Genomic DNA, 115,343 nt, shown 5'->3' with positions numbered 1-115,343 from the left:
GGCATATGATTATTTTACCAAGATTTCCAAGTATGGAGATGTTCCATGGATAGACAAAGTTGTTTCGGATACGGATGAAGAAATATTGTATGCCTCACGTACCCCAAGAGATGAAGTCGCCTCGAATATTCTGGCCGATTTAATATATGCTGAAGAAAACATACTGGAGCCAGGTACAAATAATGTTCTTGAAAATACAATTGGAGTAGATGCTGTCAGAGCGCTAATATCAAGGTTTGGTTTGTTTGAAGGAACATGGCGAAAGTACCATGGACTAGGCGACTCTGATAAGTACTTAACTGCCTGTGTCCAAGCTTCAGAGAAGTTAATTGAGGATCATCCCACCTTGCATTCAAATTATGATGAGGTTTTTAATAGTGAAGATTTAAGTGGAGTTTCTGGAATCTTATTTTATAAACAATATGAATTAGGAATTATTGATCATGGGCTTCCTTTTTACAACCGGAATAATAGTTGGGATTTGAGCAAAAAGGCAGTTGATATGTATTTGTTAAAAGATGGGCAGACCAGATGGACGAGCCCCTTATTTGACGGAGACCATAATGCATTTGATGAATTTAGAAATAGGGATAGGCGCCTTTATTATACAGTGCTGCCTCCTTATAATGTTGATAAAGTGGTAGGAGATGTTGCTGATTTCGAATATACCGGAATCGCAGCAGATCGGGAATATATTGATTTGATGATGACTATATCTGATGATAAGCATAAATACCTGCCAGCAAGACAAACAGGTGGTTTAAATGTTTTGCATACATCTCCGCATTTTAAAGATTATAATATTGGAGAAGCATTCTTTGCTACAAGAACCGGTTATCAGGTATTTAAATATTACAATAGAATTACCGATATACAACATGAGGGAATAAATGACGCGCCTATATTTCGAATGGGTGAAGTTTTAGTTAACTATGCTGAAGCGAAATGGGAGCTTGGGCAATTTGATCAGACAGTTGCAGACCTTTCAATTAATAAATTGAGAGAAAGGGGAGATGTAAGCCCAATGGTCGTTGCTAATATTGGAGCCGACTTTGATCCTACCCGCGATCAGGATATTAATCCAGTTCTTTGGGAGATTAGGCGAGAACGAGCTATTGAATTAATGGCTGAGCCTTTTCGATTCGATGACTTGAGACGTTGGAAGAAGATGGATTATGCTGCTGAAAAGAAACTTGGAAGATGGATAGTCGGTTCTGATTATGACAACCAAATTCCAATTGACAATGGTGCAAGCGAGGGATATATTTATTATTCAAATAATGAGATTTTCAAAGAGGGGCCATCTTTTCCGGATTACTATTATTTGTACCCTATTCCTTCAAATCAAATCGTACTTAATCCAAATATCGAACAAAATCCAGGTTGGGAATAAGTTTTAGTTGAAACATCCCTCTTCCGGTGTTTGGTAAAACCCGGGAGAGGGTATTCAGCAAAATTGTTTTCGGTTTTGCCAAATGAATATTCTAAGCTTTCCGGGGGCCATTTCTTACAAACTTAAGAATACTTTGGTTTTCTTGAGCGGATAGAATTTTAAATTAAGCAGGGAAAATCTTTTCTAAAAAAATATAAGAATTGTATTCACACTACTTCCATATTCAACTGTTGTACATAAAGTTTCGATGAAATCCTGACGTGAAAGAGTATTGACGAGTTAGGCGACAGAATATCAAATCCGATAACATACTTCTCAACTAATTTCGAAAGAATTAATTGGGATGAAATAATCTATTATGAACAAGAAAATAAACCGACGTAGATTCTTGAACCTAAGTTCATCAACTGTGTTTGCAATGCTTTTTACTCCGGAAATGGTTAAGAGTGAAGAAAAGCTGCTACCTTCTCAGAATGAAGATGTGAACTTGGGAGAAGGGAGAACTATCCTTTTGCTTTCGGGCTGGCAGGATGTCAATATTGGGGATATTGCCCATACTCCGGGTCTTCTTCGTGTTTTACTAACCTTTTTGCCAAAAGCAAAAGTCATCCTCTGGAAAAGGAGTCTGGCAATAGAACCGGTAAAAGAACTTCTGCATAGGAACTTTCCAAATGTTAAGGTAATTTATGGAAATGTAGATGATGACAAAAAAGTAACAAGTGTTGAAGTACTAGATGCATTTAAGGAATCAGATATCATGATTCATGGTTCTGGGCCTTCTGTTCAAGGTCAAAAAAATCTAGAGGCTTGGCTGGCAGCTACCGGAAAGCCCTTTGGGATATTTGGTGTAACCATTCAATCGGTAGGCAAATCATTAAAAGAATTACTTTCTAAAGCTTCTTTTATATATACACGAGAAACGGCATCATTAGAAGTCCTGTCAGAAAGTGGTATTTCGGGAGAACATGTTTCATTTGTCCCCGATGCGACCTTCTTTATGGAGATTCGTGATGACCAGAGAGCTGCAGCATTTTTAGCTGAAAACGGATTGGAAACTAAGAAGTTTATATGTGCCGTGCCACGTTTACGCCGCACTCCGTATTATAAATTCACCGATTGGAAATGGTCGGAAGAAAGAATTAAGAATGTAGAAGAAACGAACTCGAAATACAAAGAAGAAGACCATGCAAAACTGCGAGAGGCAATGATACGTTGGGTGAGAGAAACAGGAAACAAAGTATTGGTTTGTCCGGAAATGGTTTATGAAGTTGAAATTATGGATGAACTTCTTATTGATCCTCTGCCTGAAGATGTAAAACCTTATGTGGTAAAACGTGGATACTGGATGCCCGACGAAGCGGCTTCGGTCTATAGAAACGCTCATAGTGTGTTGAGTTTTGAGTGTCATTCCCCAATTATTGCATTGCACAATGGGACTCCTGCATTTTATTTACGACAGCCTGAGGATACGATCAAGGGGCAGATGTATTATGATTTGGGCTACGACGACTGGGTATTCGAAATTATGGAAACTGAAGGAAAACAAATTGCAGATCAGCTTATGACTGTTCATGTGAATTACAAAATGGCACAAGAGCAAATAGTGAAAACCAACGAACGAATTAGAAAAATATATGCCGACGCAGTAGAACTTGTTTAGTCTGTGAAATCGGATTGTCAAATGATTTGACAGTTAAGATATTACCTGTTCTGTTGAGTTCTAGCCTGTGAAGCATTATTGATGAAAACTCATTTTATTCCAGTAACTGTCATGAATTAAACGATATGAAAAAAAATCTTTATTTACTATTTCTGCTTTTTCCCATCTTTTCATTTGGAGAAGTTATTGTGCACGGAGGAGAACACATTGATCCGGCAAGCACATTTTATTCTGTAAAAATAAATGGAGAGAGAGCCTATGTGCATCATTACAAGGTGTATGAGCCTGCGTACGATCAGGAATATAACTTTGTAAGTTATGTGCATTTTGATATGGATGAGCCAGTAGAGGTGGAGGTTACGTTTAAGGATCTGATTGATCCAAACAGTACCTGGTTGAGTCCTTTGCGAAAAAATATTCCGTATAAAATTGAAGATAAGGTTTTAACCTTTACGATTGATAAACCTCAAAAACTGATTTTAGGAATTAATACTCCTAACGATAACGATCAGGATGTTGAAAAAGAAGGGATTTTAGCCATTATTGCTATGCCAAAAGAAGAGGATGTTCCTGATGTTTCGGATGCCAACGTATTGAACGTTTTAGATTATTCCAGTCCGCAACGTGCTTTTGATCAGTGCCCTTCGGGTGGAACAGTTTATTTCCCTAAAGGTATTTACCGGGGGCAGTTTACGGTAAAAAAGAGTAATACAACTGTGTATTTGGAGAGCGGGGCAATCATCAGCAGTAACCAAACTCCACTCGTTATAAAAGATAAAGATCATATTACAATTAGTGGGAGAGGGGCGCTTCAAACCAATTTCCCATCTACCAGTTTTGTATTAGAACCCCGAAATTGTGATAATCTCACCGTTGAAGGAATTATAATCAGGATGGGAGGAGCCCGTGTGCATAAAAATGGGGTAAAAATACGGGGAGGCGGTTTTGCCGTTGTTCCTCATTATTGCAACTATCTTAAAATAAACAACATTGCTGTGTTACGTTATCCACATGGCGCCGATGGCATAGACCCGGACAATTGTCAGCATGTTGAAATATCGGATAATATTCTTTTAACCGGAGATGACGCTATTTGTCCGAAGACAATGGAGGTACCCTATATTCCGATGACTGATTTTAAGATAACCAATAATGTTGTACGAAACGGCCAGGCCAGTGGTTTTAAAATCGGTACTCAGGCTTCAAGCGATATAAGCAATATTGTGGTAGATGGTTTAGATATAATTCACACAGGGCAGTTTAAGTTTAGCGACAGAAATAAGGAAAGTGACATAAAGTCGCTTCATATTAAAAACGCAACAATTGAGTATGCCGAAACTTCAATATTGCAAATAAGTGCCGTCGATTTTATGGGAACCACAGAGGCTTTTAGAGGGAATATCAATATGACTATAGAGAATTTAACGGTGTATAAAACCGGAAAAGAAGATAACAAGAAAAAATTTGCCGGACTATTTCTGTATGCCGAGCCGGGGTATGATTGCAAGATCACCTTTATAAATCTTGTTGTGGAGGGCAAGCAGATAAAAAGCCTTAACGATTTAGAGCTGGTAGGTTGTTTGCCAAAGGATAAATCGAGAATTGAAAATGTAAAAGTTGAATTTAACAACTAATAATAAAATGAAATCAAAACAAGTGAAGATTCTTCTGGTAATACCTATCGCATTTTTAATGCTTTCAATGGGAATGCAGGAAAAGAAGGCAAAATTATTTGTTTTAGGAACTAGTATATCAGAACATTATGGGGAATATTTAGAAGATTTCTTAAAGGAAGACTTTTCATTTGATAGAAAGCGAGATGATTTAGGCCTACCTAAATCATCTGGTATCATGAGAGGAAGTAATGGAGGAGATTCCAGAAGTGCCCTTGCTTATTTAACAGAACGATTTAAAGACCCTTCTTTCTCACCAGATGTGTTACTACTTAATTGCGGAAGTCATGATATAAAAGTAAGTCCAAATGATGGGACCTATCAGGTCAATTCAGAAGATTATAAAAAAAATCTGGAAGCAATTTTAGAACTAACCAAGGAAAAAGATGTAAAATTGATTTGGGTTAGAACAACGGCTGTTGTAGATTCTATTCATAATACACCCAGACGGAAAAATTCGTTTCAAAGACATGCTGCAGACGTGGTAGCTTATAATAAGATCGCAGATGATTTGATGTACGATGCAAATATACCTGTAATTGACTTGTATACATTTACAAGAAATATTGCTGGCGAAAATGGCTATGTAGACCATATTCATTACAATGACAAGGTTCGCGAACTTCAAGCAGCTTATATCGCAGGTTCATTAAGATCTATTTATGGTAAATAGAAAATTTAGCGGTGTATAAGACTGGAAAGGAAGATACAAGGAACAGTTCGCAGGATTATTTCTACATGCAGAACCGGGTTACGATTGTAAGATCACCTTTATAAACCTTGTTGTGGAGGGCAAACAGATAAAAAGTCTTAAAGATTTAGAGCTAATTGGTTGTTTGCCAAAGGATAAATCGAGAATTGAAAATATAAAAGTTGAATTTGAAAATTAGGAATAAAATGAAATCAAAACAAGTGAAGATTCTTCTGGTAATACCCATCGCATTTTTAATGCTTTCAATGGGATTACAGGAAAGAAAATCAGAATTATTTGTGTTGGGAGATAGTATATCAGAACATTATGGAAAGTATTTGGAAGGTTATTTAAAAGAAGATTTTTCCTTTGATAGAAAGCGAGATGATTTAGGCTTACCTAAATCTAGTGGTATTATGAGAGGAAGTAATGGAGGAGACTCGAGAAGTGCCCTTGCATATTTAACAGAAAGATACAAAAGTCCTTCTTTTTCGCCGGATGTTTTACTGCTTAATTGCGGACTTCATGATGTAAAAGTAAATCCAAAGGATGGGAGCTATCAGGTTAATTCAGAAGATTATAAAAGAAATTTAGAAGCTGTTTTAGCATTAATCAAAGATAAAAATGTTCAGTTGGTTTGGGTAAGAACAACGGCTGTTGTAGATTCTATTCATAATCCACCTAGGCGAAAAGATTCTTTTCAACGACATGCCGCAGACGTGATAGCTTACAATAAAATTGCCGATAGTTTGATGCACGATGCCAATATCCCGGTAATTGACCTGTATACATTTACAAAAAACATTGGTGGCGATAGCAGCTATATCGACCATGTTCACTACAACGACAAAGTTCGTGAGCTTCAGGCAGCTTATATAGCAGGTTCATTAAGAGCAATTTGCAATGAATAGAAAATCTATTGAAGTTAAAACGCGTCTCATTGTAAAACCGTAAATGTTGCGCACACAATTTGAAATAATGATTAAAAAAACTCTTTTAAATAGGGTCAGAAGCTATGGTTGCCTTCTTTTAATAACCATTACGTTGGTAAATTGTGCTTTGGCACAACAGGTTGAAAAAGAGGAACAACCGCGTTTGCTGGTATTAACCGATATTGGTGCCGATCCTGATGATATACAGTCTTTACGACGTTTATTGCTTTACGCCAACGAATTTAGGTTAACCGGTATTATTGTAACAGCAGCAGGTAACAGACGACAGCCCGAACTTAAAATCAACAGCTATTTAATTGATCCGATTATTGATGACTATCAACGGGTTCAAAAACAGCTTAGTAAACACGCATCGGGGTATCCCAAAGCGGAGGTTTTAAGAGCCTTGGTTTTTGAAGGAGAAGCCAAGGCCGGTAGTGGTTTTTTGCAAGCAGGTAAGACCACGCCCGGAACAGAGCATATTATTAAAACGGTAGATAGCGGCGACGAAATACTGAATATTGTGGTGTGGGGTGGTTCGCATGATTTGGCGCAGGCCTTGCTAAACGTAAAAGACACCAGGTCGGAAGACGATTTAAAAATATTTATTTCAAAAATAAGAATCTATGCCATTGCCGATCAATATCCTAATGGATTTAATATCGGAACAGGTGAATGGATTTATACAAGTTTCCCTACAGTTTTTTATATAGAAAGTGGCCCCTCATGGATGGATACTAAGGCTGCGTCGTTTCGCGGAATGTATCAAAACGACAGTAAAGGCGGAGATTATGCCACATTACCGCTTGTGAAATCGGGTATTGAGTATTTCGGTTCTAAAGAATGGTTACAGTCTGCGATATTAAACAAAGGCGAGCTGGGTGAAGATTACCCAATTGTCAATCAAAATCCAAATACTTCAAGAAATACCAAAGGAACTAAGGAAGGAGATACGCCATCTTGGTTTTATTTTTTGACCAACGGGTTAAGTGCTCCCGGGCATCCGGAATGGGGTGGATGGGGTGGCCGTTTTGAGCACTTTTCGGGTAATCACTTCGTTGATACTCAAGATGATCATTGGTCGGGCGAACAAGATGGAGCATTACGCAGAAAATGGGCAATAGCCCGCTGGAGAGAAGCTTACCAAAATGATTTTGCAGCCCGAATGCATTGGTGTGTGTCTTCTTTTGAAAAAACGAACCATAATCCGGCGGCTTCAATCAATGGCGATTCCGGTAAAAAAATCATTCTGAAAAGAGTGAAACCAGGAGAGGCCATTACTATTGATGCCAGTGCCAGTTCAGATCCTGATGGGAATAAATTATCGTTCAATTGGTGGATATATCATGAAGTCTCCACCACGTTTGGCATTATAACGAATAAAAATAAAGCCCATACAAAATTGAAAATACCTAAGCAGGCTCCAAAAGGAGAAATACACATCATTCTGGAAGTTAAGGATGATGGTACGCCTAATCTTGTTTCATACAGAAGACTAATTGTAAATGTTATTTAACAAAATGACTGATGAAAAAGAGTAAGCTTTATAGTTGCCTTGTTGGAATAGTACGAAATGCCAAGACATATTGTATTTTGGCATCTTTGGTGTGGCTAATTAGTGGCTGTACCGAAAAAGAAAAGAGACCCAACATCCTGTGGATTACCTTTGAAGATACATCGCCACAGTTTTTGGGGGTTTATGGTAACCAGGATGCGCGAACCCCAACTATGGATAAATTAGCAAACGAAGGAGTGCGGTTTACCAATGCTTTTTCTACCGGCACAGTCTGTTCTCCCAGCCGAACGGCAATTATAACAGGTGTTAAAACATACAAAACAGGTACAGGCAATCACCGTAGTGATATTCAAATGCCGGATTTTATAAAGGGGTTTCCTGCGTATTTGCAGGAAGTTGGATACTACACATCCAACAATAAAAAAACAGACTATAATGTTGAAGACGAAGAGCGTTTTATTGCTAAAGCCTGGAATGAAAGCTCTGGAAAAGCTGGTTGGTGGAACCGGGAAACAGGCCAGCCATTCTTTTCTGTCTTCAACTTTACGGAGTCACACCAATCGCGTACCATGACAGAAAGCTACGAATGGTATAAAGGAAACATTATAGCCAATTTAGATGAAGACGAAATCATAAAAGATGATGAGTTTGAAATGCCCCCGTTTTATCATGATAGTCCGGAGATGCGAAAACAGTTTGCAAGAGTTTACAATGCTTTAAAGCTGACTGATAAAAAAATTGCACAATTGCTTCAACGATTAAAGGCTGATGGCCTGCTGGGCGAAACCATAATTTTCTTCTATGCCGATCACGGAGAGGGTATGCCTAGAGGAAAAACCAACGGAATTAACTATGGCTACAGAGTTCCTTTTGTGGTTTGGTTTCCTGAAAAATATAAAGAGCTTTCTCCCTGGGGAACAGAAGTTGTTACCGATGAGTTGGTGGATTTTACCGATTTGGCACCAACATTAATCAGTCTGACGGGTGGAAAGGTTCCTGAATACATGGAAGGCAGGATTCTTTTTGGGAGCGAACGTCAAAAACCAACAAATCACTTGGTCATTTCTTCTGACCGATCAGACAATGGACCAGATATGGTTCGGACGGTAACCGACGGTCGTTATGTGTATTCCAGAAATTTTATGCCTTACATGCCGGAACTCAGGTACATCAGGTACATGGAAATTGGTGAAATAAAACAGCAAATGCGTGAGGATTATAAAGCTGGTAAATTAGATCGGCTTCAAAATAACCTTTTCGCGCAACGTCCACCTGTTTTTCTTTTTGATTTGGAAGCCGATCCCTGGGAAACGCAAAATTTGGCAAATAACCCTAACTATAAAGAAATAGTAGGAAAAATGGAGTCGCAGCTGATGGATGAGGTATTACAATCTAAAGACATCATGTTCTTACCCGAATACGAATTAAGCTTGGTAAATAAGACGGTTGCACCTTATAATTACCGATTGGATACTACCAGGTATCCTATAGCTGAAATATATAAAGTGGCTTCTTTGTCAGGATATGTAGGCAGCAATGTAGCCCAACAGCAGATAGCTTTTTTGCAGGATACAAACAAGATTGTTCGTTATTGGGCAGCTATGGGGCTGCGTTCTCAAAATGCGCAACTACTGGAAAAGTATGCTTCAGAAATCCGGGACGCTATGGATGATGATTACCCTCCTGTTTCTGTGATTGCATCAGCTATAGCTTATCAACAATTTCACGATTCCAGGGCACGTCAGTTATTGCAGTCATTTTGCCTGAGCAATAACGAAGATTTAGCACTTATGGCTGTGAATTATCTTTTGTATATAGATGAAAAAGAGCCTTTTATAGAGACCATAAAACTGGCGCACGATAAAGAAGGACGGTCCTATAATGTTAAAGCAGCATGTATGGATTTTTTAGGAAGCCTGGGGCTGGTGCCTAACAATACAAATTATAGACAATAGACTTTTGATAAATCAATTAAAATGAAAACATACAAAATATACCTGATTTTATTAATCTTTAGTTTTAGCTGTACATCTAAACCGCAGAAAGAAGAGGTGGCTGTTTCTAAACCTAATATCATTATTATTTATGCCGATGATCTTGGGTTTGGCGATATTGGAATTAATGGCGCTAAAGGCGTGAAAACACCCAATATTGATTTTTTAGCTCAAAACGGAATAAACCATCAGGATGCACACTGCTCTGCTGCAACATGTACACCATCGCGTTATTCTTTATTAACAGGGAGTTATGCTTTTCGTAATAAGGCCAAAGTACTACCCGGAGATGCTCCTTTAATAATCAACCCCGATAGTGAAACATTACCTTCTATGCTCCAAAAAAATGGATATAAAACGGCTGTTGTTGGCAAGTGGCATTTAGGTTTAGGAATGGGAAAGGTAGATTGGAATAAGGAAATTACTCCTGGCCCCAAAGAAATTGGGTTTGACTATAGTTTTTTAATTCCGGCTACGGGAGATCGTGTACCTTGTGTATTTGTTGAAAATCAGCGGGTAATGGGCTTGAGTCCTGATAACCCCATAGAAGTTAATTATTTAGAAAAATTGGATGGGTACCCAACAGGATTTGAAAATCCAGATAGCCTGAAACAAAAAGCAGATCCGCAACATAGCCAAACAGTAATTAATGGCATCAGCCGAATTGGCTACATGAGTGGCGGTGAAGAGGCATTGTGGAAAGATGAGAATTTTCCATTTGTACTTACCGATAAGGCAAAACACTTTATTACAGAGAATAAGGAAAATCCTTTTTTTCTCTATTTCGCTTTTCATGATATTCATGTGCCTCGTGCACCAAATAAAAGGTTTATAGGAAAGTCTTCAATGGGGCCACGTGGCGATGCAATTGCTCAAATGGATTGGTGTGTTGGAGCGTTAATAGATCACCTGAAAGCGTCAAAGCTTCTTGAAAACTCTTTGGTGATTTTTACCAGTGATAACGGGCCTATACTGGATGATGGATATGCTGACAAGGCTGTAGAGTTACTCGGAGATCATAAACCGGCAGGTATTTACAGAGGGGCTAAATATTCAATTTATGAGGCAGGTACCCGAATGCCAACAATTGTATTCTGGCCCGGAAAGATAAAACCGGGAGAAAGTTCTGCAATGCTCAATCAGGTTGATCTGTTTGCGTCGCTGGCAAGTTTAGCCGGAGGGAAACTTTCAGAGGAGTGTGCGCCTGATAGTGAAAACCATATTGATGCCTGGTTGGGAAAGAGCAATAACGGTAGGGAGATAATGGTTGAAGAAGCCTTTACATTGGCATTAAGGGCTGGAAGCTGGAAATATATCGAGCCTCAGGAACAATCAACACCCGGTTGGTTGCTAAATAAAGACGTTGAAACAGGGTTAACGAACACACCACAACTGTACAACTTAGATGATGATCCGGGAGAAACTAAAAATGTTGCCAGTGAATTTCCAGAAAAGGTGGAGGAAATGAAAGGTGTATTAAATGAGATAAAACATAGAAAGTAATTTGTTAGTAGTAGTTAAGATTATTTATTCAGATAAATAAAAAATGAAATCAATCATCATAAGGTTTTGCCAATCAATACTTGCATTTGCAGGCTTCGCAAAGGTGCAGCTATTTTTCATATTTCGAAATGGAATGATGCATCAGCAGCAACCGAATGTTAAAGTTCGGGGGAAGTCGCTTGCTCAAAAATCGATTGTTTTAATCTTCACAGGGGCAATTGTACTGGTAGTGGCGGTTTTTTATTCGTTTAATAATCCATCAAATAATGAAGCAGTTTCCGCACCTAATATTATATACATACTGGCAGATGATTTAGGATATGGGGATGTTAATTTCGAGATTCAGGGACTGAATAAATTTAGTAACCCCCATATAAAAACTCCAAAGTTAGCCCAACTTGCGCAGCAATCTGTAGTTTTTACCCAACAGTATGCCTCCTCTTCGGTATGTTCCCCGTCACGGGCAGGTCTTTTAACCGGGAAAATACCAAATAGGGTTAATATTGATTTGTTTATAAGCGACGAGAAAGATAATGATCGCATTTTTTTAAGTGGAAAAGAGATTACAATAGCCGAGCTTCTAAAGGAAAAAGGTTATAGTACCGCCATCTTTGGGAAATGGCATTTGAATGGTGCCGATTGGAATGACCCTGACGCCTGGACCGGTAAAACAGGATCTTTTCCGAAACAGCAGGGTTTTGATTATGGAATGGTAACCAAAGAAAATCCGCATTTAACAACAGCTCTAAAGAAAAATTCACAAAAAAATCCGGGAGATTTCTTTGATTTAGATGGGCACCCACTTGGTGTAATTAAGGGATTTTCAAGTAAAATTATTACAGATAATGCGTTGAAATGGCTATCTAAAACTAAAGATAAAAGTACGCCCTTCTTTTTGTATCTGTCGTACGATGCCGTTCACGAATTTATTTCCAACCCTGATGAATACAATAACATGTATACTACCGGAGACCCCGATAAAGACCAGTACTACGCAAATGTAACCTATCTCGATCATCAAATAGGCCGGTTAATCGAAGCTTTGGATTCTATGGCGTTAAGAGAAAATACGATAATCTTTTTCTCTTCGGATAACGGGCCGGAAGTGTGGAGAACCAACCCTGCCTCGGGCCGGTGTTTTGGAACGAGTTATCCGTTACGTGGACAAAAGAGACAGTTGTACGAAGGTGGTATCAGGGTACCGGGACTGATCTCGTGGAAAGAAAAAATAGTTCCTCGCGTGTGCGACATTCCAAATGTAAACTACGATGTGCTGCCAACAATATGTGATTTTGCTAATGTCAGTCTAAATTCTGATCTAAAAACAGATGGCGTAAGTATTTACGATTATCTGCTAAACAACAAACCCGTTGAACGTGAAAATCCTTTGTACTGGCAGTTTGAAAAACGCAGGCAGAACTGGGAACTGAAGGGCGAGGGATATAACCAAAGGTATGTTGGGAATAAGCCTTTAAAAGAGGGGATTCCACCACAGGTTGTTATCAGGCACAATAACTATGTGCTGTATGCTTATAGTGATAAGGTATATCAGAAACCCAACAGCTATAAATTATACGATATCGAGGCGGATCCGCAAATGACAAATGATTTGTCAGAAGAAAAACCTTCCTTGTATGAAGACATGGTTTTCAAATTGGAAGAGATGTATGAAGATGTGAATATCGACAGAGTTGAAAGTGCAAGGGAAATGAAAGCAAGATTTAATTGATAGTTATGATGAAGACATTAATATTGACATGCTTTACGGTATTACTATTTGTAGTTTGTGGGTGTAATAACCAAGAAAAGGACGTTCCGGACAGAATAATTATCGATTCTGTTTTTGAGCGTGCAAACTCGCAATACAAATACCTGGCAGGTTTACTTCCCTATAATAAATTTCCACGAAGTGCCGAAGATAACAAGCTAATTGCGCGTAAATCAAATGACTGGTGTAGTGGTTTTTACCCCGGTTGTTTATTCTATGTTTATCAGAAAACACAAGACTCGCTATTACTATTGCAGGCTGAAAGAAGTTTAGCGGTTTTAGAAAAGGAAAAAACGAACACAACGACCCATGATCTTGGTTTTATGATGTTTTGTAGCTTCGGAAATGCTTACAGAATAACCGGTAACGAAACTTATAAAAATGTAATTAAAGAGTCTGCTTATTCTCTCGCTACACGTTTTGATGCCGTGGTAGGCTGTATCCGGTCATGGGATTCTTCATCATGGAATAAAAAATGGCAATACCCGGTTATTATCGACAATATGATGAATTTGGAAATGCTCATGTGGGCTGGAAAAGAATTCGCCGACTCCACCCTCACCAGAATTGCCATTTCTCATGCCGATAAAACGATGCAAAACCATTTTCGAGATGATTTTAGCAGCTATCATGTAGTATCATATGATACGATTACCGGCGCTGTAGAAAAGAAAACTACATTTCAGGGTTATGCCGATGAATCAGCATGGGCCAGAGGACAAGGTTGGGGGCTTTATGGATTTACAATGATGTATCGGTTCACAAAAGATCAGAAATATTTGAATCATGCAAAAGGTATAGCCAATTATATCCTTAACCATCCTAATATGCCTGATGATATGATACCGTATTGGGATTTTAATGCGCCGGATATTCCCGCGGCAAAACGTGATGCATCGGCGGCAGCTGTTATCGCTTCCGCACTTCTGGAGTTGAAAGATTTTGTAAATGAGGAAGATGCTTTATGGTATGCCCAATCGGCAACGAAAATGCTTTCCACATTGTCGGGGCCGGAATATTTAGCTGAAATTGAAACAAATAGCGGGTTTCTTTTAAAGCACAGTGTTGGGCATTTTCCTAAAAACTCGGAAATAGACGCTCCTTTAATTTATGCCGACTATTATTTCCTTGAGGCATTACTAAAACTGAATAGCGATGAAACACTACAATAGTAAAATCAGATTGGTTTGTATAGCAATGTGCATGTTTTTGGTGCCGTTTGCCTTTGGCCAATCGAATGAATTAATTTTCAGTTCGGGTTTTGAAAAAGGAACTACCATTACTCAAATTGATAACAAAGATGCCGAAGTAAAAGGCACAGATAGCTTAAATACCTCAAAAGGAAACTGGGAAACCAATCTTGAAGGCGACCCCAATAATTGTGAATTTAAAATATACTATCAGGATGGAGACGAATCTATGCGCAGTGCCACGATTGTTCCTGATCCTTTAGACCCTGAAAACAAAGTCGCTCTTTTTGAAATCGACAAGCCCAATGTATTCAACGGGAAAAAAGGTCGTATACAGGCCAATATGTATAATTGTAGAGAAGGATTTAAGACGTTAACCTATTCCATTCGTTTGTTTTTGCCTAAAGATTTGGATGTTTTAAAGTCCTATCCAAATGCCTTTACCTGGTTTACACTTATGGAGTTTTGGAACGATTCTCCATGGGAAAAACCGGAAACAGGGTTTCGTATAACAGTTGGTTTAAATAAACCAGGCAAAGGCATTGATTCTTTAAGATTTGCCATACATGGGCAGGTTTATGTTCAGGAGCCCAGAAAACCGGGAGAAGTTATATGGGATGAAACCCAAAATAATTTTGCAGTACCTACAGGTAAATGGATGGCACTTAAAGTGAATTTTGTTGAAGGCGACAAGATTCATGGAAGGTTCCAACTTGTAGCTGTTGTTGATGAAAAAGAAACAGAAATTTTTAATATCCACAACTGGACACATCATCCGGAATGTGCCAGCCCCGATGGACTTACGCATCATAATCCATTTAAGCTTTATACCTCGGGCGAAATTATAAACTATATAAATTCCAAAGGGAAGTCTACACGCCTGTACTGGGATGATTACAAAGTTTGGAATAGTACTGATAAACAATAATTATGAAACTAAAATTAATAAGGATATTATGTGTTGTTGTCCTATTTTCGATAGAAAGCATCAACACGCTTTATGCCCAACCGGCGAAATCAAGAGTACAAGTTATAGTAACTCCAGACCACACCGACTGGAACTATAAATTAGGCGAAAAGGCCAATTTTGATGTGCAAATTTTGCAAGATGGCCGGTTGGTGCCCGATGTTAAAATTCAGTATACACTCGGATTGGAGAAAATGCCTCCCATGGAAGAAGGTGATATTCTATCCGAAACCGGGCAAGCCCATATTGTTGGAATGAAAATTAATACTCCCGGTTTTTTGGGGTGCGAAGTATCAGTAAGTGTAAATAACAGGATATATAAAGGCAAAGGAAGAGCTGCTTTTGAGCCTCAGAATATTTTACCAACAGTAAAAAATCCAACCGATTTTGATGCATTTTGGGCACAAGCAAAAGCAGAATTGGCAGCGATACCTATTGATGCAAAACTTAGGCTTTTGCCGGAGTTATGTACTTCAAAAATAAATGTTTATGAACTCAATATAGCCAACATAAAAAACAGCAGAATTTATGGTGTTTTGTCAATACCGAAAGCCCCTGGTAAATATCCGGCAATTTTAAGAGTGCCGGGAGCAGGAGTGCGGTCTTATGATTCGGATCTTAGAGCCGAGGATGGTTTTATTACCCTGAAAATAGGGATACATGGCATTTCTGTGAGAATGGACGATGAGGTTTATAAAAATTTAAAAAGTGGAGCGCTTAAAACCTATTGGGCTAATAAATTAGATGATTTAGATAACTACTACTATAAGCGGGTTTACCTGGGGTGTGTTCGGGCTGTTGATTATATTTTTTCGATGGACGAATTTGATGGAGAAAATATTGCCGTTTATGGAGCTAGCCAGGGCGGAGGATTGTCTCTGGTTACTGCTGGTTTGGATTCACGAATAAAATATTTAGCAGTCTTTTACCCGGCGCTATGCGATTTTACCGGGTATTTACAAGGACGGGCAGGAGGTTGGCCTCATATGTTCCGAAATTATAACGAAGCAGAGCATCCCAATTGGGTTAAGGTAGCTCCTTATTATGATGCGGTAAATTTTGCAAAAAGAATAAAAATTCCGGGATGGTATTCATGGGGGTATAATGATCCCACTTGCCCGCCAACATCTATGTTTGCTGCTTATAACATAATAAACGCGCCAAAAGAACTGAATATTTATCTGGAAACAGAACATTGGACTTTTCCTGAACAATGGGAAGAGGTTGATGAATGGCTTTATAAAAACTTGAAAAAGTAGATCATAGACGCGCCTAAAGCCAGGAACTGATAAAACAGATTATACCGGAGAAGTAACTAATATAAGAGTTGAGCTATGAAACTTTAATTGTTCAACCTTAAAGTGTATGAATTATAAACACTAATCTAAATCGAAAATAAATGGTTCGAAAAACTATAATCTTTATCATTTTAATCGGAAACGCTTTCCTGGCGTTTTCACAGGACTATCTCAATCCCCGGCTTCCGGTTGAGGTGCGTGTTAACGACCTTTATAGCCGGATGACACTAGAAGAAAAAGTTGGTCAGATGACCCAGTATGTAGGATTAAAGTACATGCAGGGCTTAACAAGTTCAGACCAAATGGATGATATCGAGAACCACGATAAAAAAGAGTTCTATCCGGGGCTGGGAGTTAATGATGTAATAGTTAAGATAAAAAAGGGTGAGATTGGTTCCTTTTTACTTGTTAAAGGAGTAGACGAAGCTAATTATCTTCAAAACATAGCATTACAGTCCCGACTTAAAATTCCATTGCTTATTGCTGAAGATGCTATACATGGTCATGCCCGGTATGAAGGAGCAACCGTTTTTCCTACACCAATTGGGATGGCGAGTACTTTTGATACTTTACTGGTGAAAAAAATCGCAAGCATTACAGCTAACGAAATGAGGCAAACCGGTTATCACTGGACCTTTTCTCCAAATGTAGATGTGGCTCGCGATGCGCGATGGGGCCGCTTAGGAGAGACCTTTGGAGAAGATCCGTTTTTGGTTGGCGAAATGGGACGTGCTATGGTTAAAGGGTATCAAAATAACGAATTGGAAGCAAGTGTTCTGGCTTGTGGAAAACACTTTGTGGCAGGAAGCCAACCTTTACGAGGTCTTAATTTTAGCCCGATGGATGTGTCAGAAAGAGCGCTGAATGAAATATGGTTGCCTCCGTTTAAAAGTATTATTAACGAGGGAGTTGCTACCATTATGGCCGCTCATCACGATTTGAATGGTGTTCCATGTCATGCCAACGAATATTTACTTAAAACACGACTTCGGGAAAAATTAGGATTCAATGGATTTGTAGTTAGTGACTGGATGGATGTGATACGACTTCATTCACTACATAAGATAGCCTCGTCGCAAGAGGACGCAAATAGATTAGCTGTTAATGCCGGTATTGATATCAATATGCATGGCCCTGGATTTTTTGAAACGCTGGTAGCTCAAGTGGAAGAAGGCAAAATTCCTGAAAAACGAATTGAACAAGCTGTAAAAAGTATTTTACGGCATAAGTTCAGGTTAGGCCTTTTTGAGCAGGTATTGGTAAATCCCTCTACAGTTAACTTACGATCAGACACGGCAAAGGCAATAGCACTGGAAGCAGCACAGAAATCGATGGTGTTGTTGAAAAACAAAAACAAGGTGTTGCCATTAGAAAATTTAAAACAAATGCGGATTTTCTTAACCGGTCCTAATGCCAACAACCAAACCGTGCTGGGAGATTGGTCGGCAAGGCAAAAGGATGATCAGGTGATTACAATTTTTGATGCCTTTAAAAGTGAACAACCTACTTTGGATTACTACGCATGTGGAGACCACAGTAATATTTCTGATAAGGATATTGAAGAGACCAGGTTACGGGCATCAGAATCTGATATTACGTTTTTGGTTTTGGGAGATAATCCTACCCGTAGTACAGCGGTTGTTCGTACCAGTGGTGAAAACTCTGATGGAGCAAATATCGATTTATTTGGCAGGCAGGATGAATTGATACAAGCTGCTTATGATGCCGGTAAACCTGTTGTAGTTATTATTATTTCGGGTAAACCCAGAGCCATTAAAAAAGCAAAAGAGTTGGCCAGTGCCATTATTTACGCCTGGGAACCAGGCGAGTTTGGCGGACAAGCTCTGGCCGATATTGTTTTTGGTCGTTATAATCCTTCCGGAAAACTGCCAGTAACCTTTCCACTAAGTTCTGGTCAGCTGCCTGCGTTTTATAATCACCGGCCGGCAGCCTATTTCAGGGAGTATAACGACGAACCAACCGGGTTTTTATATGAATTTGGTTCGGGTATGCACTATACCACAGTTACTTATAGTAACCTGGTGGTAGATCGTGAACTTACGAATGAACAACCGGTAAGCGTTAAGTTTAATGTGCTTAATAGCGGCAACCTGCCTGTTAACGAGACTATACTTGTTTATGTAAGTGATGACTATGCTTCAGTTACAACACCTGTGAAATCATTAGCGGCGTTTTATAAGGTTGAATTATTACCAAATGAAACAAAGCCAGTTGAAATTAAAATTCCATATAAAGCATTTTCATTATGGAACCAAAATATGGAACGGGTTGTGGAAAAGGGAAGCTTTACAATACTGGTAGACGATATGAGGGCTGTAACCGAATTAAAATGACAAATTGATAAATAATTATGAATAAGATTCTTTTGAGCCTGTTACTTAAAATGATTTTGCTTTTTGTTGTACCGACAGGGTATGCACAAAATGTTATAAATGTACTCGACTACGGAGCCCAAAATGATGGTGTGTATAAAAATACGGTGGCAATTAAGGCAGCTATCGAAGAAGCCTCATCACAAGGCGGAGGAACGGTTTATTTCCCTGCAGGCGATTACCTCACGGGGCCAATTCATTTAAAAAGCAATATTACGTTACACATTGATGCAGGGGCAATTGTAAAATTCAGCGAGGATTTTGACGATTATCTTCCTATGGTTCCAACAAGGTTTCAGGGGGTAAATGGTATTGGTTTTTCTCCTTTAATTTATGGCAACAATCTTCAGAATGTTTCAATTATTGGTATGGGAACTATCGATGGTCAGGGAGAGGTGTGGCAAAAAGCGATTAAGGCCATTCGAAAAAATAAAAAGGAAGGAATAATAAACGAACCGAATAAATGGCAAAAGATTTTTGCCCAAAACAATCCTGATAAAACGAACCTGGATCAGTCGGGGTTTCAAAGACCTCTTTTTATCCAGTTTTTAAATAGTTCGCGCATTAAAATAAAGGATATAAAAATAGTGAACGCACCATTTTGGACCGTTCATTTTGTAGATTGTGAAAATGTTGCCGTAGACGGCGTTTATATTAAAAACCCCGAAGAATCTTCAAATACCGATGGTATTAATCCTGAATCCAGTAGAAATGTAAAAATTACCAATTGTGTTATAGATGTTGGCGATGATTGTATTGCCATTAAATCGGGAAAAGGAGCTGAGGCTCGCGAAAACTATAAACCTTCAAAAAATATACAGATAAGTAATTGTACCATGATACATGGTGCAGCGGGCGTTGCAATAGGTAGTGAAATGTCGGCAGGTGTAGAAGATGTGGTAATTAGCAATTGTATTATCGAAAACACAGGAAAAGGAATTCATATTAAAACCAATAGAGAACGCGGTGGGTCTATTAAAAACATAAGGGTAAATAATATTATAATCAGGAATATTCTTTATTGTTTTGATGGTTTTCCTGCAGCGATACATATTAACGCCATGTATTACGATAAAGATTCTACTCAATTTATGCCCGTAACTAAAAGCACACCAAAAATCGAAAACATTCATTTCTCAAACATCTCAATGGCAGACATAAAATACCCCGTTTACTTATACGGATTGGGGGAAAGTAATTTCAGGAATTTAAGTTTTTCAAATTTCAACATTAAATCGACTGACGGGATTCACCTTAAAAATGTGGATGGAATATCTGTTAGTAACCTGTTTATGTCTACAGATACCGATGGAATTATTGCCGGAGAGTATTTAAAAAATCTAAATATCAGTAATTTAAGAACACGAGATAATGCAAGAAAAAGAATTGTTTTAAGTGATATTGACAACGTAGAGATATTCTACAATTCCGATACACCACGGCATTTAAAGATTCGGGGAGAAAGAACGGGAAAAATAACATTGTCAGGTGATTCGAATGATGAAGTGTATTTAGATGTTGGTGAAGAAGTTTCTGAAGGTGAGGTTAATATTAGGTAATACTGTAATCGCCAAATGGCTTAAATACAAAATAATACATGATGAGAAAGTTACTATTGTTTATACAAATTATAAGTCTTCCTTTTTTGAGTTTCTCAAAGCAAGACGGCACATATAACATAAAAGACTATGGCGCTGTTGGCGATGGAACTACTTTGTGCACCTGGGCCATTCAAACAGCTATCGACAGCTGCAATGCCAATGGAGGGGGGAAGGTTATCGTGCCCCCGGGAAATTATTTATCGGGGCCATTGTTTTTAAAGAGTAACATCTGTTTTGAGGTTTTTTCGGGAGCTACAATCTTATTTAGCGATAATATTGAAAACTGCCCGGTAGTTGACGGCCGATGGGAAGGGATTGAACGAAAAGTATATGCCTCATTGTTTACGGGCCATGATCTAAAAAATGTAACCATTACCGGAAGAGGTACGCTTAATGGCCAGGGAAGTGCTTGGTGGGAAGCGTTTTACGAAACCCGGGATCTTCGAATACAAAACGGAATAACAGAAAGAGAACCTGATAATCCTGCCGGAAGTCCGTTAAAGGTGCCACGACCAAGAATGATAAATTTATATAATTGTACCAACGTTTTAATTTCTGAATTAACGATCAAGAATTCGCCTTCGTGGACCATTCATCCGGTTTACTGCGAAAATGTTGTTATTGAAAAAATATCAATAATTCAACCTTATGAGTCTCCAAACACCGATGGAATTAACCCCGAATCATCTAAAAATGTAAGAATATTAAATTGTTTTGTTGATTGTGGAGATGATTGTATTACAATTAAGTCGGGATATAATGAAGACGGGAGAAGGGTGGCAAAACCTTGCGAAAATATCGTTATTAGTAATTGCACTTTTGCTCATGGGCGTAGTGCCATTGGTATCGGTAGCGAAATGTCTGGAGATGTTCGAAATGTCACTATTTCTAATTGTGTATTTAATGGAACTTTGCGGGGGATTAGAATTAAAACAGGACGAGGACGGGGAGGTGTAGTTGAAAATTACCGGGCTGATAATATTGTAATGAATAATATTACAACTGCAATTTCCATTGATATGTATTATGGCGGAGAGGATTCAACAAAGGTGCCGGTTACCATCGAGACTCCTTTCTTTAAGAATATTCAGTTAAGTAATATTACTGCAGTTAATGTAGAAAATGCTATTATTATAAAAGGTTTACCTGAGGCTCCTGTTGAGGGTTTTTCTTTATCAAATTCAAACTTTACATCCAAAGCAGGATTGGATATTTCGCACCTGAAAAATGCCAGGTTTAAAGATGTTACAATTAATAACGAACAAGGAAATTCATTAAGCATTTATCAGGGTGACGGAATTGACATAGATGGTTTCATATCAAATAGTGGTCATAGAAAAGAGGCGATTATAAAGTTGACTGATAGTAATGACATTTATATCCGAAATAGTCGTGCTAATCAATCAACCAAAACATTTTTGAATTCGAAAAACACAACAAATCTACAATTGGAAGGGAATTGGTTTCAAAATACCGGTAAAGAGAATGAAAATAATTAAAGTACTAACAGCTTTTTTAATTGTTATAAAATTAAGTGCGTTCGGTCAGGATAAACCCAATGTGCTATTTATTGCAATTGACGATTTGAACGACTATGTGAATTGTATGGATGGTTCAATTAATGTACCTACTCCTAATATCGACAAGTTGGCTCAACAGGCCGTATTGTTCACCAATGCCCATTGTCAGGCTCCAATATGCGGTCCTTCGAGGGCAAGCATTATGACTGGTTTGTATCCTTCAACCACAGGAAATTACCTGCAGATAAATGATGTGGATATAAAAAAATCAAATATGGTAAGTAAAGATGCTGTTTTTATGCCCGACTTTTTTGAAAAACAAGGGTATAAAACAATGGCTGTTGGGAAAATTTACCACAATGGAGATGTTGCAAATACCTTCGATGAATATGGCGGTAAGTTTGCGGGGTATGGACCAATGCCTAAAAAAAGAATAAATTATGATCCATCAAAAATTGAAGGGAAAATTGGTAGTACAATGACTGACTGGGGGGCATATCCTGAAGATGATAGTTTAATGGCTGACTTTCAGAGTGCGAAGTGGGCAGTAAATAAACTTCAGCAGGAATATCAGCAACCTTTTTTCCTGGCAGTAGGATTTATCCGTCCTCATGTGCCATGGTATGTTCCTCAGAAGTGGTTCGATATGTTTCCTTTGGATCAAATCGAGACTCCTCCATATAACCCAGATGATTATGATGATATTCCTGAGTTAGGAGAAAGGGTGACCAATGCTCCTATGATGCCAACAACAGAAGAGCTGATACAGTCGGGTGAGTGGAAAAATGCCGTACAGGCATATATGGCGTGTATTGCATTTGTTGATGCACAGGTAGGAAAAGTGCTGTCGGCACTTGAAGCGTCAAGATATAAGGATAATACTATCGTGGTTTTATGGTCAGATCACGGCTACCATTTAGGTGAAAAAAACAGATTTGCCAAACAAGCTCTATGGGAAAGGGATACGAGAACGATTCTAATATTTAAAGATATAAATAATGAAGGAGGGAAAACATGTGATAAGCCCGTGCAACTTCTGGACATATATCCAACGCTATTGGAACTATGCAATTTACCGCCATATCAACAGGCAGAAGGACATTCGTTAACAAATTTGATTAATAATGCAGATGAAGACTGGGCACATCCAGCCCTCTCTTTTTATGGGAAAGGTAATGTGGCAGTAAGAGGAGAACGATTTCGCCTGATACAATACGAAGATGGTTCATTGGAGCTGTATGATTTAGTAACTGATCCAAATGAATGGTTCAACCTGGCAAAAAAGAGTGAGTACCAGGAGATAATAAAGACATTAAAACAATTCATTCCTAAATGTTGGGCTGACAATTCTATGTATAGTCGCTATAACTTTAATGCGTATTTTATTGAAAAGTCAAAAATGGATTAATGGCTTATTGAATACCTGTAAATACTCATGGGGAACTTTAAAATGTCATTTATTTTGACACAATAAAGTATTAGTCAAAATATAAAGTCGTTTAATTGCTAAAGTTCCCAAATACGTTCGATAATCGTTCTTTGAGATTATGAAAACAGAGATAAGCACCATGCCAAAAGCGAATTTCCACTACTATCAAGTATATTATATGGATGAGAAATTATAAACCCGATTTGCGAATATTAAAAGTCTATCTACTCCAATGTAGCAACTTTACACAGGCAAGCTCCATTGATTCGGTTAAAGTAGTCGATTTTCCGGTTGATGTCTGTCGTGCATATGGAGTTAAACTGAACCGACGTTGGTAATCATTTATTACAAATGATTGAGTATTTCCAGGAGCAGACCAAAGGAGAATTTCCGGTGTCGATGGGCGATGGCAATGTAGTGATGATCGCCTGAAACTTACCTGCCATTTGTAAAACCATCGTAAAAAATGGGAAAAGCTTTTGGGGGGGGCGGTCCACCATTCATGCGAGAATTTCTCCGATAGAATTGGGATGTTGAAAAAAATAGATGGTTTATAAATGATTGATGCTGCTTTTACCGCTGAAACCGATCCAGACCCAAACCCTGCAGGGCCGTTTGTCCGTGCGTAAAAAAACAGCCGGGATATTTTAAATGCCAGGATGGTAGGTGATCCCGATAACATAAAAAATACAATCAATGCATTATGGTCACCGCGAATGAAACTTATAGTGATTACCTATTTATCAGAGGTAACAGACTAAAACATACCATGTCATAAAATTCATAAGACACAAACTACTTGATTACAATACAAAATAAAAAAATCATTTTAAGACATTCTCTATGAAAGCAAACTCATTACTAGTCATCATGTTATTAATTTCCTTTTCCTGTGTAACTGATAACAATTTACCAGAGAAAACAGGAACGATTTGGTATCCTTATATTGAATGGGAAGTCGTAAACAGTACCTTTTCAGGAAATCCTTTCGATATTGTTGCTAATGTCCATTTTCAACACAAAAAAAGCAAGATATCCCATTTTACGCAGATGTTTTATTGCGGAGATAGCGTTTGGAGATTCAGATTTACAGGAACTGAAATCGGAATGTGGGATTTTATAACTGAGAGTGTTGATCCTGATTTGGACGGATTGAAAGGGGACGTATTAATTACTGAAAATTCAAATCAAGAAGCTCATGGATTTTTAACCAATTTCGACAGTAAATGGGGATGGGAGGGAACAGAAAAGCCTTTTGTTCCACAACTGGTTATGTTGGATTATATTATGGAAAGTAAGAGTCCGAAAGCATATTATAAAAGTCCAGAATTGATTGAAAATAAACTTGATCTTTTTATAAACAAACACGGTTTTAACGGTTTCCATGTTCCTGCAATTGCAGGTTGGTGGTTCAATTTTGATTCTCCCGATAACCAAGTGAAACCTACTATGCAACATCCTGATTTCAGGACTTTTGAAGCATTGGAGCTGTTAATTACAAAAGTACATCAAGCAGGGGGAATGGTGCACATCTGGCTTTGGGGAGATGATCAACGTTCACAGACGCCTTTGCGGTTGAAGGGTAAGAAAGGAGGAGTTGAAGACAGGCGTTTGCAACGGTATATTGCTTCACGATTAGGGCCTGTTCCAGGGTGGAGTTTAGGATATGGTTTTGATTTAGATGAATGGGTCACAGCATACCAATTGTCAACCTGGCGGGATTCTATGCATTCTTACATGGGATGGCATCATTTCGTTGGAGGCAGACCAGAAGGTCCGAACAGGGGGGTGGATCACACAAAGGATGCTAAATGGAACAAACGACTTGACTATAGCAGTTATGAACATCACAGACCCACATACAAAGTGTACGTGAATTCAATTGAAGCCATACCTGGAAAACCGGTGCTTTCGGAAGATCGTTTTAGGATTCGCAATGAAAAAAGATATAAAGGTAAAGATTATACAGAAGAACTGGTAAGAAGAGGAGTTTACCAATCGACCATGGCCGGTGGTGTTGGAAATATTTGGGGGTTGAGTCCACAACTAGAGCCTGGCGGAGTTTTTCTTAATAAAAAATGGATTAAGACCTGGTCTGTGTTTTTTGATAAAAAAAATCGGTTTTTAAAAGATATGAAAAGAGCCAACAATCTCAGTACCGATGACAATACATATATTATTCTCAGTGAGGGAGCTAATAGTTTAGTTCTTTATCGCGAAGATGCAAATACGGTACAAATTGATTTAAGTAGCTTACAAAAAAAACAGCCTGCAATTATGGTAGATACCAAACGAGAATACTACGAAATTAATTTTGGTGATTTGACAGCGAAATCGCAAATAATTAAATTTCCTTATCTATCCGATTGGATAGTGGCTATCGGTGAATTTTAAAAAGTGAACAATCAAGGAATAAAATTATTTTCGCTTTTGCAAACCATATAAAATAAATATATCGGGCATATTACGCACTTGTAACATATGTAGACGACAAATTGGGTGAATTAATGAACTGATTTTTATATACAAACTCAACTCTTATTGTTTTAAAGAAACTTTCGGCAACTGCGTTATCCCAGCAATTTCCTTTTCTGCTCATAGTTCAGCAACCCCATTTGTTTGCATTCAATACATTGGTAAATGCCGAACAAGCATGTTGAATCCCCCTGTCCTAGTGAAAAATGAGTTTTTGGGTAACAGGTCTGTTTTTAATTGCAATCCTGCCTGCAGTAATTGTGGTTTCTTTAGCACTCAATCCTTTGCTCATTGACCATCCTACTACCTTGCGGTCAAATAAATCGATTATAACAGTTCAACAGGTGGAAGGGGAATGGTTTTTAGTCCCAATTAACTCTTTAAACTTGCGGTTGTCGTATAGTTTTAAAATCGTCGGGTCTGGGATATCATCCGGATCGGGTAAGCCTTTGTAACGAGCTTTGACTAATTCAGCCGTGATTTCTTTCCCTTCAAGCATGAGTTTTTTTCGAATCTCGTTTAGGTCACTGTTGACTATCGATAAGAAATCATTGATCTGCCTACTCTCTGAGTTGGTTCCTAAACACCTCTGAGTTTTGTATTAAATAAGCCAGTCGATAAGTCTCTTGCTAGGCTCATTTCTACTCTTAGACCGTCAACTGTAATACGCGCATACAGTTTTTCTCTCTTTTGTTCAGTGTTTTTCTTTGCCCTTGGCACGAAAATAACACTAGACGTAGCATGTTTTGCCATCTTTTAAACGTTTAAATTAGACTTTAAAGCTATCGCAAACGTCAAACGCCATAAAATGCAAAATAGTTTAATTCAGTGCGTTAGAGTCTAATTCGGGAGTCTTTTGTTGTTAACAATGAACTCCCGAATTTGCACCTTCGAATATGCGTTTTTATGCACTTTGTTGCAGGAGTCAAAAATAAAAAACTCCTGTAAATGTGGTGCTTACAGGAGTTTGCTTTTGAATGCTTTTTGAAAAACTGGAGCTGTCGGGAACCGAGTAATATCGGCATTAGGCTTTAAATCAGATATTTATTGAGGGGCTGCTTAGAGTGGTAACCGAATCGTTCACCAGCGTTGTTTTTACATTTATTTTGGTATTAATTACTGCGTTTTGAATATTTCGTTATACCTCATTTCAATCTGATTAACTTCAGTTTCGGATAAAGCTTCAAACTCTTTTTCTCTGGCTCGTTTAGAAAGTTCTCCATTGTTCTGTTCTAAAAAACGAACCAATAAAGCTACCATTTTATCGGGCATCTCAAATTCATCATCTACAAAACGTTTGAATTCATCGTAATGCCCAAGATAGGATACCTCCGAAGGTATAATATTTTCAATGGTATCGACTACGCAATCGTAAAGAAATTCTGCTTGAGGAGTGATATCGGAATAACGGTAATAGTCAATTGTATCATTTAATACCTCTATATTATGATCTGCAGTTTCTTTCCATTCAGTATGTTCCAAAAGAGGATGAGAATATTTTTCTAATATTATCCGGTAATCATTAATATGATCCAGTATTGAAGCTGAAACCGGAAATATTATACCTTGTTGTGAGAAATTTTTCTTAGCCAGTGTGTGATGGATTAAATAACGGTGAATCCGGCCATTTCCGTCTTCAAATGGATGTATAAAAACAAAACCAAATGCTATCATTGAAGCAGCTAAAACTGCATCAAATTCATCTTCTATTAATAACTTATTCGTGGCAATCAGACCGGCCATTAAGGTTTCAATATCTTGCCATCTTGCTGAAATATGCTCTGGTATAGGCTCTCCTGTAGTTCTGTCATGTTCACCAACAAAACCTCCCTTTTTTCGAAAACCCATTTCAACGAAGCGGTCGTTTTCAATAACGATTTGTTGTAGTCGGGCCAGTTCTTCAAAACTTAAATCTTTACTGCCAGCTTGTCCTATGGCTTGCCCCCAACGGGCAGCACGTTTAGCCTTAGGGCTTTCTCCTTCAATTGTAAATGATGCTTTGGAATCTTTCAATAACAGAAATGAAGAAGCTCGTTGCAAAATATCTTTATGTACATCATTTAGAAATAACCTGTTTTTTTCAGAAAATTGAGACTGAATATAATTTTCAAGTTTTGGTGTTTTTCTGATTAGTGGGCAAAACTCCTGAGTTCCGGGAAGGTTGTTTATTACTAACTGTCGGGAAGATTTTTCTCCCAATACTGCAAATTGAAGTTTTTCATCAACCAAAGGAACATAACTTTTCCGGGTGAGGTCTTCTTTCCCCTCTAACTGTTTCCCTGTAATCCATTCTATTAAAAACCATATTCTCCTGCTGTACTGACCGGTCGGTTCAATATCAACCAGGTTTCTTAATTGTTCCGTTGAGTAATGCTGAGTAATTTTTCGAAATACCAGGAGGTTGATCCCTTCATATTTCAGTGCAAAAACCAAATGTTTGTACAATGCTTCAATTTCTGTTATTTCAGAATTATCCTCAGGTAGGTATGATTTGGGAAGGATTTTCCAATCATCGGTTTCATAGTTTTTATTCTGGTTACATACCAAAGTAATTTGATACGGAATTGGTATTGGTAGTCTTAATTCTTCGATGATTGCAGCGTAGCCAACTATATATCCTTTTTCAGGACATTGTTTCCCATGAAAAGTAGGTGTGGTTTGAGAAAAATGGGTGCTATTGTTCATTTTTGTAGAATTTCAAGTGCAATATAGAAATAAAATGGGCGTAATTCAAGAATTATGGGCGCATATAGGGAGTGTATGATTAAAATGAGCGGCATATGGGGTGTTAAATTTTAAGATTGTTCCCAAAAATAAACAGGAATTGCTCAATGTTTTCTCCTTTTGTTTCAAGTTCGTTTGAAATTTCACTAACCACTAACAATTAATCAAGGTATCGTTTTTCTGCATTATTGTAACGTAATTAGAAACATTAATAATAAAATGTAAACTGTTTTCATGATTGAGGTCTTCTTAAAATATTTGATATTAAATACTTTATGAATTCAAAAATTACAGTGTTAACTAATGGTTTATTGACTTACTATCCTATAAACCTTTTTACAATTCTCGCCTAATTGAACCATTTAGTTCTGGAAAAAGGCCTGGTAAAAAAAGTTACTTTATCACCACCTTTTAAAACCGAATTCATAGACGAAGATTGCGAATATGATTGCACGAAACATCCTATAACAAACGCTATTAGAATAATTCTCCTTTTCATTCTTTACTGTTTTTACAGCTTTTTCCCAATGTAAAACGCATAACCATAATAGGCTTTGTATTTGTCGTATAACGCTGCTTCATATTGCTGATATTTTATAAATTCTTCTGCGGTTCTGTTTCCTTTATGTTTTTTCAGAAAAGAATTTTGTATTTTTCCATAGCAGCATAATAGTCTGTCCAACAAGTATCGGGGACTCTAAATGTGGCAACCGGAAAATATCCAGCTTTCTGCATTTGATGAACCTTGTTCGGGATAGTATCTATTTCTGGATATGCTTTTTGCCAAAATTCCTCTATTTCAGCAGGGCGCTCATCGGAAAACCAGGTATTTTCAGTTATTGCAACATAACCGCCCTGTTTCAAAAACTTCCACCATTCGGTTAATCCACGCTCAAATCCAATATTATATATCGAACCTTCCGACCAAATCAAGTCTAACTCTTCTTCCTGAAATGGAAGATCTTCCATGTTACCAACAAGGCCTTTTACCCTGTTGTGCATAGCTAATGTTTGTGCATTTTGGTTAAATTGATTTATAAAACCCGAATGTAAATCGATCCCGATAATTTCACCAATAATATCTTCAGCTAAAACCATTGTTTGGCCACCTGTACCACAACCAATATCTGCCACTTTTGACTTCTCATTAAGGCCATCGATAAAACTCAGTGCTTTACGTGTTATTTTAGGGCTTCCCGGTCCTTGCCTTTTTGTATTAAGAAAATATTCGTGAATTACATTCAAATCGAATTCGTGAATTGAAGTATTTTCATTGCTCATGTTTAACGCGTATTATTAATTTGTAATTATTATTTTTTATAAGTAAGTGTCTCAATGGCTTGTTTTAATGCCTGGTTAAATTCATCTGGTCGATTCAGCATAAGAAAATGGTCTGCATTTTCTATTTCAATAACCTCGTAAGATTGCATGTGTCTTCGATTCGCCTCATAATCGACCGGCCATAAATCTCCTTTTACAACCCAAACAGGCAAATGGATATCTTCGAAAATTTGGGCAGCCTCACCGGTTACACTTTGTGTCAAATAATCTTTCATAGCGTTTACAGCTACAGATGGAGGTGCTGCAGACATGTCTGCAATAATCCAATTCCGTCGTAAGGTATCTTTGTCAGGAAGTAGCATTTGTTGAACAAATTGTCGTGTTCCGGCCTGAAAGTCTTCTGAAAATGGCTGCAGCATTCCATTTAACTCTTCGCGACTTAGGGGGTACTCGATGTTTTCAAACGTATCGACACCGATAAGTCCTCTCACTTTTTTGGGCATTAACCGCGCTGCTTCGGCAATAACGGTTCCACCAAATGAGTGACCGATAAGCAGCACATTTTTGCTTTCGGTTGCTTCCACCACCGCCTGCACATCTTCTCCAAATGCCTTCATGGTATATTTTTCACGGGTCATTCCCGAGTGGCCATGTCCCGCAAGGTCTATCAAAATAATTCGATTGTTTCGGGAAAACTCAGCTATTTGTTTCTGCCAGTATCTTGCATCGCAACTCCAGCCATGTACAAACACAAGTGTCGGTTCACCTGTACCGTAAACTTCATACGATATTTGCGTACCATCTTTCGATGCAACCATTTGAGGGTAATTTGATTGGGCTTTTAGCTTAGTTGCAAGGAATATTAACCCTATAATAATTAAAACCCATCCTAAATATATTTTTAATTTTTGCTTCATATTATACTATTTTATTATCAATTAACGACAACACAACCTTTCTTCTCCAGTTCTGCCAGCTGATTTTTGGGATCCGATTTCCAACCAAATTCACATATTCAAGATTTTCCAAATCGAAAAGTGGACTGATGTCATCGATTTCATTCCCCGACAGATCAACGATCCTGAGTTTGGAAAGATTACTCAACGCATCGATGTAACCGATTTGATTGTTGGAGAGATACAGTTCTTCCAAATCGTTTAAATCCCATAAATTGCTGATATCGGTTAAATTATTATTCGACACGTCCAGAATTTTAATGTGTGTACAATATTCCACGCCATCGAGTAAATCCAGTTCCGATTCAGCCAGTTCAAACTCCTCAAAATCTTCGAGGTAGTAATTCGGAAGTTCGATGTTTGTTCTTCCGTATTCCCTGATTTTTATAAGGTTGAAAAATGAACGTTCGATGTCAACGTCATCCTGATTATCGTAGTAAGTGTCTTCATCGGCTCCCGGGTCTGGGTATTCTCCGTCATCACTTTCTGTGTCCCATACATATTCGGGTCGGTAATCAATACTTTCATCAACAACCTTAACTACCAGGTTCTCGATGTCCTGAACAAGATGGATGTGGGCAAATTTTTGCAAGCTTTCAAACTTGTTTTGCTCGTACAGTTGCTGAATTTCTTCGCGTATGGCATGGCCTTTATCGGGATGATACAACACCACCAGTTTCGAGAAACATTTGGCATCTCTCTCTTCGTTGATGTCAACGTACTTCGAAATCTTATTCGCGATTGCCCGGATGCTCGCATAATTCCTGTTTTTGTAAAGAAGAATCAGTTTCCCGGTAATCCTGTTCAGGTTCTCCTGAGAATAGGCCTCGGTCAATTTCGTATATAATTCTTTGCTTGTCATTCTCTCCAGTGTTCGGGTTTATTCAATTCGTTGGCGCATACAACCGTTCCTTTTTTTACTGTAAAATCTTCCGTATTTAGCGACTGCACCATCCAGGCGTTGGCAAATTCTTCAGGAATTGGGTAAGGAGCCTGGTAGCCCAGTTTCCCGGCGTTGGGAATAAACCCATGTTTATCGTAATACCCGATATGACCGAGTACAAATACCATTTTCGATCCAGCTTTTTTGAGCTTTTCCAGCCCGGCTTTTATCAGCATTCCGCCAATTCCCTGTTTCTGGTATTCAGGAATAACGGCCAGCGGCGCTAGAATATGAACCAAGGGTTGATCTTCCGACATTTCATTTATATAAACTCTTGTAAAAAGAATGTGCCCGACTGCTTTTTCGTTGTGATATGCCAAAAGGGACAATAGAGGTCTGGCTGTTGAATCATTCAAAAGAGCCACTGTTAATTGGGCTTCTTTGTCGTAACCAAATGCGAGTTTCTCTACTTCGCAAATAGTGTGTAGATCGTTGTTTTCTGTTTCTCTAATTGTAATGTTTTCAGTTGTCATTGAGGCATTATTTGTTTGTTTCTAATTGGCAGCAAAGGACCGAAAAGCCCTTTGGAATATTTTTGACATAGGTCAAGAAATCACTTTTCGAGGTGAAGTTTGATAAACGCAGTAATTTCGTTCATTGCGTCCGTGGCTTCTGGAAAAAGAGGAGACAGTAAAGGATAACAATGTATCATATCTTTGCCTTCGCGAAAGGCGACATCGATTCCTGCATGTCTGGCTTTTTCGTATAAACGGAGGGAATCATCAAACAGTTCGTCGGCATTTCCGGCGTTGATAAACAGGGGCGGCAATCCTTTCAAATCTCCAAATAAAGGCGAAATGTACGGATCAGTGATATTGCTCCCGGCAGCATAAAAACCACTGAAGACTGTCCAACTATTCAGCGGCGCCAGTGACACTTTGTTTTTTGTGCTGTACGATTCCCCAGAACAACTCAGGTCGGTCCAGGGCGAAATGACTACTACTGCTTTGGGCAGGGGAATATTCTGGTCGCGAATCGCAAGCAAACTTGCCAGACAAAGTCCGCCGCCTGCCGATTCACCCATCATGATAATGTTTTTGGGGGAATAACCTTTTTTCAATATTTCCTGATATATCGTTATCGTGTCATTCAATGCCGCAGGGAAAGGATTTTCAGGAGCCAGTCCGTATTCGAAAAGCAGGGTTTTTAATCGTGTAGCTTTAGACACTTTCGAAACAATGCTTCGGTGATCGTTGCACGAGCCCGAAACATAACCGCCACCATGTACATAAAAAAGCAGTTTATCGGGCACTGCATTTTCCGGTATCAGCCATTCCGAAACAATCATATTAATTACCTCGGGCTTTACTTCAATGCCATCCGGAATTTTGCCAAACCGTTCGGCGCCTTTTTCACATTCAGTCCGAAAAGCCAGTACTGCTTCCACAGAGTTTGCTATTTCCGGTTTTTTCCATTGCCCATTAAACCAATGGCGCTTTCGCATGATACCAATCAGGATTTTACTTTTAAAACTTGCCATAATGATTTTCTTTTCGGCTACAAAGTTCCCGCTTTGTTTGCAAAAGCAAATTCACCTATGTTAACTTCTGCTATTATGTAACTTTTTTCTAATTCGGCTTAAAGATTGAGGTGCTACTCCTAAGAATGATGCCAGATGTTTTAATGGAATTTTTTGCATCAGTTGTGCCGGATATCGATTAAGTAAAAGCTCGTAATTTTGTTCGGCTGTGTATATTTTAGATTCTAGCATACGTTTTTCAGTATACTCCTGAATCTCATTAATGAGCTTATGCATAAAACGGTTCCACGTCTCTATTTTCTCCAGTCTTCTGTATTGTCTGTAAGTGATTTCCCAAACCACTGTATTCTCAAGCGCCTGAATACTTTCTTCCGATGGAATCTGGTTTCTGAAACTGATCTTCGAGGTAAAACAATACGGAGGAATGGCAAATGATTTGGTTATATCGTTACCATCAATATTATAGAAAACGCGGATTATGCCTTCTTCAAAGAAATAGAAATGGCGGCATATCTTCCCTTGTTCAACTATCAAATCGTCTTTCTCAAATAACTTCAACCTAAAGTCGCAACAAATTGTTTCCCACTCTGCATCAGTTATCGGAATGTAGCTTTCAATAAATTTTCTGAAGTTTTGGATCGATCCAGTCATGTTCAAAATTAAGAATTTAATGTTCAGCCTCTGCGTATCCGGCTCAAAGTTTCTTGCGAGATTCCGAGCATTGAAGCAATGTGCCCCAGCTTGGCACGTTTGATTATTTCGGGAGCTTGCTCTTGCAGGTATTCGTATTTTCCTCTTGCATCTTTTGTTTGAAGATTACGCAGATGCTGGTCAATGTCGAGAAAAACATTTTCAATCATCAAAATACAGAATAACCACATTTCAGGATTTTGTCTGAGACTTAGATATTCAGATCGTGAAATGCTTACTACTTCAGTATCCTCACAAGCTTGAATATAAACTCCGGAAGGCATACGGCGCGAGAAACTTTGAAATTCTGTAAAAATTTCATTTTCAGCATACAACCACAAGGTAATTTCCTTGCCTTCGTGTATATAATAGCGCCGAACCATACCCGATTTTAAATACCATATTTTATGACAGCGCTGTCCGTAATCAAGCAGGTATTGATTTTTTGAATAGAGTTCAGGTGAGGCAATTTCGTTCAATCGCTCTATAATTTTGTAATTCTGTTTTTTGGTAGAATCTATTTTGTTAATCAGTTGATACATTTTCAACAATTTAAAACCACATCATCGTTTAATGCAGTTGTTTTGATGGAAAACACAAAGGCTTTTCATCGAAGGTTATTTGAAAAATGGAAATAATCACTGAGATATTAAAGTACACACCACTTTAGGATGTTGCTTTAACATCAAACAGAATAGAATGACAGGTATGAATAATCCGCAATGGGTATATTCGTGGTTACCTGTCTGTTATACCGACATCAATTGTCGGGTAGATGTAGAATTAAATTGTATATTCATGCACTGCAAAAATATAATATTTTGTTGACTTGCAATGTTATTTGAAAGCAAAATATGTGTAACTACTGCACATATGTCGTAATACTTTATGCGCCATGTTTCATTTTTATCAAATACTTCTGTCGTTATTTCATATATTTAATTTTCCAAAAATGGAATGATCGTATTTATTTGATTGATGACAACATGTCCCGAATTTTTAAGAACCAATGTTTTAGCGTTTTCAATATTCTGTTCAAGGCGTTTAGCCGTTTTTTCTGAAACATAAAAACAATCGTTTTCGCCACCAATAAATAAAACCGGACACTTGATTTGTTGTAGTTGCTCATTCGAAAATGTAGGTAATGCATCGGTTCTAGGCACATAATGTTGCCTGACAAGATTTGCAAATGCCAGACTCTGTTGGTCAATTTCTAAATCGCCATAAACCATCTGGTTGAGTTTATCGAATCCTTTTTGCCCGGATAGTGATGTTACTATAATCCAAAAAAACGTTTTTAGGCGGATATTCGTTACGCCCGCTGTTGCAATCAGAACCAGTTTGGTAATTCTTTCGGTATATTTAATTACAAAATCGAGGGCAATCCATCCACCCTGTGAATTGCTGATAATAGCTGTTGTTGAAATATTTAACTGGTTGATTATTTCAAGCAGCCAGTCAGAGTAATTGTTGTTCTTGAAAGGAAGGCGTGTTTCAGCACTTTTACCGCATTCGCCAACGATATCAACAGCAAATACATGATAGCGCTCGGATAATATTTTAGCATCGGTCATCCACATTGCCGAATTTGAACCGGAACCATGCAATAAAATTACTGCTGGGGCATCAACCTTTCCACTTTCCAACACAAAAGTATCGCCAAGCTGAGTTTTTATAAACTGTTGTTTACAGGGTTGCGCCCAGTTTGAAAGTAATTGGGAGTAGTTGTTTTGAATAAGTTGTTTTCCTTTTTCTGTTTTGTAAATTGATTTCTTTGCCATTTCTTAAAAAATTTATTTGGCAAAGTTGAAAAGGAAAAAGAGGTTTTCTTTTGATGTAGATCACAAAATTATGCTTTCCTAATCCTGCTGACAGTTTCCCTTGAGACACCAATAATTGAAGCGATGTGGCCGAGTTTTGCCCTTTTAAGGAGTTCAGGAGCAATTTCTCTCAAATATTCATATTTCCCTTTTGCATCGCGCTGATTAAGGGCTTTGGTATGTTTATCGATGTTGGCAAATTCCCTACCCATCATTGCATTTACAAAGGCAACAATCTTTGGAAATTCAGCCAGCTTTTCGCTATTGCCTTTTGTAATGCAAATAAGTTCAGAATCTTCACATGCTTGCAAGTATTCCTTGGAAGGAGTATTTTGCGCATAGCTCTCCAGAGATGTGAAAGTTTGATTTTCAGTATGAATCCACACGGTTTCTTCCTGGCCGTCATTGAGATAGAATTTTCGAACCATACCTCGTTTGAGAAACCAAATTTTATTGCAACGCTGACCCGGCTCGAGGATGTATTTGTTTTTAGAGAAATGTTCCATTTCTGTCAATTCGTGCAAAGCGGCTTTAGCGTCATCGTCGAGTTTAACGAATTCTTCTATATAGTTGATCAGTTGTTCCATAAAATCATTGTAAAGATTCGATTTCTGTTTTCTTTTCTAGACGTTTTTCCATTTTGAAGTTGGTAAGATTCACTCCTCGGGTTGGATTGTCCTGTTTTCGGATCACCTCGAAGCCCATTTTTTCGAAAAAGGGACGGGCGGTGAGGCTTACATTAGATCTAAGGGTTCCAACACTCGTTTCGATGGCCTTTTGCAATAATGCGTCATACAATTGTTTGGCAATTCCGAGTCCCTGGAAATCTTTGTGTACAAAGAGGAAATCTATATAGTTGTTGTCGAGCGAAGCAAAACCAAGGAGCGTTTCTTCCTGTCGTGCCACTATAAAATATTGCTGTTCGAGTTTCGTTCGCCACCGTTCGGTGTTTTTAGCTCCGGCAGTCCAGGCTGCACGCTGTTGAGGTGAGTAATCTTTGGCACAAACTGAATTAATCGTATTTGTGAAAAGTGAAATGATCTCTTTCAGATCATCTGATTTTGCAATTGTAGTTTTCATAATATTCGGAGTCGTCACATATTTTAGAGAGCAAAAATACATCAAATATCATATAATACAATCGTGGGGGATCACAACACAACATAGGTGTTATCAGCCTCTCTTGGAAGATAGACAACTTTGAAGAGATTCAAATTAGACAGAAAGCGAAAATTGGATAATTCTGCAGTAGGTTAAAATTGAAAACTTTATTCAAAGCTGCTTTACTAAATAGAATGTCATTAAGGTATTATTTGAATCACCTTCTTGTTAAAAAAAGCTTTGTACGTGTGACAGATCAATAAAAAGTAAAGGGTGTTGTTTGATTATATTCTGGGTCATCACGATTCCAATCTCAATCCAGTGGAGAAGAAAAAAATCTCAATTTGTAAATACTTAAATTAGCTTCTAATTCTTAATGTTAACCCTCAACTCAGCTTAATTTCCTTTTTAGCTTATCCATATCCTTACTGATTTTTGCATTAATGACTTTCGAGTAAATCTGAGTTGTTCGGATACTCTTATGGCCTAACATTGAGCTTATAGATTCGATTGGTACACCATTGGCTAGTGTAACTGTCGTGGCGAAAGTATGTCTTGCAATATGGAAAGTCAGGTTTTTATCGACAGATGCTAAATCGGCAATTTCTTTTAAATAAGCATTCATTCTTTGATTTGTGAAAATAGGGAAGATGTGATCTTCTGTTTTCTTGTTCGGATACCTGCTGTATGAACAACCATCCATTTTTAATCGCCAGGTTAATTACCTTTCTAAAATTCTTAATGTATTTAATTGTCGTGTTGTGGTTGCACTTTCTGGTTACTTTGAAATAATGCTCCAGATCTGTGATGAAAGAATATTTTAAACGGTTTAGAGGAATATCATTAAGTTTATACTTAAACACCAGGAAGGCTTTTATATGGTCTAGTGTAGTTGTATATCGTTTAATCGTTGCTGATGCATAACTTGTCCCTTCCAATTCTTTTAGTTGGTGATTATGATATTCAAACACCTCAATGAGCATTCTTCTGTCTTCTGAAATGCCGAGAAATTTATTTTTAAGGTGCTGAGCAGTGACTTCTTCACCCATTTTTACCATCTTTGTGTGGTAATCATTCATGAGCGTTCTCAATGATTCCAAAAATTGATTCAGCTGCTTAACCTCACTTTTAAATCCCTTGGCCATATTGGCTTTAGAGTCCCAATTGTCGCGATTAATGAATCGTTTAGTTGATAGTTCGGCTCGTTTCCCATCTACTGTAACCGCATATAGATTGGATAAAGAGAGTCATCTTTTTTGCGATCTGTGCGCAAGTAAAAAAGAAGATTAAACGTATAGAATGTATTCATGTTAAAATGTTCACTGATTTTTGTGTGTAAATTAAGAAAAATAATTTTAAATAGTAAAATTTAGACCCTTTTAACACATTGTTTAACAGTGAAATAGGAGCAATTCGGTTAACAAAAATGGATTGGAGATTTGTTAACCGAATTGTTCACCTAAATTATGGTTTTATTTGATTTTATCTGGTATCCTGAAAAATAAAAAAAAGCACTGAATTTCAGTGCTTTAATGTTTTTTGATTGTAAATTGTATGTAAAAAAGTGGAGCTGCCGGGAATCGAACCCGGGTCCAAACGAGGAAGCAATGTGCTTTCTACATGATTAGCCTCGACTTGGTTTTCGAGTAGTAGCTGGATCAAGGCCACCGACCACTACCTTAGCTTCTTAATTTTCGCTGAATGAACGAAGCAACCATTCAACTAGCCTCGATTTTTTGCACCGCCTGACCGGATAGCCTCAAAGCAATAGCATCCGGGCGATGTCTTGTCCCAGTACCTGGTACCGGGATTAAGCGGTTAACCTACTGTTAATTCGGTTACGCAGCAAGAGCGTAATTGTTTTCGCCAATTAAAAGTTTGATCATTAGGATTAACGAGCCAACAACCTAAGCTCGCCATGCTTACACACCTCTTCTACCCGCTGTCAAAACCAGTCAGCCCCGGTATTTTGAGGACGAGCAAAAGTACAATATTTTTTAACATTTCCCTAAAAACAGCAAGGCCTTATCAAAAATCGTGATGAGGACTTGAATCTATTTGATAATACCAATTAGATCTGACGTGCTACCTCTCCGTGGGTAGAAAGTCGAGTCGTCTGAATTCGTCATTATGTGTTACTTTCACTTAGACGATAAAAACTAGTTCCGGAAAGTGATGCCCTTTGTACATGGAGTGACGGTTAAGCCCATTCAGAAATGCTTTGTCAAGGTTTCCGAATACGCCTAATTATACTTCCTTCGGCGAGTGTTCGTCTGAAGCATAGCAAATACCCAAACGGCAACCATGTATGTCTTTTTAGCCATTCTGAAAAGGAGTTTGCGATCTTTGGAAATCATGATAATTGTTATCTTTAGGCAAACGAAAATCAGAAGAAACATGAAGATTGGAATATTAAGGGAAACCCGACGTTGGAAGGATAGGAGAGTGGCCATAACACCGGAAACAGCTGAATTGATATTGAAAAATTATCCGGATGTTGAATTGGTGGTTCAGTCAAGTGAATTGCGAGTGCATAAGGACGAGGAATATGCTGCCATAGGGATTCCGGTTGTAGAAGATGTTTCACATTGTGATTTGCTGATTGGCGTAAAGGAGGTAGCGAACGAAGCGCTCATCGACGGGAAAACATACATCATGTTTTCGCATGTTGCAAAAGAACAGGTGCATAATCAGGAGTTCTTTAAGCTAATGGCTCAAAAAAATATCACCCTGATAGATTATGAATATTTTGTCGACAAGCATCGTTCGAGGCTCGTCGCTTTTGGTTTTTGGGCAGGAGTTGTTGGAGCTTACTACGCTTTTATGGCTGCCGGTAAGCGCTTTTGCCATTTGTCGATCCCGGGGCCTGAGCAGTGTCGCGACTTAAGCGATCTTCACCATCAACTGAAAGCGTTGGAATTGCCGGCTCTAAAAATATTGATTACCGGTGGTGGGCGGGTTGCCAGCGGTGTCTTAGAGATTGTGAAAGGAATGGGAGTCCATGAAGTGCTGCCGAACGATTTTTTAACCAGAGAATATGAGCATGCTGTTTACACCCGGCTTGATCCGGAAGACTATGTCAAGAGAAAGCAAGGTAAATTTGACCTGAAACACTTCTATGAAAATCCGACTGAATATGAAACATCATTCACACCCTATACCAAGGAGGCTGACGTATACATTGCTGCGCATTTTTGGAATCAGCAATCTCCGGTTTTCTTTATGGCTGATGATCTGAAATCGCCGGACTTTAGTATTTCAGTTATCTCCGATGTTAGTTGCGATGTGCCGGGGCCAATTCCAACAACTTTGCGTACTTCGACGATTGAAGAACCATTTTACGATGTCGAGCCCGACGGCCTTGAAGAGGAGGAGGCTTTCAGTTCGTCAAATTATGTCACGGTATGTGCTGTGGACAACCTTCCGGCAGCACTGCCAGCTGATGCATCCAGAACATTTGCCCGTAAAATGTATCACGAGGTTTTTCCTTCGCTTTTTGGCGACGATCAGCATAAAATTATTGAGCGAGCGACCATTTTGAATGATGGAGAACTTACACCAGCTTTTAGCTACCTGAACCGATTTCTGAAAGAATAGCTACAGCGAAAATACGACAGCTCCGGCAATCAGACCGCCAATCAGGTAATAAATGCGCGATTGTCTGATGCGGTTCTTGTCGTCAATCAGCTTCAGATTCTCTATTTGTTGGTTCTCCAGAAGTTGGTCGCGCTGAAGGAGTTGTTCATGCCAATAGTCAGCTTCCAACTTTTTGATTGTGATCGCACTGTCGGCCAGGGCTGATTTTTCTTCAAAAAGGCTGATTTTCTTTTTGTACAGCTCCAGCTTTTGCAGGTTAATGTCGTTGTTTACTTCGCTCGATAAAAGCAATTTTACCCGATCCATTGGAATGACAAATAAGGTATCGGTACTTTGATTGGTAAAGCTTTTACCGGGTATTAACTTGCTGCTTTGTGCCCGTGAACCTACGGCTAAAAGTATAACAAAGCTAAGTAGTATGGCGTGTTTAATCATTGAGTAGTCCTTTCGTTTAATAGTTCCAATAGTTGGTCGCTGTTTGCATTTTCAATTTCAGCAATCTTCTTTTTTTGGTAATCATCCAGATTGCTTATTTTTTCTGAAATTAAGGCTGATTTATAGTCGATATACTGCATTTGAGCCTGTAGCAGTCGAAATTTAGAATCGTATTCTTCCTTGGCTGTTTGCCATTCTTCTCGTTTTAGGTTGTGGTCACTTCTTACTTGCTCAATCTTATCTTCTGTAGTTTTTCTGCCGAAAACTTTCGATTTTACTCCGGCCCACAATACAGCCAAGCCTCCAATGAGTGTTCCCGGACCTTCAATTTTAAAACTGACAAAGATCAACGAAGCAACAACTGCCAACACAACCAATCCAATGACGATAATTTTTACATTCTTTTCCATGATTGTGTATTAATTAGGTTCGTCTCCAACAACTTCTTTTCCTTCTGCGGTGTAGCTCGGTTGGGCACCTGCGGCAGAACCGTTTACAGTACTGGCATTAATTTTGGCAATCTCTTTTTTCGCCTTATTGTCTTCTTTCAATGTATCAGCATTTATTTGGGCAATCTCATGCTTCGTCTTATTATCTGCTTTGATGATTTTTTCATCATTCCGGTCCTTTTTCTCCATCACGCGGAATATTTCTTTCATACCAAAAATCAATCCCCAGATGGTTGTGTTAAATGTGACCCACTGTCCGCCGGTAATTCCAAGTTCATAAGCATTTTGCCCAATCTCAACGAGCTGATGGTGAAGGAGCAAATAAGTAGAGACCCAAGTGCAGGCAATTAATCCCCAGAGTTTTACTGATATTAGCGTAAACATGAGCTTCGATGTCCATTTTAACCAAAATTCCTTTTGAGTGACGGTATAAAATTCCTCCTGACTAATGTTGCTTTTTGTTTGTGTCATGACTGAAGTGTTAGGTTTAGTAATTTCGACCAGGTTTGTGGACCTGCAATGCCATCGGCAATCAAATGCTGATCGGCCTGAAAGCGGCGAATAGCCGATTGGGTTTTCATTCCCATAATGCCATCAACTTTACCAGAACTGTATCCCAGTTTATTTAAGCGGGATTGAATTTCAGAAATCGATTTTTCTATTTTTTCTTCTACTAAATGAGCGCTTAAGTTTCCCCGTTTTTTTTCTATCCATTCCTGCAATACATAACCGGGGCAAGCAGGTTTTCCAAAATGATAATGCCCAAACAGGTCAGCATTGTCAAGGCCTAAGCTTTCGAGCAGAAAGTCAACAAGCTCCTCTACCGATTGCATTTGCTCCGGTGTTGGTTCACTGGTGCCCATATCATAGCCCGGTCCTGAGAAATTACCCACAACCATGATTCCAACCGATGATGTATTTTGCCCTTTGCAATGCCAGGTAATATCAGACAACTCATTGGTCTGTACTATTTCACCATTCTTGCGAATAGCATAATGGTAACATATATGCGGACATCCCTTGGGCGTAATATGATTTTGGGGACTAACAGAAGTGTGGTAAGTGTTGACATTCTCAACAGTACTTTCTCCCAGCTCCTGGTGCAGGATTACCTTGTCGATTTGCCGTAGCTCACGTTTCCGCCAAACACGACTTTCGTGCCATGGAAGAACTCGAATCAGGTTTTTGACTTGCATGAATTTTTGTAATTAGTTTATTGTATACAAGTTACTGATTTTAAATAAAAGAGTCAAATGTCTTTAGTCTGATTTTCTAAAGAAAATCATAATAATATGGTGGAATTTTTCACGAAAATATGGATGCGAATTGAGCAAAAGTTGTACTTTTGTTTCACTCGAAAACTACGGGATGTAGCGCAGTCTGGTAGCGTACGTCGTTCGGGACGACGGGGTCGCTGGTTCGAATCCAGTCATCCCGACCAAAATGGGAAATCAAAGAGCATCAAAAGCCGGTAAATCATACAATTTATCGGCTTTTGATGCTCTTTGTTGTGTCGATTCATATCAGAGAATATCATAATTCAGGTGAATGAAGCGGTATCTTGGTGTCCATTTTTTTTATGGACACTTCAAAATAAAAGTGCTTAAATCATTAAATTTAAGCACTTTTGATCTTCTTTGTTTTAAAAGTTGTGCCCAGTAAAGGACTCGAACCTTCACGTCCAAAAGGACACTAGTCCCTGAAACTAGCGCGTCTACCAATTCCGCCAACTGGGCGTTAGCAAATAATTTTTTGCAGGGTTTAGCAGTGTGTGCTAAAACGTGTGTGCAAAACTATAAAAAAAACAATAATGGCGATCTTAAATTGTAAAATTATTCACGCCATTGCAATTATTGCTGATAATTTACATCATAGTCTGTTTTTATAATTACCCCAGCGGTATCAACTGTAAAAATAAACTGTTCGGTTTTCTTTACCGGAGGAGTGGTTATGGGATCGAGTGTTGCGCTGCCCTGATTGATGGTGGTAGCTCCCAAAAATGACTCTTTGGTAAAAATGAATTTTGTATTTCCGTTGTTGAGTGGTATTTTGCTTGAAGGTATATCTTTAAATTCCTCAGTTGCAGATTCAATTGTTTCGCCGGTATAATGACGATTGAGTTTTGCCTGCATACTACAAGCACTGAGTAGAACGGTTAAAATCAGAATGTTGAAATTGCGTTTTATCATGCACACAAATTTTATCATAGTTAGCGGTCAAAAGTAATTGAATTTTCTTTGCCGAAATCTTAACAAAATATAAATATGCTGTACATTTCTTAAAAAAGAAAGTGGCTATTGAATTGAATCAATAACCACTTGTGAATTAAATAGTCTCTATAAATTGAGCCAATCAATGAGTTAGCTCAAAAACTTCTTTCTAAGGTCTTCTACCTGATTGTCATTAATAGGAACTAAATCACCCAAGCAAGCTCCCATGGTAAGCGATTTTGCACTGAATTCGGCAACTTCCAAGCGGTCGAAAGTTCCTAGCAACTTGTCGCCGGTAACCAATACCGAGTCGTTATTGATAATAACTGCTGGAGTATCTTTTGAAATTGTTTTTAGAATAGCTTCTTCGCCTGTGAAGTGTGAACCAAATGGCATGTTCGGAATATCTTGCAAGAAGATCCAACTCTCAGGAATGGTGCGGACGTCAATTTTTTCTCCTGTTACACCATAAGCCATCAGGTAGGGCGTTTGAGTCAGGATGATTGAATTCACATGTGGATTTCGTTTATAGATTTCCTGATGTAACCAAGTTGAGCGGCTTGGAATTTTACCTGGCTCACGTTTGCCATCTTTAATCTGAACGATGTCTTTCAACTGAATATCCCAACGCGGAACATTGGTTGGGGTAATCAGGAAGTCGTTTTCACGCCAGCGAACCGATACCGTTCCGTAGGAGCTGATCATCATTCCTTGGTCACAAGCACGCAATACAATATTTCTGATTTGCTCTCTGATTTCTTGTTCGTCAGATGGATGGTTTACTTCATCCATTTCAGGAAGTAAGCGTGGAATCTGGTTTTCAAACTCTGCGATTTGCTCGTCGGAAAGATAATTTGGTTTCCCAATTGTACTTCCGTTGATCAATGTTCGGGCACAGAACTCGATTGTTTCAAAACGCTGGAACGCGTCAGTCATATCAGATCCACCAACAACAGTCCCGTGGTTTTCCATGATAACAGCGTTGACTCCTTTTTTGAACTCCTCGGCAATAACGTCGCCTAGCTCTTCGCTTCCGGGTAGTGCGTATGGAGCATAGCCAATTGGACCGCATATGTGCTTGGCCTGTGGAATAACGTTTGTATTTGGTATTTGACGAACAATACTGAATGATACCAATGCCGGTGGGTGAGCATGAATAACGGCCTTAATCTCAGGGCGGCATTTGTAAATAGCAATGTGAAACGGATACTCTGATGATGGTTTATGACGACCTTCAATGGTACCATCTTTTCTTACACAAATAATATCTGATGGGCGCAGCGTTCCTTTATCGATAGCTGATGGAGTTACCCAAACATCTCCGTTGTCATCGATAATAGAAATGTTTCCTCCGGAAGTGGTGGTCATTCCACTTTTATAAATTTTATCGATAATCATCGTAATCTGATCACGAGGATGCATCCATTTGGTGTTTAATTTTCTCATCTCTTTTTTTTTGAATAAATTATGGATTGAACAGCTTAGTATGCAGCGGTATAAATGTCAACTGCATCTTGCAATGATACCTCTCTGGGATTTCCTCCTGCGCAAACATCTACCAATGCCATCTCTGCCATGGTTTTAAAATCATCTTTTTTAGCTCCTAATGCTTCAAGACCTGTAGGAATGCCAACATCTTTCGATAATTGCTTAATGGCATCAATTGCTGCTTGGGTTGCTTCGTCGATTGTCATGTCTGTTGTGTCAACTCCCAAAGCTTCTGCGATATTCCGAAATTTGTCGCCACAAACAGGAGCGTTAAACTCTTCAACGTAAGGAAGCAATACAGCGTTACATACGCCATGAGGTAGGTCATACATTCCGCCCAGTTGATGAGCCATTGAGTGTACAAATCCCAAACCACAATTAGAGAATGCTTGTCCTGCAATAAATTGTCCCCATGCCATTTTTGAGCGGGCTTCAATGTTTTGGCCATCATTTACGGCGTCCCGTAAACTTTCGCCAATTAGTTTAATTGCATGCAAGGCCAAATTATCAGACCAATCGAAAGCACCGGCAGTAACATATGCTTCAATGGCATGAGTTAATGCATCCATTCCTGTTGCGGCGGTCAAGCTTTTGGGCTTGTTTAGCATGAGTATTGGATCGTTTACCGCGATATCAACCAAACAGTTTTTATCAACCATAACCATCTTTACTTTTCGTTTTTCGTCAGTTATCACGTAATTGATCGTGATTTCGCTGGCTGTTCCGGCAGTTGTATTAATGGCAATAAGTGGAGCCGATTTCTTTTTTGATCGATGAATACCTTCGTAATCTTCAATCTTTCCTCCATTTGTTGCCAAGATGCCAACAGCTTTACCACAATCTTGAGGAGATCCGCCACCTAAGGTGATAATGCAATCACATGCGTTTTCCTTGAAAACTTTCAGTCCGTCGTTCACATTTTTCACGGTCGGGTTTTCTTTTACCTGATCAAAAATAATGTAGTCGATTCCAACTTCAGATAGAATGGCCTCAATATTTTTAGCAATTCCTAGTTGAACCAATACAGCGTCGGTAATAAGCATTGCTTTTTTATACGAACTGCTTTTTAAGTCCTCTTTAAGTTCCATCAGGGCGTTTGGCCCAATCAAACTTAAAGGTGGCAAATAAATTCTCTTTGCACTTTCCATTTTAAACCAATTTTTAGCTTTTGTTTTTTTTGAATTAATTATAGCATCTCCAACGAGTTGTCAAACCCAACCGATTTTGCAATGACCAAAGCGGCACCCAGTGCGCTGGCATTGTCAATCTCAGAGGTGATCACTTTCTTATTGGAGAATTGATCGGATAACAGATTAATGAAGATATCATTCCTGGCAAATCCTCCTGAAATATAGAGGGTGGTGGTTTCGTCAGCTTGCGGAATGATAAGTTGAATTGATTCAATACACAAGCTTGTTAAGTCGATGGTTAGTTTGGAGTATGCTTCGTTGTAATCGCTAAATTGGCTTAGGTCGACTGTTTTTATACCATCTTCAAAACTTTCCTTGCCATTTGGAAAAAAGACAGAGCTGTTTCCAAACTGATTTTGGATGCTTTTAATCGAACCGTTGTCGTACTTTACATCGCGAAAGCTATCCGTTTTCACATTAAAATGCTTGGCAAGCTTTTCGGCCCACACTTCGTGAAAATGCCCCATAAACAAACGCGAAGACTTCACTTGTTGCTTGTCTGGACTTAAAAAGCAAAGGCAATCTTGTTCCAGTTGTTCGGCAGTTAAAGGTTCGCTGTTAAACGGGTTCATGTTGATACACCAGGTGCCGGTTGAAACAAGAATGAACTGTTCGCTGGTTCCTTTTAAATAGGGCGCCAACGACGATGAACTGTCGTGAATTCCTGTGCCAACTTGAACTTCTTTGCCTTCAATTTCGATGGTTGAAACAAGGTCGTTTGTGATTGGATCGGGCAAATGAATGCCGTAATCTGCCAGCCATTGGTGATAGCTCATCTTGTCGAAATTCCACATAAACGTGTGGCAGCCTATGGAAGTTGGTTCCGACACGACTTTCCCGGTTAGAGCGTATGATAAGTACTGCGGAAAGTGTAATATGGATGTTGCTTGTTGGTAAACTTCCGGCTTTTCCTGCTTCAGCCAGGCAATCTGAATTCCTGAATTTAAAAGCAATCCAAGAGCCGGACTTGCTGTCTTTCGGCAAAACTCTTCTTTGCCACCGTAATTTTCAAAAAGGCTTTCGGAGATCGATGATGGTGCTTCCTTCAGGTAATTGTAGACCGGAGTGAGGCGGTTGCCATTTTCATCCAGAAACATGAGCGATGCGCCGTAAGTTGAAAAATTGACTGCCGTCAACTCAAATTTGGTACTGTGAGCCAAGGTCTTTAATTCATTTTTTATCCACGATGTAATCAGGTCAATGTCGTCACATTCAAATCCGTCATCATCGGCGGTAACAGGGAACTTTTGCTCCTGCTGAAACACGACTTGAAAGTGTTCATCAAAGAGCAAAAGTTTCTTATTTGTTTTGCCTATATCGAATATAGCAATAACTTTTTTCATTGTGCTGTACGTCAGTGTGCTTATCGTTTGCTTAATACTTCTTTTTCGTACGCTTGAATGTCGGCAATGTAGTCCATTCCGGCAGGAACACCTTCTTTAGCGCAGTAGTAGTCCCATACAGCGTTGAAAGGCATTGTCTTCAGTTCTTCCAGTGTTGCTAAGCGTTCGAAGTTTTTACCTGCTTCTTCCAACTCAACTAATGATTTGGTTGGTTCTAACATCGCAATCAGGAATGCTTTTTGAGCGGCACGAGTTCCAATGACATAGGCGCCAATACGGTTAATTGAAGCATCAAAGAAATCCAAACCAACATTCACGCGACTCAGGAAGTCATTACGAACGATTTCTGAAGCAATTAACTGCACATCTTCGTTCAATGTAACTACGTGGTCAGAGTCCCAGCGAATCGGGCGAGTTACGTGAAGCAATAATTCATCAACAAACTGTAAACAAGAAGAAATCTTGTCGCCAACAACTTCTGTTGGATGGAAGTGACCACTATCTAAGCAGATTAGCTTGTTATTTTTGATGGCATATCCCAGGTAGAAGTCGTGAGAACCGACAGTCATTGACTCTACTCCAATACCAAACACTTTACTTTCAACAGCGTCTTTCATGTACTCTTTTGGATATTCATCGGCAAAAGCTTCATCAAGAGACTTTTTAAGAATGACACGGTACCCGTTACGATCTACCGGAATGTCTTTTGTTCCATCAGGAATCCAGGTGTTGTGCACACAGGGGGTACCCAATTGTTTACCCATTTCGGCAGAGATAGCGCGACAACGTTTTACGTGCTCTACCCAAAATTTACGGTTTTCTTCATTTTTACTCGACAGCGTAAAGCCATCATCAGCTTTAGGATGAGAGAAGCAGGTCGCATTGAAATCCAATCCCATTTTACGCTCTTTAGCCCAGTCAATCCAACTTTGAAAGTGTTTTACCTCAATTTGGTCGCGATCTACAAATTCGCCTCCAAAATCACCATATATTGCATGTAAGTTTAAGCGTTGTTTTCCCGGAAGTAATGACATTACTTTATCCAAGTCAGCACGCATTTCTTCAATTGTGCCTGCTTTTCCCGGATAGTTTCCTGTTGTTTGAATACCACCACCGCCAAGTTCGGCATCGGGAGTTTCGAAACCACCAACATCATCAGTTTGCCAGCAATGCAGTGAAATAGCAAGTTTGTCTATTTTTTTCAAAACTGCATCGGTATCAACGCCAATTGCAGCATATTCTTCTTTTGCGATTGCGTAAGCTTTTTCAATTAATTCTTTTGATTTCATTTTATTCATTTTTAGATTTTATTCCATATAAAATACTTCTTCCAGCTCTGAACTTACCGGAGAATTATCGGGGTTCGTTTTCATGATGTCAGCCATAAAAGCCCACCATTTTTGGACGATTTCTGTTTTACCTAAATCCTGAGAACCACCATCGCCCGCAACTTTTTGAAATGCAAACAGGGTGTTGGTCTCTTCGTCGATAAAGATGGAGTATTCGCTAACTCCGGCCTCTTTTAATAGCTTTCGTAGCTCTGGCCACAGTTCGTTATGACGCTTTTTGTATTCCTCTTTTTGTCCTTCGTTGAGGTGCATTTTAAATGCTAAACGATTCATACTATTTGTGTTTTAATTTAAGAAATCACTTTTAGCAATACCCATAATGATGATGGACAATAGTATCAAGCCAATTCCAAGAAAAATGGTAGATCGGGTCTTGCTCGAAACACCTGCCCACTCTTTTCGATAAAATCCCCAGAAGTTCGCCGTAAGAATAATCGTAGACATGTGTAAAATCCAAGAACTGGCACCATTGCCAATTTTTGTTTCTCCCATTCCGTAGAAGAAAAATTGAAGGAACCAAGTTGTACCGGCTAATGCACAGAATAAGTAGTTTTTCAGTAATGGTGATGTTGAATCAACCAAATCGCCTCCGGTTTTATTTTTAAGAATAAGCGCGACCGACCAGATTAAGTTTGTCGTTAGCCCTCCCCAAAGAATGACTAAGAAGATGATATTGTTCTCAAACAGGTAGGTTCCGTCGCTAACAAAAGGGAATTGATTTGTAACGGCAATTTCACGAACGGCTTCACCCATCTGTTTCCCGGCATCAATACCAAAACTGAAGAATGCACTTAAAACACCAGAGATACCGGCAATAATCAAACCTTTTGTTAATTTAAATTCGGTATTAACGCCCTCTTTATGGCCTAGTAGATCTTTGTCTTTCATTAGACCAGCTTTACCGCAAAGGACAATTCCGATCATGAGCACAAAAATGCCGAACAAAACGACACGACCACTCTGGGTTGACAACATATCGGTAAACGAATCTCCTGCTGGTAAAACTTCCACTAAATTACCGACATCACGAAGAATCGGTAAGCCTAACGAGCCCACCAACGAGGTAATTCCAAGTAACACCGAATTTCCAAGCGACATGCCAAGGTAGCGAATACCTAAGCCATAGGTAAGTCCTCCGATTCCCCACAAAACACCTAGAATGTAAGTAGTTCGTACGACTGAAGAATCTGCAGCTGATATAATTCCCTGCCACTCCGGAGTCGTTAGCAACACCGCAATAAAAGGCATGATTAGCCACGAGAAAAGTCCTCCAATAATCCAATAGACTTCCCAGTGCCATTTTTTTACAAGATTATATGGCATGTACCAACTCCCCGATGAAGCACCACCGAGCGAGTGAAAAAGAATTCCTAAAATTGCTTGCATAGTTTAATTCGATTTAGTCCTGCTATAAGGCAGGAATTTAGTAATTTTGATTTTATAAAACATAAGTTGATGTCAAAAGTAGCTTGATAGTTACAGTCTATCAATACACTTTCTGGCAGATTGTTTGCACTTTTTGATACTGATATGGAGGATTTTTTTAAGTATTTAACTGCCGGTGAAGAAGATCAACACTGGGGACTTTATTTGAATGTTACCGGAGCCTATACTTCACCGCCAAATCAGCCCTATCCACCGATAAGGCACCCCAGTGGATATTATTTTAACTGGAATAGTGGACGGGTTTTACAAGAATATCAGATCAACTATATTACAAAGGGAAACGGGGTTTTAGAAACTGAAAATGGAGAGTTTTCACTTCTTGAGGGGAGTGTTTTTCTGATTAAGCCTGGTGTTTGGCACCGATACCAGCCGAATCAAACAGTAGGTTGGCAGGAGCATTATATTGGATTTAATGGTGAAATGGCTCGAAAGCTATTTCAACATCCAATATTCGCAGGGAAACAATCCGTTTTGCATATTGGGGTTCACGAAGAAATTATTGATACTTATTACAAGGTGTTTGATCTGGTTCAGGAAGAGCAGCCTGGTTTTCAGCAGATTGCAAGTGGACTGATTGTGAAAATGCTCGGCTACTTAATTTCTTTCGAAAAGCAAAAGGAATTTACAGGAAAGCGTATTGCGGGGATTATCGAGGATGCACGATTTAAGATCAGGCAAAACGTGGATCAGGAATTGGACATGACTCTGATGGCAAGGGAATATAACATTGGGTATTCGTACTTCAGGAAAATGTTTAAAAATTATACCGGAATGGCTCCTCATAAATATCATCTGGAACTTAAGATCATGCGAGCTAAGGAACTTTTGTTAGTTACTGACAAAAGCGTTAAAGAGATTAGTTATGAGCTCGGATTTCAAACTATTCACTATTTTAGCCGTTTGTTTAAGAATAAAGTGGGGAAGAGCCCGACTGAGTTCAGGAGATAAATTTTCAATAGCAAATTTTATAAAAAAAATGAAGACGATTGCATTAGGTACCGATCATGCCGGATTTCTCCTAAAAGAAGCGGTAAAAAAGCATTTATCAAATAATGGTTTCCGGGTTGTTGATTTGGGAACCGATTCGGAAGAGGCGGTAGATTATGCTGATTTTGTTATTCCCGCAGCAGAAACTGTGGCCAGGAGTGAAGCAGATTTAGGAATTGTTTTTGGCGGAAGTGGAAATGGCGAAGCCATTGCTGCAAACAAAGTGAAGGGAGTGCGTTGTGCATTGTGTTGGAGTGTACAGTCAGCTGCTTTAGCCAAGCAGCATAATAATGCGAATGTGATTGCACTGGGTGGTCGGATGGTTTCTGAAGAACTGGCTCTTGAAATTGTGGATCGTTGGTTAAACGAAAGCTTTGAGGGTGGTCGCCATTTAAGACGAATTCAGAAGCTACACGATTACGAATCAGGCGAAAAGTAAGCGAGTGAATTAGCCTAATAAGCCACCACCAAAGTATTTTTTAAACGCTTTTGTATCAGTAATCAACTTAAAATTGGAAGGGAGTTTTGATTTAACCATGGAAATTTGAGCACCAGTTACAAAGATTTTTTTGCGTTTAAATGCTTTATACATTTCAGTAATGTAGTCTTCCAGTTCTTTTTCATCTATTCCATTGATAAAAGCAGTGAAAATCCGATCGAACTGTTGCACACCGTCCATTTTGACCAAATCCTCGAAGGGGACATTTTGACCAAGGTAAATTGTTTTATAGCCCGATTTTAAGGCGAGATAATGATAGAACAACAAGCTGATTTCGTGCATTTCGCCCTCCTTCAGAAAAAACAAAACGGTAGAAGTGGAATCGTGATTATTAATTCCTGAGCTTTCTTTGATGAGCAATTCACGGATGATATTGGAAACAAAGTGTTCCTGAGCAGGGAAGATGGTTCCAATTTGCCAGTAAATACCAACTTTTTCAAATAGAGGAAAAATGTTTTCCATAAAGGTTTCTTCAAAACCAATCTGGTCGATTTGCTGAAGCAATAAATCTTCAAAACTTTTATGATCAAAATTCACCATGTGCACCACAAGCTGATCGATCATGCTTTCGGATGGAAGCGATTTCTCATTCAGTTTCAGCACTTCCTTCTGAATTTGACCGTTTTCGTAGTTTGAAACTTTCGAGATCTTGTAGCCATGTTTCACTAACATCGATACGTTGAGGAGTTTTCGTAGTTCGTTATCGCTATAATAGCGAATATTTGTTGTTGAGCGTTGTGGTTCCAGCAAACCATAGCGCTTTTCCCATATGCGAATGGTATGTGCCTTGATACCTGACAAGGTTTCCATATCTTTTATGGTATAGTAATTCATTGATGGCAATTTAGATTAAACTCTCCAATATCGTCTCTAATCCCTCCACGTTCACTTTTGCGGGAATTACTAAACTTAACAAGAGTTAATTCTGTTTTGTTTAATAATTTTGCAAATATAGTAAACATTGTCGAGCGAATTAAAAAACCTGAATCGACGATGAATAGTTTTCGCGATTAAACAATTCCATTAATTTTGGTCTTCAATAATTAAGCAATATGAAACGAGCATGTAAAAGTTCTGGCACAAACAAGGATGCTTATATGCGAGTTCCATATGATACCTTTTAAATAAACAATTTTAATCATATGAAATGAGGTTTATCTATCCTGAGTTTTTAACGGCACTTTTGTTAATCTGTCTGCCTATACTGATTCATTTTCTGCATTTTAAACGGTATAAGACAGTTTATTTCAGTCAGGTTAACTTTTTAAAAGCCGTTAAGGAAGATACCCGGAAAAAGAGCAACCTGAAGCAATTGCTGATTCTTCTTGCCCGTATTCTAACAATTTCGGCATTGGTGTTTGTGTTTGCCCAGCCTTATTTGCCAACAAATAAGCAGGAACGAAAAGTAGCCCGAAAGATTGTTGCCCTTTATGTTGATAACTCATATAGCATGAAGGGAGCAACTGACAATGGAATGTTGCTTGAGCAAGCCAAAAGCAGAGCAATTAGTATTGCGAGTAGTTATGGGCCCGGGACAAATTACATCCTGATGGAAAATCAGAATTTGCCGGGACGTCAACATTTAATCAATCAGACTCAACTAGTCACTCAGCTTGGCAAAATTCAGGAAGGTCCGCTGTCTATTAATGTTTCAAAAGCCTATCAGCAACTAAAAAATAACCTGTTAAAACAAACAGATAAATCAGATAAAATCATTTATCTGATTTCTGATTTCCAGAGCTATACGTCTGATTTTTCAGAAATTGAATCGGATACCACTATTCAAACGTTTCTGATCCCGGTAGGAAGTCAAGTTGCTAATAATTTGTTGATTGACAGTTGCTGGTTTGAAACTCCCGGACATAAGAAGAAGCGTGAAGAAACCTTGTTTGCTCGTGTTAAAAATCTGTCGTCACAGAGCTACCAGGACATTCCAGTCAGGCTGAAGGTTAATGATACCATCAAGTCAATCAGTAATATCGATATTGATGCGGAGGCAGAACAAATACTGGAACTGGCCTATAAAAATAATAGTTCCGGGGTTCATCGGTTAGTCGTTGAGCTTGATGATTACCCGGTGGTTTACGATAACCAGTATTTTTTAAGTTATAATGTACGGGATAAAAACGACGTTTTAGCCATCTTTCAGTCCGATGATTCTGCTGTTCGGAAGCTGGAAGCTCTTTTTGAAAACGATGAAAATATTAGTTTTGAAAAAACGGCAGTCAGTAAAGTAAAAGTTAGTGAATTCGATCAGTATCAGTGCATTTATTTGCTCAACTTAAATGAGTTTAGTTCAGGTTTAGTTAATGCGTTAAATCAGTTTGTTGAAAAGGGAGGCTCGTTGGGCATTTTCCCCGGAATGCAAGCTGACTTAGCTTCGTATAACGAATTGTACGGGAAATTAGAGGCCGGCTTAATTACGGGATCCGATTCGGTTAAGTTGAAAATGGATCAGGTCAATTTCAATCATTTGTTGTTGCAAGATGTATTTTTACACGAAAAGGAAAACCTCGATTTACCCGAAGTGGAATTGAGTTATCGGTATCGTGTGGGAGTACAAAGTTCGCAGTTGAGTATCGTGGATTTTAACAATGGACAGACTGCTGTTTCTCAATATCAGAAAGGGCAGGGGCGCGTGTATAATTTTAGTTTTCCGCTAAACGATGAGTTGACCGATTTTAGCAAGCATGCTATTTTTGTGCCGCTGGTTTACAACATTGCTTTGAATAGTTTTGAACCACAACAGATTCAGTATGAGATTGCTGATAATTTGATTCTCTCCTTACCCAAAAGCGAATCGTTTACGTTGGGTGAAAGTTTGTCAATCAGCCCGATGCAAGCCGATGAGGAAATTCAGCTTTCATCAATTAATCAAACAGCCAACGAGTTTCGTGTCGATTTGCAGGGAGTTGTTCAAAAAGCAGGTTTTTACAATTTAAGTCAGGGCGAGGAGAAAGTTCGTACCCTGGCTTTCAACTTTAACCGAAGAGAATCCACCTCTCCTCAGTTAACAAACACACAGCTGGAAGATGCTGTTGATGCCGCAGGCTTACTGTCGTTCAATGTTATTGATGCAACAAATTCCAATTTTGAAACCAGAATTCTTGAAGCCAATGAAGGCATTCAGTTATGGCAGTTCTTTTTAGCGATTGGCTTATTTTTTATCGCAGCAGAGGTGCTGATTTCCCGGTTTTGGAAATAGCTGACGACTGCTGACTCTTCATTCAAAAAGAATGACTTGCAAATATGTACCGCTGGTTTATTTGCTTTTATTATCCTCCGGATATTCGATTCGAACATGATAAATATTCATCAGTTTTTCAATGATCGTCTCCTTGAAAATACGGATGTCGCGTAACGTTAAATCAGCGTTTTCCAATTGACCGGACTCCAGTTTGTCTCGCACCATTTTTTCGATGAGTTGATGCAAGTTTTCATGGGTTTTTTCTTTCAACGCTCTCGCAGCAGCTTCGATGCCATCAGTAAGCATTACTACGCTGGTTTCCTTGCTTTTGGGCGGCGGTCCGGGATAGGTGAACTCTTTCGGGTCAACATCTTCGTTGGGGTGATCATTTTTGTAAGTCGTGTAGAAATACTTGGCTTGTGTAGTGCCATGATGACTACTGATAAAGTCGATCAGCATCTCGGGAAGTTTGTTTCTACGCGCAATTTTCACCCCGTTAGTCACATGATCAATAATTATTTTCGCACTTTGCTTGTTGTCCAAAGCACTGTGGGGGCTCATGCCAGCCGCTTGGTTTTCGACAAAAAAGGCCGGTTGGTTCATCTTGCCAATATCGTGATACAAGGCCCCGGCACGCACTAAAAATGGATTGCCTCCAATGCGAATAATAACTTCTTCGGCGAGGTTGGCAATTTGCATCGAGTGTTGAAATGTCCCTGGTGCTTCATGCGCCAGTTTTCGCAGTAAGGGTTGGTTGGTATCTGCCAGTTCAATCAGGGTGACGTCAGAAACAAAACCAAATAGCTTTTCAAAAATATAAATTAACGGATAGGCTAGCAGAATGAGTAATGCATTTCCACCAAACCACTCTAGCTCTTTCCATGGAATTGAGTCAATGTTTCCTTCCTGAATCATAGACATGGCCAGGAAGACAACAGAATAACTAATAAATACCCACAAAGCCGTTAACACCAAATGAGAACGACGGTGCAGCTTGTCGAGACTGAAAACAGCAATAATTCCGGCAAAGAGATTTAAAAAGATGTATTCGAAATTATTGGGAGCAAAATACCCGATTAATAGGGAGGTTACAACAAGAGTGAAAATAGCTGTCCTCGAATCGAAAAAGATGCGCAATAGAATTGGTAAAATAGACAAAGGAACAAGATAAAGGTTGACAAAATTACGGTCGTTTACAAAGCGTGAAGTAAACACCATGAGCACAATCATAATCAAGATAAAACTTAATCTCCGTTTTTGTTTGAAAATCTCGGGTCTGAAATAATACAAGTAAAAAATCAGGATGAGCAGGCACGAAATAATTAAAATGAGCTTTCCCAGGATTAACAGATACCGCTCAATATTTTGTCCTCGCTTGGTTTCGTAAGTTATTTTCAGCGAATCCAGTATGGTGTATTTGTCGGGAGTTACAATGTCTCCCTTAAAAATAATTCGTTCTCCGGCTTGCACCATTCCTTGAGTTAGCGAAACTTCATCTAGTTGATTTTGAAGCTCCTGCTTGTTGAATTCTGCATCGTATGTCAGGTTAGCACGGATAAAATCACTCACGTTTGTTTTTTGACTGAGGCTATCAAAGCGGCTTTTTAAGGTCGCTTTTAGCGTATCGCTAAGCTCTTGATAGGCTGACTTTAAAGTATATAAATCAGTAACGAAAACGCGTTCCGCAAGCTTGTCTTGAATTGCGATGAGCTGTGTTTTGTTTTGGAGTGCCGGGTTGTTTTCCGGAGACTGCTCCAGTATTCCAACATCATATAACCGGGAAATGAAATCCTCGAGGTTTTTCGCTGTTGCTGAGTCAATATCAAGCTTGTTTAGGGCCTGAATAAGGTTGTTTGTTTGGGCAATTCCTTCAAGAGTGTCAACATTAAAATAGGGGATGAATTTACTTTTGACAGAGTCTTGTTCAATCTTGACTTGTTCGTCTGATTTTAAAATGGCAAAATTAAAAGGAGCCACCAATGTTTCGTGCCGCCAGGGTGCGTTCTTTTGAAACTCGTATTTGAACCGGCTTTCGCCAGGAATAATTAAATAGAGAAGAAAGACAGTCGCCAGAAAAGCGAACGCGATGTAAAAAAAGTGATAGTAGCGAGCTAAACGCGTTAATAACTTTTTCATAAATACCTTTTTAAAGACTTTACAAGACCTTATAAAACTAATCTTGAAGTTATATATTTGAAGAATAAAATTAGTAATTTCTTTTGTGTTTAAGGCTTTCTGTCGGTTTTTATCCAATACTGACTGTAATATACAGCTTTAATGAATCGTTGGTATGACTGTGGAAATTTAATTGACAAATAGATATGAAACGAGTTTGCAGAAGTCTTTTTGTTCAAAAGAGTCATTAGAAGCAAGTTACATGTGTTGATGGGGGTGAATAAATACAAATGGATAAGAGGATTGCACAACCTTTAATATGAAAAAATAGAAAGATGAATTACGGAATCTCCGGTTTAAGTATTATCCCACTTCGAAAAGAACCTTCGGAAAAGAGTGAAATGACCAGCCAAATCTTATTTGGAGAGCATTTTGAAGTACACGAACAATTTATGGGATGGTGCCGGGTGACAACCGAATACGATAATTACGAGGGCTGGGTTGACCAAAAAATGATCACAGAGATATCGGATCGATCCTATCAAAAAATACAGAATTCGCCTTTTGCAGTTTGTACTGATATTTTCAATATCATTCCGGTTGATGACGAGCAAAACATGATGATTGTTGCCGGAAGTTCGCTACCCTGCTGGCGCCCTTATAAAAAAGAATTTTCGATCGACCGTGAAGTTTACCAAATGAAGGGTAAGTTCATGTATCATCAACCAGAAGATATTCGGAAATTTATCATTCAGCAGGCTTTAATGTATTTCAATGTGCCTTATTTGTGGGGAGGACGCTCACCTTTTGGTGTTGACTGCTCGGGGCTGGTACAGGTTATTTACAAGCAGGCGGGTATTAAAATTCCGCGCGATGCCAGCCAGCAAGTTCATCAAGGAACTGCTTTCTCGTTTGTTGAGGAAGCGATGCCCGGGGATTTGGCTTTTTTCGATGATGAAGAAGGAAACATCATTCATGTTGGCTTCATTTGGGAGAAAAATAAGATTATCCATGCATCTGGCAAAGTACGCATTGACAATGTTGACCAGTTTGGAATTTTTAATGTTGAAACCAAGCGCTATTCCCACAAAATGCGCGTGATGAAGCGGATTGTCGAGTGATGGGGGAAGGCGGAAATTTAAACATAACTAAGAAAATAACACCTATTTTAAAAGTATTGTCAAGACCTGTTTGGTAGAAAGGATACATTTTTGCATCACAATTTGAAACACAAAACAAATCAAACAAAGTTGCTTTCACGACAACGTTATTAGCATGAAAGTCTCATGCTTTTTTTATGGCTGCTAACTGACTCTAAATTCTTGCAAAAAAAATACCGGAGGCATTTAAGCCCCCGGTATTTTACTTCGTTCGGTTTCTGTAATATTATTCAGGTAACCACCTGTTTACAATATCTTGATTTTCTGCTACCCATTTTTTAGCTGTAGCGTATCTGTCATTACCACCATCTTTAAAGAAAGCTAATATAGCACCCGCTTCAGAATCATTTAAATGGAAGTTTTTGAAAAATTCACCAGCCCATGGATCCTCTTCTACAAAACCAGCACGGGCAAAAGTTTCAATACGCTCTGTCTCACCATATACTTTCTTTGGATCGTCTAAGAATTTAAGATCGAAACGACCAAACGCCCAGTGAGGAGCCCAAAGCGCAACAACTATATCGCGCTCTTCTTTAATTGCTTTTGTCAATTCACTTAACATAGCAATACCTGAAGAATTTAACTGTTCCATATTGGTTAATTCATATTCTTCAAGAGCTTTATTTGTCATACCAGTAATACCAGCTCCTTTTTCAATGCCGATAATTTTACCGTCAAATTTATCAGCTACATCATTCAATTCTTCAATAGAATTTATTGTAACATATTTAGGTACAACTAATCCAAGACGTGCCTGGTCCGTGTTAACATTTAAACTAACGATTTTATCGCCAAATTTTTTCACTTTTTCTCCATGAGTAACAGGCAACCAGGCCTCCATAAATACATCAACATCGCCCTGAGCCATTGATGCATATACCAAATCGACAGCGGCAGCTTTTGTATCTACGTCATAACCATTTTGCTCTAAAATAACTTGAGCAACGTGTGTCATGGCTACTCCTGATGCCCATCCATCAACATAGGCCATTGTTATTTCTTTTTCAGTTTCTTCAGCTTTCTTTTTTCCAGAATTGCAGCTACTCAACGCCAGAGTTAAAACTGCTAATAATAATACTTTTACTTTCATGATAATTCTTTTTTATTAGTTTTTCTTAAATTTCATCCTCAGTTTACTGAGCGGACTATTTTCATTTTTTTGGCCCAAAGCCTGTGTTATTCGATCTAAAACGATAGCTAGAATAACCACGGCAAAACCACTTTCAAATCCAAGTCCTATATTAAGATTATTAATACCCTCAAGTACCTTTTCTCCCAGACCTCCAGCAGCAATCATACCTGCAATAACGACCATTGATAAGGCCATCATAATTGTTTGGTTGACGCCGGCCAATATGGTGTTTGTTGCTAATGGCAGCTCTACTTTGGTAAGTATTTGACGATTTGTAGCACCAAAAGCGCGTGCTGCTTCCACCAAATCGGGAGGTACTTGCTGAATGCCTAAGGTTGTTAAACGTACTGCCGGCGGCAAGGCAAAAATAACTGTTGCAAAAGCACCAGGTAGTTTACCAATACTAAAAAACAGCACTGCCGGAATCAAATACACAAAAGCGGGCATCGTCTGCATAAAGTCCAAAATAGGACGCACAACACGATTTACCCCGGGCTTTTTAGCCGCCCAAATTCCGATGGGTATAGCTTGCACCAAAGCAATTATGGTAGAAACAAAAATCAACGCTAAAGTTTCCATTGTTTCCTCCCAGAAACCCATTAAGTAAATTAATACCATCCCCGCCAGGGTAAAAATGGCAGTTCCTTTTCCTACTTTTAAATATGCCAAAATGGTTAGCAGCCCAATAACAACAAAAAATGGAATACCCATTAAAAGCCATTCAAAGCCTTCAATAAAACCATTTCCTACATTTTTAATGAGATCAAACAGTCCGTGAAAATTCTCGGTAAGCCAATCTACGGCTACCTCAATATATTGTCCAATATCTATTACCTTCTCCATATTACTGTTCTATTGCTTGTTCTTTTAAATGTATGATCTGTTCATCGTTGAAACGTGTCGCCTCAATCATCAAGCTAGTTTGAGCCACCACACCTAAGAGTTGACCATTCTCTTTATTTACCACTGCAATAGGAGACTTTGTTCCACTCGTCAAAGGCAACATCTCTTCAACTGTATATTCAGTATACACACTTGGACAGTTAACCGTTATATACGGCATGATGTCTTCAGCTTTTGCTTTTTCGGCTTTAAGTATTTCTGGCAACCAAATAAAACCCTTAAAAACACGGTGTTTATCAATTACAGGCAATACATCGGCAGCTACTGTGCGCATCTTTCGAATAACAGACTCAGGACCATCTTTATCAAGCAGTACCGTAGTTGGTTTTTTAAACATCAAGGAACCTGCAGTAATAATCGATTTACGATCCACTTTTTCCACAAATGCTTTGACATATTCACTCGCTGGCTCTTTTAGAATTTGCTCGGCAGTACCAATCTGTTCAATTACCCCATCTTTCATAATAGCTATACGGTCACCAAGTTTTATGGCCTCGTCTAAATCATGGGTAATAAACACAATGGTTTTATGCAGTTCGTCCTGAAGGTCCAGCAGTTGATCTTGCATGTCTGACTTAATAAGCGGGTCGAGTGCCGAAAAGGCCTCGTCCATCAATAATACTTCAGGATTATTGGCCAATGCACGTGCCAAACCGACACGCTGCTGCATTCCGCCTGATAATTGCGCGGGTTTTTGGTATTCAAAGCCTTTTAAACCTGCAGTTTCGATAGCCTCTTTCGCTTTTGCTAAACGTTTTGTTTTTTCCTCGCCACGAATTTCCAGGCCAAAGGCAACATTTTCAATTATAGTACGGTGAGGCAAAAGTGCAAATTTCTGAAACACCATACTCATTTCGGTTCGTCTTGTGTCTAAGAGTTCTTTGTTAGTCTCTTTCGTAATGTTAACACCATTAATTAGTACGTCTCCATCAGTAGGCTCATTAAGGCGATTTAGGCACCTGATAAGTGTTGATTTTCCACTGCCAGATAGCCCCATTATCACAAAAACTTCCCCTTCTTTTATTTGAAAGCTGGCTTTATTTACACCAACGGTACACTTGGTCTTTGAAAGAATCTCGGTTTTAGATTTTCCATCCCGGAGCATCTTTAATGCCTGCCCTTTCTTTTGACCAAATATCAAAGTTAAGTCTTTGACTTCAATCTTTATATCACTTTCTGACATATTTATATGTTTAGTTTCTAAAAGTAGTATCCGAAGTTAATGTTAAAGCGCTTCATCCATTCCGCGTCCTCGTCACCAACTCCCAAACCTTTACCAAATGTTGGGGTAAGCCAAGGTTGATTTTTGCCCATTGCATAATCGATGTACGTATAGAGTGGCCCTGCAGAAATTAAAATGCCGGGGATTAGGTGGTGCATGTCTGCGTATTCCTCTTTTGTCTTATCAACATAGGTATAATCAACATAAGCCTGTATGTTGGTAATTGGCCCCAGTTCTACAGGAAAGCTTTTTGCAATTCCTACTGCATAAGCGTTGGCTTCTGTCGCAACATCATAAGGCGATCCGTAAGCTCCCATCTGGATAATATCAAGTGATTGACCATTGTCGGCTTTTGCAGCGTAGTTGTAGTTGATGAATGTACCTTTAAAATTCCATCCTTGTCCCCAGTCTGCTAATACGTGAGCAGCAAAAGCGGTGCTTGTTTCGGCCTCATCCAACACACTGTTATAAATGCCGCCTATTTGCCCGGATAAACCAACTTCCAATTGCTCATTAATGTGGTAGGCTGCTCTTACATTTACCTGGTTTAATTCGCGGATATGAGCATCAACTGTTGAGGTTCCGATTTTTCCAAACCCTGGCGTAATGTCATAAGAATATCTTCCCGGTCCTGCATTACCATAAGTAACACCGCCTGCTGTTGGGCCTTCCGGCTCTGCCTGACGATAATAGGCAAAACTTAAATCCAGTTTGTCGATCCCTGTGTAGTCAAATTTGATTCCCATGTCATAGTCATCTTCAAGTCCGAAATAGTATTGGCCCTGAAACCACCAGCTATGAGACGCATATTTGGTTATTCCGAATGGTACCTGACTAACTCCAAGTTTCATGTAAAGGTTATCGTTGAATGCATAACCAAGGTAACCATGATGGATGAAATGCGTGTCGAAAGTCGGGTAGAAGCGGTATTCGAAACTAAGATCTATTCCACCGGCTGATCCGTCAACATTCAGGCGCCAGGTATCCCAAGTGAATTCGGGCTGTGTTTTTGTGTCAACCCAGCTTTTCGAAAACAGATTGAAACGAACTGCTCCGCCAACTTTAAAGTGGTTTTTTTTCTCCTGCGCAACTGCCGAATGAAAAAAGTTAAATACCAGTAATAAAAGAACAAGTCTTTTTGTGAGTGATTTGAGAGATAAATTCATAAAAATACTTTTTGATTTTTAAAAACGATTTTTAATTATGAATGGTGATTATTTATTGGGATTAGTTTCTATAGGACAAAAGTAAGAAAATTGAAGTGTCTCACAATTTTTGTTGGTTGTATTCGTTTGAAATGGCCGTATTATAAAGAAAATAGAAGTTGCGTGCAAATGTATTTATTAATAGAAATAAATAATGAAGAGTATTTTAAACTAATTTTTGCAATGGTTCTCTAGAAACAAATATTAGAAGAACTATATTTTATTGTTATGAAAAAAAATTAAAAAGGTAAAGAGGTATTTTCTTTAATGATTGAATGGAAATTCAAAAAGAAAACTAATTCTTTCGTAATATTGCATTGAGGTAGTATCGAAATAATCGTAAGTACTCATTTCAATCTATTGTTTCTATTATTCAGAGATGTAATTGAAATAATCAAAAGCAACTACTTCGATTAATGATTAGTTTACTAAAAACACACATTGATGACAGATAATAAATATACTTACAGATACCCAAGACCAGCAGTTACCACCGATGCTTTAATTCTGCGGAAAGAGACCGCTGAGATTCTTTTGATTAAGCGTGGGATTGATCCATTCAAAGATCAATGGGCATTGCCGGGCGGTTTTATGGAAATGGATGAAGTGCTGGCAGATGCCTGTATTCGCGAAGTAAAGGAAGAAACTGGGTTGGAGCTGGAGAAACTGGAACAATTCCGGGTTTACGATAAGGTTGATCGCGACCCCAGGGGACGAACCTTGTCGGTGATTCATTATGGTTTTGTGGGAAAAGAGGCTATGGTAAAAGGCGGAGATGACGCAGCCGAAGCAGCTTGGTTTAAGCTTGACCAACTGCCCGATCTGGCTTTTGATCATTCAACAATCATTCACGATTTCCTGATTTTGCTAAGCCAGTCGCGTTAATACTTTTCAGCAGCACCTCGTAGCTTTCCGAGCCGCAATTAAACAGCAAGTCCAGGCAGCTTAGGTTGGGCGTGAAGCCAAATTTATCATCGAAAACCTGTGTGTATTTCTGTGGCTCGAACAGGGGATCGGGTAATGCTTTTTGCGGTTTGGGATGAATGGCTTCCCTCATATTAAAGCATTCGGCAGGCACTTCCTCAAAGTCTGCGGTTTGTTTTGTGATTGGCTGCACTTCCAGTATATCAAGTACCGTTCGCAAAATTTCAGTATTAAAATCGAGCAAGAACGAATATTGTTTTTCAAAAAAAGGTCTGAAGTCATCTTGAAGCACTTCAAAAAACGGGGAAGATTGGTAAGCCGAAACAATGGCTTGCCAGTGAATGTGCTGCCAGTTGGTGTCATACGAAATGCGAATGTCTTTAATCAGTTGTTTTCGGCTTCTGCCTTTTTCAACAGGCAGAATAAGTGACTCCGCTCCATTTGCAGCCGAAATTACAGCTCGGTTCCGGTAGGTCTGCTTGGTGAAATTTTCAAAAACTTCAATCCAAATGGTTTCGTAAATCAAGAATTTTGAGAGGTATTGTACAGGAGGAAAGTAGGCTGTACTTAATAGTACGTTCGAATCAATCATTCAACTTATTCTTTAAAAAAGCTGGTGTCGCTTTCTTCTTCTTCAGTTATTTCAATGCCTTCAGCATGGGGCTTTTCTACAGCTTCTAGTCGTTGCGCTTCCAATGCTTTGATTTCGCGTTGCTTTTCTTTCAACTGTCCTTTTAGTTTCCACAGCCGAGGGTAGGTAAACGAAAATGCCAGAATGGCTCCGGCAATGATGCAGACAATGAGAGCTAACACCAAAGGCACATCGGTAATCTCCCAGAAAAATACATTCAAACTAATCAACAATGTATTTTGTAGAGTAAAGATGACTAGAAGCAAAGCCAATATCAGTAAAAATATAATTCCTGCAGACATAGTGATTATTTTCAGGAAAATTAATAAAAAAAAGGATAACGAGGCAAATCCTCACTATCCTTTTTTTACTCACGATAAACTATTTTAATGCACCAAGGAGAATAATCTACTCCAGCGAATGTTAGCCGGAAATCCTTTTTCTTTGTCCAACGACAGCCAGATGAAGACAGCTTTTCCAACAACATGATCCTCTGGAACAAATCCCCAATAGCGGGAGTCAGCGGAATTGTGGCGGTTGTCACCCATCATCCAGTAATAGTCCATCGCAAAGGTATAATTGTCGGTAGCCACACCATCAACATAAATGGTGCTATCTTTTACTTCCAAATCATGGTCCTCGTAAAGGTCAATAATTCGACTGTACAAAGGCAATGTTTCTAAATTCAGGTTGACGGTTTCTCCCTTTTTCGGAATTGTCAAGGGGCCAAAGTTATCCACATTCCACGGGTACTGCTCATCGTGGGGAAAAATATTTTTATCCCAATTTCCGTCGGGCATATTAACCCTTTTGACAGAAGTGACGTTGTTGAGTGTTTCCAATTCTTTCACATACTCGTCCGTCAGCGGATATAGGTATTGTGAACCATTAAATACTTGCTGATCCGCTTTTGAAATACCAATTTTTTCAAGCGTCCGTTTGTTTATAGGAGTTCCGTTTGTGGTTACAATGTAGTCGTATTGAACTCCGGCAAAGTGTTTTTGCTCACTCCCGTTTACGTATACTTGCCCATCAACAATTTCAATCTTGTCGCCGGGTATTCCGATACATCGCTTAATGTAGTTTTCGCGTTTGTCAACTGGGCGTCTTATAATTTCCCCAAACGTGCGTTTGTCACTCCAAATGCGTTCGGGCCCGTATGAGCGAAGCATTTGGTAATAATCTTGTGTGGGCATGTTTAAAGCCACGGTATCGCCATGCGGAAAGTTGAAGACCACCACATCATTATTTTCAACATCGCCAAATCCTGCCATTCGTTTATATGGATTCTGAATCCATTCGACATACGATTTCGTTGTTCTTGAAAGTGGCATGGTGTGATGAACAAAAGGGAAGGACAACGGTGTGTTCGGAAGCTTTGGACCGTAAGCTGTTTTACTTACGAATAGAAAATCACCAACTAACATCGATTTTTCCATCGATGAGGTTGGAATGGTGTATGCTTCAATAAAAAACATGCGGATAAAAGTAGCCGCAATCACTGCAAAAATAATGGCATCGACCCATTCAACAACTTTCGTTTGTTTTCCATCCGGCGGGTTTTTCTTTTTCCAAAACGCCCAATGTACTTTTTTTGTAATGTACATGTCGAAAATTACTGCCAGGCCGATCAGCCATAAGTAACTTTCCATCCAGATTACCCACAGGCTGTATAGCAGGGCAACTAAAATGAACTTGAACCATTTGTTCGTCAAAATTTCTCGCATTGGATTGAGTATGTTATAAGTTTAAAAGATCTTTCATGCTAACCAGGCCTTTTTTGTCGGCCGTATATTCGGCAGCTAAAACAGCTCCCAGGGCAAATCCTTGCCTGCTTTTTGCACTATGTTCTATCTCGATGTAATCTACATCCGATTCGTATTTGATGCGGTGAATCCCGGGCACGTCTCCTTCACGAATTGCTTCAATATGCATCTCCGTTTCTTTTTTGGGCTTTTCCAAAGTCCAACTATGCTTTCCCGGGTGTGCAGCAAATAAATCTTCGGCTAACGAAATGGCCGTTCCACTTGGAGCATCAAGCTTTTGAGTGTGGTGAACTTCTTCCATGGAAATGTCATATTCAGGGCGGGTTTTCATCAACTCGGCCAGCTTTTCATTTAGTGCGAAAAATAAATTTACCCCTAAGCTGAAGTTTGAAGCGTAAAAGAAAGTGCCGTCTTGCTTTTTCATGTCAGCAAGTACAATTTCTTTATGGTCGAGCCAGCCGGTAGTTCCACTTACAACGGGAACTCCACTTTCGAAACATTTTTTGTAGTTTTTTATTGCCGATGCCGGAACTGTGAATTCAATGGCCACATCTGCTTTTTTTAAGTTCTCAGGAGTCAAATCTTCCTGGTTATCCATATCAATTGTTAAAACAATTTCGTGCCCGCGGTCTTTCGCAATGGCTTCAATCGTTTTACCCATTTTTCCGTAGCCAATTAGTGCAATCTTCATTCCTTTGTTTCTTTTTTATTGTTGAAATATAGTCTGTTAATATTTTTTTGAAAGAGCTTGATTATATCAGCTCCAACTTATTTGACTAACAGATTTTAGTATACTTTCTTTTTTAAGGCATACAAAGATAAAAATTAGATACTAAAACTAGAACGCATTCTAAAGTCGTTGAAATATTTTCGATAAACGAGAAGCTTAAGAGGATGAACAGTTTAATTCGATCAAATCCATATTGAAAAATTACTTGGGTTAAAGTGCCGTGTTTCTTGTGCTTTTATTTCCTTTGTAAAAAGAAGAGGTTCGCAACAATCGTCAAAATTATAATAAATTGGCTACCTTTAATTTTTATTGAATACCGATATTTTCATGGAAACAAATAAACAACTGGAACTCGCTTTTGACTTTGTGCAATCTACCGGGCAGCATATTTTCCTTACCGGAAAGGCAGGAACAGGTAAAACCACTTTTCTGAAAAGTTTAAAAGAACGCTCGCCCAAGCGGATGATTGTGGTAGCACCAACGGGAGTTGCTGCAATAAATGCCGGTGGTGTAACCATTCACTCCTTTTTTCAGTTGTCGTTTGCACCACAAGTAGGCTTGGAAAATGAGCAAGGTCGGCAAATGCGTTTTAGTAAGGAGAAGATCAACATCATTCGTAGTTTGGAATTATTGGTGATTGACGAAATCAGTATGGTGCGTGCCGATGTGCTGGACGCAATAGATCGGGTAATGCGACGGTTTAAAAATGGCCGAAAACCCTTTGGCGGAGCTCAATTACTCATGATTGGCGATTTGCAACAGCTTTCGCCGGTGGTGAAAAACAGCGAATGGCAATTGCTAAAGTCGAGCTACGAAACAGTTTATTTCTTTAGTAGCAGAGCCTTGAAACAAACGGCTTATGTGAGCATTGAACTGACACAGGTTTTTCGTCAACAAGACGATAAGTTTATCTCTTTACTTAATAAGGTGAGAGATAATTTGCTGGATGAAAACGCCGCAAAAGAATTAAACAGACGCTGTCAACCAGCTTTTTCACCTAACGATGAAGACGGTTATATCACACTCTGCACTCACAACAGTCAGGCGCACCGGATAAACGACTCGAAATTGCAAGGAATAAATTCGAAAGAGCAGATGTTTAAGGCGCGCGTTACTGGTAATTTCCCGGAGTATTCGTTTCCAACTGATTCTGAATTACGCTTGAAGGTTGGTGCGCAGGTTATGTTTGTAAAGAACGATCCTGATCCTGAAAAACGATTTTATAACGGTAAGATTGGTAAGATAACCGACATTGATGAGAATACTGTTTCGGTGAAGTGTCCCGGTGATGAAAGTGAGATTGAAGTGAGTGCTTTATTGTGGGAAAACGTGAAGTACTCGATTGACAAAAACACAGCCGAAATCAAGGAGGAATTGGAAGGTTCATTTAGCCAGATTCCATTAAAGTTAGCATGGGCCATTACCATTCATAAAAGTCAGGGGTTAACATTCGACAAGGCGGTTATTGATGCCGAAGCATCGTTTGCACACGGACAGGTGTATGTAGCCCTCAGTCGATGCAAAACACTGGAAGGACTGGTGCTGAAAACCCCGATTTCAAACCAAAATATTATAACTGATCAAACGGTTCACGGCTTTATTCAACAGGTTGAGGAAAACCAGCCCGGCGAAAAAGAGTTGAGCGAGGCGAAAGTACTTTTTCAGAAAGAACAACTGTTGGAACTTTTCCGCTTTTACCGGATTGCTTATCTGGTGAATTCAATCAATAAAACCATCCATGAAAACCGGGGGAGTTTTACAGATGTGTTTGTAGAACGGTTTCAAAAAATGAAAGAAACCCTGCAAGCAGAAGTGGTTGGAGTAAGCGACAAATTTCAACAACAAATTGAAAGTCATTTACAGGAAATGCCTGATGTGGAAAAGAATGATAAGCTTCAGGAACGAGTCAAAAAGGCTGCTGGTTATTTTAAGGATAAAGTACGAACTATTGTCGTTGAGGGGATTGAGAAAGCTGACCTTGATATTGATAATAAAACAATAAAGCGCCAAATTACCAGAAGGGCGGGAGACTTGGAGCAGGAAGCTAAAGCAAAACTGGCCGGTTATGCAGCGTGTAATAATGGTTTTTATGTGAGTGAAATTATGGATGCCCGGGCAAAGGCTTTGATTGAAAATAGTCCTTCGAAACCTAAAAAGCAAAAGGCGAAGGAAATTACAAACCTGGAAGATATTCCACACCCTGAGCTTTTCAACTTGCTCCGTTCTTTTCGATATGAAAAATCGACAGAACTTGGGATTCCGCCGTACATGATCTTCTCGCAAAAATCATTGATCGAGCTGGTCAATTACCTGCCAACGGATTCTGCATCCTTAGCGATGATCAACGGACTCGGGGCAAGGAAAATTGAACAGTTCGGAGCTGATATAACAGACTTGATTCTCGGCTATTGCGAAGAAAATAAAATTGACCGCGGTGAAATTCCGCTGAAGGACGTTTCGAAGGAGAAGAAGGAGCCAAAACCGGACACCAAAAAAATGAGCTTGGAGATCTTTCAATCGGGGAAGAATATTCAGGAAGTAGCTGCAGCACGAGGTTTGGCTGCGTCAACTATTGAAAGCCATTTGGCTCATTTTGTCAGGGAAGGAGAACTGGACGCACTCCAGTTTCTGACCAAAGAAAAGCTTGATAAAATTATTTCCTACTTTGACAAAGCTGAAAACAAAAGCTTTTCTGCAGCTCGGGAGGCTTTGGGTGACGGTTTTAGTTATGGCGATTTGCGAATGGGATTGAGTTTTCTTGAATGCAAACAAAAGAGTGTATCGGAGGATAAATAATCATCAATCTCAATTCAAATTTAACAGCGAACAGGAGCTTATCTTGCATTGTTTAAATAACAACTTGTCAGTATTTCTTTACTTTTGGCGAGTACTTCAATAAATAAAAGTCGATCGAATGAAACGAAACAGTGTTCCCCGCGTGGCGGCAATTCATGATTTAAGTGGTTTTGGACGTGCATCGCTCACAGTCGTAATCCCAATCTTGTCATCGATGGGAGTGCAGGTTTGTCCGCTTCCAACAGCTGTGCTTTCGTCGCACAGTGCGTTTCCAAACTTTCATGCGGTTGATTTAAGCAAGGATTTGCAACCCATGATTGATCACTGGAAAGAGCTGGACGTTGATTTTGATGCGATTTATTCGGGTTATTTGGGAGCTGCCAGCCAGGTTGACACGGTTGTTCAGTTTATTCAGGATTTTTCGAAGCCTGATCCCTTAGTTATAGTTGATCCGGTGCTTGGCGACAATGGTAAATTGTATACCGCGTTCAATTCGGAAATGGTAGAAAAGATGAAGGAATTGGTGTCGTCGGCAGATGTGATCACCCCAAATCTGACTGAAGCAGCTTTTCTTTTGAATGAAAAACACAATAAAGGTATTGAGTTGTCTGAGTTGAAAGAGTGGGTTTTACGGCTTGCCGATTTGGGCCCCGAGAAAGTAATCATTACCAGCGTACCGAATGGCGATTTAAGAAATAACTCCTCGGTTATTGCGTACAATAAAATTGATCACCGGTTTTGGCGTGTCGGATGCGATTACATTCCCGCACATTATCCGGGTACTGGCGATGCGTTTGCCAGTGTAATGGTCGGTTCGCTGTTGCAAGGCGATAGTTTACCAATTGCACTGGATCGCGCCGTTCAATTTATTTCGATGGGCGTTCGGGCCACGTTTGGGCACAACCACCGACCAACCGAAGGTATCTTGCTGGAAAAAGTATTGCCCTCGTTGAGTGCTCCGGTGCAAATTAGTAGTTACCAGTTATTGGACTAAGTGATGAAACGGGCATGTAAATACATTCGCACGCAGAAGCATGATTCTTTAAAGCGAGTACCATGTGTTGCAAAAAATAAACAATTATAAACACATGAAAGACATCCGTTTAGTGGCCACCGACTTGGATGGCACATTTTTAAAAAATGATAAGTCTATTAGTGAGGATGACATCCAAATGTTGAATATTTTGGGTGAACGCAGCGTGTTACGCGTTGTGGCTACCGGGCGTAATTTTCAAAAGGTTCAGGAAGTTATTCCGGAACATTTGCCTTTCGATTATGTGGCTTTTTCATCCGGTGCAGGAATTTACGACTGGAAAGCAAAGAAATTGGTTTATCAGCAAAATCTTTCGCGAGAAACGACTCAGGGAATCATTCAATATTTTGTCCACAAAAAGATGAATTTTCACTTGTTTCGTGCGGTACCTGAGAATTTCAGATGTTGGTATTTTCGGGGAGAAAATTCTTGTGAAGAATTCGAGCGTTATTTTGAATTTCACAATGCAGTGTCTGAGAAATTGCCAATACTGGAAAAACTGCAACATGACGCTTGCCAGTTTCTAGTCATTTTCCCGAATAAACCGGATTTATTTTTTCAGATAAAATCAGAATTGAAAAAGCAATTTGACGATATCAAGGTTGTCAGAACTTCCTCGCCACTGGATACCAATTACATTTGGATGGAGATTTTTCACAAAGATGTTTCGAAAGGAAATGCTGTTAGGTTTTTGTGCGATCAGGAAAAAATTCATCATCATATGACATTTGGTATTGGCAATGATTACAATGATCTGGATTTGCTGAATTTTACCTCGCACTCTTATTTGGTCGACAATGGGCCGGAAGAGTTGAAGTCTCTTTTCCGTAAAGCCTTGTCAAACGAGGAAAGTGCTTTCAGTCAATCGTTAAAAAAGTATTTGTAGTTGAATTTATAGTGGAACCAGCTCTGTAGCGCTTTTGTTTGCCTGGAAAGTAGTACCTGAAACCAACAGTAAATCTTTGGAAGAAATACAAGCAGATATGGAAAAACGTCATCATAAGTTTTAACCAACCAAAATTCGGGGGTAATGAAAATCAATAATAAACAAATACTGTGCATTGGGGAGATATTGTGGGATCGTCTTCCATCAGGAGCAAAGCCGGGAGGGGCTCCTATGAATGTGGCTTTGCATATGAATGCGATTGGTCAATGTGCAGCGATTTCAAGTCGAATTGGAAATGATGGAGCGGGTAAGGAGTTAACGACTTTTATCGAAAGATCCGGTTTAAGGACTGAGTATATTCAGGTAGATGAAAAACTTCCAACCAGTGAAGTGTTGGTGCATCTGGATGCCAACAACAATGCGACCTACAAAATATGTGAACCCGTTGCATGGGATAATCTCCAACTGACTGATTCATTACAGTCTAAAGCAAAAGAATGTGGGCTTTTAGTTTATGGTTCGTTGGCTTCGCGAAATGAGCAAACCCGCAATACGCTTGTCAAACTCCTCGAAGGTGATGCGATAAAACTGATTGATGTCAACCTCCGAAAACCGTATGATCGTCGGGAAATTGTTGAGCCTCTGCTACATAAATCTGATATAATCAAGTTAAATGATGACGAATTGCGTGTTTTTGCTGGCTGGCATAATAAACACAACATGACTGAAAAAAAGATGGTTCAGTGGTTGTCGGAACATTACGATGCTGATTTGGTATGTGTTACAAAAGGAAAAAATGGTGCAGCGTTATATTGCGAAGGTAATTTCTATGAGCATCCGGGATTTAAAATTAATGCCGTAGATACTGTTGGTGCCGGAGATGCATTTCTGGCAGGACTGGTTTCTGCTATGTTCGAAAATAAGTCATACGAAGATGCACTGGCACTTGCATGTGCCACAGGAGCATTTGTAGCTTCCAAAGCAGGAGCAACGCCGAAATACGATATGCAGGAGATCAAACAGATCCTGATGTCGAACTTAGAATAGCAACCATATCAGGTTCCGGGAGTTTTTTTTGAACCTGATTTTCTTTTTAATTCAAGATGCAATTTCAGGAGATGGCCATTATTTATTACCTGGTCTGAGTTATTTGACAGCCTGCTTTTTTTGTTCAAATTGAGTAGTTATAGCAGTAGATATTCATTAGCTTTTGAGCCAACGGGCTAATACCAGCTAATGGAGAACCAATGTTCTTCAGGCACGTTTGTTTCATCTGCCTACGTGCTGATTTCTGATACAAGAAAACTCTAACTTAATATTCCAGTAATTTTCTGACAGTGGGGCATCGGGGAAGCATAGTATCTCGGCAAGCTAATATCTTATTCGTTGTGGTCTAAGTTTTTTTTTATTCCTTTATTGTCACAAAATAAAGGTAACTCTTGAATTCGTACATTCCTCATAGTGATTTGAATCTGGTGCGGTCGCTTCGAAAGAGTGACCATGATGCATTTGAAATGCTTTTCAAACGCTATGGTCAAAAGCTTTTTATGTTTTCTTTGTCGTACCTGAAAGAAGCCGATCAGGCTGAAGAAATCGTGCAGGAAGTTTTTCTGAAGGTTTGGACCAATCGCTTTTCGTTAAAAACAGGAACATCGTTTCAATCTTATTTATTTACAATTGCTTTTAATTCGATCAAAAAATCATTCAATCGAAAAGCAAAGGAGAATCAATTCAGATTGGAGTTGGTGGATCAGTTAGATGATGGAAGGGATTGTGTTGAATATGAAAATAATTTTCAGTTGGTATTAACAAAATTGGATGGTTTTATTAGCGAGATGCCTGAAAGAAGAAAAGAGGTATTTATTAGACGTAAACAACACGGAATACCTGTAAAACAAATTGCTGAAGAATTCGGTGTTTCTGCTAAAACTGTCGAGAACCAGATTACCGAAGCTATGAAATACCTAAAAAAACGATTCGAAGAGGAGCTCCCTGGCGGATTACTCTTTTTGTCTTTATTCCTTGAAAATTAAATTCATTCTCGTTTTTTTAATCCTTGATTTTCCTTGTTGTAGTTCGTTATTCTACGATTCGTTTGAACCCGTCTCAGATTTTTTTTAAAAAAAGATCAGTTTAGGAATAGGGGTTTTTGAGAATTTGGGATAAAACAAGCAAACAAGTATAAACAGAGGAATTACTTAAGTGCTGCATGGAGAAAAGAGAAACGAATAAAAAACCACTGGATAATTTTGCAAACGGAGATTATAGCAGGAGCGATTATCGTCGAGTATCCCAAATGTTTTCACATCCAGATGATACTTTAAAAGATCAGATGCAGCATCATTGGGAACGAATTCCTGCTGATCAAGCTCTGGATGATCGTATGTCCCGAATACTTCGTCTTCTGAAGATGCAGACACTGATATCGACTCAATTGACAAAAGGGCGTTCATTTATAAACTACTATCAGAAGGTTGCTGCAGTATTATTGATTCCGCTTCTGCTTGGATTTGGTTATTGGTTATTGCAAACACCTGCAGTGCAGTCACAGGCAATGGCGACGATCCATTCACCAATGGGGGCGAGAACCGAATTTGTGCTGCCTGACGGAACTTCCGGGTGGCTAAATAGCGGTTCTGATCTATCGTACTGTGTCGATTTTTCAAAGAATAGGGAGGTAAAGCTAAATGGTGAAGCCTATTTCGATGTTGTTCACCAGCAAGGGGCGCGATTTCGTGTAAAAACCTCAGAAATTACTGTTCAGGTATGGGGCACCTCTTTCGATGTTTCTGCTTATGAAGATGATCCTCTGGTAAATGTCATATTAGAAAGAGGTGTAGTTAAGGTGTTGAATGCCAATGAAAGGAACCTGTACACCATGAAGCCCGATGAAATGTTTAGTTATGATATTCAAAAAAAGAAAGCTGCAATTCGTTCTGTTGATGCAGCCGAACTAACTTCTTGGACAAAAGGGGTGCTTAAGTTTAGAGATGAGCCTTTGTCTGATGTTGTGAAAGAACTTGCCCGATGGTACAACGTCGATTTTGAGATTAGGGACAAACAACTACGGGAGTATAATTTCAAAGCTACTTTTAAAGATGAAGAACTGGATGAGATCTTACGTATGATCTCGCTTACAACGCCAATGAAATATCGAATTGTAGAACGTAAAACGAATGAAAACGGAGTCTATGAAAAGAAAAACGTAATAATAGAAGCTAAATAAAAAAAGGGAAGTGGTACCAGCACTTCCCTTATAAAACGTAGAGTCGCACTAAATTAATTTATTAACCCTACAAATGTAAATTTATGAAAAAAACTAAGAAGGCAAAGGTCAGGAATTGGTCTGTGCTAAAAAAAACGTTATTGTTTATGAGAGTAACACTAACCCTTCTGCTAATCGGAGTTTTTCAGGTTTCAGCGATCAATAGCTATTCGCAACAAACCCGAATCTCCATGAACTTCTCCGACACACGTATTTCTGAAATCCTGAATGAAATAGAGAATCAAACTAATTTCTATTTTCTCTATAATCAGGACTTGATTAATGTCAACCGAAAAGTTAGTTTGAGTGTAGATAACCAGGAGGTTGGGACGATTCTCGATCAACTGTTCATGCAAACCGGTGTCAAATATGCGATCCAGGACAGACAGATTATCCTGTCCAATATCGATGAAAATAAGCTATCATCGCAGCAAATCGATGTAAGTGGATCAGTCCAGAATCGTGATGGAGAGTCACTTCCTGGCGTAACCGTCGTTTTAAAAGGTACTACTATTGGAACAATAACAGATATCGATGGATATTTTGTTTTGAAGGATGTTCCTAATGATGCCGTTCTTCAATTTTCTTTCGTTGGAATGAAGATGCAGGAAGTGCCTGTTAATAATAAAACGACACTCAATATAACAATGGAAGAAGATGCTATTGGGATTGAAGAAGTGGTTGCCATTGCTTATGGTACCCAGAAGAAAAGGGATATAACAGGTTCTGTACAAAATGTAAATGCAGAAGAACTACAAAGTATTCCTGTTGGTCAGTTTGCTCAAAAACTTCAAGGTCAGGTAGCTGGTGTTCAAATTAATCAAACCACAGGACAACCAGGAGAAGGTATGCTTTTTCGAATTCGGGGAGCAACCTCTATAAATGCTGATAATCAGCCCTTGTTTGTCGTGGATGGCTTCCCCATTGTAGGGGGTATTAATAATATTAATCCTGATGAAATTCAATCATATACGGTGTTGAAGGATGCTTCTGCGACTTCATTATATGGATCTAGAGCAGGGAACGGAGTTATTCTGATTACAACTAAACGGGCAAAAAAAGGGAGAACAGATTTCAATTTCAATGCTTATTATGGCGTTCAGAGCACTCCAGAGAGAGGTCGTCCGGATTTGATGAATGCTCGACAATTTGCACAATATCAAAAAGAATTCTTCGAAGATAAAATCCGTTATGAAGGATGGAAGAATGCTGATGGAGAGGCTGTTGTCCCTGTGCCATATCAAAATCCTTCACAGTATGGAGACGGCACTGATTGGTACGATGTGATGTTGCAGGCTGCTCCAATTCAAAGCTATAGTTTAAGTGCGACGAGTCGGAAAGACAAGTTTGTTTCAGCTGTTGTCGGTTCTTATTTTAAGCAGGACGGAGTCATGCTGAATACAAGTTTTGAACGTTTTTCTTTAAGAGGGAATAGCGAATATTCGGTGAACGATCACATTAAAATTGGTTTTAATATTGCACCATCTTTACAAACTTCAGAAAATCAAAATACGGATGGATTTCGTGAAATTATTGGAACGGCAGTTACTGTTTCTCCAATATTGAGTCCATGGGATGAAAATGGTGATTTACGACTGGAATTGAGTGCTCCAAACATGTTCGCACAGCCAAATTGGTATCGTGTTTTGACGGAGCAGGAAAACAAAAGAACAAAGCTTCACTTACTGACCAATTCATTTCTTGAACTTGACATCATTGACGGACTGAAGTATAAGTTTCAGGCAGGAGTTGAACTGGAGAGTGAACATTTGAAATCATTTTCTCCATCTACAGTTGGAGGTAGATTAGGACAAGCACCTCCTCAGCCAGCTGAAGGCGAGTACAATACTGGTTATTATTATTCTTGGTTAATTGAAAACATTTTAACCTATTCAAAGAGTTTTGATAAACACAATCTCGAATTTTTGGCTGGTTATACAAGCCAGAAATACCGATGGGAAGGTAGTGATCTTTCGGGGACCGATTATCCGGATGACGAAATTTCGTGGTTAGATGCTGCTGCAACAACGACTGGAGGTAGCAGGACAACTGCTTGGTCCATGATTTCTTATATCAGTAGATTGAATTATAACTACGCGAATAAGTACTACCTTCAAGCAACTTTTCGCCGGGACGGTTCTTCCAGATTTGGAGCCAATAATAAATGGGCTACTTTTCCCTCATTCTCTGCTGGATGGATTCTTTCAGAAGAAGATTTTTTTCAGAATATTAGTTCTAAGATGAACTATATGAAATTAAGAGCTAGCTATGGAATTACCGGAAATAATAATATTGGAAATTATTCACACATTGCCGGGGTTGCTGCTGCTAATTACGTATTCGGTGGTGTTTTGGAGGCAGGAAAAGCGTTGACAGGATTGGGTAATTCAGAATTAACATGGGAAGAAACAACTCAGTTTGATGTTGGTCTAGACTTAGGCTTTTTCAAAGATCGACTTTTTCTAAAATACGACTACTATAGAAAATCGACTGACAATTTACTTTACCAGTTAGATATTCCAATGGCTTCAGGATTCTCAAATGTTCAATACAACGTAGGACAGATCGATTTCTGGGGACACGAAATTTCGCTTGAAACGAAGAACATGGTTAATGATTTTAAATGGAGTACGAACATTAACCTCGCTTTCAACGAAAATGAAGTGAAGCAACTGGGAACAGAAAACGTTCCGATTGGTGGTTACGACAATGCAGGAGATATCAACCGTTTGGCTGTTGGAGAACCTGTCGGTGTATTTATGGGATATGTTTATGATGGCATATACATGACCGAGGAAGAATTTAATAAACAGCCTAAACATGCTTCATCTGAGGTTGGAACTGTCAGAATGAAAGACATCAGCGGAGATGGAGTGATTGATGAAGATGATCGCACAATCATTGGTGATCCGAATCCTGATTTGGTCTTTGGTATTATGAATGAATTCTCCTACCGAAATTTTGATTTAAGTATTGTAATGAGCGGTGTTATCGGAGGAGATATCATTGCTCGATCTTTCGAGAATACCAATAACTTGGATGGTGTATTTAATGTTGAAACGAATGTTGCTGATCGTTGGAGATCATTGGAAAATTCTGGCAATGGTGTTGTTCCCCGTACCAAAGCAGGAACGACTGAATTGTTCCGTTTTAACAATACACGATGGGTGTCTGATGGAACACATTTAGCTATTAAGAACGTGACTTTGGGGTATACGATTTCTCCTAAGAAATACATCAAACGGGCTCGTTTTTATGTGAGTGGACAGCAGCTTTCCATTATTACGAAGTACACGGGAGGAAATCCTGAAGTTAGTTCTGGCCTGAATTGGAATGGACTAGGTGTAGACAATACGGCCTACCCAGTACCAAGAACTTTTACAATTGGATGTAATCTAAACTTTTAATCTAACTAGAAGAAAAACATTAAGAATATGAAAAAAATAATATATACGGGAATCATAGCTTTAATGACTATTTCCTGCTCCGATTCATTTTTGGAACTAGCGCCTGAGTCGTATACAAATTCTTCTGGCTTTTATAAAACGGAGAGTCACTTTGAAATGGCAGTCACAGGAACCTATGAATCGCTTCGGTCGATAACAAACGACCGTGGACGGTGGTTACTGACTGATCAGCGTTCAGATAATGCCCACTATGATTATTATGCCGCAAACCGTGGCACCGGATCAGCAGTCTCTTTAGAGCACATTGCCGATTTTATTGACGAAGAAGATAACCGTCATGCAAACAATTTTTATTACAATTGCTACGAAGGAATTTCAAGGGCAAATACAATTCTTGATCGCATTGAAGGAGTTGAATTAGATGCTGATTTCGAAGCTTCAGTAACCGGGGAAGCAAAATTTTTAAGAGCGTTCTTTTATTTCGATCTTGTTCGCCTTTATGGCGGTGTCCCACTTTACCTGAATGAAGTGCAAACAGCTGATGAAGCTTTTTTACCGCGTGCTTCTGTTGAGGAGGTTTATGCTCATATTGAATCAGATTTGACTGATGCAATCTCTAAACTTGATGCTCCTTCGTTTCCACAGGATGGAAGAGCAACACAAGGAGCAGCTAGGATGTTATTAGCAAAAGTTTTAATGACCAAGCCATCACGTGATTTTGCAGGAGCTGAAACTCAATTACGCGAGATTATGACAATGGGGTACGATCTGCTTCCTGATTATACGGATATTTATGATCCGGCGAATAAAAACCATAGGGAGTCAATTTTTGAGGTGCAATATCAGGAAGGCGATCAGGGACAAGAAAGTAACTTTGCTTATCGCTTCTTCCCAAAAACAGGGAATGACGTCTTGGTTACAGGGCTTGGCTCAAACATTCTGACACGCGGTGGATGGAATATGCCGACACAGGAAATGGTTGATTCGTATGAAGATGGAGATGAACGACTGGCCAAATCAATAGCCGTTGCCGTTGGTTCTGCCGATGGAAATGGAATGATTGTCATTGAAGATGTATTAAATCCGAAAGATGCGGCAATTGATAATTATCAGCTGAAACGGTATTTCGTTAAGAAGTACCTTCATCCGCATTCGAAACCCTATAATATGGATGAAAACTGGCCACTTTACCGTTATGCTGATGCTTTGTTAATGTTATCTGAATGCTTGTTGGAACAAAGCAAAGGTGATCAGGGACTGGCCTATTTAAATGAAGTCCGGTCAAGAGCTGGTTTAGAACCTGTAGGCACGTTAACAGATGATGTAATTGCCAACGAGCGCCGTCATGAATTGGCTTTTGAAGCTCATCGTTGGTTTGATTTATTAAGAACCGACAAAGCGATAGAAGTTATGACAGCTTTTGGAGAACGTACAAAAGCGATGTATCCCTACTTGCAAGACAGGACATATGATATCTCGTTAGATAAATTATTGTATGCGATCCCATATCGAGAAATGCAGCTAAACGATGAACTGGAACAAAATCCGGGATATTAGCGGAAAAATAAAAGATTCTGAAAAGTAGTTTTATTCTTAGAGTTACTTTTTCAGAATCTTTAACAACGACCTAAATGCGTGATGCCCTGGTTGATCTGAACGTTTTAAAACACGTATGTAAAAGCTTTAACGAAATATAATCAGAAGTGTGAAAACGTTTTCATAAAGTCTACTGTTTTTTCTACTTTTGGTGGGTCGAATTACAATTATTAAGAATCGTATTCTTGGTTGAATGATAATCAAACGTGAGATATGAAACATAAAAATCGAATATTCTTTTTTTTAGGAGTGCTATTTCTTCTGTTCTCAACTAATAGTTACGCCCAAACTCAAGTCCGGAATTTAACCTGTGAGTATTTAACCAATCCACTGGCCATTGATGTGCTTGAACCACGTTTGAGTTGGCAATTGGCTGGCAATGAACGTGGGATTGAGCAAACGGCATATCAGGTTATTGTCGCTTCTTCAAAGGAGAAACTGAATGATAATGAGGGTGACTTGTGGAATTCAGGAAAAGTTGAGTCTGATCAATCTATCAATGTTGTTTATGATGGTGTTGATTTGAAAAGCAAGATGGATTGCTTCTGGAAGGTAAAAGTGTGGAGCAATAAAGGCGAATCTATTTGGAGTGAGCCTGCCAATTGGTCAATCGGCTTACTTTTTTATAACGAATGGTGGGGACGATGGATTGGATTCGACCGCCCTTTCCCCTGGGATGATGACAGCTTTCACTCGCGGCTTTCAGCACGATATCTCAGAAAGGAGTTTGAAGTTACGAAACCGATTAAACAGGCGAAAGTCTATCTGATGGGCTTAGGACTCTACGAACTGTATTTTAATGGCCAAAAGATTGGCGATCAGGTATTGGCTCCGGTTCCAACCGATTACGATGAAAATGTCAAGTACAATGTGTTTGATGTGACTGAACAGTTGAAATCAGGCGATAATGCTGTTGGTGTTATTCTCGGAAATGGACGTTACTATACCATGCGTCAGCATTACAAACCGTATAAAATCAAGAATTTCGGATTCCCGAAGTTGATGTTTCATATGGAAATTGAATATGAGGATGGCACGAAAGCCTACGTTCTTTCAAACGATAGCTGGAAAGGAACTGCTGAAGGACCAATTTTGTCGAATAATGAATACGATGGTGAAGAATACGACGCCCGTAAAGAAATGCCAGGCTGGAATAAGGTTGGCTTTGACGATGAAGGTTGGTTGAAACCTGAATATGTGCAAGTGCCCAATGGTACCTTCGAAGCGCAAATGACTCCCAATATGAAGGTGATGGAGAGCATCAAGCCTGTTTCAGTAAGTAAGATTGGAGAAGATCGATACATTCTTGATTTGGGGCAAAATATAGCTGGCTGGATGAAAATGACCGTTCAGGGAAATGCCGGCGATACGGTTCAACTTCGATTTGCTGAGGTGCTGCAAGATAATGGCGAACTTTTCACCGCAAATTTGCGCGATGCGAAGGCGACTGATATTTATATTTTAAAGGGAGGCGAAAAGGAAACCTGGGAACCTCGTTTTGTTTATCATGGTTTTCAGTTTGTTGAAATAACAGGCTATCCGGGAGTGCCAACGGTTGATGATTTTGTAGGGCAAGTGGTTTACGACAAAATGGAAACCACAGGTACTTTTGAAACTTCAAACTCGATTATCAATCAAGTATTTAAAAATGCATATTGGGGAATTCGTGGCAATTATAAAGGCATGCCGGTAGATTGCCCCCAACGAAACGAGCGTCAGCCCTGGTTGGGCGATCGTTCCACCGGGTGTTATGGCGAGAGTTTTATTTTCGGAAATGAGATGCTTTACTCCAAATGGCTTGACGATATTGGCTACTCGCAGAAGGAAAACGGTGCGATTAGCGATGTTGTTCCGAACTTTTGGCGCTACTACTCTGATAACATGACCTGGCCGGGAACCTACCTGATGGTGGCTGATATGCTTCACCGACAATATGCCGATGTTCGTCCGATTAAGGAGCACTACCAGTCGATGAAAAAATGGATGGATTATATGAAAGACCGCTATATGAATGAGGATTACATCGTCACGCAGGATCGTTACGGTGATTGGTGTGCGCCACCTGTTACAATCGAGGCTGGCCGTGGAAAAAGTGCTGATAAAAAGCACCCTCGGGAGTTGATTTCAACCGCTTACTATTATTACTACCTCGGTTTGATGGAAAAATTTGCACTTCTCTCTGGAAACGGAAGCGATGTTGCTGAATTTCAGGCGCTCGCTCAACATATTAAAGATGGGTTCAATCGAAAATTCTATTTGACCGAAAAGGCTGGCTACGGCGAAAATATATTAACCGACAACCTGTTGGCACTTCAGATGGGGCTCGTTCCTGAAGAAAATCACGAGGCTGTTTTTAATACCATTGTCGATATTATTCTGAATAGAAATAATGGACATTTAAGTACGGGATTGATTGGAACACAGTGGTTGATGCGAACACTAACAGCAAACGGAAGAGCCGATATTGCCTATCAGCTAGCCACAAACACGACTTATCCCAGCTGGGGATACATGATTGAAAATGGGGCGACAGCCATTTGGGAACTTTGGAATGGAAACACAGCGGCACCGCATATGAATTCGTACAATCACGTGATGATGTTGGGCGATTTAATTATTTGGGATTACGAGCATTTAGCAGGAATTAAATCAAGTACCGAGGATTCTGGTTTTAAGGAAATTGTGATGAAGCCTGAATTTGTTGAGGGATTGGATTTTGTGAATGCGAGCTATCAATCCGTTTATGGTGAAATTAGCAGCGAATGGCAAAAGGATAGATCAACAATCGAATGGAAACTGACCGTGCCTGCAAATACCAAAGCCAAAGTTTATATTCCGGCAAAATCGGCTGCCGACATTACCGAAAGCGGTGTAGAGCTATATCAGGCTAACGGCGTGAATTATCTGTACCAGGAAGGAGATCGCGCATTGCTTGAAGTCGGGTCGGGGGAGTATTATTTTCAGTTTAAACGATAAGGTTTACAGGCAATTGGCTACCTGAATTCTTTCCGATACTCCGACGGTGTTTTTCCCATTATCTTTTTAAAATAGTGGTTAAAGTTCGCCAGGTAGTTGTATCCGCAATCGTAGCCAATTTCTGTAATCTGCTTTTCGGTTTCGGCTAACATTTTGGCGGCATAACCAATCCTGATTTTAATGACGTATTCCATAAAGGTGAGATGGGTTTTCTTTTTAAAAAAACGACAAAACGAGCCGGGAGCCATATTGAGTAGTGAGGCAACTTCATTCAACTTAATTTCTTCCTGAATGTGTTGAAATACGTATTCGTAAATTTTGTTGATTTGGTTGAAGTCTTTGTCGAATGCGGTGTCCGAAATGGGCTGCTGCGAGAGGTACTCTCGTTTGTCACATTCAATTAATAAATTGAAAATACGCAATAAACTAATATAGCTATTCAATCCTTGTTGAGTGGTTAGCTCTTTTAAAATTGACTTGATCTTTGGGATTCGCGAACCATAAAAAAAGATGCCCGCTTCGGCTTGTTTCAATAGATCGACAATTTTTTCGAGTTCAGGCTTATTAAAAAAGTCAGAAGAAATTAAATTTTCATAAAAATGAATGACAATGCATTTGGGTGGTTCCTGTTTGGTGGTTTGGAGTATTTCCCAACAGTGGGGCAGGTTGGGGCCTAGTAGCACCAGATCATTGCGCTCAAAACTGGAAATGTTGTTGCCGACAATTCTTTTACCGGCTCCTGACAGGATGAAATTCAGCTCAAAGTTTTTATGCGAATGTACGCGAGATGAGTTCTTTGTCAACTCCATCTCACGAGTGATGAACGAATGCTGATGGGGAACATATATTTTTTCAAAAACGTACTCCATTTGTTAAATATTGACAGTAATTTGTTAAATGTATGAAAATATAAAATATAAAGGTGAAAATACAATGTAAATACGTTAAAATTTGATTGAAGATAATAATCCGTATTTTATTTCTTTGTTTAGAGAGAAAGTCCATTTGTAGATGATAAGTTTTAAATGAAAAATTGTAAAACCATGAAAAAAAATAGTGTACTAGTTGTTCTCCTTAGCTTGATTGTTGTACTTACCGGGTGTACTTCCCAAAAGGAGCGTACATTCAAAGAAGGTATCGTTTTGGAAGAGTTTATTTACGAAACCGCGCCGTTCCCCTCGAGCCATGCCGGAACTATTGTTGAAACCACCGATGGAACAATGGTTACTTCATGGTTTGGAGGTACTTATGAACGTGATCCGGATGTTTGCATTTATGTAAGCCGAAAAGTTGATGGCGAGTGGACAGAACCTGAAAATGTAGCAGATGGTATTCAGAACGATACGCTTCGTTATCCAACTTGGAATCCGGTGTTGTTTCAGGTACCCAATGGCGAGTTACAGCTCTACTATAAAATTGGCGCACACCCTGATAATTGGAGAGGATGGATGAAAACTTCGGAAGATGGAGGTGTGACTTGGTCGGAAGCGATAGCATTGCCTGATGGTATTATTGGGCCTGTAAAAAACAAACCGGTGTTAATTGATGGAAAGATTATCAGTCCGACAAGTACAGAGGAAGATGGCTGGCAAGTATACTTTGAGATTTCGGATGATCTTGGAAAAACCTGGCGTAAAACAGAGCCCATCAACGATGGCTATGATATTATTGCTATTCAACCCAGTATATTGGAGTATCCTGATGGAAGATTGCAAGCGTTGACTCGAAGTAAAAACCGGGCTGTTTTGCAGTCCTGGTCTGATGATAGGGGCGAGACCTGGTCGGAGATGACCAAGACTTCGTTGCCGCAGAACAATTCGGGAACTGATGCCGTGACACTTGCCGATGGTAGACAATTGTTGGTTTATAACCATGTGTTGCCTCCTGGCGATAAATTTAAAGGTGGTCGTTCTCCATTGAATGTCGCCGTTAGTAAAGATGGTGAAAATTGGAGTGCAGCACTTGTTTTAGAGGATGAACCGGAACAGCGTTTTTCGTATCCCGCAGTTATTCAAACCAATGATGGAATGATTCACATTTTGTACACTTGGAAACGAGTTAAAATGAAACATGTGGTTGTCGATCCATCTAAAATGGAACTTACTCCAATTGTTGATGGGCAGTGGCCTGAAAAATCAGAACAATAAGAACTGTTAAGAATATTTTTGAGTGAGATCAATTTCGACTTCATTTAATACAATTTGCATAAATATATGAAACCAAATTTTTCGATGCCATTAAAAGGAATAGTTCCTCCATTGGTAACTCCTTTGCTTGATAATGATACACTAGATATTGAAGGACTGGAACGCCTTATTGAACGGACAATTGCAGGCGGCGTACATGGGCTTTTCCTGTTGGGAACAACGGGCGAATTTGCCAGCTTATCGTACAAAATTCGTGAAGAGTTGATTCAACGAAGCTGCAAGCTGGTCAACGGGCGAGTGCCTGTTTTGGTCGGCATTTCGGATTCAGCTTTCACCGAAAGTTTAAACTTGGCCAAAAAGGCTGCGGAGTATGGTGCTGATGCAGTTGTGATTACTCCTCCTTATTATTTTAGCGCTAGTCAACCCGAGCTTTTGGAATATTTGGAGCGAATTATGCAGCACATGCCACTTCCTTTATTCATTTACAATATGCCGGTGCACACAAAGGTTTCGTTTGCTCCCGAAACGGTAAAAGCAGCAGCCAATATTCCCGGAATTATTGGGATGAAGGACAGTTCTGCAAACCTGGCGTATTTCAATCAAATTAGTCATCTGTTGCAGGACCGTCCTGACTTTACGTTCATGGTTGGTCCTGAGGAGATCATGTCTCAGTTTGTTCTTTTAGGTGGTCATGGTGGTGTGAATGGCGGTGCAAATATGTTCCCTAAATTGTATGTCGATTTATACAATGCCTCTGCAGCTCGCGATTTTGATAAAATTATTCCGCTTCAGCAAAAGGTAATGCAAATTAGTAGTACTATTTATAGTGTTGGTCAGTATGGCTCCAGTTACCTGAAAGGCTTAAAATGTGCACTGTCTGTAATGGGTGTTTGCAGTGATTTTATGGCGGAGCCATTTCATAAATTCAATGCTCCCGAGCGTAAAAAAATTGAAAAAGCATTGGATGAGCTAAATTACAAAGAGCTCTTGTAAATCATGAAAGAGCGGGGGAGACAATTGGAGCGATCGATACTTCAATTGTCTCCCATGTTTTCTATTATCGTAACAACTGTAATCGGGAACCTGTTTGGATGTGTTCATCCGGTATTATTAAACCTAATATAATTGATTACCGAACTAATAAAACAAATTGAATGAGTACGATTGACGTCATTATTTTTATTGCTTACCTCGTTGGAATAGTCTTATTCGGAAGTTCTTTTTATAAGAAGAATAAATCATCATCGGCATTTACTTTGGGTAATCAATCGATTCCAGGGTGGGTGATAGCACTCTCGATATTTGCCACTTTTGTTAGTAGTATTAGCTATTTGGCCTTGCCCGGACAGGCTTATTTAACCAACTGGAACGCCTTTGCATTCAGCCTGTCTATTCCATTTGCTTCGTACATGGCAGTTCGGTTTTTTGTACCACTCTATCGCTCTATCAATAGTCCATCGGCTTACACTTATTTGGAGAAGCGTTTTGGGCCATGGGCAAAAAACTATGTTTCGGTTATGTATTTGCTCACTCAATTGATGCGGGCCGGAACGATTTTGTTTTTACTGGGTATTATGCTGCATACATTGCTTGATTGGGATATTTCAACTATTATTATTGTTACCGGCTTTAGTGTTATGGTTTATTCCCTGCTTGGGGGTATTCAGGCTGTGGTTTGGACTGACGCGATTCAGGCAATTATTTTGATTGTTGGCGCGATTGTGTGCATTCTCACGTTGATGTTTTCGATGCCCGAAGGTCCGGGACAAGTTTTTGAAATTGCAGCGGCAAATGATAAGTTTAGCCTCGGAAGTTTTGGAGCCAGTTTAAATAGTTCCACGTTTTGGGTGGTGTTGATTTACGGTATTTTTATCAATCTACAGAACTATGGAATTGACCAAAATTATATTCAGCGTTATATGACTTCAAGTTCTGAAAAAGAAGCTAAAAAATCGGCATTGTACGGAGGTTTACTTTATGTGCCTGTATCTGCCATGTTTCTATTTATCGGATCTGCACTATACAGTTTTTATACGGCACAACCTGGATTGATTGATCCGAATATTCAGGCTGATAAAGTTTTTCCTCAGTTTATTGTCAATCAACTTCCAAACGGGTTAACCGGATTTTTGATTGCATCGGTTTTTGCAGCCGGCATGAGTACAATCTCAACTAGCATTAATAGCTCGGCAACCGTAATTTTAACCGACTATTTTAAGATTGACAGTAACTCGGATGATGATAAACGCTCGATGCGAATTTTGTATTTGGCATCGTTTATTTTCAGCACCTTGAGTATCGGTGTTGCCATCGCAATGATCAATGTTCAGAGTGCTTTGGATGCCTGGTGGAAATTGGCCTCAATTTTTAGTGGAGGCATGCTGGGATTGTTTCTGCTTGGATACCTTTCGAAAAAGCTTACCAGCTTATCTGCTTTTATTGGAGTGATTGCCGGAGTTGTTGTAATTGGTTGGATGAGCCTTTCGCCCATCTTTTTCCCAGGGACTTCACTCGAACCATATACCAGCCCATTCCACAGTTATTTATCAATCGTGTTTGGTACTGTAGCGATTTTTATTGTGGGATTTTTAATAGGAGTATTCGTTAATAAAAAGGTGATTACGGAGAAGACAAGTTTGTAGTGATCTGATTGTTTGCGTGAGTTGTTATTTCTTATACGCAATGGTGTTTTTTCGATATCGGCAAGCAGATGTCTCAGAAGAAATAGATTTGAGACGGTTAAAAAATGTTAATTCAGATTGTTTTGTTTTAATCCATTTTTTATACTTTGCATTCCTAAAAGCCTTGGATGTCAGATTTTGATCATATTTTCAGAAAATATCACAATTTGCTCTATTTGTATGCTAATAAATTCGTTCGTAACGAAAGTATTTCTTTAGATATTGTACAAGATGTGTTTGCCTCGATATGGGAAAAGGGAAAGCTTGAATTGCATGATGAACACCTGAAAGCTTATTTGTTTAATGCTGTTAAAAACAGTTGTTTCAACTATTTGAAACATGAGAGAGTGGTGCAGGATCATCAACAAAGGAATATTGAAAGAATAATGCAACTCGAACAGAAATATTACAAAAGCGGTGAGCAGTCTCTAATTGAAAAGGAAAACCTGGACAAAATTTATAAGGCCATTAATGCTTTATCCGTTATCAATCGCGAAGTTATTGAGCTAAGTAGATTCGAAGGATTGAAAAACAAAGAAATTGCAAAAAAACTTAAGCTACCTGTTCGCACTGTTGAGACTCGATTATTTCGTGCGCTTTCCGAATTGAAAGAAAAGTTGTCAAAAAACAATCTTCGTATTTTGCTGAATATTTGTGTGTTAATAAAAAGTTAAATTTTTTTCGACTTTTGATGACGTAATTTTCCATCCTTGGTTGTGTTAGTAGTAAATGATGATAATTTAATCATGACTACAATAAATTCATCCGAAATACAACAAATGATCTCAAGGTACCTTAACGGAGATCTTTCGCGCACCGAACAAGAAAAATTAGTTAACTGGATTAAGGACAGTCCCAAAAATCAGAGACTGTTTTTTGAGCTGAAAGACGTTTGGGATGCAAGCCACGAAGGCTCCAATGAAAAGGTAAATGAACAGCTTTTAAAATTCTATCGAAAGCAAGCAACTCAAAAAAGAACAAAGTCAATATCTTCATGGAAGTCTGTTATTGCTGTTGCTGCCATTTTAGTATTTGGCTTAGTGATTGGAAGTGTGATGCAAATACAATTTGGACAGGATAACAGTCAGTTGGAATCGTTTTATGTGCCCAAAGGCAGCCGTTCCGAAGTCACTTTAGCTGATGGCACGAAAGTGAATCTGAACTCAAACAGCTATCTTAAATTTGACACCCATTTTTCAAAAAATAATCGAATTGTGCACTTGGAAGGCGAGGCATATTTCGAAGTCAAATCAGACAAAAATCATCCATTCACCGTTCAAACCAATAATTTTGATATTGTAGTTACCGGCACTAAGTTCAATGTAAGTAACTATGATGATGATCAATTAATAGGCGCTACACTTGCCGAGGGTAAAATAGAACTGTTTACGGATGATCATCAACAATTTGAAATAAAGCCAGGTGAAAAAATATCTTTAGACAGAAAGACTAACCATTATGAATTGAATGAGGCAGACGTTAAATCGGAAACAGCCTGGATAAATAGTGAATTTATATTTAAAGAGATTCCTTTTCCCGATTTGATTAAACGACTGGAAAGATGGTACGATGTGCAGATTTCGTACAGCAGCAATGAATTTAATGAGATGGTGTATTCCGGAAGTTTTAAAAACCAAGAAACAATCTGGCAAGTGTTGGATGCATTGAAACTAACGACTCCAATTGACTATGAGAAAATAAGTTTTAGAAAGTTTAAACTAAACTATAAGCCTATGTAAAAAAATAAAGGCAGCGTGTCGCCACAACACGCTACCTAAATCAAAAAACAATCAAGTTTTTAATTGTCTAAACATTTCAAATTTATGAAAAAAAAACGAAACAATGGGAGGATTGGCTTCGGTGCTGACGTCCCAAAAATCTATCGAATTATGAGGTTAACTTGCTTCTTTATTTTAGTAGCATTGCTTCAGGTCTCGGCTGCTACTTATTCGCAAAATACTAAACTAAGTCTCGAAGGAAAAAATCTCTCCATTGAGAAAATACTGGGGCAGATTGAAGATCAGTCTGAGTATTCATTCTTCTATAACAACAAAGAAGTCGATTTGTCAAAAGTCGTCAGTGTTGATATTAAGGATAAAGAAATTGAAGAGGTTCTTGATATGTTGATGAGTGAAGCAGATTTGGATTATACATTGAATAATAAACTAATCATCATTCATAAAAACGAAAAGGGTAAACTCTCAAATTTGTCCGAACAACAAGCTGTCAAAGTGAGTGGAAAGATAACCAATGAAATGGGAGAACCTGTTCCTGGAGCAACAGTTGTCGTTAAGGGGACAACTGTGGGTACTATTGCTGATTTTGACGGCAATTATACACTTGGAGATGTTCCTGCAGATGGGACATTAGTTTATTCTTTTGTAGGAATGAAATCTCAGGAGGTTGCGGTTCAAGGTCGACAAACGATCAATGTGGCAATGCAAGATGAAACGATTGGCCTAGAGGAAGTTGTAGCTGTCGGTTATGGAACAATCAAAAAGCGTGATTTAACCGGATCAGTAGGAAGTGTTGATTCCGAAACGCTAGTTGAAAAAGGAACAACAAGCCCAATGGAAGCCATTCAGGGAAGCCTTGCGGGGGTGCAAATTACATCTTCAACCGGACGTATCGGTGATGGTTTCGATATCACCATCCGTGGAAAGAACTCCATGAGTGCTGATGCAAAACCATTGTATGTTGTTGATGGTGTTCCAACAGATGGAATTGACTTTTTAAATCCACAGGATATTGCTCGCATCGACGTTTTGAAAGATGCTTCTTCAACAGCTATTTATGGATCTCGTGGTTCGAATGGTGTTGTTATTGTTACTACAAAAAGTGGCGGAGATGTAAAGAAAGATGTTTCTGTTTCTTACAGTGGATACTATGGTATTCGGAAAGCGGCTCGGTTGCCTGAAATGATGAGTGGCGAAAAATGGTGGTATTATCATCAGTCGGCTTACCTCGCAACCGCCAAAACTGATCCGGCAACAGGAACTGTTACTGAAGCGACTTTGCAAGATGCCGTTGGTGCCGGAGGAAATAACGACTTGTTGTACGAACGTGCTGCAAGAAATGAAACAACTGATTGGTATGATGTTGTGTTGAAGGATGGGCAGCAACAAAATCATTACGTAGCCATTTCAGGAAAAACCAATAATAAGTTGGGGTACACATTTGGTATTGGTTATCAAAATGAAGAAGGAAATATTCAGAACGAATCAATTGATAAGTACTCATTTAAAATGAGTGTGAATCAGGATATTAGTGAGAAAGTAGATTTTGGTACTAATTTTTCTGCTTCGTTAACCGAACAGGAAATGGGAAGTGAATTTGCTATGCGTGAAGCCTTCCGCTTAAATCCATTTTTATCACCAGTTGATTCGGTAGGCAACTTATATCCACAGCCAGGAAAATACAAAGATGCCAATGGCAATTGGTTGATTAACAAGACAAGTACATTTAATCCGGTATTGGAAATACAAAACTCCACAAACAATGTACGTCGCTGGAATGGAGTTGGAAATACTTACCTATCATACATGCCAATTGAATGGTTGACCTTAAAAAGTAGTTTTTCGTTTAATTACGATGCTAATCGCCAGGGGCAAGCATGGGGAGCATTGACCAACAATGGAATTTCAAACAACAATTTGCCGTCAGCTCAACGCGACACGTATGAGAACTTTAGTTATACCTGGGATAATCAGTTCAATATTGAGCGTAATTACGATAAACATTCTTTTAACTTATTAGGAGTGCAAAGTTTTTACTCAAGCGTCACTGAAACTTCAATGATGTATTCCAAATACATGCCTTTTGAAACAACATTCCATAACTTAGGGTCAGGTGAGCAAGGAACATACAATATCAGTTCTGCTTATATCAAACAAACATTGACGTCGTATTCTTTCCGATTAAACTACTCTTATAACGATCGGTTGTTAATTACCTTATCCAATCGTTGGGATGGATCGTCTCTTCTTTCAGAAGGGAACAAATGGGAGTCTTTCCCATCAGGAGCTATCGCATGGCGTGTTAGCGAAGAGCCATTTCTAGCAAATTCGGATTTAATATCAAATTTGAAAGCCAGAGTTAGTTACGGTTTTACTGGAAATAACATTGTATCGCCTTATGCAACTTCAAATACACTGGATCGCCAGATGTACTATGACTATTTCGGTTCAGCGGCTAATGGATGGTTGCCTCAAACAATCGCGAATAGTAAATTAACTTGGGAGAAAACCAGCGAGATAAATGTTGGTGTTGATTTTGGCCTTTTCAGTAACAGTCAGGTTTACGGATCGATCGATGTGTATAATCGGTTGTCTGATGATTTGTTAATGCCTCAACAGTTACCAAAGGAATCTGGATGGAACGAAATGGATGCCAATGTTGGATCAGTTCGAAATAAAGGTATTGAGGTTGCGTTAACAACGGTTAATATCGACAAGAATGATTTTTACTGGAAAACCTCATTTACCTTCACGTCTAATAAAAACACCATTGAATCACTTTATGGACAGGATAAAGTCGATGATGTTGGTAATGGATGGTTTATTGGCGAGTCGGTCGATGCTCAGTATAATTATAAGTTTGACGGAATTTGGCAAGCTAGTGAGGCCGCTGAAGCAGCCATATACGGACAATCAGAAGGTCAGGCGAAAGTTGTAGACGTTAATAATAACGATGATATTGATCCCGCTGATGACCGCATGATCCTGGGGTCTTCCGATCCCTCGTGGTCAGCAAGTATGAACTCAAGTTTGAGTTATAAGAATTTTGATTTTTCGTTTTCATTATATGGCAACCAAGGTGTATTCGTTAGCAGTGGTTTCCACAGTAACTTTGTTGATGTTCGCGACCGTGGACGTAATAAGTTAGATATTGCTGATTGGTATATCCCTGCAAATGACGCTGGTCTTCCGGCCCAGGTATCGAACGAGTATCCACAACCGCGTAATGCAGGGACATACTGGAGAAATGATGGTGTTGGATACTATCGCGATGCTTCTTTTGTCAAAATAAAGAACATTGCTTTGGGCTATTCTTTAAAACCTCAACTAGCTGAAGAATTGCATATGAAAAGCTGCCGGATTTACATGAATATTTTAAATCCGTTTGTATTTACATCTTATGACGGTTATGACCCTGAATGGGCAGGCGCTTCCTACAATGACGGGGGAGTAGGCTCCGTGATTTATCAACTTGGTGTAAATGTTAACTTTTAAGAATTTTTGATATGAAAAAAATAATAATATTTCTCGGAATAATTGGATTGATTTTCACTTCATGTAAAGACTATATTGAAGAGGAAAACCTTTCAAGTGTAAATGCCGCAGACTTTTATTCCTCCTCGAAAGGTTTTGAGTCGCTGGTAAACGCAAACTACTCCTACTTAAGAGAGATCTATGGAAATGATGCATTTCTTTTCTGTGATGGAACTGATTTATATGCTATCGGTTGCGACCCAGGTGTTATTGAAATCGCAACTTATTCTGAGTTGAATCCTTCAACTGATGGCGTTGAGCAATTATATAACAATTGTTATGAGGCTATTCAAATTGCCAACATGGCTCTATTCTACTCAGATAAAACAGAAAGCTACAGTGATTTAAACAAGCGTATCGGTGAAATTAAATATTTACGTGCGAATGCCTATTTCCTGTTAGTGCAAACATATGGTGGAGTTAGTTTAGTTACAAACTATATAGCGGAACCAGAACTGGCCTTTGACAGGAGCACTGCTGACCAAATTTACGAATTCATCATCGTAGAACTCGAAGATGCATTGAATGCCGTTGATGCAGGATCGTACACCGGTAGAGTAAATAAACGTGCAGTTCAACATTTGTTAGCAAAAGTACATTTGACCCGTGGCTACGAAAGCTATGGTGCTGCCGATGATTTTAGCAAGGCGGCAGCTTATGCTGATGCTGCAATAGGCGGGCAGACGCTTACCATTCCTTTCGAAGAACTTTGGACTCCCGGTAATGAAGGGAATGAGGAAGTTGTTTTCTCTGTTCAGTTTGATCCTTCTTCAATTGCCACCGATCCAACCGGTTTGGGGCATAAACAATGTAATTACTTCAGCTCGTATCTGGGTGGTTCTGAAGTTGCAGGAGATGCGCCATACAGAACGTACAACCTCTGTCCGACACAGTTTACAATAGACTTGTTTACACAGGATGATGAACGTTGGGCTGCTTCATTTATGGTAGAACTTTACGATCGATACTATGATTATTACGACGTAGAAGACCACAGCGGCCTGAGTGTGAGAGATTATTATGTACCTAAATGGATGACAAGTGTTGAATTGGATGCCTACATTGCAGCTCATCCTGAAGCAACGATTCACCCATATGGAGAATATGTCCCTTCAGTGAGTCGTAGTACCGACTATGCAACAATTCCACTTAAAAAGTTTGACGATCCAAAATCTGCTTTTGGTGGTAATGGCGATGGAAGAGTTGGAACACGTGATATTATCCTTTCGCGTTTAGGCGATACTTACTTATTGGCAGCGGAAGCTTATCTGAAGGCTGGTTCTCCGGGCCCTGCTGTTGATCGAATTAACGAAGTGCGTCAGCGAGCTGGAGTGGCCGATATCACGACTTCTGACTTAGATATCGATTTTATCCTTGATGAACGTGGTCGCGAGTTGTTGGGTGAATATCACCGTTGGTTCGACCTAAAACGTACCGGAAAACTTGTAGAGAGAGCATCAGCTCATAATTATATGATCGAAGCATCGAACTTCAACGGAGCTAATGGGGAGTTAAAAATCCTAAGACCTATTCCTCAGGAAGCAATTGATTTGAACCAAAATAAAGATTTTAGTCAAAATCCTGCATACAACTAGTCTGCAAATTCAAATACCGAAGATCAATTGATCTTCGGTATTTCTCACCTACTAATCTGTAAATATAATACTTATGAATAAAATATTGTTCCCTCTTGTTGTCATACTATTTATTTCGTGCAACTCGAAACCAAAGAAAGAGTCTCAAACAAAGGTTGAGGAAAAGGAAAAGTGGTCGGTTCGTATGGCCAATTCCATAATGCACACGAGCGACACCCTATTATATTTTGAAAAAATTAATAATCCCGCGCGCAAATATAAAGACGGAGATTGGGATTATGACGTTGGTTATATGGGATCAGCGATTGCTAAACTTGGAGATGTTGATCCTAAATATTCCAAATACTTGGAAGATTACATCAACTATTTTATACAGGAAGATGGCACAGTGAAAGGTTATGAAAAAGAAGAATACAATATTGACCGTGTTAACCCAGCAAAAAATTTGTTCAGGTTATACAAAAAAACCGGAGAAGAAAAATATAAAATCGCATTAGAGCAATTTGTTGATCAAATGCGTACACATCCGAAAACCAGCGACGGCGGTTTTTGGCATAAAAAAATATACCCTCATCAAATGTGGTTGGATGGTTTGTATATGGCTTCACCCTTTTTAGCTCAGTATGCTAAAGAATTTGATCAACCCGAATGGTTTGATGTGGTGGCTCACCAAATACTTTTAGTTTACGAAAAGACATATGATCCTGAAACCGGACTATTATATCATGCTCAGGATGAAAGTAAAGAACAGGCATGGGCTGATCCAAAAACGGGCCGATCGTCGTATTTTTGGGGGCGATCGATTGGTTGGTATTTGATGGCTATTGTAGACGTGTTAGATTATTTGCCTGAAGATCATCCAGAAAGAGATCAGATTATAAAAATATTTCAACAGACAGTTGATGCAGTGTTGAAAGTACGCTATCCGGAGGCAGGGGTCTGGTACCAAATTATGGACTTACCTAACCGCGAAGGCAATTACAAAGAAGGCTCGTGTACCGCCATGTTTACTTATTCGATTGCTAAAGGAGCAAAGAATGGCTACTTGGATGAAAGTTATCTGGATGTTGCCAATGATTGTTTCGATGATATGGTTAACGTATTTATTACTGAAGATGAAGATGGCTACATCAAAATGCAAAATATTTGTGGGGGAGCAGGTCTTGGCGGAAACCCATATCGTGATGGTAGTTTCGAGTATTATGTAACCGAAGATATTGTCGTTAATGATTGTAAGGGAGTCGCCCCTTTCATTGATGCAGCGATTGAATTAGATCGATAAGGATTAGCAAATATGGATCCTATCATTATTATTCTGACAGGCACAGTTGTTGTCTTGTTCTGCATCATTGTGCTCAAATTGCACGCTGTGATATCGCTGCTCCTCGCTGCTTTGGTAACTGGCCTGCTTACCTCTCCCGATCTAATATATAGTTATGCCACCCATAGCGGAATGACGACCCATGAGGCTCAGGAATTTTCGAATTTGGTCATCGGAAAACGTTTAGCAAATGCATTTGGAAATACCTCTGCAAAAATCGGAATCTTAATTGCGCTTGCCTCAATACTTGGAACAGCACTGATGCGAAGTGGAGGAGCCGAACGAATTGTGAGGGGAGTCTTGAGTTTATTCGGTAAAAAAAGAACTTCTCTGGCGCTGTTAAGTGGAAGTTTTACTCTGGCTATCCCGGTATTCTTTGACACTGTTTTCTATTTAATGATTCCGATCGTAAAATCGATGAGTATTCGCGACCCCAAGAAGTTTAGCATGTACTTGATGATGGTGATGGCCGGTGGCGTAATGGCACATTCGCTTATTCCACCAACACCGGGACCTTTGTTTGTTGCCGAAGAAATGGGGATTGACTTGGGAACCATGATTATTGGAGGATTAGTTGTTGGATCAATTACATCACTCTCGGGTTATTTGTTTGGAAAGTGGGCCAGTAAACGATGGGTTTTACCTATGCGAGATACACCCGATATAAGTATCGATGATTTGAAGCAGTTTTCAGCAAAGGAAAATAAAGATTTACCAAGCCTTTGGTTGTCATTAATGCCTGTTGTTTTACCTATAATATTGATTACAGGAAATACGATCTCAAAAATGCTGGTGGATGGAAGGGAAGCAATCTTATCTCCGTTTGAAAAAGGTGCGACGAACTTTTTTGCTATCGTTGGAGATGCCAATATTGCTTTAACCCTTGCCGCAGGAGTGGGGATTTACCTTTTATGGGTTAGGTTGAAAGATGTGAAAAAGTTTCAGAAATTTATCTATGAATCGCTAACCAGTGCCGGTGTGATTATTTTAATTACTTCAGCAGGTGGTGCCTTTGGACAAATGCTTCAGCAAACCGGGATTGGTATCCGGATTGAAAATCTGGCTGCCAATTATCAAATGGCTTTGCTACCCATGGCTTTTATCATAACAGCGGCGGTACGTTCAGCTCAAGGTTCAGCAACGGTAGCAATGGTTACAGCCATTGGCGTTATGAGTGGATTAGGAAGTAGTGCAGGGTTGCAATTTCATCCGGTGTATCTGGCGTTGGCAATTGGCTGCGGCTCAAAGATATTTGCTTGGATGAACGATAGCGCGTTCTGGATTATTTTAAGAATGAGTGGTATGGATGAAAAGGAAACCATACGACATTTTTCTTTACTTTTAACTGTTATGGCAATTTCAGGGCTTATTGCTGTCATGATTTTATCAAAAGTATTTCCATTAATATAAACTGACAATGAATGAAAAACCAATCATAATAAAAACATCCAGCGACGACAATGTTGGTATTGTGGCCAATATAAAAGGGTTGCCGGCCGGAACTATTTTGGATGATGGGACTGAATTGACGCAAAATGTTCCAATCGGACACAAAGTTGCTCTGGTTCCAATTGCCAAAGGCGAAAAGATAGTCCGATACGGGCAGATCATTGGTTATGCTGTAGAGTTGATTCCTCAGGGAGCTTGGGTTCAGGAAAAACAGGTTGAGCTGCCGATTCCACCTGATTTGGATGCTATTCCCTTAAGTTCGGCTCCATTGAAGGATGTTGAGCCTTTGGAAGGATATACGTTTGAAGGATACCGAAATGAAGACGGAAGTGTGGGGACAAAAAATATGCTGGGAATCACAACCAGCGTTCAATGCGTGGCCGGCTTGACGGATTATGTCGCAAAACGCATTAAGGAAGAGTTGTTGCCAAAATACCCAAACGTTGATGGAGTTGTTGCAATGAATCATTCCTATGGATGCGGAGTGGCTATTAATGCTCCGGCTGCCGTTGTGCCAATTCGCACAATTAAGAATATGGCGACTAACCCAAACTTTGGAGGCGAAGTTCTGGTAGTGGGTTTGGGATGTGAAAAACTGATTCCGGAAACGCTCTTGCCAACTAGTAGTAATGATTCAACTAGATTACCTTCTATTTTAGTGATGCAAGATGAGTCTTTTCATGGTTTTAATGAAATGGCGGAAGGGGTGATGAAATTAGCAGAAGAATATTTGAAAAAGCTCAATAAGCGAAAAAGAGAAACCTGCCCGGCCTCGGATTTAATTGTTGGAATGCAATGTGGAGGTAGTGATGCTTTTTCCGGAATTACGTGCAACCCGGTGGCTGGCTTTGCTGCCGACCTTATAGTGCGGGCTGGCGGCAGTGTGATGTTCTCTGAAGTTACCGAAGTGAGGGATGCTGTCCACCTTTTGGTTCCCCGAACGATCAATCGAACTGTTGCTAAAACATTGCTGGATGAAATGAAGTGGTACGACGATTATTTGCTGAAAGGGCAAGTTGATCGAAGTGCGAATCCATCTCCCGGCAACAAAAAAGGCGGCTTAAGCAATGTGGTTGAGAAAGCCTTGGGGTCTATCGCAAAATCGGGAACAAGTCCAATTGTTGATGTGTTGGCTCCCGGAGAGAAAATCCGCAAGAAAGGGCTTACTTATGCAGCCACGCCAGCCAGCGATTTTGTATGTGGTACTTTACAAATGGCCTCAGGAATGAATGTACATGTCTTCATGACCGGCCGAGGTACTCCTTACGGGTTGTCTATGGTTCCGGTGATTAAAGTTGGCTCCAATTCAAAACTCAGCAACCGGTGGTTCGATTTGATTGATCTTGATGCAGGGCAAGTAGCTTTAGGTCAGAAAACCATCGAAGAAATGGGTTGGGAGCTATTTCATTTGATACTGGATGTCGCAAGTGGAAAGAAACAAGTAGCCTGCGACAAACTTGGCTTGCACAATGATTTAGTACTATTTAACCCGGGTCCTGTGACCTAATCATTTTAAATACATATCATGTTACAAATAGAAGATATAAAAGGTGTTATTCCTCCAATTATTACACCGGTTGACAACAATGAGAATGTTGATATTGTGGGGTTGAAGCGTGTGATTGATCATGTGATCAATGGGGGAGTGCATGGTGTTTTCGCTCTTGGTAGCAATGGTGAGTTTTATGCCCTCGATCACCAAAATCAAGAGAAAGCGCTGCAAGCAACTGTGGAGCATGTTAATGGACGTGTTCCCGTATATTCGGGAGCTGGTGCTATTACGACCAAAGAGTGTGTCGCATTGGCAAAAATGGCTGAACGGTCGGGAGCCGATGCCTTGACTGTACTTACACCGATGTTTATCAATCCCTCGGAGACGGAGATGTATCAACATTTTAAAACGATTGCGGAGAGTACAAATCTACCGGTTTTATTGTACAACAACCCTGGGAAAACAACCAATAATATTTCAGTCTCTTTGTTGAAAAAGCTTGCTGCAATTGACAATATCGTTGGAATAAAAAACACCAGTCTCGATTTTTCCCAAACGGTTCAATATCTCCATGCAACAGCGGATAATAAAAACTTCAAAGTGTTGGCCGGAACTGATTTCTACATCTATTCTACTTTGACATACGGCGGAGTGGGCTGTGTTGCAGGAACGGCAAATGTTGCACCAGCTTTAGTCGTGGATATTTACGACAAGTTTTTAGCTGGTGATCATGATGGAGCTCGTGAAGCACAATTTAAACTGATGCCCCTTCGCGCTGCCTATAGTTACGGAAGTTTTCCCGTGGTAATGAAAGACTGTTTGAATCTGATGGGATTGAATGTTGGACATCCTGTCAAGCCAATTGATCATTGCACCGAAGAACGCATGGAAGCTTTAAAAAAGGTTTTACGTGATCTTCACCTGATTGATTAGTTTCTATGAATACGATGAGAGACGATGCACATAAAATAATTGATGAGGCTATACGGGCTGTTCTGCCTGAAAAGGCTGTTGAACGAGCCTTGAGTTCGATGCACGTAAAAAATGGTGCTGTGATCGTGGCCATTGGAAAAGCTGCCTGGAATATGGCGAAGGCTGCGAAGGACTTATTAGGCGCTAAAATCAGTGATGGGATTGTGTTGACCAAGTATCATCATTCAAAAGGTGATATCGAAGGGCTGAAGATCTTTGAAGCAGGGCATCCGCTGCCAGATCAAAACTCAGTCATCGGAACCTCAAAAATATTGGAACTAGTCAGTCAATTAACATCCGATGATGAAGTCGTTTTTCTAGTTTCCGGTGGGGGGTCTGCGCTTTTTGAAAAACCATTGCATGGCATCACACTAAATGAAATTGTTTCGGTAACCGATCAACTTCTAAGTTGCGCCGCCAGCATTGTGGAAATAAATACGGTCCGCAAACATTTATCGGCGGTTAAAGGCGGGCGATTTGCCTCACATTGCAATGGCGCAAAAATTCATGCCGTTGTTTTGTCTGACGTGATTGGCGATCCGCTGAATGCAATTGCTTCGGGACCTGCTTATCCTGATCAGTCAACTTCGGAAGAAGCTTTGGCAATCATCAAAAAATATGATCTTCAGATTACCGAAAACATTCGAAAAGCGCTACAAGAAGAAACACCAAAAGCAGTTGAGAACTGTGACACAGTAATAACCGGAAGTGTTTCTGAATTGTGCGAAGCCGCCGCCGCAACTGCATCAGCTTTGAATTATCATCCCCATATTTTGTCTTCATTCGTTGAGAATGAAGCAAAGGAAATTGGTCACTTTTTTGGATCGATCGCAAAGGAATTAAAAAAAGTAAATAAAAGCCAGTATACTTTTCAAACTCCTTGTGCCATCATTTTGGGAGGCGAAACAGTTGTGCATCTCAAAGGGAAAGGTAAAGGCGGGCGAAATCAAGAACTGGTATTGGCAGCTGCTATTGAGATTGAAAATATTGATGATGTAATTATTTTCTCGCTTGGTTCGGATGGAACCGATGGACCGACTGATGCCGCCGGAGGAATTGTGGATGGACAATCTATTTCCCGGATGAAATCAGCATGCAAAAATCCCGCATTAATGCTTGATAACAATGATGCATACCATGCTTTAGAAGCAAGCAATGATTTGGTAATCACTGGTCCAACAGGGACAAATGTAAACGATCTAATCGTTTTGTTATGTCGTTGATACAGAGGTTGAAAAATATTAAGTTGTAATTAAATAACAAAAAATCAAAAAGTTATGAAAATAGGTTTTATCGGTTTAGGAATCATGGGAAAACCCATGGCAAAAAATTTAATCAAAGCAGGACACGAATTAGTAGTTCTGGACTTGAATAAAGATTCGGTAAAAGAATTGGTGGATCTTGGGGCAGAAACTACCGAAGGAGCAGCTGACCTGGCGAAAAAGGTCAACGTGATTATTACAATGCTGCCAAACTCACCACAGGTTAAAGAAGTTGTACTTGGTGAAGGTGGAGTGATTGAAGGAGCTACAGCTGGATCAGTCGTTATTGATATGAGCTCGATTGCTCCACTGGCCAGCCGTGAGATTTCCGCTGCACTGGCAGAAAAAGGTGTCGAAATGTTGGACGCCCCTGTAAGTGGAGGTGAACCAAAAGCTATTGAAGGAACCATTGCTGTTATGGTGGGAGGTAAAAAAGAAGTCTTCGATGCCAATTATGATATCATGATGGCCATGGCTGGTTCAGTGGTTCACGTCGGGGATATAGGAGCAGGAAATATTGCAAAGCTTTGTAACCAGGTTGTTGTGGCACTAAATATTGCCGCAGTATCAGAAGCCCTTGTTTTAGCTCAAAAAGCCGGAGTGAGCCCCGACCGGGTTTACCAGGCAATTCGTGGGGGATTGGCAGGAAGTACAGTCATGGATGCAAAAGCTCCCATGATGATGGACCGAAATTATGAGCCTGGATTCCGCATAGACTTACACATCAAAGATTTGAATAATGTGTTGGAAACATCCCGAGGGGTAGGAGTTCCATTACCTCTAGCTGCGCAAGTAATGGAAATTATGCAGGCAATCAAGCAGGATGGTTGTGGCGTCGAAGATCATTCGAGTATCGTCAAGTTTTATGAGAAACTGGCGAATATACAGTTGGGACACTAAGCTGAAAACTATTTCGCGGTGGTATTTAAAGTAGGGGACTCTCAGATCAAATGATTGTGTCTGAGAGTACCCCGAATCACGCTAAGTTTAGCTAGTCCGTTCTTAGGGATAATAAGTCTTTTCTCACAGAAAGACGTATTTCGAAAATGAGCTTGGGAAGCAAAAAATATTAATATTAGGCTAACAAGTATCAATCAATTAACTAAACATATGAGACTAAATGTTACCTTGTTTCTTGTTTTTCTTTTTAGTCTCCTGGAAGCGCAAAATTACAGGAATCCAATAATTCCGGGATTTAATCCAGATCCATCGATCTGTAAAGCAGGTAATAACTATTATCTGGTTACTTCTTCATTTGAATATTTCCCGGGGATCCCAATATATCACAGTAATGATCTGGTTAGTTGGAAAATGGTGGGTCATGTTTTAAATCGGGAATCCCAGATTAATATGGAAGGATACCCAGCCTCAGAGGGAGTCTATGCGCCAACAATACGCTATCATGATGGTACGTTTTACGTTGTCGTTTCTGTTCTAAGAAGAAATCCCAGAAGAGTGAAGAATATATTAATCACTGCAGATTCATTAATGAGTCATTGGTCAGACCCGGTTGAAATTACAAATAGTTCATTGTGGGGGATAGATCCATCGCTATTTTTTGATGACGATGGGAAGTGTTACTTCACGGCTAACCGAAAGCATCAGGTAGCACAACCCTATTCCAGTTACCGTGAAATTGTATTACAGGAACTTGATCTCCGACAAATGCAACTAACAGGTCCCACCGACATAATTGGAAAAGCGGCTCTTGTTGGAGGGGCAACAGCCGAAGGACCGCATATTTATAAAAAGGATGGCTATTATTACTTACTCATTTCAGAAGGCGGAACGCGAACTAATCATGCCGTAACGATCAGTAGGAGTGAAAAAATCAGAGGACCTTATGAGCAATGTCCTTACAACCCCATTTTAACACATCGTCATTTGCAAGAAACCATATCGCTGAGAAATATTGGTCATGCAGATATCATTCAAACCCAGAATAATGAATGGTGGATGGTTTGTTTAGGAGTAAGGTTTACGAATGACTGGTCTCTAATGGGACGCGAAACATTTCTTGTTCCAATGATTTGGCCCGACAATTCATTTCCCATTATTAATCCGGGGAATGGATTGGTGCAAATGGAGTATCCTCTGCCTGCAATAGCGAAAGAAGCGGATAATCTTATAAATACTTTTTTTGATGATTTTAGTACCTCGACATTAAAACCGGAGTGGACTTTTTTGAGAAATAACCCAAGGTGTTATGAATTTACCGATAATCGTCAATTGAAAATAGACTTGAAAAAAACGACCATGGCAGACTTGTCTTCTCCGGCTTTCATGGGGAAGCGCATTGAAAATTCTGATTTTGAAACAACCATAAAACTATCGTTTACTGCGACATCTGAATCAGAAGAAGCTGGATTGGTGTTATTGAGCAACAATGAAAATTACTTCCGGTTTACCTTATCAAAATCGAATATCCAGTTAATAGAAACCATCAACGGGAGGACAATAATTCTTGCTAAAGAACTGCTTGAATATGACAAGTACGTATATTTAAAGGTTTTGTCGAAGAATAGTCTAATGGATTTTTATTATTCAAAGGACGGGAGAGATTGGCATTTGATAAAAAAGAAGGTCAATACCTCCTGTTTAAGGAATTATAAATATACTGGCAATTTTATCGGATTGTATGGTACATCAGATGGAGAAGAAACAACGAATCATTTTTTTGTTGATTGGTTTAAGTATCATCAGACAATCCATGAAAAATGTAATTAATAGGATACGAATTAGTAGTTCTCGATATTAGAAAGATATCAGAACTACTTGTTCTAGCTCAAAAATCCGGAGCGAGCCCCGATCAGAATTACCAGGTAATTCGTAGGGGATTGGCGGGAAAGTACAGTCATGGATGCGAAAATCCGCATGATGATGGACCGAAATTATGAGCCTGGATTCCGCATAGACTTACACATCAAAGATTTGAATAGTGTGTTGGAAACATCTCGTGGGGTAGGAGTCTCAGTATTTCTGGCTGCGCAAGTAATGGAAACTATGCAGGCAATTAAACAAAATGGTTGCGGTGTTGAAGGTCATTCGAGTATCGTCAAGTTCTATGAAAAACTAGCTAACATTGAGGTTGCTTGGTAGGTCGGTTGCAAACATATTTCAAATGCGGTATTTTCTGTTTGGCAGCAGACCTTCGAAAAAGCCAAGCGGTCATGATTGTTGCAGGTTAAAATGTATTAGAAAACCAGCGCATTTCCGTATTCAAATAACTTTCAACTCTGCGTTTAAATTTAAAAGGCTCAGCTAGATTAAAAACGTTTACATGAAATAATGTGGAATTTTCGTGGTTTGCTAACATTTTTTGAGTGCAAACGTTTACATATGAGCTGGCAGTGCCACTAATGTCTTGTTTTTATGGATAATTGCGCAAGTATAATACAACTAGTACTATTTTTAGTGAATTATTCACATATTGCCAGATGTGTTGTATAACACAACGTTGCAAGAACTGAGCTCTATTTTGTATCCGTTTACAAAAGAATGCTTAGTTTTATATCTGATAAAAACACAAAAAATAAAATGTAAACGTTTACATGCTATCTTGCGGATAATTAGCAAGTTAGATAAATTAAGAGCGAAGTGGCTGTTATATAGGCATTTCAATAGTATAAAATTAACGACGAAATGTTTGCAGCATTAATTTCTTCTGTTTACGTTTGTGTCATGAACTTAATACAAATAGACAATAAATTTTTATTACTTAAAATTTTCAACTCATGAAGAAAACGATTTCAAAACTTAAATGGTTACCAATTTTTGCTTTAATCCTAGGGGTCATAGCTGTGTCTTGTAAGGATGACGAGGAAATACCTGATCCGGTATACGTGATCAGCACAAATGTGGCATCGATTACGTTAGATATGAATGAAGGCGATGTAGTTACCGAAACAATCACAGCATCAACTACCGAAGATGGTGCAGCTTTTACCGAAAGCTACACATTTACCTCTGCGGATCCTCTTGTAGCTACTGTGAATAGTAGCACAGGTGTTGTAACTGCTGTTGCAGGTGGCACAACTACAATTACTGTTGAAGGGCAAGTTTCAGGTCAATCTAAAACCGTTGCTGTTACAGTTGTTGCTGCTGAACCTGCTCCAACTTTTACAAAAGAAGCGTTGCTTGATGGATCTGTTAAATACACTTGGGATCCTGCAAAAATGACAATTACTGATGTCGTTGTTTATGACGAGACTGGTGAAACTGAGCTTATCAAAGGCGGTCCAGATGACGACAAAAATGCAATCGACTACATTTTTGAATCTGACTATGCGCAGGGTATGTTTGTTTTAACACCTACCGGCAGAAGTGACAACTTCAAAGCTGATCTAACTGTATTAGTGAAAATTACAGTTGATGGTGCTGATGATCCTGTATGGAAAAATCCAACACTTCATAACAAGCTGGCTTATACTGCAACACTGAGCACTGTTACTTTCGAATGGGATACAGCTTCTGTAAATAGCGGAGTTGTTCCAGCTGGTATAAATGTTTTCTTGCGTAACGATCCTGTTGCCGACGGTGAGCCTTATACCAAAGGAGACGCGGTTAGCTATGCAACTGTAGGCGATATCGATGGTGATACTTTAGTGGCTGTTACCGGTCTTATTTCGAACGAATCGTACTGGTTCGATGTTGTAGATGCTGATGACAATATTCTATGGGACACCCAATTGACTATGCCTAGTCCAATTACGCAAGTTAAAGCAGGTAATACAGAGTCTGTTTGGTATGGTGATGCTTCTTCTGCAGAAAATAAATATGCAGAAGTTCGTAGAATTGCTGATCGTATCTCTATTGGTCAAGGTCTTACGGTTGATGATATCGCATCGGTTAAAATTAAAGATGCCGCCGGTAACGTAATCGCAGAGCTAGGCGCGTGGAGTCAGGATATCGCTGTTTACGAATATTCGTACATTAATACGAACGCTCCTAATGTAATTGCGACATTCGATGCTGCGGTTGCACTCGAGGGCGCCTATATTCATGAAAAAATTGATCCGGATGATGGTAAAAATGGTGAATTCAAGCATATCTCATTCTTTGATATTCCTTATTCAGAAGAAAAATATACTGTTGAGTTAACCGATAATGACGGAATGGTATATACGAAAGAATATGAAACAAAGAAAAAGGCTTCAACATTAAACCGTTCTGAGGTTCGCGCTAATGATCATGTCTATGCTGACATGGCTGATATCAATGCTAAAGACCTCGTGTTTATGGCAAATTCAAATATTCCTAATGACACTTGGACTTTTGAAGTTTCGGATCCTGCTGTAGCAACGATTGATGCAAGCGGACTGATCAAATTCGTTGCGAATGGTATTTCAACAATTACAGCATCTGCTGAAGCTGGTACTTTAGAATACCAAGTTGCAGCTGCGCCAATATATTGTAAGAATTACTATGTTTTTAACAACGGTATCGAAGTTGGCGCTTCGAAAGACATGGAGTTCGGAGATTATCTTTTCGCTTCTGCTACTTCAAGTGATGAAGCTATAGCGACTGTTGACGGAAAGAGCATTACGGGTGTTGCTGAAGGTAGCGCTGTAATTACAATCACTGACGATCAAGGTAATGAAGCGATAATGACTGTTACTGTTGTTGCTGCTGCCGGAGAGTAAACGATAAACAGATAATAAAATTGAAAGCAAGCCTTCGGGCTTGCTTTTTTTGGCTTGCTACTAAAGGAGATAATGGTGAAGCTCGTTTATCTCTCCCAAAAGGGAAAGCGACTGTTTTCTTTATCAATTCCATTTCAAAACGCTCAAAACGTTAACAAAATAAATTCAAACATTTTTCAAGAATTAAATGTAAACGTTAACATTTTTTCTTATTTTTATCGCAGGATTGGAGCAGCTGATTGAATATTTGATATCGCCCTTGGGATAAGTGGTGGTTCTTCTTACGATTTCTTAAAAATCATCGTGGTTTTAATTGTTTCAAATGCAGTCGGTTGTAGATGTGTTCTTTTTTTTGTAAGTCTCCCCGGAGATGTTGTAATTCGAAGAACAGACAACAAACAGCGTGTAAACGTTATCATGTTTTTCGTTTGGAGAAATGGATGTCGTTCCAAATTCGACGAGTTTTTTGTAAATTGATTTTTTATCTAACTTAACACATACGTATTCATATTATTACTAATTTAAATCATAAAATTCTATGAGAAAAGGTCTTTATTCTAAGTTAGTTTCGGAATTTCGCGGACTACCTTTTCCGGCGAAACTGACATGTTTGCTTGTTGCTTTCATGTTGTTCACATATGCACAAGCTACAGCATCGGTTGGCCTTCTTGCTTCAACTGTTACTATCGAAGCTTCAAATGAGAAGGTGTCAACCATCCTACACGAAATAGAAGAGCGTACGGGTTGCCAATTTATTTACGAAAGTAGTAATGTCGATCTTGATTATTTGATAAGTATTAAAGCTGATGATGAGCTGGTTGATGCCGTGTTGACAGAGCTTATTGCCGGACGAAATCTGAAGTACCGTCTTGCTGACGGGGATAAGGTTATTATTATGTCGGGAAACAATCCGAAGAGTACCATGCAAGCTGAAGATGTTGTTAAGGTAACGGGGATTGTTAAAGACGAAACAGGACCACTTCCGGGCGTTACTGTTGTCATCTCAGGAACGACAAACGGTACAATAACCGATGTCGATGGAAAATATTCACTTTCTGGAGTTCCGGCAAACGGTTCTATTACTTTTTCCTTCATTGGAATGGAAACTCAGACAGTCCAAGTTAAAGGGAGAACGTCCATTGACCTAACGATGGATGCCGGAAATATAGCCTTGGATGAAGTTATTGCAGTTGGTTATGGAACACAAACAAAAGGATCGTTGACTTCTGCGGTTGAACAAGTTTCAGCAAAGGAGATTGCTGAACTTCCGGTGTCAAATTTATCGGAGTCATTGCAGGGTGTTATTCCCGGTCTGAACATCAGCAATGTGTCCAGCCGTCCGGGTCAAGCAGCTGATGTAAGTATTCGTCAGACCTTCAGCCTTTCTAAAGATGGTGGTAACTCCGTCCCCCTTGTCATTATTGATGATGTGATGCAGCTGGATGCCAATACCGGCCTTCCAACCCTTGAGCAGTTCAACAACCTGGATCCGTCGGAGATCGAAGACATTACCGTGCTAAAAGATGCGAGTGCCGCTATTTACGGAGCCCGTGCAGCGCAGGGAGCGATTATTGTAACGACCAAGCGAGGAAAAAAAGGAAAGCCGAAAATTTCCTATTCAGGACAGATGACTTACAATGATGCCATCAGTCATGGAAAGACCTTAAATGGTAAAGAATATGGCAATTATTGGAACACGCTTGTGGATATTACTGGTGACGCAGAAGCAAACGACCTATACTCAATCAACGAGATTTATGATATGTCCCAAACTGATTACAACTGGCTTGACGAAGCCTGGAAGGCGAGTATAACGCAACGCCACTCGTTAGGGGTTAGCGGAGGATCGGATAAGGCGACCTACTATGCCGGACTTTCAGTCTTTGACCAGGGAGCGAATTTAGGTTCACAGGACTATCAGCGCTATAACTTTCGAGCCAATGTATCTGTAGATGTTGCCAATGGATTGAAATTCACTTCGAACCTTAGCGCAAACAAAGGAACGCTTGAACGTTCATATACGAAATCAAGCTCAGGTATCAGAAATGGTTATGCTGAAGGAACACGAAGCGATTATGCCCCTTTATTGCATATGCCTGGTCATATTCCATGGCAAGTTGAATATCAGGGTGAAGACTACTTTTTTTCACCATTAATGGGAACCACAATTGCAACCACGGCCTCATCGATCAACTCAAAAACGAGCATGGCAGGATGGAACTATTTTGCCAATGAGGCTTCGGGAGCCAAGTCAGCTGAAGAATCGATGTCCTATAGTGCTAATTTTGGGCTGGAGTACAAAGTTCCTTTCCTTAAGGGCTTATCAATGAAAGCTACATACAGCATTCAGCAGAGTTACACTGAGGGTGATCAGGTTGCGCTCCCCGTGGAGTTGCTATATCAGGAAAATACTGATGTAGCGAATAACCACCTGTACAACCCGAATGCCAGTTTTGGTGTGGGTGTAAATAATGCAGGAGATGATTTGGAGATTCTGTACGATTCTAACTACAATAAAAGAGATCAATACAACTTCTACCTGAATTACTCGGGGGAATTTGGTGAGCATACGGTCTCGGCCATGGGAGCTATTGAACGTTCCGAAGGATATCGAAGTAGCCAACGTCAGATATACTCTAATCCGGACGATCCGTATTTAGGGGGTAGCTCTACTGCCGGAGATATTCAGGATGGTTCCTATGTCATGAGATATCAAAATGCTTCGATGTCCTACATTGGTCGTGTAAACTACTCCTACAAAAATCGTTATTTGGCCTCATTCCTGATCCGAAGCGATGCTTCCACTAAATTTGCGCCGGAAAACTATTGGGCTATGTTCCCTTCCATGTCTTTTGGTTGGGTGATGTCTGAGGAGTCGTGGTTTGAAAATGCCCTGGCTTGGGTGAATTATTTAAAAATTCGCTATTCGGTCGGTATTACCGGTAAGGACAACATCCGTGCCTGGTTGTGGTTGCAACAGTATGACTACACCAACGATGGAGGTATCGGATTTGGCGAAGACGGAGGAAATAGAGTGGAAGGTTTAAAACCCGGAAAGACCCCCAACCGCGATGTTCAGTGGGATAAAACCTACAAAAACAACTTTGGTATTGATGCAAGTATGCTAGATAATCGATTGAATGTTGGTTTTGATTTCTATTACGATATGTTGAGAGATATGTTGACGGTAATGAGCGCTCAACTTGGATCTCCGATTACAACCGGAGGTGCTTTTACTGAACAAAATTTCAGCTCGATTGATGCCTGGGGTTACGAAGCTAAGCTTCAATGGAGCGACAAGATCAACAACGACCTTCGCTATAGCGTTGGTATAAACTTTGGACACGGTTATAACAAAGTCGTGAAGTATTTTGAATCAAATTATCGTTATCCGGCTGATATTAGTATGAAGGAGGGCGAATCAACCATCCGGCCGTCTTACGGTTATAAGGTCTGGAGGGAAACTTCAGGAGGCGATGGTATATTACGTACACAGGAAGACATTGATAACTATTGGAACTACCTGTCACAAAATTCTGCAACTGCCGGTAGTGATGGAGCCTACTATTTTGGTTCAACCGATAAGAGTCAAATGCGATTAGGAAACCTGGCCTATCAGGATCGTTACGGAAAGCCTGCAGAAGATGGTTCAATGACCGAAGCAGACGGACGTATTGGAGAAGATGGCAGCCAGGATTTTTATGAGCTTGAGAAAGCAAATTCACGCCGTGGGTTTGTCACCAACCTAGGTGTAACCTATAAGTCATTCAGATTAAAAACACAAATCAGTACATCGTGGGGAGGATTAAGGTATATTGATAGGGTACAGTCGTATACCAACGAATTCTTTTGGAATCCGGAGTCTTTCTGGGCTGATATGTACTCGCCTGCCAGTCCGATGATCGGAACTTACCCAATTTCATCGGAATCAGGTAACCTAAGGGAGTCGGATTTCTGGACTGTCAACTCGTTTAGATGTTTTATAAGAAATATTTCACTAAGCTATGATCTACCCAAAAATTGGATGAACTCGATTGGTGTTGAACGGGCGGCCTTTACGCTCACGGGATATAACATGTGGGACTTTTATAATCCATATCCGGATAAATATCGGAATATGTACGACTCATCAACCTCCGGATATCCTACTTTGCGCTCTTGGTCACTGGGAATAAATGTTTCGTTCTAATGAGGATATAAATGGTTGTACTGTAATATTAAAGATTATTCAAATGAAAAATATACTGAAACACATAATATTAGGGCTGGCTTTTTGCGCGATGCTAAACTCTTGTAGTGATGAATTTCTCAGAGAAGCCGGGCCAATTGATCGCTTTGGTGATGACATTTTCAAAAGTGAATCCCTGATGAACCGCCACCTGGCGACTCTTTATTCTTACTACTTTGCCGGTTTTAACTCGCCGGATCGCCACCTGGTTGGATATTATACGAACATGCCGTCTCGCTTGACTGACGAGCGGGGAGGAGGAATTTCATCTTACCAATGGATACAAACAAATGCATCTTTTTCAAGTGGTGACGACTCCATGTTTCCTTCATATATTGGTCCCGACCGTCTGGGTAGCTCAGTAACAAACTATTCGTACGACCGGATTCGATATGTAACAGATGTTCTTGAAAAGATCGATTCGTACAGTGATGGTGAACTTTCAGAAAGCTACATTAATAAAGTCAAGGGTCAGATGTACTATCTGCGTGGCATTCAATACTACGACCTGATGAAAGTCTATGGAGGTGTACCAATTGTAACAACCGTTCAAACTTCTTCTAGTGATGATCCTTCTGTTAAAATTCCTCGTTCGTCAACTGGCGAGACTGTAGCACAAATTGTTGCAGATTTGGATAGTGCGGCTGCTTTGCTTCCGGGTACGTGGAACAATCCAGCTGTAAACTACGGACGTCCAACTTCTTGTGCAGCATTAGCTCAGAAAGTTCGTGTCTTGTTAACTTTTGCCAGCCCGCTGTTTAACCCCAATTGGGAAGATGCAGGCAGATGGCAGGATGTTATTAACGCAGGAATGGAAGCTGAAGCAGCATTACAGGCTGAAGGCTACGGACTGTACGGGAATTCGATCAAAGATTGGGAGGAAATGTTAAGAGCCTCGTCTTACAGTGCTCCAGGTAATATGGAAGCGATTGTGATTCAATTGCTCAATGCCCCGGAGAGCGGATCAGGCAATGCCTACCAAAACGGATGGGAAAATGGCTTGCGTTTGCCGAGCCAGGAAGGCAGCAGTGGTGTAGCCGTTCCTCGTGATATGATTGATTTGTTCCCCATGGCCGATGGTGCTCGTCCGACACCAGGGAATGGCTACGATTCGTTTAAATTCTTTTTAAACCGCGATCCTCGTTTCTACCGTACATTTGCCTTTAATGGTGTGATCTGGCCCTATCAAGAAAATACGAAAGATACCTTATATACTTACATGTGGCAGTCCGGAGAATCTAATTATTTTGCCGGAGAGAATAATGATATTGCAAGTCCTGTTTTTGTTCGTAAGATGTCTGGCGATGCTGCTGCATCAAGTGAGAACTACGATTTATCGGGAATTAATATCATGGAGTACCGCTATGCTGAATTTTTGTTAATCATGGCTGAAGCGTATGCCGGTGTCGGCAATACTGCTATGACCGCGCAATACATCAACCAAGTGCGCAACAGAGTAGGAGCAGGTGAGGTTGATGAGCCCAGTAGCAAAATGGAAGCATTTAACGCGGTGTTGTATGAACGCCAAGTAGAGTTAGCTTACGAAGGCAAGCGCTTTTGGGATATGCACCGCTGGATGTTGTTTAACGATGGTGGCGATGATGCCATCTCAACCAACGCCACCTGTAGCAAAATTGGTGTAGAACCATTGAACGGAGGAGCTCGCAGAGGTTACTTCCTGAAGTACACCGGAACAGTTTCGGGTGAAGATGATCCGATTGCTGAAGAAGACTTCGTGGCAGCCGATCCGAATTCAAATGATTTTCAAAATCAACTGGAAGATTTGGCCGCGTGGTATGATGCTAATTTTGAGGAAGCGGAATTGACTAATTACATGGATCAATATTTGCAAGAACAGAATATATATACCTGGAATAATAACTACTATGTGAGTGGTTTTCGCTCAAACTTGCTTACTCAGAACGATTGGTTAGCGCAAACAAAAGGATGGGATGATGCCAGTGGTTCTTCGGGGATATTCGATTTCCGAGGGGAATAACACTTGAGCTTCTTCAAAAGAAATTGTTAGTATCGAATGCTTTAAATTTAAGAATATGAAACGAGCATGTAAAGGCCTTTACACACAGGAGAATCATTATAAGCGAGTTTCATCGAATACCGTTGAAAATTTTAAATTATAATGAGATGAAAAAAATTATAAATTACTTAATACTATTTGGGGCGATAATGAGTGCCTCTGTGGTATTCAATGCATGTAAAGATGAATTAGAGGAAGATGAAGAGGTATTCATTTTTCAGCCCATAAATCTTACTTATTCACTTAACGACGACAAATTTTCAAGTACGTACAATATGGGAATATATACATGGGAAGACCGGGCGGAAACTCCTGCGACTCATTATGTTGTTACAACTTACAAAGGATTGATCGAAGAAGATGGCATGCCAATTTCAACGGTGAAAGAAGTGCCTCATGTTGAGGGACAAACTGAATACAGCGTATTGGTTGATGAGGAATTACTAAGTGGAACAATATACGAAGTAGAGATCATGCCCTACATGAATGAAGTTCCCGGCAATGCGAATACGATTACGTTCGAATCGATTATTGACGATATCGTAGGAACGAATACGAAAGTCGCAACTACAGCAACAACAGCTACTTTTTCCTGGAAGCCGATTGGTGTGGGAGTGGCTAAGAAAATTGTGGTTACACCAAACGAAGATGATTTGAACCCTGGTGCGGAAGAAGAGGCTGTTGTCGTCGAACAAGATATTCCTTCAGATGCCACAACAGTCACTGTAGAGAATTTAGTGCCTTTTACCGGTTATATCGGCGAGCTCATTGATAAAGATGGCGGTGTTGTCGGACGTTATACCTTTAAAACATCCATGGCAGGTGGTTTAGTTGTTAAAAATAGCTCTGAACTTGAGGTAGCTCTAAACGAGTTGATGATGAGCGGCGGTGCTATCTCGTTATCAGCAGAGGAAACAAGCGAATATGAATACTCAGGTCCAATGCCTACTGGTGATATCTATTTATTGGGGTCGGAAGGTTATGATGGTACCCGGGAATCTACAGTGACGATTAAATTGTCTGTCGAATACCAGGAACAAAGCGGTATGCTTTACCTGATGCGCTTAAACATTGATGGTGAAAATGAGTTAGAACACTTAATTACCTTTGAGGATGCCGATATTGATGCGGTAGAGCAAGGTAGCCCGGCTGAAGCAACTGGAATTACAATTCAGGATTGTTGGGTTGCCAATTACACAGCTTCTGCAATCTACTCGCCAAAAGAAGCTTATCAGCGGCTCGAAAATATTACCATCTCGAACTCCACCTTCGTAAATATTGCCGGTAACCTGATTGAGTTCAGAAAGTGGGACGAAGAAGGTGTAAACTCTAAATTTGAGGCGGGTAATCCTTATTGGTGCTCAGCTGTAAAAGATATTACAATCGACATTTCAACCATTTACAAGGTAGCCACACAAGGTGGTACGATAGATGGTGACGAATACATCAGAGGAAATTCAGTGGTCAGAATTGACGGTGGTAAAAACCTTAATAACAATACGCTGGGTAGTTCGTTTAACTTGTTTAATACCACATTGGTAGATGTTGCTCCGGAGGCACCGATCTTCCTGATTGAAGACTACAATTACCAAGGTAAGGATTACCCTGGAGGTATTTTCGTTCAGGATTGTCTGTTTGCGAATATCAGTCAGGGTTCGTATTCAGTACGAACCGGGCAAATTGCTCAAGGTTATAATTTTAACTCAACGACCAATGAGGCAGCTAATGCCGAGTCGATGACGACAAGAACTTCTTTAGCCCAATTGTACGGCGCGAATTCAAACACGGTGAATAATCCACTAGCAGGACCTATAGTTTCCGTTACTTTTGCGGATTTGAATAACCTGGATTTTAAGATTACCGGAGGTTCAGCAACGAAAGGTAATCCTTCGTTGTATGAATAGAAATTCTTTATAAAGTCATTCTAAAATGGCAAACGAATTATTTTTACTGACTTGAAAAAAGCCGTTGTGTTCATACACAACGGCTTCTTTTCGTGAACTGATTGAGAAACAGAAAGTGCTCTCAATTACTTTTGTTGAGCACACCTGTTCTATAAGGAAACTATAAAAATGAAAGAAATCTTTTTTATATAAACAGCAACCTTTTAAGGTGTTTTACAACCTGTTTCGGAAAGTAGTATTCTGGCATTGTAACGATTACATGAGATCTTAGAATTGGGTTTTAACTAACCATTAAATAGTCAATCCTTAAAAACAAAATAAATCACTGGTTATCAACAGGTAGTGTGAATAAAATCCGTGATTTCAAGGTGTTAAATTGCAAGGTTATTAGTAAATTAGGGAAAAAGCTTGCAGAAA

Annotated in this window: 88 protein-coding genes, 2 tRNA genes, 1 other RNA gene and 1 pseudogene (1 of these 92 running past the window's edge); 53 read left to right on the top strand and 39 right to left on the bottom strand. The window is 39.5% G+C overall.

Annotated features, from left to right (window positions below):
* The 18 genes from GR929_RS13135 to GR929_RS13050 all read left to right on the top strand — a co-directional run.
* On the top strand, positions 1-1,393 hold the 3' portion of the coding sequence (locus GR929_RS13135; RefSeq protein WP_159520523.1) for a RagB/SusD family nutrient uptake outer membrane protein. 413 nt of this gene lie to the left of the window's left edge; the window shows 1,393 of its 1,806 coding nt (coding positions 414-1,806); its start codon lies beyond the left edge, outside the window; its stop codon occupies positions 1,391-1,393.
* A gap of 358 nt (positions 1,394-1,751) precedes the next feature.
* Positions 1,752-3,053, top strand: coding sequence for a polysaccharide pyruvyl transferase family protein (locus GR929_RS13130; RefSeq protein WP_201301009.1), 1,302 nt, complete (start codon positions 1,752-1,754; stop codon positions 3,051-3,053).
* Positions 3,054-3,178: 125 nt separating this feature from the next.
* Positions 3,179-4,687, top strand: coding sequence for a glycosyl hydrolase family 28 protein (locus GR929_RS13125; protein WP_159520522.1), 1,509 nt, complete (start codon positions 3,179-3,181; stop codon positions 4,685-4,687).
* A gap of 7 nt (positions 4,688-4,694) precedes the next feature.
* The gene (locus GR929_RS13120; RefSeq protein WP_159520521.1) at positions 4,695-5,399 is read left to right on the top strand and encodes an SGNH/GDSL hydrolase family protein; all 705 of its coding nucleotides are present in this window, start codon (positions 4,695-4,697) and stop codon (positions 5,397-5,399) included.
* A gap of 224 nt (positions 5,400-5,623) precedes the next feature.
* Complete coding sequence (locus GR929_RS13115; protein ID WP_159520520.1) at positions 5,624-6,328, top strand: SGNH/GDSL hydrolase family protein; 705 nt, start codon at positions 5,624-5,626, stop codon at positions 6,326-6,328.
* Positions 6,329-6,395: 67 nt separating this feature from the next.
* Complete coding sequence (locus GR929_RS13110; protein ID WP_159520519.1) at positions 6,396-7,865, top strand: nucleoside hydrolase-like domain-containing protein; 1,470 nt, start codon at positions 6,396-6,398, stop codon at positions 7,863-7,865.
* Between the two features lie 11 nt (positions 7,866-7,876).
* Positions 7,877-9,820, top strand: a complete 1,944-nt coding sequence (locus tag GR929_RS13105; RefSeq protein ID WP_159520518.1) for a sulfatase family protein — start codon at positions 7,877-7,879, stop codon at positions 9,818-9,820.
* Between the two features lie 21 nt (positions 9,821-9,841).
* Positions 9,842-11,362 (top strand): sulfatase family protein, encoded by a 1,521-nt coding sequence (locus GR929_RS13100; protein WP_159520517.1) that lies wholly within the window; start codon positions 9,842-9,844, stop codon positions 11,360-11,362.
* Between the two features lie 43 nt (positions 11,363-11,405).
* The gene (locus GR929_RS13095) at positions 11,406-13,091 is read left to right on the top strand and encodes a sulfatase-like hydrolase/transferase (protein WP_159520516.1); all 1,686 of its coding nucleotides are present in this window, start codon (positions 11,406-11,408) and stop codon (positions 13,089-13,091) included.
* 5 nt (positions 13,092-13,096) lie between these two features.
* Positions 13,097-14,302: a glycoside hydrolase family 88 protein gene (locus GR929_RS13090; protein WP_201301008.1), complete on the top strand. Its 1,206-nt coding sequence runs from the start codon at positions 13,097-13,099 to the stop codon at positions 14,300-14,302.
* Positions 14,286-15,248 (top strand): hypothetical protein, encoded by a 963-nt coding sequence (locus GR929_RS13085; RefSeq protein WP_159520515.1) that lies wholly within the window; start codon positions 14,286-14,288, stop codon positions 15,246-15,248. The genes GR929_RS13090 and GR929_RS13085 overlap by 17 nt, the downstream gene beginning before the upstream one ends.
* A 2-nt stretch (positions 15,249-15,250) precedes the next feature.
* Positions 15,251-16,546, top strand: a complete 1,296-nt coding sequence (locus tag GR929_RS13080) for an acetylxylan esterase (RefSeq protein ID WP_159520514.1) — start codon at positions 15,251-15,253, stop codon at positions 16,544-16,546.
* Positions 16,547-16,686: 140 nt separating this feature from the next.
* Complete coding sequence (locus tag GR929_RS13075; protein ID WP_159520513.1) at positions 16,687-18,939, top strand: glycoside hydrolase family 3 N-terminal domain-containing protein; 2,253 nt, start codon at positions 16,687-16,689, stop codon at positions 18,937-18,939.
* A gap of 17 nt (positions 18,940-18,956) precedes the next feature.
* Entirely contained in the window at positions 18,957-20,537 is a 1,581-nt protein-coding gene (locus GR929_RS13070; protein ID WP_159520511.1) for a glycoside hydrolase family 28 protein, read from the top strand.
* A 38-nt stretch (positions 20,538-20,575) separates the two neighbouring features.
* Positions 20,576-22,078: a glycoside hydrolase family 28 protein gene (locus GR929_RS13065; RefSeq protein WP_201301007.1), complete on the top strand. Its 1,503-nt coding sequence runs from the start codon at positions 20,576-20,578 to the stop codon at positions 22,076-22,078.
* Positions 22,065-23,507 carry a sulfatase gene (locus GR929_RS13060; RefSeq protein WP_159520509.1) on the top strand — a complete coding sequence of 481 codons (1,443 nt, stop codon included), beginning with the start codon at positions 22,065-22,067 and terminating at the stop codon, positions 23,505-23,507. Before GR929_RS13065 ends, GR929_RS13060 begins: the two co-directional genes overlap by 14 nt.
* 203 nt (positions 23,508-23,710) lie before the next feature.
* On the top strand, positions 23,711-23,866 hold the full coding sequence (locus tag GR929_RS13055; RefSeq protein WP_159520507.1) for a hypothetical protein: 156 nt from the start codon (positions 23,711-23,713) through the stop codon (positions 23,864-23,866).
* Between the two features lie 505 nt (positions 23,867-24,371).
* Positions 24,372-25,922, top strand: a complete 1,551-nt coding sequence (locus GR929_RS13050; RefSeq protein WP_159520505.1) for a DUF5060 domain-containing protein — start codon at positions 24,372-24,374, stop codon at positions 25,920-25,922.
* A 418-nt stretch (positions 25,923-26,340) separates the two neighbouring features.
* Here GR929_RS13050 and GR929_RS13040 read toward each other — a convergent pair whose 3' ends face one another.
* The 16 genes and pseudogenes from GR929_RS13040 to ssrA form a co-directional block, all read right to left on the bottom strand.
* Positions 26,341-26,502 (bottom strand): hypothetical protein, encoded by a 162-nt coding sequence (locus GR929_RS13040; RefSeq protein WP_159520501.1) that lies wholly within the window; start codon positions 26,500-26,502, stop codon positions 26,341-26,343.
* Positions 26,503-27,119: 617 nt separating this feature from the next.
* Positions 27,120-28,688, bottom strand: a complete 1,569-nt coding sequence (locus tag GR929_RS13035; protein WP_159520499.1) for a Fic family protein — start codon at positions 28,686-28,688, stop codon at positions 27,120-27,122.
* Between the two features lie 672 nt (positions 28,689-29,360).
* Positions 29,361-30,008 (bottom strand): class I SAM-dependent methyltransferase, encoded by a 648-nt coding sequence (locus GR929_RS13030; protein WP_235934324.1) that lies wholly within the window; start codon positions 30,006-30,008, stop codon positions 29,361-29,363.
* Between the two features lie 29 nt (positions 30,009-30,037).
* Positions 30,038-30,925 (bottom strand): alpha/beta fold hydrolase, encoded by an 888-nt coding sequence (locus tag GR929_RS13025; protein WP_159520497.1) that lies wholly within the window; start codon positions 30,923-30,925, stop codon positions 30,038-30,040.
* Between the two features lies 1 nt (position 30,926).
* The gene (locus tag GR929_RS13020) at positions 30,927-31,826 is read right to left on the bottom strand and encodes a leucine-rich repeat domain-containing protein (protein ID WP_159520495.1); all 900 of its coding nucleotides are present in this window, start codon (positions 31,824-31,826) and stop codon (positions 30,927-30,929) included.
* Positions 31,823-32,380: a GNAT family N-acetyltransferase gene (locus tag GR929_RS13015; protein ID WP_159520493.1), complete on the bottom strand. Its 558-nt coding sequence runs from the start codon at positions 32,378-32,380 to the stop codon at positions 31,823-31,825. Before GR929_RS13015 ends, GR929_RS13020 begins: the two co-directional genes overlap by 4 nt.
* 80 nt (positions 32,381-32,460) lie before the next feature.
* On the bottom strand, positions 32,461-33,387 hold the full coding sequence (locus GR929_RS13010; RefSeq protein ID WP_159520491.1) for an alpha/beta hydrolase: 927 nt from the start codon (positions 33,385-33,387) through the stop codon (positions 32,461-32,463).
* A gap of 60 nt (positions 33,388-33,447) precedes the next feature.
* Positions 33,448-34,038, bottom strand: coding sequence for a Crp/Fnr family transcriptional regulator (locus GR929_RS13005; protein ID WP_159520489.1), 591 nt, complete (start codon positions 34,036-34,038; stop codon positions 33,448-33,450).
* Positions 34,039-34,061: 23 nt separating this feature from the next.
* A complete protein-coding gene (locus GR929_RS13000; protein WP_159520487.1) occupies positions 34,062-34,619 on the bottom strand; it encodes a Crp/Fnr family transcriptional regulator in 558 nt (185 codons plus the stop codon).
* Between the two features lie 396 nt (positions 34,620-35,015).
* The gene (locus tag GR929_RS12995; protein ID WP_159520485.1) at positions 35,016-35,858 is read right to left on the bottom strand and encodes an alpha/beta fold hydrolase; all 843 of its coding nucleotides are present in this window, start codon (positions 35,856-35,858) and stop codon (positions 35,016-35,018) included.
* A gap of 68 nt (positions 35,859-35,926) precedes the next feature.
* Entirely contained in the window at positions 35,927-36,484 is a 558-nt protein-coding gene (locus GR929_RS12990) for a Crp/Fnr family transcriptional regulator (RefSeq protein ID WP_159520483.1), read from the bottom strand.
* A 4-nt stretch (positions 36,485-36,488) separates the two neighbouring features.
* Positions 36,489-36,977: a GNAT family N-acetyltransferase gene (locus GR929_RS12985; protein WP_159520481.1), complete on the bottom strand. Its 489-nt coding sequence runs from the start codon at positions 36,975-36,977 to the stop codon at positions 36,489-36,491.
* A 412-nt stretch (positions 36,978-37,389) separates the two neighbouring features.
* Positions 37,390-37,623: a tyrosine-type recombinase/integrase gene (locus tag GR929_RS22165; RefSeq protein WP_394366235.1), complete on the bottom strand. Its 234-nt coding sequence runs from the start codon at positions 37,621-37,623 to the stop codon at positions 37,390-37,392.
* Positions 37,577-37,981, bottom strand: coding sequence for a phage integrase SAM-like domain-containing protein (locus GR929_RS21905; RefSeq protein WP_262886053.1), 405 nt, complete (start codon positions 37,979-37,981; stop codon positions 37,577-37,579). The genes GR929_RS22165 and GR929_RS21905 overlap by 47 nt, the downstream gene beginning before the upstream one ends.
* A gap of 45 nt (positions 37,982-38,026) precedes the next feature.
* Positions 38,027-38,212, bottom strand: a pseudogene (locus GR929_RS22025) (Arm DNA-binding domain-containing protein); the annotation flags it as partial.
* A gap of 348 nt (positions 38,213-38,560) precedes the next feature.
* Positions 38,561-38,961, bottom strand: a transfer-messenger RNA (tmRNA) gene (gene ssrA, locus GR929_RS12970).
* Positions 38,962-39,395: 434 nt separating this feature from the next.
* Between ssrA and GR929_RS12965 the strand changes: the two genes are divergently transcribed.
* Positions 39,396-40,595, top strand: a complete 1,200-nt coding sequence (locus GR929_RS12965; protein ID WP_159520475.1) for an NAD(P)-dependent oxidoreductase — start codon at positions 39,396-39,398, stop codon at positions 40,593-40,595.
* Here GR929_RS12965 and GR929_RS12960 read toward each other — a convergent pair whose 3' ends face one another.
* From GR929_RS12960 to GR929_RS12945, 4 genes are read right to left on the bottom strand one after another with little or no spacing between them, the layout of a single operon-like run.
* Positions 40,596-41,030 (bottom strand): hypothetical protein, encoded by a 435-nt coding sequence (locus tag GR929_RS12960; RefSeq protein ID WP_159520473.1) that lies wholly within the window; start codon positions 41,028-41,030, stop codon positions 40,596-40,598.
* Positions 41,027-41,440, bottom strand: a complete 414-nt coding sequence (locus GR929_RS12955) for a hypothetical protein (RefSeq protein WP_159520471.1) — start codon at positions 41,438-41,440, stop codon at positions 41,027-41,029. The genes GR929_RS12960 and GR929_RS12955 overlap by 4 nt, the downstream gene beginning before the upstream one ends.
* 9 nt (positions 41,441-41,449) lie before the next feature.
* Positions 41,450-41,950: a hypothetical protein gene (locus GR929_RS12950; RefSeq protein ID WP_159520469.1), complete on the bottom strand. Its 501-nt coding sequence runs from the start codon at positions 41,948-41,950 to the stop codon at positions 41,450-41,452.
* The gene (locus GR929_RS12945; RefSeq protein ID WP_159520467.1) at positions 41,947-42,675 is read right to left on the bottom strand and encodes a peptidoglycan recognition protein family protein; all 729 of its coding nucleotides are present in this window, start codon (positions 42,673-42,675) and stop codon (positions 41,947-41,949) included. The genes GR929_RS12950 and GR929_RS12945 overlap by 4 nt, the downstream gene beginning before the upstream one ends.
* Positions 42,676-42,843: 168 nt before the next feature.
* Between GR929_RS12945 and GR929_RS12940 the strand changes: the two genes are divergently transcribed.
* A tRNA-Pro gene (locus GR929_RS12940) sits at positions 42,844-42,920 on the top strand.
* A gap of 211 nt (positions 42,921-43,131) precedes the next feature.
* Here GR929_RS12940 and GR929_RS12935 read toward each other — a convergent pair.
* The 8 genes from GR929_RS12935 to GR929_RS12900 form a co-directional block, all read right to left on the bottom strand.
* A tRNA-Leu gene (locus GR929_RS12935) sits at positions 43,132-43,215 on the bottom strand.
* Between the two features lie 114 nt (positions 43,216-43,329).
* The gene (locus GR929_RS12930) at positions 43,330-43,668 is read right to left on the bottom strand and encodes a hypothetical protein (protein WP_159520465.1); all 339 of its coding nucleotides are present in this window, start codon (positions 43,666-43,668) and stop codon (positions 43,330-43,332) included.
* Between the two features lie 171 nt (positions 43,669-43,839).
* Entirely contained in the window at positions 43,840-45,135 is a 1,296-nt protein-coding gene (locus GR929_RS12925; RefSeq protein ID WP_159520463.1) for a class II aldolase/adducin family protein, read from the bottom strand.
* A 35-nt stretch (positions 45,136-45,170) separates the two neighbouring features.
* Positions 45,171-46,325, bottom strand: a complete 1,155-nt coding sequence (locus GR929_RS12920; protein ID WP_159520461.1) for an iron-containing alcohol dehydrogenase — start codon at positions 46,323-46,325, stop codon at positions 45,171-45,173.
* Positions 46,326-46,363: 38 nt separating this feature from the next.
* Positions 46,364-47,710 (bottom strand): FGGY-family carbohydrate kinase, encoded by a 1,347-nt coding sequence (locus GR929_RS12915; RefSeq protein ID WP_159520459.1) that lies wholly within the window; start codon positions 47,708-47,710, stop codon positions 46,364-46,366.
* A 20-nt stretch (positions 47,711-47,730) separates the two neighbouring features.
* The gene (locus tag GR929_RS12910; protein ID WP_159520457.1) at positions 47,731-48,999 is read right to left on the bottom strand and encodes an L-rhamnose isomerase; all 1,269 of its coding nucleotides are present in this window, start codon (positions 48,997-48,999) and stop codon (positions 47,731-47,733) included.
* A gap of 18 nt (positions 49,000-49,017) precedes the next feature.
* On the bottom strand, positions 49,018-49,332 hold the full coding sequence (gene rhaM, locus GR929_RS12905) for an L-rhamnose mutarotase (protein ID WP_159520455.1): 315 nt from the start codon (positions 49,330-49,332) through the stop codon (positions 49,018-49,020).
* A 12-nt stretch (positions 49,333-49,344) separates the two neighbouring features.
* Positions 49,345-50,445, bottom strand: coding sequence for an L-rhamnose/proton symporter RhaT (locus tag GR929_RS12900; RefSeq protein ID WP_159520453.1), 1,101 nt, complete (start codon positions 50,443-50,445; stop codon positions 49,345-49,347).
* Positions 50,446-50,589: 144 nt separating this feature from the next.
* Between GR929_RS12900 and GR929_RS12895 the strand changes: the two genes are divergently transcribed.
* Together GR929_RS12895 and GR929_RS12890 are read left to right on the top strand one after the other, a co-directional pair.
* Positions 50,590-51,453 (top strand): AraC family transcriptional regulator, encoded by an 864-nt coding sequence (locus tag GR929_RS12895; protein ID WP_159520451.1) that lies wholly within the window; start codon positions 50,590-50,592, stop codon positions 51,451-51,453.
* A gap of 28 nt (positions 51,454-51,481) precedes the next feature.
* On the top strand, positions 51,482-51,931 hold the full coding sequence (locus tag GR929_RS12890) for a ribose-5-phosphate isomerase (RefSeq protein WP_159520449.1): 450 nt from the start codon (positions 51,482-51,484) through the stop codon (positions 51,929-51,931).
* A 9-nt stretch (positions 51,932-51,940) separates the two neighbouring features.
* On the opposite strand, the gene GR929_RS12885 is transcribed toward GR929_RS12890, so the two are convergent.
* Positions 51,941-52,825, bottom strand: coding sequence for a MerR family transcriptional regulator (locus GR929_RS12885; RefSeq protein WP_159520447.1), 885 nt, complete (start codon positions 52,823-52,825; stop codon positions 51,941-51,943).
* A gap of 313 nt (positions 52,826-53,138) precedes the next feature.
* Between GR929_RS12885 and GR929_RS12880 the strand changes: the two genes are divergently transcribed.
* The gene (locus GR929_RS12880; RefSeq protein ID WP_159520445.1) at positions 53,139-55,196 is read left to right on the top strand and encodes a BatA domain-containing protein; all 2,058 of its coding nucleotides are present in this window, start codon (positions 53,139-53,141) and stop codon (positions 55,194-55,196) included.
* A 57-nt stretch (positions 55,197-55,253) separates the two neighbouring features.
* Here GR929_RS12880 and GR929_RS12875 read toward each other — a convergent pair whose 3' ends face one another.
* Complete coding sequence (locus GR929_RS12875; RefSeq protein ID WP_159520443.1) at positions 55,254-57,314, bottom strand: HD family phosphohydrolase; 2,061 nt, start codon at positions 57,312-57,314, stop codon at positions 55,254-55,256.
* 314 nt (positions 57,315-57,628) lie between these two features.
* On the opposite strand from GR929_RS12875, the gene GR929_RS12870 reads away from it, so the two are divergent.
* Complete coding sequence (locus GR929_RS12870; RefSeq protein ID WP_159520441.1) at positions 57,629-58,414, top strand: NlpC/P60 family protein; 786 nt, start codon at positions 57,629-57,631, stop codon at positions 58,412-58,414.
* 265 nt (positions 58,415-58,679) lie between these two features.
* On the opposite strand, the gene GR929_RS12865 is transcribed toward GR929_RS12870, so the two are convergent.
* The 4 genes from GR929_RS12865 to GR929_RS12850 are packed head-to-tail and all read right to left on the bottom strand — an operon-like array spanning position 58,680 to position 62,876.
* Complete coding sequence (locus GR929_RS12865) at positions 58,680-59,543, bottom strand: glycine betaine ABC transporter substrate-binding protein (RefSeq protein ID WP_159520439.1); 864 nt, start codon at positions 59,541-59,543, stop codon at positions 58,680-58,682.
* Between the two features lie 15 nt (positions 59,544-59,558).
* A complete protein-coding gene (locus GR929_RS12860) occupies positions 59,559-60,428 on the bottom strand; it encodes an ABC transporter permease (protein WP_159520438.1) in 870 nt (289 codons plus the stop codon).
* 1 nt (position 60,429) lies between these two features.
* Positions 60,430-61,671 (bottom strand): quaternary amine ABC transporter ATP-binding protein, encoded by a 1,242-nt coding sequence (locus tag GR929_RS12855; protein ID WP_159520437.1) that lies wholly within the window; start codon positions 61,669-61,671, stop codon positions 60,430-60,432.
* 17 nt (positions 61,672-61,688) lie between these two features.
* Complete coding sequence (locus GR929_RS12850) at positions 61,689-62,876, bottom strand: hypothetical protein (protein ID WP_235934322.1); 1,188 nt, start codon at positions 62,874-62,876, stop codon at positions 61,689-61,691.
* 483 nt (positions 62,877-63,359) lie between these two features.
* Here GR929_RS12850 and GR929_RS12845 point away from each other — a divergent pair, with 483 nt between their 5' ends.
* Positions 63,360-63,800: an NUDIX domain-containing protein gene (locus GR929_RS12845; RefSeq protein WP_159520436.1), complete on the top strand. Its 441-nt coding sequence runs from the start codon at positions 63,360-63,362 to the stop codon at positions 63,798-63,800.
* On the opposite strand, the gene GR929_RS12840 is transcribed toward GR929_RS12845, so the two are convergent.
* The 4 genes from GR929_RS12840 to dapB all read right to left on the bottom strand — a co-directional run bounded on the left by GR929_RS12840 (position 63,760) and on the right by dapB (position 66,927).
* Positions 63,760-64,431, bottom strand: a complete 672-nt coding sequence (locus GR929_RS12840; RefSeq protein WP_159520435.1) for a WbqC family protein — start codon at positions 64,429-64,431, stop codon at positions 63,760-63,762. The genes GR929_RS12845 and GR929_RS12840 overlap by 41 nt on opposite strands.
* Before the next feature lie 5 nt (positions 64,432-64,436).
* The gene (locus GR929_RS12835; protein ID WP_159520434.1) at positions 64,437-64,772 is read right to left on the bottom strand and encodes a LapA family protein; all 336 of its coding nucleotides are present in this window, start codon (positions 64,770-64,772) and stop codon (positions 64,437-64,439) included.
* An 84-nt stretch (positions 64,773-64,856) separates the two neighbouring features.
* Positions 64,857-66,197, bottom strand: coding sequence for a signal peptidase I (lepB, locus tag GR929_RS12830; protein ID WP_159520433.1), 1,341 nt, complete (start codon positions 66,195-66,197; stop codon positions 64,857-64,859).
* A 13-nt stretch (positions 66,198-66,210) separates the two neighbouring features.
* Positions 66,211-66,927, bottom strand: coding sequence for a 4-hydroxy-tetrahydrodipicolinate reductase (dapB, locus tag GR929_RS12825; RefSeq protein WP_159520432.1), 717 nt, complete (start codon positions 66,925-66,927; stop codon positions 66,211-66,213).
* A gap of 366 nt (positions 66,928-67,293) precedes the next feature.
* Between dapB and GR929_RS12820 the strand changes: the two genes are divergently transcribed.
* The 9 genes from GR929_RS12820 to GR929_RS12780 all read left to right on the top strand — a co-directional run bounded on the left by GR929_RS12820 (position 67,294) and on the right by GR929_RS12780 (position 82,925).
* The gene (locus GR929_RS12820) at positions 67,294-69,762 is read left to right on the top strand and encodes a helix-turn-helix domain-containing protein (protein WP_159520431.1); all 2,469 of its coding nucleotides are present in this window, start codon (positions 67,294-67,296) and stop codon (positions 69,760-69,762) included.
* Positions 69,763-69,880: 118 nt separating this feature from the next.
* Complete coding sequence (locus GR929_RS12815; protein WP_159520430.1) at positions 69,881-70,756, top strand: pyridoxamine kinase; 876 nt, start codon at positions 69,881-69,883, stop codon at positions 70,754-70,756.
* A 94-nt stretch (positions 70,757-70,850) separates the two neighbouring features.
* Entirely contained in the window at positions 70,851-71,681 is an 831-nt protein-coding gene (locus tag GR929_RS12810; protein WP_159520428.1) for an HAD family hydrolase, read from the top strand.
* 144 nt (positions 71,682-71,825) lie between these two features.
* Positions 71,826-72,728, top strand: coding sequence for a carbohydrate kinase family protein (locus GR929_RS12805; RefSeq protein ID WP_159520426.1), 903 nt, complete (start codon positions 71,826-71,828; stop codon positions 72,726-72,728).
* A 392-nt stretch (positions 72,729-73,120) separates the two neighbouring features.
* A complete protein-coding gene (locus GR929_RS12800; protein WP_159520424.1) occupies positions 73,121-73,714 on the top strand; it encodes an RNA polymerase sigma factor in 594 nt (197 codons plus the stop codon).
* A 176-nt stretch (positions 73,715-73,890) separates the two neighbouring features.
* Positions 73,891-74,907 carry a FecR family protein gene (locus GR929_RS12795; RefSeq protein WP_159520422.1) on the top strand — a complete coding sequence of 339 codons (1,017 nt, stop codon included), beginning with the start codon at positions 73,891-73,893 and terminating at the stop codon, positions 74,905-74,907.
* 146 nt (positions 74,908-75,053) lie between these two features.
* Positions 75,054-78,353 (top strand): TonB-dependent receptor, encoded by a 3,300-nt coding sequence (locus GR929_RS12790; RefSeq protein ID WP_159520420.1) that lies wholly within the window; start codon positions 75,054-75,056, stop codon positions 78,351-78,353.
* Positions 78,354-78,380: 27 nt separating this feature from the next.
* A complete protein-coding gene (locus GR929_RS12785) occupies positions 78,381-79,910 on the top strand; it encodes a RagB/SusD family nutrient uptake outer membrane protein (protein ID WP_159520418.1) in 1,530 nt (509 codons plus the stop codon).
* Between the two features lie 252 nt (positions 79,911-80,162).
* On the top strand, positions 80,163-82,925 hold the full coding sequence (locus tag GR929_RS12780) for an alpha-L-rhamnosidase (protein ID WP_159520416.1): 2,763 nt from the start codon (positions 80,163-80,165) through the stop codon (positions 82,923-82,925).
* Positions 82,926-82,942: 17 nt separating this feature from the next.
* Here GR929_RS12780 and GR929_RS12775 read toward each other — a convergent pair whose 3' ends face one another.
* Positions 82,943-83,794 carry an AraC family transcriptional regulator gene (locus GR929_RS12775; protein ID WP_159520414.1) on the bottom strand — a complete coding sequence of 284 codons (852 nt, stop codon included), beginning with the start codon at positions 83,792-83,794 and terminating at the stop codon, positions 82,943-82,945.
* Positions 83,795-83,968: 174 nt separating this feature from the next.
* Here GR929_RS12775 and GR929_RS12770 point away from each other — a divergent pair, with 174 nt between their 5' ends.
* From GR929_RS12770 to GR929_RS12680, 19 genes are all read left to right on the top strand, one after another.
* Positions 83,969-85,072 (top strand): sialidase family protein, encoded by a 1,104-nt coding sequence (locus GR929_RS12770; RefSeq protein WP_159520413.1) that lies wholly within the window; start codon positions 83,969-83,971, stop codon positions 85,070-85,072.
* Between the two features lie 66 nt (positions 85,073-85,138).
* Positions 85,139-86,065, top strand: a complete 927-nt coding sequence (locus GR929_RS12765) for a dihydrodipicolinate synthase family protein (RefSeq protein WP_159520411.1) — start codon at positions 85,139-85,141, stop codon at positions 86,063-86,065.
* A 161-nt stretch (positions 86,066-86,226) separates the two neighbouring features.
* Positions 86,227-87,714: a sodium:solute symporter gene (locus GR929_RS12760; RefSeq protein ID WP_159520409.1), complete on the top strand. Its 1,488-nt coding sequence runs from the start codon at positions 86,227-86,229 to the stop codon at positions 87,712-87,714.
* A gap of 167 nt (positions 87,715-87,881) precedes the next feature.
* Positions 87,882-88,427 carry an RNA polymerase sigma-70 factor gene (locus GR929_RS12755; protein WP_159520407.1) on the top strand — a complete coding sequence of 182 codons (546 nt, stop codon included), beginning with the start codon at positions 87,882-87,884 and terminating at the stop codon, positions 88,425-88,427.
* A 72-nt stretch (positions 88,428-88,499) separates the two neighbouring features.
* Positions 88,500-89,492, top strand: coding sequence for a FecR family protein (locus GR929_RS12750; protein WP_159520406.1), 993 nt, complete (start codon positions 88,500-88,502; stop codon positions 89,490-89,492).
* 84 nt (positions 89,493-89,576) lie between these two features.
* Entirely contained in the window at positions 89,577-92,984 is a 3,408-nt protein-coding gene (locus tag GR929_RS12745) for a TonB-dependent receptor (RefSeq protein ID WP_201301006.1), read from the top strand.
* A gap of 11 nt (positions 92,985-92,995) precedes the next feature.
* Complete coding sequence (locus GR929_RS12740) at positions 92,996-94,618, top strand: RagB/SusD family nutrient uptake outer membrane protein (protein ID WP_159520404.1); 1,623 nt, start codon at positions 92,996-92,998, stop codon at positions 94,616-94,618.
* Positions 94,619-94,691: 73 nt separating this feature from the next.
* The gene (locus GR929_RS12735; protein WP_159520402.1) at positions 94,692-95,900 is read left to right on the top strand and encodes a glycoside hydrolase family 88/105 protein; all 1,209 of its coding nucleotides are present in this window, start codon (positions 94,692-94,694) and stop codon (positions 95,898-95,900) included.
* A gap of 12 nt (positions 95,901-95,912) precedes the next feature.
* Positions 95,913-97,349 carry a GntP family permease gene (locus tag GR929_RS12730; RefSeq protein ID WP_159520400.1) on the top strand — a complete coding sequence of 479 codons (1,437 nt, stop codon included), beginning with the start codon at positions 95,913-95,915 and terminating at the stop codon, positions 97,347-97,349.
* 7 nt (positions 97,350-97,356) lie between these two features.
* Positions 97,357-98,895 carry a galactarate dehydratase gene (garD, locus tag GR929_RS12725; protein ID WP_159520398.1) on the top strand — a complete coding sequence of 513 codons (1,539 nt, stop codon included), beginning with the start codon at positions 97,357-97,359 and terminating at the stop codon, positions 98,893-98,895.
* Between the two features lie 18 nt (positions 98,896-98,913).
* Positions 98,914-99,813, top strand: coding sequence for a 4-hydroxy-tetrahydrodipicolinate synthase (dapA, locus tag GR929_RS12720; protein ID WP_159520396.1), 900 nt, complete (start codon positions 98,914-98,916; stop codon positions 99,811-99,813).
* 5 nt (positions 99,814-99,818) lie between these two features.
* Positions 99,819-101,075 (top strand): glycerate kinase type-2 family protein, encoded by a 1,257-nt coding sequence (locus GR929_RS12715; RefSeq protein WP_159520394.1) that lies wholly within the window; start codon positions 99,819-99,821, stop codon positions 101,073-101,075.
* Between the two features lie 54 nt (positions 101,076-101,129).
* Positions 101,130-102,014, top strand: a complete 885-nt coding sequence (gene garR, locus GR929_RS12710) for a 2-hydroxy-3-oxopropionate reductase (RefSeq protein ID WP_159520392.1) — start codon at positions 101,130-101,132, stop codon at positions 102,012-102,014.
* Positions 102,015-102,224: 210 nt separating this feature from the next.
* The gene (locus GR929_RS12705) at positions 102,225-103,841 is read left to right on the top strand and encodes a glycoside hydrolase family 43 protein (protein ID WP_159520390.1); all 1,617 of its coding nucleotides are present in this window, start codon (positions 102,225-102,227) and stop codon (positions 103,839-103,841) included.
* A gap of 129 nt (positions 103,842-103,970) precedes the next feature.
* Positions 103,971-104,213 (top strand): NAD-binding protein, encoded by a 243-nt coding sequence (locus GR929_RS12700; RefSeq protein ID WP_201301005.1) that lies wholly within the window; start codon positions 103,971-103,973, stop codon positions 104,211-104,213.
* Between the two features lie 635 nt (positions 104,214-104,848).
* On the top strand, positions 104,849-106,756 hold the full coding sequence (locus tag GR929_RS12695) for an Ig-like domain-containing protein (protein WP_159520388.1): 1,908 nt from the start codon (positions 104,849-104,851) through the stop codon (positions 106,754-106,756).
* A 538-nt stretch (positions 106,757-107,294) separates the two neighbouring features.
* Positions 107,295-110,945 (top strand): SusC/RagA family TonB-linked outer membrane protein, encoded by a 3,651-nt coding sequence (locus tag GR929_RS12690; RefSeq protein WP_159520386.1) that lies wholly within the window; start codon positions 107,295-107,297, stop codon positions 110,943-110,945.
* Positions 110,946-110,988: 43 nt separating this feature from the next.
* Positions 110,989-112,983, top strand: a complete 1,995-nt coding sequence (locus GR929_RS12685; RefSeq protein WP_159520384.1) for a RagB/SusD family nutrient uptake outer membrane protein — start codon at positions 110,989-110,991, stop codon at positions 112,981-112,983.
* Between the two features lie 146 nt (positions 112,984-113,129).
* Positions 113,130-114,926 carry a hypothetical protein gene (locus GR929_RS12680; protein ID WP_159520382.1) on the top strand — a complete coding sequence of 599 codons (1,797 nt, stop codon included), beginning with the start codon at positions 113,130-113,132 and terminating at the stop codon, positions 114,924-114,926.
* The last annotated feature ends 417 nt before the right edge of the window (positions 114,927-115,343 follow it).

It is taken from the genome of Sunxiuqinia indica, assembly GCF_009847015.1.
In the GTDB taxonomy this organism is placed as follows: domain Bacteria; phylum Bacteroidota; class Bacteroidia; order Bacteroidales; family Prolixibacteraceae; genus Sunxiuqinia; species Sunxiuqinia indica.
Note: the sequence above shows the minus strand (reverse complement) of the source record. Positions and strands in the feature narration are given on the sequence as shown.

What these genes read in the sequence shown, in the direction of transcription:
- GR929_RS13130 (WP_201301009.1), top strand. Translation starts at nt 1,752, where the DNA reads ATGAACAAGAAAATAAACCGACGTAGATTCTTGAACCTAAGTTCATCA.
- GR929_RS13085 (WP_159520515.1), top strand. Translation starts at nt 14,286, where the DNA reads ATGAAACACTACAATAGTAAAATCAGATTGGTTTGTATAGCAATGTGC.
- GR929_RS13050 (WP_159520505.1), top strand. Translation starts at nt 24,372, where the DNA reads ATGAAAGCAAACTCATTACTAGTCATCATGTTATTAATTTCCTTTTCC.
- GR929_RS12685 (WP_159520384.1), top strand. Translation starts at nt 110,989, where the DNA reads ATGAAAAATATACTGAAACACATAATATTAGGGCTGGCTTTTTGCGCG.
- GR929_RS13070 (WP_159520511.1), top strand. Translation starts at nt 18,957, where the DNA reads ATGAATAAGATTCTTTTGAGCCTGTTACTTAAAATGATTTTGCTTTTT.
- GR929_RS12730 (WP_159520400.1), top strand. Translation starts at nt 95,913, where the DNA reads ATGGATCCTATCATTATTATTCTGACAGGCACAGTTGTTGTCTTGTTC.
- GR929_RS12715 (WP_159520394.1), top strand. Translation starts at nt 99,819, where the DNA reads ATGAATACGATGAGAGACGATGCACATAAAATAATTGATGAGGCTATA.
- GR929_RS12885 (WP_159520447.1), bottom strand. Translation starts at nt 52,825, where the DNA reads ATGAATTACTATACCATAAAAGATATGGAAACCTTGTCAGGTATCAAG.
- GR929_RS13010 (WP_159520491.1), bottom strand. Translation starts at nt 33,387, where the DNA reads ATGGCAAGTTTTAAAAGTAAAATCCTGATTGGTATCATGCGAAAGCGC.
- GR929_RS12875 (WP_159520443.1), bottom strand. Translation starts at nt 57,314, where the DNA reads ATGAAAAAGTTATTAACGCGTTTAGCTCGCTACTATCACTTTTTTTAC.
- GR929_RS12780 (WP_159520416.1), top strand. Translation starts at nt 80,163, where the DNA reads ATGAAACATAAAAATCGAATATTCTTTTTTTTAGGAGTGCTATTTCTT.
- GR929_RS12895 (WP_159520451.1), top strand. Translation starts at nt 50,590, where the DNA reads ATGGAGGATTTTTTTAAGTATTTAACTGCCGGTGAAGAAGATCAACAC.
- GR929_RS12755 (WP_159520407.1), top strand. Translation starts at nt 87,882, where the DNA reads ATGTCAGATTTTGATCATATTTTCAGAAAATATCACAATTTGCTCTAT.
- GR929_RS12760 (WP_159520409.1), top strand. Translation starts at nt 86,227, where the DNA reads ATGAGTACGATTGACGTCATTATTTTTATTGCTTACCTCGTTGGAATA.
- GR929_RS12910 (WP_159520457.1), bottom strand. Translation starts at nt 48,999, where the DNA reads ATGAAATCAAAAGAATTAATTGAAAAAGCTTACGCAATCGCAAAAGAA.
- GR929_RS13080 (WP_159520514.1), top strand. Translation starts at nt 15,251, where the DNA reads ATGAAACTAAAATTAATAAGGATATTATGTGTTGTTGTCCTATTTTCG.
- GR929_RS12785 (WP_159520418.1), top strand. Translation starts at nt 78,381, where the DNA reads ATGAAAAAAATAATATATACGGGAATCATAGCTTTAATGACTATTTCC.
- GR929_RS12900 (WP_159520453.1), bottom strand. Translation starts at nt 50,445, where the DNA reads ATGCAAGCAATTTTAGGAATTCTTTTTCACTCGCTCGGTGGTGCTTCA.
- GR929_RS13025 (WP_159520497.1), bottom strand. Translation starts at nt 30,925, where the DNA reads ATGAAGCAAAAATTAAAAATATATTTAGGATGGGTTTTAATTATTATA.
- GR929_RS12840 (WP_159520435.1), bottom strand. Translation starts at nt 64,431, where the DNA reads ATGATTGATTCGAACGTACTATTAAGTACAGCCTACTTTCCTCCTGTA.
- GR929_RS12985 (WP_159520481.1), bottom strand. Translation starts at nt 36,977, where the DNA reads ATGAAAACTACAATTGCAAAATCAGATGATCTGAAAGAGATCATTTCA.
- dapB (WP_159520432.1), bottom strand. Translation starts at nt 66,927, where the DNA reads ATGAAGATTGCACTAATTGGCTACGGAAAAATGGGTAAAACGATTGAA.
- GR929_RS12750 (WP_159520406.1), top strand. Translation starts at nt 88,500, where the DNA reads ATGACTACAATAAATTCATCCGAAATACAACAAATGATCTCAAGGTAC.
- GR929_RS13020 (WP_159520495.1), bottom strand. Translation starts at nt 31,826, where the DNA reads ATGACAAGCAAAGAATTATATACGAAATTGACCGAGGCCTATTCTCAG.
- GR929_RS12960 (WP_159520473.1), bottom strand. Translation starts at nt 41,030, where the DNA reads ATGATTAAACACGCCATACTACTTAGCTTTGTTATACTTTTAGCCGTA.
- GR929_RS12845 (WP_159520436.1), top strand. Translation starts at nt 63,360, where the DNA reads ATGACAGATAATAAATATACTTACAGATACCCAAGACCAGCAGTTACC.
- GR929_RS12790 (WP_159520420.1), top strand. Translation starts at nt 75,054, where the DNA reads ATGAGAGTAACACTAACCCTTCTGCTAATCGGAGTTTTTCAGGTTTCA.
- GR929_RS12805 (WP_159520426.1), top strand. Translation starts at nt 71,826, where the DNA reads ATGAAAATCAATAATAAACAAATACTGTGCATTGGGGAGATATTGTGG.
- GR929_RS12815 (WP_159520430.1), top strand. Translation starts at nt 69,881, where the DNA reads ATGAAACGAAACAGTGTTCCCCGCGTGGCGGCAATTCATGATTTAAGT.
- GR929_RS21905 (WP_262886053.1), bottom strand. Translation starts at nt 37,981, where the DNA reads ATGCTCATTGAGGTGTTTGAATATCATAATCACCAACTAAAAGAATTG.
- GR929_RS13095 (WP_159520516.1), top strand. Translation starts at nt 11,406, where the DNA reads ATGAAATCAATCATCATAAGGTTTTGCCAATCAATACTTGCATTTGCA.
- GR929_RS13015 (WP_159520493.1), bottom strand. Translation starts at nt 32,380, where the DNA reads ATGACAACTGAAAACATTACAATTAGAGAAACAGAAAACAACGATCTA.
- GR929_RS12860 (WP_159520438.1), bottom strand. Translation starts at nt 60,428, where the DNA reads ATGGAGAAGGTAATAGATATTGGACAATATATTGAGGTAGCCGTAGAT.
- GR929_RS12705 (WP_159520390.1), top strand. Translation starts at nt 102,225, where the DNA reads ATGAGACTAAATGTTACCTTGTTTCTTGTTTTTCTTTTTAGTCTCCTG.
- GR929_RS12820 (WP_159520431.1), top strand. Translation starts at nt 67,294, where the DNA reads ATGGAAACAAATAAACAACTGGAACTCGCTTTTGACTTTGTGCAATCT.
- garR (WP_159520392.1), top strand. Translation starts at nt 101,130, where the DNA reads ATGAAAATAGGTTTTATCGGTTTAGGAATCATGGGAAAACCCATGGCA.
- GR929_RS13055 (WP_159520507.1), top strand. Translation starts at nt 23,711, where the DNA reads ATGAGAAATTATAAACCCGATTTGCGAATATTAAAAGTCTATCTACTC.
- GR929_RS12865 (WP_159520439.1), bottom strand. Translation starts at nt 59,543, where the DNA reads ATGAAAGTAAAAGTATTATTATTAGCAGTTTTAACTCTGGCGTTGAGT.
- GR929_RS13065 (WP_201301007.1), top strand. Translation starts at nt 20,576, where the DNA reads ATGATGAGAAAGTTACTATTGTTTATACAAATTATAAGTCTTCCTTTT.
- GR929_RS12855 (WP_159520437.1), bottom strand. Translation starts at nt 61,671, where the DNA reads ATGTCAGAAAGTGATATAAAGATTGAAGTCAAAGACTTAACTTTGATA.
- GR929_RS13090 (WP_201301008.1), top strand. Translation starts at nt 13,097, where the DNA reads ATGATGAAGACATTAATATTGACATGCTTTACGGTATTACTATTTGTA.
- GR929_RS12955 (WP_159520471.1), bottom strand. Translation starts at nt 41,440, where the DNA reads ATGGAAAAGAATGTAAAAATTATCGTCATTGGATTGGTTGTGTTGGCA.
- GR929_RS13005 (WP_159520489.1), bottom strand. Translation starts at nt 34,038, where the DNA reads ATGACTGGATCGATCCAAAACTTCAGAAAATTTATTGAAAGCTACATT.
- GR929_RS13110 (WP_159520519.1), top strand. Translation starts at nt 6,396, where the DNA reads ATGATTAAAAAAACTCTTTTAAATAGGGTCAGAAGCTATGGTTGCCTT.
- GR929_RS13000 (WP_159520487.1), bottom strand. Translation starts at nt 34,619, where the DNA reads ATGTATCAACTGATTAACAAAATAGATTCTACCAAAAAACAGAATTAC.
- GR929_RS12945 (WP_159520467.1), bottom strand. Translation starts at nt 42,675, where the DNA reads ATGCAAGTCAAAAACCTGATTCGAGTTCTTCCATGGCACGAAAGTCGT.
- GR929_RS13120 (WP_159520521.1), top strand. Translation starts at nt 4,695, where the DNA reads ATGAAATCAAAACAAGTGAAGATTCTTCTGGTAATACCTATCGCATTT.
- GR929_RS12770 (WP_159520413.1), top strand. Translation starts at nt 83,969, where the DNA reads ATGAAAAAAAATAGTGTACTAGTTGTTCTCCTTAGCTTGATTGTTGTA.
- GR929_RS13035 (WP_159520499.1), bottom strand. Translation starts at nt 28,688, where the DNA reads ATGAACAATAGCACCCATTTTTCTCAAACCACACCTACTTTTCATGGG.
- GR929_RS12965 (WP_159520475.1), top strand. Translation starts at nt 39,396, where the DNA reads ATGAAGATTGGAATATTAAGGGAAACCCGACGTTGGAAGGATAGGAGA.
- GR929_RS12880 (WP_159520445.1), top strand. Translation starts at nt 53,139, where the DNA reads ATGAGGTTTATCTATCCTGAGTTTTTAACGGCACTTTTGTTAATCTGT.
- GR929_RS13105 (WP_159520518.1), top strand. Translation starts at nt 7,877, where the DNA reads ATGAAAAAGAGTAAGCTTTATAGTTGCCTTGTTGGAATAGTACGAAAT.
- GR929_RS12690 (WP_159520386.1), top strand. Translation starts at nt 107,295, where the DNA reads ATGAGAAAAGGTCTTTATTCTAAGTTAGTTTCGGAATTTCGCGGACTA.
- GR929_RS12835 (WP_159520434.1), bottom strand. Translation starts at nt 64,772, where the DNA reads ATGTCTGCAGGAATTATATTTTTACTGATATTGGCTTTGCTTCTAGTC.
- lepB (WP_159520433.1), bottom strand. Translation starts at nt 66,197, where the DNA reads ATGCGAGAAATTTTGACGAACAAATGGTTCAAGTTCATTTTAGTTGCC.
- GR929_RS12890 (WP_159520449.1), top strand. Translation starts at nt 51,482, where the DNA reads ATGAAGACGATTGCATTAGGTACCGATCATGCCGGATTTCTCCTAAAA.
- dapA (WP_159520396.1), top strand. Translation starts at nt 98,914, where the DNA reads ATGTTACAAATAGAAGATATAAAAGGTGTTATTCCTCCAATTATTACA.
- GR929_RS12680 (WP_159520382.1), top strand. Translation starts at nt 113,130, where the DNA reads ATGAAAAAAATTATAAATTACTTAATACTATTTGGGGCGATAATGAGT.
- GR929_RS12870 (WP_159520441.1), top strand. Translation starts at nt 57,629, where the DNA reads ATGAATTACGGAATCTCCGGTTTAAGTATTATCCCACTTCGAAAAGAA.
- GR929_RS13075 (WP_159520513.1), top strand. Translation starts at nt 16,687, where the DNA reads ATGGTTCGAAAAACTATAATCTTTATCATTTTAATCGGAAACGCTTTC.
- GR929_RS13115 (WP_159520520.1), top strand. Translation starts at nt 5,624, where the DNA reads ATGAAATCAAAACAAGTGAAGATTCTTCTGGTAATACCCATCGCATTT.
- GR929_RS13060 (WP_159520509.1), top strand. Translation starts at nt 22,065, where the DNA reads ATGAAAATAATTAAAGTACTAACAGCTTTTTTAATTGTTATAAAATTA.
- GR929_RS22165 (WP_394366235.1), bottom strand. Translation starts at nt 37,623, where the DNA reads ATGAATGCTTATTTAAAAGAAATTGCCGATTTAGCATCTGTCGATAAA.
- GR929_RS12735 (WP_159520402.1), top strand. Translation starts at nt 94,692, where the DNA reads ATGAATAAAATATTGTTCCCTCTTGTTGTCATACTATTTATTTCGTGC.
- GR929_RS13040 (WP_159520501.1), bottom strand. Translation starts at nt 26,502, where the DNA reads ATGCTTGAAGGGAAAGAAATCACGGCTGAATTAGTCAAAGCTCGTTAC.
- GR929_RS13030 (WP_235934324.1), bottom strand. Translation starts at nt 30,008, where the DNA reads ATGAGCAATGAAAATACTTCAATTCACGAATTCGATTTGAATGTAATT.
- GR929_RS12915 (WP_159520459.1), bottom strand. Translation starts at nt 47,710, where the DNA reads ATGAAAAAAGTTATTGCTATATTCGATATAGGCAAAACAAATAAGAAA.
- GR929_RS12920 (WP_159520461.1), bottom strand. Translation starts at nt 46,325, where the DNA reads ATGGAAAGTGCAAAGAGAATTTATTTGCCACCTTTAAGTTTGATTGGG.
- GR929_RS13100 (WP_159520517.1), top strand. Translation starts at nt 9,842, where the DNA reads ATGAAAACATACAAAATATACCTGATTTTATTAATCTTTAGTTTTAGC.
- GR929_RS12850 (WP_235934322.1), bottom strand. Translation starts at nt 62,876, where the DNA reads ATGAATTTATCTCTCAAATCACTCACAAAAAGACTTGTTCTTTTATTA.
- GR929_RS12740 (WP_159520404.1), top strand. Translation starts at nt 92,996, where the DNA reads ATGAAAAAAATAATAATATTTCTCGGAATAATTGGATTGATTTTCACT.
- GR929_RS12995 (WP_159520485.1), bottom strand. Translation starts at nt 35,858, where the DNA reads ATGGCAAAGAAATCAATTTACAAAACAGAAAAAGGAAAACAACTTATT.
- GR929_RS12695 (WP_159520388.1), top strand. Translation starts at nt 104,849, where the DNA reads ATGAAGAAAACGATTTCAAAACTTAAATGGTTACCAATTTTTGCTTTA.
- GR929_RS12930 (WP_159520465.1), bottom strand. Translation starts at nt 43,668, where the DNA reads ATGATAAAACGCAATTTCAACATTCTGATTTTAACCGTTCTACTCAGT.
- GR929_RS12795 (WP_159520422.1), top strand. Translation starts at nt 73,891, where the DNA reads ATGGAGAAAAGAGAAACGAATAAAAAACCACTGGATAATTTTGCAAAC.
- GR929_RS12950 (WP_159520469.1), bottom strand. Translation starts at nt 41,950, where the DNA reads ATGACACAAACAAAAAGCAACATTAGTCAGGAGGAATTTTATACCGTC.
- GR929_RS12990 (WP_159520483.1), bottom strand. Translation starts at nt 36,484, where the DNA reads ATGGAACAACTGATCAACTATATAGAAGAATTCGTTAAACTCGACGAT.
- garD (WP_159520398.1), top strand. Translation starts at nt 97,357, where the DNA reads ATGAATGAAAAACCAATCATAATAAAAACATCCAGCGACGACAATGTT.
- GR929_RS13125 (WP_159520522.1), top strand. Translation starts at nt 3,179, where the DNA reads ATGAAAAAAAATCTTTATTTACTATTTCTGCTTTTTCCCATCTTTTCA.
- GR929_RS12925 (WP_159520463.1), bottom strand. Translation starts at nt 45,135, where the DNA reads ATGAGAAAATTAAACACCAAATGGATGCATCCTCGTGATCAGATTACG.
- GR929_RS12765 (WP_159520411.1), top strand. Translation starts at nt 85,139, where the DNA reads ATGAAACCAAATTTTTCGATGCCATTAAAAGGAATAGTTCCTCCATTG.
- rhaM (WP_159520455.1), bottom strand. Translation starts at nt 49,332, where the DNA reads ATGAATCGTTTAGCATTTAAAATGCACCTCAACGAAGGACAAAAAGAG.
- GR929_RS12775 (WP_159520414.1), bottom strand. Translation starts at nt 83,794, where the DNA reads ATGGAGTACGTTTTTGAAAAAATATATGTTCCCCATCAGCATTCGTTC.
- GR929_RS12700 (WP_201301005.1), top strand. Translation starts at nt 103,971, where the DNA reads ATGGATGCGAAAATCCGCATGATGATGGACCGAAATTATGAGCCTGGA.
- GR929_RS12745 (WP_201301006.1), top strand. Translation starts at nt 89,577, where the DNA reads ATGAAAAAAAAACGAAACAATGGGAGGATTGGCTTCGGTGCTGACGTC.
- GR929_RS12810 (WP_159520428.1), top strand. Translation starts at nt 70,851, where the DNA reads ATGAAAGACATCCGTTTAGTGGCCACCGACTTGGATGGCACATTTTTA.